Genomic DNA, 115343 nt, shown 5'->3' with positions numbered 1-115343 from the left:
TCAGCTTCGGCATCCAGAGCTTCGACGATGCCGCGCTGAAGCGCCTGGGCCGCATCCACGACAGCGGCGAAGCCGAGCGCGCGGTGAAGATGGCGCAGGACGCCGGCTACGACAATTTCAACATCGACCTGATGTACGCACTGCCGGAACAGACCCTGGCCGGTGCCGAGGCCGACCTGGAGCGCGCGTTCGCGCTGCAGCCGGCTCACATCTCGCACTACCAGCTGACCCTGGAACCGAACACCGTGTTCTTCGCGCGGCCGCCGCAGGGCATCCCCGACGAGGACCATGCCTGGGACATGCAGGAACACTGCCAGGCGCTGCTGGCGCAGGCCGGTTTTGGCCAGTACGAAGTGAGCGCCTATGCCCGCCCCGGCCGGCAGAGCGCGCACAACCTGAACTACTGGCGCTTCGGCGATTACCTGGGCATTGGCGCCGGCGCGCACGGCAAGATCAGCTCCGGTGCCGAGGAGCACGTGCTGCGGCGCTGGAAGCTCAAGCACCCGCAGGCCTACATGGACAGCGCTGGCAGCCCGGCCTCGTTCGGCGGCGACGACGTGATCGCGGCCGACCGCCTGCCCTTCGAGTACATGCTGAACCTGCTGCGCCTGCATGAGGGCTTCGGCCTGCGCGATTTCGAGTCGCGCACCGGCCTGCCGCGCAGCGTGCTGGATGCGCCGCTGGCCGAGGCCGTGCAGCGCGGCTGGCTGACCGTGGCCGATGGCCATGTGCAGCCCACCGAGCTGGGCCGCCGCTTCACCAATGATGTGGTGAGCCTGTTCCTGGAGGAATGATCTTCCAGTGATACGTCCGCCGGGCATGGCCCGGCGCTACCTGACGGGCAAGCATTCGGTAGCGCCGGGCCATGCCCGGCGGATGCGGCCGCTGGCCGGCCTTGGCTGCGTTTGAACGGGCGCCCACCGCAGAAAGTCCTCAAGTAGCGCCCGCGGCTGCCGACACGGTAGATTCCCATGTCGATTCGCGGGAATCCCGGAACTGCTCCCGATGTCTGCCGCTTTCCCTTTTGCCACCCCTGACAGCGCGCGCCTGGCCGCCGCAGACCTTCCCCCACGCGTGCGCGAGCTGCTGGGTGAACTGCTGGTGCTGTGCCGGCATGTGCTGACCGCCCCGCTGATCCTCACCGTGGAAGCGGCCGAACAGGCGTTGCTGCACGATGCCGACCACGCCCGCAACCCGCAGATGCAGGCCGAACTGCTGGCCCAGCGTGGCCAGCTGCATGCGTTCGCCGGCACCTTCAGCGAGCGCATGCTCGATGCGCTGGCCGACAGCCTGGTGCAGCTGCGCGCGCCGCAGGACATCGCGCCGCCGGCAGCACCCGCCCGCCCGCCGGGCCTGCTGGGGCTGTCGCTGGTGGATGACCACGAAGTGGACCGCAACCTGGTGCTGACCGAAATGGTGCGCCGGGAGAACCAGCGTTCGGGCAATGCGCTGAACCTGCTGGGCCAGCGCCTTGCGGTGCTGGCCGCCGCCCCCGCGTTCGACAACGACACCCTGCCACTGGCACCGCAGGCGCTGTGCGCCCTGGTGCGGCGCCTGGCCGAACAGGATGGCCTGAGCGCGGAACTGCAGCTGGCGCTCTACCGCAGCTTCGAACGCCAGCTGCTGGAACGCCTCGGCGACGTCCTGGAGCGCTCCAACACCCTGTTGGCGCAGCACGGCGTGCTGCCCGGCCTGGTCTACACCCCGTACCTGGCACGGTCGTCCAGCACCCGCCGGATCATCACCCAGTCCGTCGGCGGCGGTCGCGCGACGCAGCCCGCGCCGCGCTCGGCCGAACCGCTGACCGGCTGGAACGGCTCCGGCCGCGCCGGTTCGTGGTCGGCGCTGATGCAGAACGCCTTCGCCGATGCCACGCCGCCGGGCGCAGCCAACCCGGAACTGACCACGCCACCGGCCAACCTGCTGCACGACCTGCTGCAACAGGCGCGGCATGCCGCACCCATGGCCATCGAACCGCCCTCGGTGCCCAGCGGGCTGGTGGATGCGGTGCTGGCGCGCCTGCAGGCACAGGCCGGTGCCGCCACCAGCATCACCGACCTGCAGACCGCGGTGACCGCGCAGCTGCGCAGCGAGCACGGTGCGCAGGCCCAGCTGGCCAGCCATGACCGCGACCACCTGGACCTGCTGCGCCTGCTGCTGCAGCAGGTGCAGCAGCAACAGCGCCCCGACCCCGTGCCGGCCGCCCTGCTGGCCCGCCTGCAGGTGCCGCTGGCACGCGCGGCAATGGCCGACCCGGCCTTCTTCGTGCGCGACGAACACCCTGCACGCGAACTGCTCAACACCATCGCCGAAGCCGGCGCCAACTGGCTGGGCGATGACGATGTGGACCCGCAGCTGATGCAGCGGCTGGCGCAGAGCGTGCAGGGCCTGCTGGGCCAGGACGCACGCACGCCGGAGGCATTTGCGGCGGCCAACGAGGAAATCCAGCAGCACCAGCGCGCCGCCGCCCACCGTGCCGAGCTGGCCGAACGCCGCCATGTCGAGGCAGCGCGCGGCAAGGAACGGCTGGCCCTGGCCCGCCGCGAAGCCAGCGCGCAGATCGACCAGCAGTGCCAGGCACAGGAACCGCCACGCTTCGTGCAGACCCTGCTGCGCGAGGCCTGGGCCGACGCGCTGACCCTGACCCGGCTGCGCCATGGCGATGACTCGGCGCAGTGGCAGGAACGCCTGCAGCAGACCGAACGCATTGCAGCCGTCACCGCCGCACCGGCCGAGGCCGACAGCGTGCCCGACGCGCCGCTGGCCGCGGAAGTGGAAGCGGCCCTGCTGCAGGTCGGCTACCACCCCGAGGAAGCTTCGGCGGTCGCCCGTCGCCTGGCCACGCCCGGCGGCGAAGACGAGCACACCTCACGCACCGAGCTGAGCGCGCGCCTGAAGGCACGTGCACGCCTGGGCGAGCATGCGGCGAGCAGTACCGGCAGCCACGCCGCCGCACCGCGCACGGCGGCCGAACAGGCCAGCCATGACCAGCTGACCAGCCTGCCCTTCGGCAGCTGGTTCGACCTGGCCGACGAGGACGGCAGCGTGCGCCGCCAGCGACTGTCCTGGTACAGCCTGCTGACCGGCCACGTGTTGTTCGTCAATCCGCGCGGGCAGAAGAGCAGCGAAACCGACCTGGATACGCTGGCCCGGCAGATGGCCGCTGGCCAGGCGCAGCTGGTCACCGAAGAAAAAGGCCGCCTGGTCGACCGCGCGTGGCAGGCCAGCCTGTCGGCCCTGCGCGCGTTGGCCGGTCGCCGCCGCCAGGAGCCTGACGCATGAGCCAGCTACCGCCGCAGGACACCCGCCGCGCACCGCGCCGCCAGGTGTCCGACCTGGTCCCGGTCACCGACCAGATGCGCGACAGCGTGGTGGGCCGGCTGGGCAATGTGTCCGAAACCGGCATGCTGATGCTGGCCAGCCAGCCCCTGCGCGACGACGCGCTGTACCAGCTGCGCTTCCCGCTGCCGCTGGGCGATGGCCGCAGCGCAGCCATCGATGTGGGCGTGCACCTGCTGTGGAGCGAGCCGGCGCATGCCCCGGGCCAAAGCTGGGCCGGGTTCCGCTTCCTGACCCTGTCGCGCGAACATCGGCATCTGCTGCGCGCCTGGATCGGCGAGGACAGCGACGAGGCGCCGGTTTCGACAAGCTGAGTGCCGGTTCCTGCACAGCGGTTTTCTGCGGTATGCGGCAGAATCTAGGGCCGTTTTCCGTGTCGAGCCACCGCAATGATCCAGCAAGACCCTGGCGCCCTGTATTCCGACCACCTGGCCGTGCTGTGCCGACGCGCCGAACAGGCGCTGGCACGCGGCGGCTTCGACCACCTGGTGGTGCCCAGCGGCACCCTGCACTACCAGGTGTTCGACGATCGTGACTACCCGTACGCGGTGAACCCGCAGTTCAAGGCGTGGCTGCCGCTCACCCGCGTGCCCAACAGCTGGGTGGTGTTCACCCCGGGCAAGCGCCCGGCGGTGATCTTCCACCAGCCGTTCGACTACTGGCACGTGGTGCCGGACGCGCCCAGCGGCTGGTGGGTGGAGCACTTCGACATCCACATCATCCGCAAGCCGGAAGACGCGCTGGCCCTGCTGCCGGCCGATCCGGCGCGCTGCGCGATCCTGGGCGAGCCGCAGAGCGCGCTGGGGACTTACGTGCCGAACAACCCGGCGCCGGTGGTGAACTACCTGGAATGGCACCGCGCCTGCAAGACGCCGTATGAAATCGCGCTGATGCGCCAGGCGCAGGTGCTGGGCGTACGCGGCCATCGTGCTGCCGAAGCCGCGTTCCGCAATGGTGCCGACGAATTCAACATCCACATGGCCTACTGCCAGGCCGTGGGCCAGGATGCCAATGAACTGCCGTACGGCAACATCGTTGCGCTGAACGAACACGCCGCCGTGCTGCACTACACCGAGCTGGGCCGCACGGCGCCGCAGCCGCTGCGCAGCTTCCTGATCGATGCCGGCGCCAGTGCGCATGGCTACGCCAGCGACATCACCCGCACCTATGCGGCCAAGGGCCACGACGAGTTTGCCGCGATGATCGACGCGGTGGACGCGGCCCAGCAGCAGATGTGCGCGGCGGTGCGTGCCGGCTTCGACTACAAGCAGCTGCACGTGGACGCGCATCTTTCGCTGATGGGCGTGCTGAAGGATTTCGGCGTCATCAAGGTATCGCCGCAGACCGCGCTGGAGACCGGCGTCAGCGCCGCGTTCTTCCCGCACGGCATCGGCCACCTGATCGGCCTGCAGGTGCACGACGTGGCCGGTTTCGCGGCCAGTGAAGAAGGCGGCCGCATCGAGCGCCCGGCCGGCCACCCCTACCTGCGCCTGACCCGCGTGCTGGAACCGGGCATGGTGGTGACGATCGAACCGGGCCTGTACTTCATCGACATGCTGCTGGACGAAGTGAAGGCCGCCGGCCATGGCGATGCGATCAACTGGGACCGCGTGGATTTCTTCCGCCCGTACGGCGGCATCCGCATCGAGGACGAGGTGCTGTGCACCGAGGGCGAAGCGGACAACCTGACGCGCCCGGAGTTTGCTGCAGCCAACGGCTGAGCCCCTCGTGGATGGGCGATGAATTCAAAATGCCGCGCTTGGCGGGGCGGGATGGGTTCGCGGGGGACGCCGTGAACCCATCCCTGGGGGCTTGGCCGCGGCATCCATGCCGCGGACACCCCCGCGAACCCACCCCGCCCCGCCTCTGACAGTTTCCGTGCGCGTCCAACCACGGAAAAGGAAAAAGAAGATCAAGAGCGGGTCGCTCGCTGCGCTCGCTCTGTGTCGACCAAGGTCGACACCTACCAGTAGATCCACGCCATGCGTGGATGTTTCACTCGATATCTGACAGATGTGCCGACCCACGGTCGGCACCCACCAACAGCCGCGCGTGCCAGTAGATCCACGCCATGCGTGGATGATTCATTCGATACCTGACAGATGTGCCGACCAACGGTCGGCACCCACCAACAGCCGCGCGTGCCAGTAGATCCACGCCATGCGTGGATGATTCATTCGATATCTGACAGATGTGCCGACCAACGGTCGGCACCCACCAACAGCCACCGGCCAACTGTCGGGGGTGGGGCGGTGTGGGTGGGCAGGACCGCAGGCGCCATGGATGGCGTCTACGAGCCCCCATGGATGGGTTTACGGCGTGTCCTGACCACCCACACCGCCCCGCCATCCCACGGAATGCCCGCTTTTGGCGTTGAAGTTGAAGTTGAAGTTGATTGCAGCAGGTGCAGGGCTGCAAGCCCTGCAAACAAACCCTCAACCCGCCATCACCGCTTCAATCTCGTCGGCACTACGCGCCAGACCTTCGGTCAGCACGCGATGGCCGTCATCGGTAATCAGCACGTCGTCCTCGGTGCGGATGCCGATACCGCGCCAGCGCGGCTCCACCGTCGTGTCGTCGGCGCCGACGTACAGCCCCGGCTCGATGGTGAACACCATGCCCGGTTCCAGCAGGCGCGAATCACCGGCCAGGCGGTAGTCGCCCACGTCATGCACGTCCAGCCCGATCCAATGCCCGGTCTTGTGCCGGTAGAAGCGCTGGTACAGGCCCTCGGACAGGTTCTTCTCCAGCGTACCCTTCAGCAGTCCCAGCCGCAGCAGGCCCTCGGTCAGGGTCTGCACCGCCGCCAGGTGGCCGGTCTCGTAGGCCACGCCCGGCTTGGCCTGGGCCAGCGCCGCCGCCTGTGCTTCACCCACCAGATCGTGCAGCGCGCGCTGCTCGGCACTGAAACGACCGTTCACCGGGAACGTCCGGGTGATGTCGCTGGCGTAGCCGCGGTACTCGGCACCGGCATCGATCAGCACCAGCTCGCCATCGCGCGACCGTGCGTTGTTGTCGCGGTAATGCAGGATGCAGCCGTTGCGGCCGGCGCCCACGATGCTGCAGTAGGCCGGCACGGCGTCGTTGGCGCGGAACACGCGCTCCAGTTCGGCCTGCAGTTCGTACTCGTGGATGCCCGCCTTCGCCGCGCGCATTGCTGCCAGGTGCGCACGCACGCTGATCTGCGCCGCGTGGTGCATCAGCGCCACTTCCGCACCGGATTTGAACAGGCGCTGTTCGTGCAGCAGGTGGCCCAGTTCCAGGAACTCATGCGGCGGTTGCGCGCCGTGGCGCACCTGCGAACGCACGCGGTTGACCCAGCCGATCAGCTTCAGGTCGAAATCCGCATCGCGGCCGAAGTGGTAATAGACACGCGACCGCCCTTCCAGCAGGCCCGGCAGGATGTCGTCCAGATCGTCGATCGGGTAGGCATCGTCCATGCCGTACTGCGCCACCGCGCCTTCCTGGCCGGCGCGACCGCCGTCCCAGGCCTCGCGTTCGGCATCGCGCTCGCGGCAGAACAGGATCACCTCACCGTGGCGACGGCCGGGAATCAGCACCAGCACCGCTTCCGGCTCAGGAAAGCCGCTGAGGTACTGGAAATCCGAATCCTGGCGGTACGGGTAATGCGTATCCAGGCTGCGCACCTTCTCCGATGCGGCCGGCAGCACCAGGATCGCGTCATCGCCGGCCATCTCCATCAACTGGCGGCGGCGACGCTTGTACTCGCCGGCCGCGATGCCGGTGCGCTGCTTGATGTCCATCAGTTCAGGCGCTGGCGGTGGCGCGCGGCCAGCACCACGTCACCGTGCAGCAGCAGCACCGCCACGCGGATGAACTCCTCGATCTCGGACAGGGCTTCGTCGTCGTCCTCGCCACCGGCCTCGAAATCCTCGCTGGAGGCACGGGCCAGGCTGGCCATGTCGGTCAGCGCTTCCTCGCCCTCTTCGGACAGGGTCGGGCGGCGGCCGCCGCTGCCCAGGCCGAAGCCACCGAGGAAGCTGCGGGTCCAGGCAAACATCGCGTCGGCCTGCGCGGCCACGTCGTCGTTGTCGGTCAGCAGCAGTTCGAAGGCGAAGTCGCGGTCTTCCAGCTGCTTGATGGTGGCTTCCAGCAGCTGCGCCAGCGCACTGCCGTCAGCCACCGGGGCCAGGTTGTCGTCGGCCAGCACGCGTGCCGGCCAGTCATTGCCGGGGGCGCCGCCGGCCGCCAGCCAGCCGCACAGGCCGCCATGCAGCTCGGCAGCGGTGGCGCCCAGGCCCAGTTCCTGGCTGGCGCGGGAAACGTCGTCGACGGAGGGAAGTTCGGTCATCGTGCGGCTCGTTCGTAAGGGAAACCCGGGGCGCGCACGCGCGCGCCCGTGAGCCCGCTAGTGTAGCAACCCAACCGGCTCCTCCTCGTGGCGGTCCGGCCCTGCTGCGGCAACGCTTGACCGCCCTTGCCCGGCTTGCCTATCGTGCGGCATGGAACCCGCCGATCCCCTTGCCCAGTTGCAGGCCTTCGCCGCCCGCGTGGAAGCGTTGCTCGAACGCAACCAGCGCCTGGCCGAGGAGAACCGCAGCCTGCGCCACCAGCAGGAACAGCTGGTGGCCGAGCGCTCGACGCTGCTGGCCAAGAACGAGCAGGCACGCTCGCGGGTGGAAGCGATGATCAGCCGGCTCAAATCCCTGGAGCAGCACACATGAGCGCCGAACCGGTCAGTGTCCGCATCCTCGATCGTGAATACACGGTGGGCGTGGGTGGCGATGAACGCGACAGCCTGATGGCCGCCGCGCGCCTGCTCGATGCGCGCATGCGCGAGATCCGCGGCAGCAACCGCATGGCCGCGGTCGACCGGGTGGCGGTGCTGGCCGCACTCAACCTGGCCCACGAGCTGCAGCAGCTGCGGGATGAGAATGCCCGCCAGGCCGTGGCCCTGCAGCAGACCCTGGCCGATCTGAACCGGCGCCTGGACCGGGCGATCGACAGCAGCACGTGAGAAGAGCGTGCATCGCGCCTTTTCATAACTGAATTGGCACGTACTGTTGCCGACGAACGGCATATCCAGATCGCGCATGCTGGCTATAATGGCCACGCGTTCTCTGCGGTACTCGACGGCATGTGCAAACATTCGCCTTGTCCCTTAAGAACGACACCGGGAGCGCGACAGCGCCGGGAGTGCAGGTCCGCCTTGTAGCGGGAAGCCCGATGGTTCTCCAGCGTTCCCACTTGAGCCCCCGGGTTCAAGGTCGTTTCGCATGCATCGACATTGCGGAGAATGCAATATTCCAGCAAGGGCGGCGTCTTCGGGCGTCGCCCTTGTTCTTTACGGCACAATGGCGGCTGTTTCCCGCCGCACGCTGCCATGACCGACCCGCGCCAGGCCCTGCGCCACGACCTGCGGCAACGCCGCCGCGATCTTTCCGCGCCCGCGCGCATCGCCGCCGCCGAATCGCTGGCCGATGCCCTGCTTGCCCTGCCCTTCGCCCCTCGCACCGGCCCGGTGGCCGGCTACTGGGCGCTGGATGGCGAGATCGCCCTGCACCGCTGGCAACTGCAGTTGCCCGAAGGCCTCACCTACTGCCTGCCGGTGCTGGCCGGCGAGGTGCTGCGCTTCGCACCGTGGCGCCCCGGCCAACCGCTGACCAGCAACCGTTACGGTATCCCCGAACCCGACGTGGCGCTGGCAGACACCCTGGAACCGGCGCAGATGGCGCTGGTGGTGACCCCGCTGGTGGGCTTCGACCACCAGTGCCGGCGGCTGGGCATGGGGGGCGGCTGGTATGATCGCAGCTTCGCCTTCCGCCACGACCGGCCGGCGCCGCCCTGGCTGGTCGGTGCTGCATTCGCGGTGCAGCAGGTCGAGTCCTTGCCGGTGGCGTCGTGGGACGTGCCGGTGGATGCGATCTGCACCGAAGACGGCACCCTGTTCCCCTCCGCTGCCCCCGTGAACGCATGACCGCCCGCAAGCGCTATTGGCTGATGAAGTCCGAACCGGACGCTTTTTCCATCGATGACCTGGCCAAGGTGAAGGTCGAGCCCTGGAACGGGGTGCGCAACTACCAGGCGCGCAACTTCATGCGCGATGGCATGCAGGTCGGCGACGGCATCCTGTTCTACCACTCCAATACCAAGGTGCCGGGCATCGTCGGCCTGGCCACGGTGGCCAGCGCGGCCTACCCGGACGACACCCAGTTCGACCCGGCATCCGATTACCACGATCCCAAGAGCACGCGCGAGAATCCGCGCTGGATGCTGGTGGACGTGGGCTTCGAGCGCAAGCTGAAGCAGGTGATCGCGCTGGACGAGATCAAGCTGCACGCCGACGAACTCGGCGAGGGCTTCCCGCTGGTTGCCAAGGGCAACCGCCTGTCGGTGTTCCCGGTAACGGCCGCGCAGTGGAAGCTGCTGCTGTCGCTCGAAAAAAAATCCTGATTCCCTGCCTGAGAGTCCTCCCATGTCCGAAGCCAAGCGCCTGGCCGCCGAGAAAGCCATCGAATACGTCCAGGACGGCATGATCGTCGGTGTCGGCACCGGTTCCACCGTTGCCTATTTCATCGATGCCCTGGCCCGCATCCAGCACCGCATCAAGGGCGCGGTGTCCAGTTCCGAGCAGAGCACCGCGCGCCTGAAGCAGCACGGCATCGAGGTGATCGAGCTGAACCATGCCGGCACCCTGTCGCTGTACGTGGACGGCGCCGATGAGTGCGATGCCAACAAGTGCCTGATCAAGGGCGGCGGTGCCGCGCTGACCCGCGAGAAGATCATCGCCGAGGCCAGCGAGCGCTTCGTCTGCATCGTCGACCCGAGCAAGCAGGTGCCGGTGCTGGGCAGGTTCCCGCTGCCGGTGGAAGTGATCCCGATGGCACGCAGCCTGGTGGCCCGCCAGATCCGCGACATGACCGGCGGCCAGCCGACCTGGCGCGAGGGCGTGGTGACCGACAACGGCAACCAGATCCTGGACATCCACAACCTGGAGATCACCGATCCGGAAAAGCTGGAGCGCGAGCTCAACCAGCTGCCGGGCGTGGTCTGCGTCGGCCTGTTCGCCCGCCGTCGCGCCGATGTGGTGATCGTCGGCGGCGAACCGCCGGTCGTGCTCTGATTTACGGAAGGATGCTGACATGTCGCTACGCTCGCTGCTGATCCTCCCCCTGCTGGCCCTGACCGGCTGTGCCACCGATGCCGCCCGCCACTGGGTGGAACTGGATGGCGCCCGCTACCAGGTCGAGCTGGCCACCAATGACGAAACCCGCGCCCGCGGGCTGATGTTCCGCGACCAGATGCAGGCCGACCACGGCATGCTGTTCATCCACGACCGCGAGGAAATGCAGGCGTACTGGATGAAGAACACCAAGATCGCGCTGGACATCCTGTACTTCGACAGCGAGCGCAAGCTGGTCAGCCAGCAGCGCGACGTGCCGCCGTGCTCGGCCGGCGACATGTGCCCGCCCTACCCCAGCGGCGGCCCGGCGCGGTACGTGCTGGAGCTCAACGCCGGGCAGGCCGAGAAGTTGAAGCTGCAGGACGGCACCCCGCTGACCTTCGGCCCGGGCATCGACAAATAAGGCCACCGGAATCCGGGGTCGGATCCCTTTCGCGCGCGAAAGGGCTCTGACCCCGTTTTTCATGGCAGGTTCTTTTCACGCCACACCGCTTGAAACCGCCTGCAATTGCCTCCAGTCTGTGGCCATGCAGGACCGGATCACACTCCCCGACTGGGACGCACTGGCCGACGTCGATGACGAGGCGCTGCCACTGTTGCCGACCGCGTTGCTGATCGCGCGCGATGAATACCCCGACCTGCAACCCGGCGTGTACGACGCGCTGGTGCAGAGCCATGTCGACCACCTGCGTGCGGAAGTGGACACCATCGAGCGCTGGCCGCTGAAGATGGCCGCGGTCAATCGCCACCTGTTCGACGAACTGGGCTACAGCGGCGACCACCAGGAGTACTACGACCCGCGCAACAGCTACCTCAACCAGGTGTTCGAGCGGCGCCTGGGCAACCCCATTTCGCTGGCCCTGGTGCAGATGGAAGTCGCCCGGCGCCTGGGCATTCCGCTGGATGGCGTGTCCTTCCCCGGCCATTTCCTGGTGCGCCTGCCGGTGGACGACGGCGTGCTGGTGATGGACCCGTTCAACGGCGGCCGCCCGCTGGACGTGGACGAGCTGCGCGAGCGGGCCAAGTCACACCTCGGCGGGCAGGCCCCGGACGACCAGGTGCTGGCGCAGATCCTTGACCCTGCACCGACGCGCGCGATCCTCATCCGCATGCTGCGCAACCTGCACGGCGTGTATGCCGAAGCCAGCGAGTGGGACCGCGCCGCGCGCAGTGCCGACCGCCTGCTGAAGCTGGCCCCGGAACAGGACGACGCCCTGCGCGACCGTGGCCTGGCGTACCTGCAGCTGGATTATGTGGCCGGTGCCCGCCACGACCTTGGCCAGTACCTGCGCCGCAACCCCGAGGCCAGCGATGCGCAGTGGCTGCGCGAGAAGCTGATCGACCTGGGTGGGCCGATGCCGCGCTTGCATTGACCGGTAGCGCCGGGCCATGCCCGGCGGCCCTCGATCAATCGATCTCGACCATCTCGAAGTCGTCCTTGGTCACCCCGCAGTCCGGGCAGGTCCACGTCTCGGGAATGTCCTCCCAGCGCGTGCCCGGGGCGATGCCTTCTTCCGGCAGACCGTCCGCTTCGCGGTAGATGAAGCCGCAGACCACGCACATCCAGGTACGCAAGGTGGTGGGGGTGGCGTCGGTCATCGGATAATCAGGGCTGGATTCACGGGCTGCCATTGTCCCATCGCGGCCCACTCACCGGTAGCCATCAATGACTTCTGCTTCCCCGGCGCCCCGCGGCGTCTACCTGATCACCCCGGATGAACCCGATACCGCACGCCTGCTGGCGCGCACGGCGCCGCTGCTGGCCGCCGGTGCTACCTGGCTGCAGTACCGCAACAAGACCGCCAGCGATGCGCTGCGGCGGGAGCAAGCCACCGCCCTGCAGGCGCTGTGCGCCGCCCAGGGCGTGCCGCTCATCATCAACGACGACCCGGCGCTGGCCCGGGCCGTGGGCGCGGCCGGCGTGCACCTGGGCGGCACCGACAGCGATATCCCCAGCGCGCGTGCCCTGCTCGGCCCGGCCGCCATCATCGGCGCGTCCTGCTACGACCAGCTGGCCAATGCCGAAAAGGCCGTGGCCGCCGGTGCCAGCTACGTGGCCTTCGGCGCCTTCTTCCCCACCACCACCAAGGTCACCAGCAGCCGCGCCCACACCGACCTGCTGCGGCAAAGCGCCGCACTGGGTGTGCCGCGGGTGGCGATCGGTGGCCTGACGCCGGACAATGTCGGTCCCATCATCGATGCCGGCGCCGACCTGGTGGCCGTGGTCAGCGGCATCTACGCCGCACAGGACCCGGTCGCGACCCAGCGCGCCTTCCTCGCCCAGTTCGCGTAACGCCCAGGAAAGCCCCATGAACCACGACCAGTCCCACGCCCTGTTCTCCCGCGCCCAGCAGCTGCTGCCCGGTGGCGTCAATTCACCGGTGCGCGCGTTCAAGTCCGTCGGCGGCGAACCGTTCTTCGTCGAGCGCGCCGATGGCGCCTACCTGCATGACGTCGACGGCAACCGCTACATCGACTACGTCGGTTCCTGGGGCCCGATGATCGTCGGCCACAACCACCCGGCCGTGCGCCAGGCGGTGAAGAAGGCCATCGACAGCGGCCTGTCCTTCGGCGCGCCCTGTGCGGCCGAAGTGACCATGGCCGAGACCATCACCCGCCTGGTGCCGTCCTGCGAGATGGTGCGCATGGTCAACTCCGGTACCGAGGCCACGCTGTCGGCCATCCGCCTGGCCCGTGGCGCCACCGGCCGCAACCGCATCGTCAAGTTCGAAGGCTGCTACCACGGCCACGGCGACTCGTTCCTGGTCAAGGCCGGCAGCGGCATGCTGACCCTGGGCGTGCCGACCTCGCCGGGCGTACCGGCCGGCCTGAGCGAACTGACCCTGACCCTGCCCTACAACGACTTCGACGCCGCTACCGCGCTGTTCGAACAGCAGGGCAGCGACATCGCCGGCCTCATCATCGAACCGGTGGTGGGCAACGCCAACTGCATCCCGCCGCGCGAGGGCTACCTGCAGCACCTGCGCGACCTGTGCACCCAGCATGGTGCGCTGCTGATCTTCGACGAAGTGATGACCGGTTTCCGCGTGGCCCTCGGCGGTGCGCAGGCGCACTACGGCGTCACCCCGGACCTGAGCACCTTTGGCAAGATCATCGGCGGCGGCATGCCGGTGGGCGCCTACGGTGGCCGCCGCGACCTGATGCAGCAGATCGCCCCGGCCGGCCCGATCTACCAGGCCGGCACGCTGAGCGGCAATCCGGTGGCGATGGCTGCGGGCCTGGCGATGCTGGAACTGGTGTCGCAGCCGGGCTTCCACGCTGACCTGGCCGAGCGCACCGCGCGCCTGTGCGCAGGCCTGGAAGCGGCCGCCGCCGAAGCGGGCGTGGCCGTGACCACCACCTGCGTAGGCGCGATGTTCGGGCTGTTCTTCACCAGTGAAAAGGTGGAGACCTATGCGCAGGCCACCGCCTGCGACATTCCGGCGTTCAACCGCTTCTTCCACGCGATGCTGGAACAGGGCGTGTTCCTGGCACCGTCGGCCTACGAGGCCGGCTTCATGTCCAGCGCGCACGACGACGCGGTGATCGATACCACCCTGGCCGCTGCCCGCGTGGCGTTCAAGGCTGCCAAGGGCTGAGCCCACGCCCGGCCATGCCAACCTTGGTGGGCATGGCCGTGGCCAGGCATTGCATTGGTAGATGCCAACCTTGGTTGGCACGCGTGCAGTCGAGCATGGCTCGACTCTACCAACGGCATCAACCGAAGACGAAGCTGCCCTTCATCATCGCGAAGTGGCCGGGGAACGAGCAGAAGAAGGTGTAATCGCCGCCCTTCTGCAGGCCCTTGGTGGAGAAACGCACGCGCGTGGTTTCGCCGCCGCCGATCACCTTGGTGTGCGCCAGCACGCGCTTGTCGGCCTTGGGCAGGTAGCTGTCGGCCAGGGTCATGCGCATGCCGGCCATCGCCACCGGCTGGTAGTCGGCGGTGCGGGTCAGCACCCAGTTGTGGCCCATCGCCGTGGCGGCCAGCTTGCCGGTGTGGCGCAGGGTCAGGTCCACTTCGCTGCAGTCGGCGGCCACCTTGATCTGGCGCGTGCTGAAGCTCATCTGGTCGGTGCTGTCGATGCTCACCGCGCACACGCGCGCCGTCGCCGACGGCGCCAGCATCACCGCGCCCAGTCCCACTGCCACCATCCAAGCCTTCATCGTTGCGTCTCCTTCTGGTTCACCGGCCATTCTAGGCAGGGCCACCCGCCATCGTCTGCGACCGTCTGTCGCACGCACGCGGCAGGGTGTTCGCGCATCTGCGGCAATGGCATGCTCAGGCCATGCGGATCGACCTGTTGCTGCTGGATGTGGACGGCGTGCTGGTGCAGTACCAGCGCGCGCAGCGCGTGCTGCACCTGGCGCAGGCGCTGGATGTGCCGGCCGCGTCGGTACAGGCAGCACTGTATGAAAGCGGGCTGGAAACGGCGCATGACAGTGGCGCGCTCGATGCCACCGCCTATCTTGCACGCCTGGGCCAACAACTGGGGCGCACGGTGGATGCACGCACGTGGATTGCCGCGCGCCAGGCCGCCAGTCACCCGCAGGATGCGGTGCTGCAACGTCTGGAACACCTGCAGGTGCCGCTGGCGGTGCTGACCAACAACGGTGCGCTGATGGTGCAGGCACTGCCCAGCCTGTTGCCGGCGCTGTTCCCCGCACTGCACGGCCGGGTGTTCTGCAGTGCCGACTTCGGCCTGCGCAAACCGCAGCCGGCGGTGTTCCAGCGCGTGCTGGACGTGCTGCAGGTGGCGCCTGCACGCACCCTGTTCGTCGATGATCTGTTCGCCAACGTGCGCGGCGCACGCGCTGCCGGCCTTCACGCGGAAACGGTGCGCGACGGGCGCGGGCTGGGCAAGGTACTGAAGCGCTACGCGATCCTGTAGAGCCGAGCCCATGCTCGGCTGCTGTTGCCTGGCATCGCGATGAGCCGAGCATGGGCTCGGCTCTACAGGGGTTCGGCAGCATCGGGGTCAGAGCCCTCTCCGCAGGAGAGGGATCCGACCCCAGCGTCAGGATCAACGTGCGGCGACGAACGCGGCGATTGCGGCGTGCAGGCGCTTGAGGCCTTCGGCCACTTCTTCGTCGGTGATGTTCAGCGACGGCACGAAGCGCAGCACGTCCGGGCCGGCCTGCAGGGTCAGCAGGCCCTGGTCGGCGGCATGGTCGAGGATGGCACCGGCCTGGCCGGCGAAGGCCGGGCTCAGCACCGCGCCCAGCATCAGGCCACGGCCTCGCACGCCACTGAACACGCCGAACTCTTCACTGATGCGGGCAAAGCCATCGCGCAGCGCCTTCGACTGGCGGCTGACGTTGGCGGCGATCTCCGGCGAGGCCAGCTTGCGCAGGGCCACGCGGGCCACGGCAGCGGCCAGCGGGTTGCCACCGAAGGTGGTGCCGTGGGCGCCGAACTGCATGGTTTCGGCCACCTTCGGGCCGGCCAGCATCGCGCCGATCGGGAAGCCACCGCCCAGTGCCTTGGCCAGGGTGACCATGTCCGGCACCACGTCGTCCTGCCAGTGCGCGAACAGGGTGCCGGTGCGTCCCATGCCGGCCTGGATCTCGTCCAGCACCAGCAGGGCATCGTGCTGGTCGCACAGCTCGCGCACGCGCTTGAGGAAGCCGGACTTGGCCGGCATCACGCCGCCCTCGCCCTGCACCGGCTCGAGCATGACCGCGGCCACGTCGCCGGCGGCCATCGCGGTTTCCAGCTGCACTTCATCGTTGAAGTCGATGTAGCGGAAACCACCGGGCAGCGGCTCGTAGCCTTCCTGGTACTTCGGCTGGGCGGTGGCGGTCACCGCGCCCATGGTGCGGCCGTGGAAGCTGCCGCGGAAGGTGATGATGACGCGCTTGTCGGCCGGGCGACCCTTGCTGGAGGCCCACTTGCGGACCATCTTGATCGCCACTTCGTTGGCTTCGGCGCCGGAATTGCACAGGAACACACGCTCGGCGAAGCGGCTGGCCTGCACCAGTTCCTCGGCCAGGTGCAGCGGCGGCGCGCTGTAGAACACGTTGCTGGTGTGCCACAGCTTGCCGGCCTGCTCGACCAGCGCGGCCACCAGGTCCGGGTCGTTATGGCCCAGGCCACACACGGCAATGCCGGCGGCCAGGTCGATGAACTCGCGGCCCTGGCTGTCCCACACGCGGGCGCCCTGGCCTCGCTCCAGCACCACCTGGCGGGGCTTGTACACCGGCAGGTAGTAGTGCGACAGGGAGATCAACGGATCGGTAGCGGCGGTCATGGCAGTGGAGTGGGTTCAGGAACCCCCATTCTCGCCCCCCAGCCCCTGCGGCACAATGTGCGGATGCGCCCGTTTTCCGCCCCCCAGCTGAACCCCGCCACCGCTTCCGGCTGGCGCCGGACCTGGTTCGACATCATCTACCGCCACGACACCCGGCCGTCCCGCAATTTCGACCTGATCCTGGTGGTGGCCATCATCGCCAGCATCCTGGTGGTGATGATCGACAGCGTGCAGCACCTGCACGTGGCGTGGTCGGACTGGCTGTACGTCATCGAATGGGGCTTCACCGCCCTGTTCACGATCGAGTACCTGCTGCGGCTGGCGGTGGTGAAGCGGCCGCTGCGCTACGCGGTCAGCATCTGGGGCATCATCGACCTGCTGTCGATCCTGCCCGCCTATCTGTCGCTGTTCATCCCCGGCGCGCAGAGCCTGCTGGTGGTGCGCGCACTGCGCATGCTGCGGGTGTTCCGCATCCTCAAGCTGACCCGCTACATCGAGGAAAGCGGCGTCCTGCTGCAGTCGCTGTGGCGCAGCCGGCGCAAGATCCTGCTGTTCCTGTTCACGGTCATCACCATCACGATCATCGCCGGCACCCTGATGTACATCATCGAGGGCCCGGCGCATGGGTTCAGCAACATCCCGGCCAGCATGTACTGGGCGGTGGTGACCATGGCCACGGTCGGCTTCGGCGACATCGTGCCGCAGACCGTGCTGGGCCGCTTCGTCACCTCGGTGCTGATCCTGATCGGCTACAGCATCATCGCCGTGCCCACCGGCATCTACACCGCCGAGCTGGCCAGCACCATGCGCGAGGCCGACATGGCGGCGCGCCGGGATGCGCGAGGCTGCCCACACTGCGGGCTGGAAGGCCACGAACCCGACGCGCGCCATTGCCGCAGGTGCGGCAGTGCCCTGCCGGACACCTTCAACACGTAGATCCACGCCATCCTGAGCCAGTAGATCCACGCCATGCGTGGATGAGAACCTGCACAGTGCGGACCAACGGTCCGCACCCACCAGAGTCAGTAGATCCACGCCATGCGTGGATGCACCCGTCAGCGCATGCGGTTGCTGGTGGTCACCAGGTCGTTGTACGCATCCAGGATGTCCGACTGCGCGCCTTCCGGGGCGGAGGTGAGCCAGCTGCCGGAGGCCTTGCGCTCGGCGGCCAGGCCTTCGGCGCTGATCGGCTTGCCCTGCTCGATGCGTTCGATGCCACGGCCGGCCTTGCGGATCAGCATCTCGGCCGAGCGCTGCACATGGCCCCACATCGGGTCGTCCTTGCCGATGCCGGCGGCCTGCATTTCCTTCACCAGCGCCTCGTAATCCGCCAGGCGCGTGCGCAGCGCGGCGACGTCCGGCTTCTCATCCTGGAAGGCCACCGCAAGCTGCTTGCCTTCGCCCACCATGCGCAGGTGGTAATAGGCCATCGAGCGGCCTTCGCTCTTTTCGATCTGCTTCAACTGCGCGGCACGGCGGTCTTCCTCGTTCTTTTCCAGCGCCACGTCCAGTGCGTCGCTGGCCTTGAAGAACGCCGCATAGGCCTGCATCAGCGGTGCATGCTGGCTGCGCATGCCTTCGCCACCATCGCGACGGAACTCCTCGCGGGTGAAGTAGCCATCGGCCTGCTCGATCTTCGCGTACAAGGCCTGGAATGCCTGCTGATAGTCGCGCACCGACGCATCCATCGGCGTCGCCGGTGCCATCGCCAGGGCGTCGGTCAGCGGCTGGCCGCAGTACTCCACCCGGTGCGAAAGCACCTTGCCCGGCGAGCGCGGCTGCGCTTCCTTGCCGGTCGGGCCGGCCTCGACATCCTTGATCCAGCCGGTGTAGGTCTCGAAGCCCTCGTGAATGGGCTGCTCCACACCGTTGTAGCACTCGATGTAGGCATTGACCTTGGCCAGGCTGGGATCAGCCAGCGACAGGCCGGTGGAGTTGTTGCAGCCGGCCAGGCCGGCCACGGCGCCGAGCAGCAGCACCGGCAGTACACGTACAGAAGCGTTCACATCAGTTCCTTGCAGAAAAAAAAGAGCACCGCCTTATTGGCGGTTGCTCTGGAATACCAGTGAGTTGTATTCCTGCATCAGCTTACCCGGCGAGCCATGCGGTGCCATGGTGGTGTCCAGCATGCGCCGCTCGATATCGCTGTACGGGGTCTTCTCCGCGACGCGCTTGAGGCGCTCCTTGCTCTCGCGGCGGAAATTCTCGGCGGTGCGCTCGAAGCTGTTCCAGTCCAGCTTGCCCGGCTCCTGCTCAGCCACCTTGGCGTGGGCCTCGTCGGAGATCGCATTGAATGCATCCAGGCGCCGGCGCGCCTCGATCACGTCGAAGCTGTCTTCGGCCATCAGGTCCATCAGCGCCTTGGCATCGCGCATGATGGCCAGGCGATAGAAGTTGCGGGTACGGCCTTCCTGCGCTTCCACCTTGGCCAGCTGGGAGTCCTGCAGGCGGTCGTTCGCGACATCCAGCGCATCGCTGAACACACCGCTGGCCTCTACGAAGGTGCCGAATGCAGACATCAACGGCGCGTGCAGCGCCTTTCCGCGCGCGAAGCCATCGTCTTCGTAGTCGTCGCGCTGGTAGTAGTCGGCCGCTTCGTGGGTGATCGGCTGCAGTGCATGCAGTGCATCCAGGTAGCCCTGCGCAGCCTTGTCCAGCTCGGGCAGCGACGGCTGCGCGGCGATGGCTTCGGGCAGCGCCTTGTCGCAGAGCTTGAGGTCACCGGCGGTCAGGTCCGGCGGACCGATCGGGCGCTCCTCGCGACCGGTCGGGCCGGCCTCGGGGTCCTTCATCCAGACCGTGTACGGGCCGATGCCCGCGTGGATCTTGCGGTCCACATCGTTGTAGCACTCGATGTAGCCGTTGAGCTTGCCCATCAGGGCCTGGTCGCTGTCGGCCCCGGTGTCGGCGGCCGCCGTGTCGCCCTTGCCGGCGTTGGCGGCGGCATCGGCCGGGGCTGCAGGCTTGCCACCACAGGCAGCCAGGGCGAGGGAGAGCGAAGCAGCCAGGGTGGCCGCGCGGAGCATCGGTCGCATAGGGGTACGTCCTTGTTGAAAACGGTTCCAGTCGCACATTCTACCCAACCTTGGCCGTGGCCATCCTTGACCACTGCCTCAGAAGCACTCGCCGCCGATCAATCCAGGAACAGGTCCGGCAGCAGCGGCCGCGACGCGTCCACGGCGTAAGCGGACAGATCGGTCACGCCAGCTTCGGCCAGCACTTCGTCATCAATGAGGAAGCGGCCGTGGAAACCGGCGGCCTCGCGCACCAGCACCGCGTGTGCGGCGTCGGCCATGATCTGCGGCGTGCGGCAGCCGGCCGCATCCACGCCGGGGATCATGTTGATCGCATCGGTGGCGATGACGGTGCGCGGCCACAGCGCATTGACCGCCACGCCCTGCGGGCCGAATTCAGCGGCCAGGCCGAGGGTAACGAAGCTCATGCCCATCTTGGCCAGCGTGTAGCCGGTATGCGGGCCCCACCACTTTGGTTCCAGGCTGGGCGGCGGGGCCAGGGTGAGGATGTGCGGGTTGGGCGCCTGCAGCAGGTACGGCAGGCAGGCCTGCGCGCACAGGAAACTGCCGCGCGAATTGACCTGCTGCATCAGGTCGAACCGCTTCATCGGCGTATCCAGCGCGCCGCGCAGCCAGATCGCGCTGGCGTTGTTGATGAGGATGTCGATGCCACCGAAGGTATCCACCGTGGCAGCCACGGCAGCCTTCACCTGGTCCTCTTCGCGGATGTCGCACTTCAGCGCGAGGCCCTGGCCACCGGCCGCGGTCACCGCTTCGGCGGCGCTGTGGATGGTGCCCGGCAGCTTCGGGTTGGGCACCGACGACTTCGCGGCGATGGCCACGTTGGCGCCGTCGCGCGCCGCGCGCAGTGCGATGGCCAGGCCGATGCCACGCGAGGCACCGGTGATGAAAAGGGTTTTGCCCTGCAGACTGCCCACGTTCCACACTCCAGCGTATGCCATGAACCGCTAGTATGCCGCGCCGACGCGGAGTTCACCGCGCGTTGACGATACTGGCGCCCCGGTCACACGCACGAGGTATACGCCATGCGCCGTTCCCGCCTGCTGCTGCCTGCCCTGGGCCTGGGCCTGGCCCTGCTCACCGCCTGCCAGGGCCGTTCGCCTGAACCCGGCACCGAACCCGCCACGGGCGATGCGCCTGCCGCCAACAAGGCGGCCGATGGTTCACTGCGCTGGAGCGAGTCGGTGGTCTGGGATGGCGACCTCAATGCGTGCCGCCAGGGCGAGAACAACGCCACGCGCGCGTGCCTGGCTGAAACGATGAAGTCCGCCGGTGCGAGCGCCGATGCCGTCGCCGCTGCCGAGCAGCTGTCCACCGGCGGCGAGCTGGCCTACGTGACGGCCTGGCATGAACACGATGGCCTGGGCGTGGCTACGGTGGAATACCCGTTCCGCGCCAACACCAACGAAGGCACGCGACTGGTGGATGCCGCTGGCAAGCGCATCGATGTCGACGCGGTGCAGCTGGACGACACCCTGCGCGCCGATCCGGGCGTGCAGGCGGTGCTGGCCGCGCATCCGCAGGCCACGCCGTTCGCACCCGCACAGGCGGCCGGTACTGCACCGCTTGATGGCGGCGGCATCCGCCTGCTGTACCGCACGCCGCTGCGCGACTGCCATGCCTGCCCGGATGTCGGCCAGCTGCAGATCGGCTATGACTTCGATGGCAAGCGCAATTTCATCGGCCAGCAGGTGGTGCCGGCGGCGCCGTGATACCGGAACGTTGCGTGCCCGCCGGGCATGGCCCGGCGCTACCGAACCGGAGCGTGCCCTTGAGGTAGCGCCGGGCCATGCCCGGCGGCCTTGGTCTATTCCTGGTACAGAACGTCGAGGGCATCACCGCCGGCAAGACGCTGCACTTGGTCCAGCGTGTCCACGGCCATGACCGAGTACGTTACTTCCACACCGGAGTGCAGGCGTCCCTCAGCAGTGTGCTCGTCAGTCTCTACTGATATCAGCTTGCGGATTCCGGCGAATCGATAGAGGGACGGTCTACCGTCTTCACCCATCAGGCGGCCGCTCAGATCCTCATACTCGGAGGCCAGAGCCGTTGCATCCGCCAGCGCCTGCTCGTCGCTGTCCGCGCGGATCAGGTAGACGTTCTCATGCACCAGGAACGATTCCTGCCCCTCGCATTCGTAGTAGAAGATGGCGTGCGCGCAGTACCACATACATCACCTCGATCAATTGCATGCTGCTGAAATCAACGCGTGCGGGCCGCAAATGCTTCGATGCGAAGGCGGCTTTCGATGACGGACCTCACATACGATGCCCGCATGGTGCTGGAGGCCGCACAACCGGCGAGCACGGTCATCGCCTCTGCCCGCATCTCCTGCCCGCCGGTGAACGCGAACACGGAGAACGCGGGCTCGATATAGCCGGGATCATGCTGCGCGAATTCCCTTTGATCTTCGATGCTGAACAGGGTCGCGTAGTCAGCCCACTCGATGTAGCGCTTCCAGAAGGCAGGCGCACTCCACGGCCCGCAGGTTTCTTCAACCGACTGCAGAAGTTCGCGGAGCTGCCCAGCGCAGGCGTCGAAAAGATCGCCGCGCAGATCCGTGGCTGCGACATTCCCTGGATCAAGGGTCTGCCAACAGAAAACCATGAAGTCCGCAACAAAGCCCTCTTCACAGCCTTCGAAGAAACTGCTCCTGTACCAGGCAAGCGTTTTCGCAACATCAGCCGACTCATCAGAATCAATCATCGCCCCCACCTTTCCGGCGGCATCAATGCCTGCGCTGACCGGCAAACGCGACTCACCCGAACATCAACCATCGGGCAAGCTACCGAGCATGGAGGCTTGCCCACTCCCTGGATGCGCAACACCACTCAATCCGCCTCTTCAACTTTCGATACTCTCGAAATGATCGGTCGTTCAATGGACCCTACGCAAGCGCCATTCACCGCCCCATCAACGTAAACCCCCTGCACCATTGCAAAGTATATTCCCGGCTCGAGCACGTCCGAAGAATCCTCATATCTCACACCATCAAGGTCCACCGCCGCACATGCGATGAAATCAATGCGACGGAGAGCATCGGCTGACGGCCCAAGGACATCCCCACCTTCCTCTCCATGAAGAAGATAACCAAACACTGCAACGTTCCTGTTTCTGTAATCGACCGAGTTGGCGAGGAGCGCATGGATCGGAATCTGGCAGTACTGAACTCCCTCGTACGCACCTGTCAGATCCTGACACCGCCCTCCACCTTCAGCGGCAACCTGCGCAGTCGACTCAACGGCCCCCAACAGAAGGACCATTGGGAGCAGCCTATGGATCTTTTTCAAACCAACCAGCATGGATCACCTCATCCGGCGTTGAATTTTTTACAGCGCGTCTCCGCCTTGCCCGACTCTATTCCTGGTACAGAACCTCGATGGCATCGCCGCGGGGAAGACGCTGCACTTGGTCCAGCGTGTCCACGGCCACGACCGAGTAGGTGAGCTCAACGCCCGAGGGCAGCCCGCCGTCTCCGGCGTCATGATCTGCTGCGACGGATATCAGCTTGCGGATTCCGGCGATGGGCGCAGCGGTCAGGATACGGGACAGCGACGTTGCCGTGCATGCTGCCCTTGCAGGCAATCAACACTCCGCACAGCAGAACAGCCATGAACCAGACGCCCCCCTCACGCGATCTTCCTTGATGAGTCATCCAGCCATCGATGCACAGGCACCCCCTTCATCTATACAGCGTGCCTTCCCGAGTACACAAGATGATCAGTCGGTTTCTTGCTAGCCGAAATCAAAAAGGCATCAAGATAGTCCGGCACATACCAATCATCCCAAGGCGCAAGACCGTAGAAGGCATTTACAAACGCTTCCACGATACCCGAGCCTCGAACTTTGGCGCCGATGAATCCGCTCCTGCGCAGCGTCTCATAGGGGGCCGCTTCGACCACGCCACCAGCGTCACGAACATCGATCACCTTCCAACGACCTGAATCCAGCAGGTCGCGGGTTACAAAAAGTGCCGAAAACAAGCCATCCAATCCCAGCGAAGGAATATTTCCATCGGCCCAGGCACCTTTGAAATCAAACAGCGCAATCACCGCACTATTCAGAACGTGCGCCTCACGCCCGATCATTTGGCCAACACACGAATCGCCATCCTCAAGCGGAAGCAGAAAGACGCTTCCGATGTCCCACTTCTGCTTTGCACGGACTGACACCCCCTACCCCTCCTGGGCCGCGCGGCCCTGCCAGAATATGATTTGATTCACGCCGTCCCCTTGCGTCCGCATGCGCACCCGCACCATGCGGGGCGGCTCGACGCTTCGCAACACATCCCGTTTTCAGTCGTAAGCCTGCACCTGCCTGCGCAGCAGATGCGGCACGATCCATCGATGCACCGGCGCCACCGGCAGCATGTAGACCCGGCCAAACGCGTTGTGGGTATGCACCACGGTGGCCACTTCCAGCACGTCGCCCTGCCACTGCAGCGCAAGCTGCACGCGCAGGTGGCGGTCGTTGTCTTCCAGCACGATGGCATCCTCATCCAGCGACTGCAGGGTGAAGATGCCCAGACGCTGCCCCGCTCTCGGCGCGACGGTGTCCTGCACCGCGCGCAACGAGCCCAGGTCCTTCATGCCGAGCAGGCGCATGCCGCGGTTGCGCAGCGCCATCAGGCCATCGAACCAGCCGGGGATGGTCGCGGCCATATCGCGGTAGGCCTGCAGCGCGCTGCGGCCATCGCGCCGGGTGCGAGCCTGGCAGGCGTGCACGAAGCCGGCACCAGGCAGCTGCGCGCGCAGCACGCTGCCCACGCTCGGCGGCGCGGTCACCACCTGCGATGGACTCACGGCTTCGGCCCCTGCCCTTCGTTGTCTTCCCAATGCAGGATGCGGCGGGTGACGAAGCGATAGACCGGCTTGCCAGTGGCGAACCACAGCTCGCGCACCCACGAGGTGCGCTTGAGCACGCGCTTCTCCACCGGGGTGAGCGACTCGCGGCAGTACATGCGCTTGTGCTTGAGCAGGTGGCGCAGGTCTTCGCGGGCGAGCAGGCGCATCCAGCGCGAGCGCGGGTGGCCGATCACCGCCAGCTGGAAGTCGATCAGCGCCGGGCGGCCGTCCTCGGTCACCAGCCAGTTGGCCTCCTTGGCCAGGTCGTTGTGGGCCACACCCCGCCGGTGCAGTTGCTGGAGCAGCCGGCGCGCAGCACGGAACCAGGCGAGATCACCCCGCGGCGGGCGCTGGTACATGGCATCGCCGGCCATGAAGCTGCGGTCGAGGTGGCGGCCATCCCAGTCCAGCAGCTGCGGCACGTCGGCCATGCCGTGGATATGCCGCAGCGCGCGTGCTTCGCGGCGGGCCAGCCACCACGCCGGCACGCGCAGCCACAGCGGCGTTGCGCCCAGGTCGCGGCGCACGAAGGGGCCCTGCGGCCCCTGCACGAGCAGGATGCGGCCGAAGCTGTCGGCCTTCAGGGCATGCGTTGGAGCGTCGGTCGAGTGCGGCATGCGCCCATTCTAGGCGATGGCGCTGGTTGCAAACGGTCACCAAGCCGCTGGGAACCAGTCACCTTCACGCCTCTATAATCGGGCAATGGACTCTTCATGGATCGACGCCACCCTCGCGTGGATTGCCGCCCATCCCGTACTCGCGGGCGCGGTTATTTTTCTGATCGCCTTCTGCGATGCGGTCATCATTCTCGGTGCCATCGTGCCGGCGCTGCCCCTGCTGTTCGCAGTGGGCGTGTTCATCGGCCTGGGGCAGATCTCCGGGCCGTATGCGGTGGCGGCGGCAGCGCTGGGTGCGTTTGCCGGTGATGGCATCAGCTATTGGATCGGCCGCCGCTGGGGCGACCGCCTGCGTGGGGTCTGGCCGTTCAGCCGCTACCCGCAGCTGCTGGACCGCGGCGAGAACCTGTTCCGCCGCAACGCCTTCAAGAGCATCCTGATCGCGCGCTATGTCGGCGCCATCCGGCCGTTCGTGCCGGCCATCGCCGGCATGCTGAAGATGCCGGCCAGCCGCTACGTGCAGGCCAGCGGCATCGCCAGCCTGTCCTGGGCGGTGCTGTTCCTGGCCCCGGGCTGGATCCTGGGCGAGGCGTATGACGCGGTTGCCGCTGTTGCTGGACGCCTGGTGGTGGTGGTCGGCCTGCTGATGGTCATCCTCGGCCTGGTCTGGGCCATCGTGCTGTACGGCTACCGCTGGTCGGCCGCGCGCATGGACCACTGGCTGGCGCGCCTGCTGGACTGGTCCAACCGCCACCCCACGCTGGGCCGCTACACGGTGGGCGTGCTCGACCCCAAGCGCCGTGAATCGGTACCGCTGGCGATGCTGGCGCTGATGCTGCTGTTGCTGGGCTGGGGCTGGTTCGCGCTGCTGACCGTGGTGGTCGCCCACGGCGAACCGCTGGCCATCGACCTGCTGGTGCACCAGGCCATGCTGGCCCTGCGCAACCCGCTGGCCGACTACCCGATGGCGGCCCTGGCCTCGCTCGGCGCTTGGCAGGTGCTGATGCCGGCCACCGCCGCGGCCATGGGCTACCTGGTGTGGCGCCGGCGCTGGATGGCCGCCGCGCACTGGCTGGCCGCACTGGCCTTCGGCCTGGCACTGACCAAGCTGCTGGGCACCACCGTGGACGTGGTGCGCCCGGTCGATGCCAGCAGCGGCTTCGGCTTCCCCTCGGTGTCGGTGACCATGGCCACCATCACCTTCGGCTTCTTCGCCGTGCTGATCGCCCGCGAGATGCCCGGCCGTACCCGCGTCTGGCCGTACCTCGTCTCGGGCATCGTGGTCAGCCTGATCGGCTTCTCGCGCCTTTACCTGGGCGCGCACTGGCTGAGCGACGTCATCGGCGGGATGCTGTTCGGCACGTTCTGGCTGCTGGTGCTGGGCATCGCCTACCGCCGCCGCTTCAACCGCTCGTTCTGGGTGAAGCCGGTGGCGTGGCTGTTCTACGGCGTCTTCGCGGTCGCGGCGATGTGGTACGCGCCGCGCAACATCCCGGTGAAGCTGGAACGCTTCGAACCGACCCTGCCGGCACCCACTGCGATCGACATGCAGGCCTGGTGGCAGCATGACTGGGCCAAGCTGCCGGCGCGCCGCAACGAGTTCGACGATGACCAGCGCTGGCCGTTGGATGTGCAGGTGGCCGGCCCGCTGGCGCCGCTGCAGGCACAGCTGCAGGCGCGCGGCTGGACCGTGCAGGCGCAGGCCGGCTGGGAAGAAGCGCTGCTGATGCTGGACAAGAACACCGGCGCCGACGAACTGCCGGTGCTGCCGGCCACGCTGGAAACGCGCGTGGAAGCCCTGCTGATGGTGCGCCAGGGGGCAAGGCCGGATGAGCGTTACGTGCTGCGCCTGTGGCAGGCACCGGGCCAGCTGCAGCCGGGCGACGTGCCGCTGTGGCTGGGCAGTGCGCAGACCCTGCGCTACGAGCGCCACTTCGAGTGGATCGGGATGTGGCATCCGGTGCGTGGCATCGACCCCGCGTTCAATGCGGTGAAGGACGCCGTGCAGGGCATGCCGCAGCACGAGGACGTGCATGCCGAGACCGGGTTGCCGGTGCTGCGGTTGAAGACGCAGCCGTGATGGATCCGCCGGGCATGGCCCGGCGCTACCGGAACGCGGAGGGGTAGCGCCGGGCCATGCCCGGCGGCGTAGATCCACGCCATGCGTGGATGGCTGTTACGGCATCCAGCCCAGCAACTGCTGCAGGCGCTGGTGCGGGTCGTCCATCTGCAGCAGCTGCAGGCGCTGCTGCTCGCCCAGCGGCAGCAGTTCGGCCAGCCGCCAGCCGACCCAGCTGGCCTGGTCCAGCAGCGCCGGGTTCGCCGGCGCATACGCCTCGCCGGCCTGCTCGATGATGTGCCCCAGCACCGTGGCCAGCAGCGCGTGCTGCGGCTTGAGTTCGTCATCGGGGTCTTCTTCGCACCAGCGCACATCGGCCACGACCAGGCCGTTGTCGCGCACGCGGGTACGCTCGACATGGAAGCGCCGGGTGCCGCGCAGCCGCAGCTGCAGCACGCCATCGGCGCCGACATCGAAATCCTCGATGCGCACCTGCACGCCGTAGGCGGCCGGGGTGGCCGGCTCCCCCACTTCCTGCCCTTCCAGGATCAGGCAGACACCGAAGCCCTCGCCGCTGCGGCCGGTGTCGCGCACCAGGTCGAGGTAGCGGCGCTCGAACACGCGCAGGCCAACCGCCGCGCCGGGCACCAGCGTGGTGTGCAGCGGGAACAGCGGCAGCGAAACGTCGGTACTCATTGGGCCTGCAGGGCGGCGAGGAAGCGGCGCGGAGCGCCATCGAAGCCACCGTTGGACATGAACACCACATGGTCACCGCTGCGCGCGCTGGACTGCAGCTGCGCCAGCAGCGCGTCGGTGTCCGGCACGGCATGGGCCTGGCCACGCACGGCGGCGATCACCGCTGCGGCATCCCAGGCCAGTTCCGGCCGGTGCAGGAACACCACTTCGTCGGCCAGCGCCAGCGACGGCGCCAGCGCCTGCGCGTGCGCACCCAGCCGCATCGAATTGCTGCGCGGCTCCATGGCCACCACGATGCGCGCGTCGCCGACCTTGGCACGCAGGCCTTCGAGCGTGGTCGCGATCGCCGTGGGGTGGTGGGCGAAATCATCGTAGACGGTGATGCCGTCGTGGCTGCCGATCACTTCCATGCGGCGCTTGACGCTGCGGAAGCGCGCCAGCGCGGGGATCACCTCAGCGGGGGCCACGCCCACCGCATGTGCGGCGGCCAGTGCGGCCAGGCCGTTGAGCACGTTGTGGCGGCCCAGCAGTGACCAGTGCACATCGCCCAGCGCTTGCCCACGGTGATGCACGCGGAACGCGCTGCCATCGGCGGCCAGCAGCTCGGCATGCCATTCCAGCGCCGGGTCGAAACCGAAGCGCTCGACCGGGGTCCAGCAGCCCATCTGCAGCACCTTGGCCAGGTGCGCGTCCTCGCCATTGACGATCAGGCGGCCGCGCGCGGGCACCGTGCGCACCAGGTGGTGGAACTGGCGCTCGATGGCCTCCACGTCCGGGAAGATGTCGGCGTGGTCGTATTCGAGGTTGTTGAGGATGGCCACCAGCGGCCGGTAGTGCACGAACTTGCTGCGCTTGTCGAAGAAGGCGGTGTCGTACTCATCGGCCTCGACCACGAACTCGCGCCCCTGGCCCAGGCGTGCGGAGACGCCGAAATCCTCGGCCACGCCACCGATCAGGAAGCCCGGCGAGCGCCCGGCGCTTTCCAGCAGCCAGGTGAGGATGGTGGTGGTGGTGGTCTTGCCGTGGGTGCCGGCCACGGCCAGCGTGTCGCGGCCCGGCAGAACCTGCTCGGACAGCCACTGCGCGCCGGAAATGTAGCGCTGGCCGGCATCGAGCACGGCTTCCACGGCCGGGTTGCCGCGCGACAGGGCGTTGCCGATCACCACCTCGGCGGTGCCCGGCGGCACGCTGTCGGCGCGGTAGCCCTGGTCCAGGGCGATGCCCAGCTGCTCCAGCTGGGTGGACATCGGCGGATAGATGGCCTGGTCGCTGCCGCTGACCGTGTGGCCCAGTTCCCGTGCCAGGGCGGCCACGCCACCCATGAAGGTGCCGGCGATTGCAAGGATATGTACGCTGCTCATGACCGGGGATTGTGACCGATCACGGCTGTATAGGGCCATTGTCTGCAATGGGGTCAGACAAGTCCTACACCGGTTGTGAGAAAACTCCAATCGTCTGTCAGGGAATTCCCGATAGCGCAGGTATGTGAACCCGTACACAATTCAGGAAGCCAGCCGTAGTACCCGAACCGGTCCTACTCCCCAAGAGGCCATCCCCAAGGGAGCTCATGCTGCGGAGCCCTGAGCAAGCTCATCGCTGGCACCTATGAAACGAAACAGGCCTGGTCCGCAAGGACCAGGCCTGTTTCGTCGTGGCTGCACGGTGGCCGGCACCGGGCCGGCCGACCGCCATCAGCCCTTGATCGCTGCCAGGATGCGGGCTTCGATCTCGTCCAGGTCACCGACGCCATCGACGCGGGCCAGGGTGCCACGGCCGGCGTAGAAGTCGACCACCGGGGCGGTCTGGTCGTTGTAGACCTGCAGGCGCTGGCGCACCGCTTCCGGGTTGTCGTCGGCGCGGCCCTGTTCCTGGGCGCGGCCGGCGATGCGCTCGACCAGCAGCTCGGTGGCCACGTCCAGCTGCACCACGGCGTCCAGCGGCTGGCCGATCTTGGCCAGCAGGCCGTCCATCGCATTGGCCTGGGCCACATTGCGCGGGTAGCCGTCCAGGATGAAGCCCTTGGCGACATCGGCCTGGGTCAGGCGCGACTCCAGCATGCCCAGCAGGATGTCGTCGGACACCAGGTTGCCGGCATCCATCACCGCCTTGGCCTGCTTGCCCAGCTCCGAGCCCGCGGCGATTTCCGCGCGCAGCATGTCACCGGTCGAAATATGGGCGATGCCCAGCTTTTCCTTCAGGCGCGTCGCCTGCGTCCCCTTGCCCGAACCGGGCGGTCCCAACAGAACCAATCGCATTGACCTGACTCCAACGTGTTGAAAACAAAGAAAGTTCGCGCCCCGGACGGACCGGTATCGCTGCACCGCAATAGCGCCACTTTAGCGCATACGGGTAATGTCACTGCAATGTCCCCCTCACCGAGCAGGTAGAAGCATGCGCAACGGTACCCTCCTCTACGCCCAGTCCGGCGGCGTCACGGCGGTCATCAACGCCACCGCAGCGGCGGTCATCGAGCAGGCCCGGGCCAAGGGCATCAAGGTCCTGGCCGCCCGCAACGGCATCCTCGGCGCCCTGCGCGAGGAGCTGATCGACACCAGCAAGGAGAGTGCCGCCGCCATCCGCGCCCTGGCCCATACCCCGGGCGGCGCCTTCGGGTCGTGCCGGGTCAAGCTGAAATCGCTGGAGGCCGACCGGGCCCGTTACGACCGCCTGCTGGAGGTGCTGCGCGCCCACGACGTGCGCTGGTTCCTCTACAACGGCGGCAACGACTCGGCCGACACCGCGCTGAAGGTCTCGCTGCTGGCCAAGGCCTCCGGCTACGACCTGACCTGCATCGGCGTGCCCAAGACCATCGACAACGACCTGGCCGTGACCGACACCTGCCCGGGCTTCGGCTCGGCGGCCAAGTACACCGCGGTTTCCGTGCGCGAGGCCGCGCTGGACGTGGCGGCGATGGCCGAGACCTCCACCCGCGTCTTCATCTACGAAGCGATGGGCCGCCATGCCGGCTGGCTGGCCGCCGCCGCGGGCCTGGCCGGCAACGGCGAGGACGAGGCCCCACACATCATCCTGCTGCCCGAGCGTGCCTATGACGAGGCCACCTTCCTGGCCAAGGTCAAGGCCGTGGTCGAGCGCGTCGGCTACTGCGTGGTGGTGGCCTCCGAAGGCATCGCCACCGCCGACGGCCGCTTCGTCGCCGATGCCGGTGGTGGCAAGGACTCTTTCGGCCACTCGCAGCTGGGCGGCGTCGCCGCGCACCTGGCGGGCCGGGTCAAGGACCAGCTGGGCCTGAAGGTGCACTGGGCCCTGCCCGATTACCTGCAGCGCTCGGCCCGGCACCTGGCCAGCAAGACCGACTGGGAACAGGCGCAGGCGGTGGGCAAGGCGGCCGTGCAGCTGGCACTGAAGGGCCAGAACGGGGTGATGCCAGTGATCGTGCGCAGCAGCGATGCGCCCTACCGCTGGAAGATCGAGGCCGCGCCGCTGGCGAAGATCGCCAACCACGAGAAGAAGATGCCCGCCAGCTTCATCCGCCGCGATGGTTTCGGCATCACCGCCAAGGCGCGCGCCTATCTGTCGCCGCTGATCAAGGGCGAAGCCCCCCTGCCCTATGGCAGCGACGGCCTGCCGAAGTACGTCACCCTCAAGAACGTGGCGGTGAAGCAGAAGCTGGCCGCCTTCGAAGGTTGATCCACGTCACAACTTGCAGCCAAGGGCTCTTTCCAGCGGAAAGGGCCCTTGATGGTTGGATTGCGGCGATCTGAGAAGCAGCCCACAATCGGGGCCCGGCCCGGGGCAAGGGGCCGATGCGTGCCAACCCGTCTGTCGCCCGCTCCTGCGGGCGCGTAGTGCCACACCACAAGGACTGTATCCATGAAGCGCCAGACCTTCCTCGCCGTGCTGCTGTGCACGGCTGCCGCGCCCGCGTTCGCCGCGACCTGCGAAGCCAACTTCCAGAAGAAGGGCAACCCCTTCACCGGCACCACCTTCACTTCGTCGGTCAGCCACCCGGACCTGAGCGTGGCCAGCGCCATCGGCCAGATGCGGGTCATCGCCAAGAACGCCAACATGGACGTGCTGAGCGAGGACATCGAAGGCGGTTCGATGCTGATCGAAGAACCGGAGAGCATGGCGCACAAGCCGATCCCGATGATCATCAGCGCCACCTCCGAAGGCGGCCAGGGCACCGTTGCCATGGTGGTGAAGGTCAACAAGGGGGCCATCGCCTCGGCTGACGGCGTCCGTACCGAGATGTGCAAGCTGCTCAACCAGGTCAAGCCGGGCAAGGCCGGTGACCAGGCTGCCAAGGCCACGCCGCAGGCATCGGCAGTGACCATTGCCGCCGACCGCTTCGGCTTCCAGCTGCGCAACCAGAACAAGGACAACCCCGCTGCGATCGAGCCGCGCTACAAGGGCAAGACCTACGTCATCACCGGCCGCATCGCCTCGGTGCTGAAGAGCGGTGGCACCTACAACACCACCTTCGACCTGCCCAGCGATGGCAGCATCGATTTCGAGCGCGTGGCCATCTCCTGCTCGTTCGCTGCCAACCAGACCGCTTATGCGCTGTCCCTGCGCCCTCGCGAGAAGGTGACGCTGACCGGCGTGGTCGACAACTACGACCAGATCGGCCGCGTGCTGTGGCTGAAGGACTGCCGCGGCAACTGACCACCGCCGGCATGGCATGGCCGAAGGCCCGGGTGCGCAAGTGCCCGGGCCTTCTGTTTGCGGCCCGGTTCACGCCTGCGGCACGTCACGGGCGCGAAGATGCGGTCCTGCGCAAGGAGAAACAGCATGACCCTGCATGTGGTCCGTCTTGGCAGCCCGCGCACGCCCGGTGAGGGCCTGCGCATCGGCACGGTGCGGCGGCCGCCACGTGGCGTGGCACGCCGCGAATTCGCCCGGCAGGACTGGTATGACGTCTGGTTTCCGACCCTGGCCCCCAGCCCCGAGCTGGTGAAACAGGCCCACGGGGCGACCACTGCGGCGGACTGGAATGCCTTCTTCCGCCACTACAAGGCCGAAATGAAGGCGCCCGATGCGGCGCACGCACTGGATCTGCTGGCGGCGCTGTCGCAGCACAGCGACATCGCCGTGGGGTGCTACTGCGAAGACGAGGCGCACTGCCACCGCACGGCATTGCGCGAGCTGCTGGTTGCGCGCGGGGCGAAGCTGGCCGGGGAGTAGATCCACGCCATGCGTGGATGAAGCATGGGTGCCGACACCGGTGCCGACCAACGGTCGGCACCCACCGACACTTCACCAACGGTCGGCACCCATCTGTATCAATTACAGGCCTTGCCTTCCACCTGCAGCTGCGCGGCGAACATCGTCACCTGCGGGATCTTGCCGGCGGCGGCCTGCTTCTTTGCCTCTTCCAGGTAGATGCGCGACTGCCCCTGGCCATCCAGCGCCTGGGTGTTGTTGACCGGCAGGCGCCACACCCGCACCACGGCCTGCTGTGCCGGGCAGGCGGCATTCGGCACGCGGATCACGTCGTTGAGCTTCCAGCCCTTGTCGGCACTGGGCTGTGCCTTGGCGTAATCAACGAAGCGGGCACGCGGCTGGCACTGTTCGCTGGTACGCACAGCGGAGAAGCGATACGGCTCGGCGGCCTGGCCGGTGAACACGCCTTCCAGCCGCGCGCAGGCCTCGGGAATCTGCCGCAGGGTGTGCACGGCGCCCACCGCCTGCGGGGCGCCCACCGCCCGCTGCAGTTCAGGCGTTTCCGCAGCCAGCGCGGGCATGGCCGGCACCAGGGCGGCAAGCATCAGCACGGACAGGCGCATGGGGAATCTCCGTCAGGACTGTGCGCAGGCTTGCAGAGCGTGGCTTAACGGGGTGCAAAGGACGGGGGCAGGTGGATCGCTACTCATGCCGCTGCGCTCGCCGGGCGCGGCCCGGCGCTACCATCCGGGCGCGGAGCGACGCATACTGCGGACACCAGGGAATGCTGAACACCGCCATACGTCGGACGACCGTTCCGGTCGGCACGGGTTGGTTCCAGGCTGCAACCCGTCGTCCCCCTCGTGGTGCCGTTCATCGCCACTGGATGCTCACCATCCATTCTGCGGAGGGGTCTGATGCTGGAACGTCATGGGCTGTCACTGGCGCTGGGCTGCGCCATTCTCGCGATCCTCTACGGGATCATCTCGGCGCGCTGGATCCTGCGCCAACCCACCGGCAATGAACGCATGATCGCGATCGCCACCGCGATCCAGGAAGGCGCGCGTGCCTACCTCAACCGCCAGTACCTGACCATCGGCGTGGCCGGCGTGGTGCTGTTCGTGCTGGTCGGCGTGTTCCTCAGCTGGTACACCGCCATTGGTTTCGCCGTCGGTGCGGTCCTGTCCGGCGCGGCCGGCTACATCGGCATGAATGTCTCGGTCCGCGCCAACGTGCGCACCGCCGAGGCCGCACGCAACGGCATCAGCGCGGCGATGGACGTGGCCTTCCGCGGCGGCGCCATCACCGGCATGCTGGTGGTCGGCCTGGGCCTGCTGGGCGTGGCCGGTTACTACGCACTGCTGCTGCGCATGGGCCTGCCGATGGAACAGGCGCTGCACGCGCTGGTCGGCCTGGCCTTCGGTTCTTCGCTCATCTCGATCTTCGCGCGCCTGGGTGGCGGCATCTTCACCAAGGGCGCTGACGTCGGCGCTGACCTGGTGGGCAAGGTGGAAGCCGGTATTCCCGAGGACGACCCGCGCAACCCGGCAGTGATCGCCGACAACGTTGGTGACAATGTCGGCGACTGCGCCGGCATGGCTGCCGACCTGTTCGAGACCTACGCGGTCACCGTCATCGCCACGATGCTGCTGGGCAGCCTGATGCTGAGCGAAGCCGGTGCCAATGCGGTGCTTTACCCGCTGGTGCTGGGCGGGGTGTCGATCATCGCTTCGATCATCGGCGCACTGTTCGTCAAGGTGAAGCCGGGCGGCTCGATCATGGGCGCGCTGTACAAGGGCGTGATCGTCTCCGGCGTGCTGGCCGCCATCGCGTTCTACCCGATCACCACCGGGCTGATGAACGACAACGTGCATGGCCCGATGGCGCTGTATGGCTGCGCACTGATCGGCCTGGTGCTGACCGGCCTGATCGTGTGGATCACCGAGTACTACACCGGCACGCAGTACAAGCCGGTGCAGCACGTGGCGCAGGCCTCGACCACCGGCCACGGCACCAACATCATCGCCGGCCTCGGCATTTCGATGAAGTCCACCGCCCTGCCCGTGGTAGCCGTGTGTGCGGCGATCTGGGGCGCCTATGCGCTGGCCGGCCTGTACGGCATCGCCATCGCCGCCACCGCGATGCTGTCGATGGCCGGCATGATCGTGGCCCTGGATGCCTACGGACCGATCACCGACAACGCCGGCGGCATCGCCGAGATGGCTGAGCTGCCCTCGGACATCCGCGACATCACCGACCCGCTCGATGCGGTGGGCAACACCACCAAGGCGGTGACCAAGGGCTATGCGATCGGTTCGGCGGCGCTGGCCGCGCTGGTGCTGTTTGCCGATTACACCCACAACCTGCAGGCGGCCAACCCCGGCCAGGAATTCCGCTTCGACCTCAGCGACCACACGGTGATCATCGGCCTGCTGATCGGCGGCCTGATTCCCTACCTGTTCGGTGCGATGGCGATGGAAGCCGTCGGCCGCGCGGCCGGTGCGGTGGTGGAGGAAGTGCGCCGCCAGTTCCGCGAGATCCCCGGCATCATGCAGGGCGCCGCCAAGCCGCAGTACGACAGGGCCGTGGACATGCTGACCCGCTCGGCCATCCGCGAAATGATCGTTCCTTCGCTGCTGCCGGTGGCCGTGCCGGTGGTGGTGGGCCTGCTGCTGGGACCGCGCGCACTGGGCGGCCTGCTGATCGGCACGATCGTCACCGGCCTGTTCGTGGCCATTTCGATGACCACCGGCGGCGGTGCCTGGGACAACGCCAAGAAGTACATCGAGGATGGCCACTTCGGCGGCAAGGGCAGCGAGGCGCACAAGGCCGCGGTGACCGGCGACACCGTCGGTGACCCGTACAAGGACACCGCCGGCCCGGCCATCAATCCGCTGATCAAGATCATCAACATCGTGGCGCTGCTGCTGGTGCCGCTGCTGTAACGCCCGAGCGGCTGACGGCCATGTCAATGGCCGTCAGCCATCGCCCCGACGCAATCGCGCATTACCTCGTAAGGAATTCTTCCTCCGCGAGGCAGTGGCTCATTGAACGGATCCTCGTCGTCAGCGGTGGCCAGAAGCACCTGCAATGGGACATTGGAAGGCATGGGAATCGCGCAGATCAATGTGCGGACTTCATACTCCCCCCGTCCATTTTTCGGATCGATTCCCTCCGCGCTCCCAGCGACCGCCCAATGACAGCTTTGAACGCTCCCATCGACAGCGCGCACTACACAGCGCAAGTAGACGGGACGGTAGTTGCCATAGCCACTACCGCAAAGTGCATCGCTGCAGGCATCGTCGAATCCGGATTCCCAGCGCCTCTCAAATTCTGCAAACGCAGCAACTCCAGCACCTTTGACCGGGTAATCACGCGCGTCAACGTATACGGGCGCCGAGCGAGCACCCACCGGCAAGCAGAGACATATGCTCAACACGGCATAGATTAGCCGGCTCATAGGAACCTCCCCGGAATACACTCCTTGCTGAGACTCCACAAGGACCGATTGATTCCGGGCAAAGGAATATGAAGTGGATCTTCAACGAACATCGCATTTGCGAACTCAACTGCCCCGACCTGCTCTGGCAGGGGAATTCTGCATTCCGTAACAATCGTCGACGAATGCGTGTCGCCAGAATCCTCATCCAACTCGATGTGCATGGCAACAAGCACCCAATAGCATTCACCAATGAGGCCTGTACGGCGGTTTGCCGAGCACTGGAAATGGACAGGTCGGTAATGTCCCGCCCAATTTACACATACTTCCCGCGTGCACGTTCTTTCGAAGCCCAGCCGTACTTCCCAAGCGGACTCGTCGAAACGCTCGGTCTGTCTCGAGTAGCCCGCAAGCTCGACATAATCGCCTTTTGGCGGGGAGCCTCGCGCAGCGGAAGAAGTTGCAATAACGCCCATGACCAACAACACGGTGACTGCCCGCATAGGAACTCTCCAGCGCCGAGTGGAGTTCCAGTTTGATCGCCGAAGTAAACACGCAGTACCGAGAAACCCCGCACGCTGGTATCAGAGTTCACCGCAACTGCCTTCTTGGTCGCCGCAAACGCCACGCAGGCAGCGAAGACCACGCTGCACCAGGCAGGTACCCGCAGCGTCCGTGTTGTCATTGCAGACTCCGGTCATCCGTTGACGGTCGGGGCGATGATAGAGCTCCGCTGATGCAGCCGAGCATGGGCTCGGCTCTACAGGACTGGTCAGCGCCCGCGCAGATGGAACGCCACGGGCACCATCACTTCCACCGGGTCGCCGGCCACTTCGGCCGGCGGCACTGGAACCGGGCTGGCGCGCTGCACGGTTTCCAGGGTTTCCTGGTCCAGCAACGCGAAGCCACTGCCGCGCTCGATGCGCGCGGCGGACACGCGCCCATCGCGGTACACGGCAAACCGCACATACACCACGCCCTGCTGGCGCAGGCGCTCGGACTGGCGCGGGTAGCGCCGGTGCTGCTGCAGGTGGCCCAGTAACAGGCCCTGCCAGGTGGCGTTGGCGCGGCTGCGCTCGCCGGCGGTGGTCTGCTGCGCGGCGTATCGCGTGGCAACGTCGGCGGGAACCTCTGGCGGTGCGGTGCTGCGCTCGACATTGGCGTCCGCGCTGTCCTGCGCCGTGCTGGCCGGCACCTGCGGTTTCGGCGGCAGATCCCCCTGCGGCTGCGGCGGCACCTTGGGCACGGGCGGCGGTTGCGGCGTGGTTTCGCGGCGCTGCTGTTCCTGCTGCAGCGGCCCGGTCGGCAGCGCGCGTGGCGGAGCCGGTGGCGCCTGCACGGTCGGTGCCAGCTCCAGCATCAGCGCGGCCGGTGGCGCTGCCGTGGGCGCCGGTGCAGCGCGCGCATGCCACCACCACACGGCGCCGGCCAGCACCGCGTGTGCCAGCAGCACGATCGCCAGGCTGGTCGCCCAGCGCCGCAGCGTGCTCATCGTGCGCCCTGCTCCAGGCCAACCAGGGCCACCTTCAGGTAACCCGCCGCACGCAGTGCATCCAGGGTGGCCATCAACTCGCCATAGGGCACGCGCTGGTCGGCGCGCAGGTAGATGCGCTGCTCCGCATCACCGTGCGTGGCCGCCTGCAGCGCAGCGGACAGCCCGTCGCGCGCGACCGGCATTTCGCCCACGCGCAGCGACAGGTCGGCCTGCACGGTCACGTACACCGGGGCCTGTTCGCTGGGCGTGGCCTGCGCGCTGCTGGCCGGCAGCTGCACCGGTACCGACACGGTGGCCAGTGGCGCGGCCACCATGAAGATGATCAGCAGCACCAGCATCACGTCGATGAAGGGCGTGACATTGATCTCGTGCGCTTCTTCGGGCGTGTCGTCGCGGTCGGATGCGGTCCTGATCGCCATTCAGTGCACCGCACGCAGTGCACTGGCCGGGGCACGCGCAGCGGCACGGTCCAGATCGCGCGAGACCAACTGCTGCACCGCCGCCGACAGATCACCCAGCAGGCCACGCAGGCCAGCCAGCACGCGGCTGAAGTGGTTGTAGACCAGCACGGCGGGAATTGCCGCGACCAGGCCCAGCGCGGTGGCCAGCAACGCCTCGGCGATGCCCGGTGCAACCACGGCCAGGTTGGTGGTGTTGCTGTGGGCGATGCCGATGAAGCTGTTCATGATGCCCCACACGGTGCCGAACAGGCCCACGAACGGCGCCACCGCACCGATGCTGGCGAGTACGCCGATGCCGCGCCGCTGCACGCGTGCGGTGTCCAGTTCCAGCCGGTCCAGGCGCGAGGCGACGCGTTCCTTGATGCCGTCGCGGCACGCCAGGTCCTGCGACAGGCGCAGTTCGCTGCGTGCCGCCTCCAGCATCGCCGCCGCAGTGCCTTCGGCCAGCGCAGCATCCACATCGCCGGCGGGCAGGTTTGGCGCCTCCAGCAGCCGCGCGCGGGCCGCACGCAGCGCGCGCGCCTGCCGCGACAGCTCCCAGCCCTTGGCCAGCAGCACGGTCCAGGTGGCCAGCGAGGCGACGGCAAGCAAGATCATCACGGCTTTGACCACCACGTCGGCGGCCAGGTACATGCCCCACGGGGTCAGGGCGGAAGTGGCCAGGGGCGCCAGGTCAGCAGGCAGCATCGTCGCGGGTTCCATCAGAATCATGAGTAGACGCGCGGCGGCGGGCCGCGCGGGGTTCGGCATCGTCCACTTCCACCAGTGGGGTGGGGTCGAGCCGCGGCGCTGGCCGGCTCAGGACGTAGCCGGCGCTGGCCGCAAAGAACAGGCCCACGCCCAGCAGCAACCGCCAGGAGGGATGCGCGCCCCAGCAGAACAGCGCGAAGCCCACCACCATGCCGGCGCTGGCGAACGCCTTGCCCTTGCGCGACACCGCCCCCTGCTCGCGCCACAGGCGCAGCGAGGGGCCATAGCGCGGATGGGCCAGCAGGCGCTGCTCGAACTTCGGCGAACTGCGGGCGAAGCAGCCCACCGCCAGGATCAGGAAGATGGTGGTGGGCATCACCGGCAACAACGCACCGATCACGCCCAGGCCGACCATCAGCCAGCCCAGCGCGAACCAGAGCCAGCGCATCAACGTTGGCCGCTCATGCGCCGAATTCCACTTCGACATGGCCATGCACGCTGCGGAAGGCCGCATCGGCGGCGTCGATCACCTGCTGTTCCTGCTCGGCCGACAGCGGCACCGCGTCCAGCGCCGCCGTGAACTCGCGCCAGTGGCGGGCGGCGCCATCGGGGTGTGCCGCCAGGTGGCGCGCGCCGAAATCACGGTCCAGGCCCAGCGCGGCGGCCATCTTGTACAGCACCGTGCCGCCCAGGTTGGAGCCTTCGGCCACGTACAGCCAGCCCAGCGCGGCCGGCAGCGGCAGGTCTGCAGCCAACGGCATGATGTCCTGGCCCGGCAGGGTCTGCTCGAGATCCTGCAGGTCGTTGCGCACCTGCTGCAGGCGGCGGCGTTCGTGCAGGGCCGGCAGCAGTGCGTCCAGTGCGGGGCTGGCGTAGAGCGCGTCGATGCTGCGGTGGAAACGGTACTGCACGCGCAGGAAGCGGGCGAAGTTGCCACGGTCGGCGAAGATGTCGCCGGCCATGATGCGCTTGTCGAGCGCGCCATGGCTGTCACGGGTGGCGGCCTTCAGGCGCACGCTGCGGCTGTCGTCGGGGGAGGTTGTCGCGGTCATCGGGGGGTGCCAGGGGGAAGCGTCGATCATGAGACGTGCCACGAGGGGGTTCCCCCAAGGCGGCATGCGTCGATAATGCAGCTTACCTTTCCCCTCCAGGCAGCTTCCGATGATCACCACCGAACCGAGCATGACCAACCTGTTCCTGCAGCTGGGCCTGGACGCCAGCGCCGAGGCCATTGCCGGGTTCATCGCCGGCCACCAGCTGGCCAACGGCGTGGAAGTGGCCGATGCCGCGTACTGGAGCGATGCGCAGCGCCAGTTCCTGGCCGAATCGCTGCAGGCTGATGCAGCCTGGAGCACCGTGGTGGACGAGCTGAATGAAGCGCTGCACGAAGACGCAGTGAAGGCCGCGACCGGGCGGTAAGCGCGCCAAGGGGAGCGCCGGGCATGGCCCGGCGCTACCGTTTCATCTGCGTGATCCGCCGGGCATGGCCCGGCGCTACCGTTTCATCTGCGTGATCCGCCGGGCATGGCCCGGCGCTACCGTCTTTCTGCCTGATCCGCGCTACCGGTTTTTCAGTAGATCCACGCCATGCGTGGATGGCCGGTCAGTACTTCCAGGTCAACGCCAGGCGCGCGGTGCGGCCCGGGGCCGGCATCACGCCCAGGGCCAGCGGGTCCAGGTAGTAGCGGTCGGTCAGGTTGTCGACGTTGGCTTCCACCGACAGCTGGTCGTTGAAGCTCCAGCTGGCGAACACGTCCACCAGGGTGGTCGGCCGGTACAGCTGCTGGATCGCCGACAGGCCGACGTTCCATTCCTTGTCCAGCTTGCTGATCGGGCCGGCGTTGTGGACCACGCGGGTACCGAAGGTCAGCCGCTCGTCGAACAGGCGCGAACCGACGGTCAGGTTGACCATGTAGCGCGGCGGGTTCTGCGTGTTCGAGTACGAACCCTCGAAACCACCATCGACGCAGTCGGGCGTGTTGGCCAGTTCCTCGATCCTGCGCTGCACGCCATAGGCGCGACGCTCGGCGGCGATGTCCGGTGCGCAGGTCTTGGCCTTGAAGTAGTAGTGCGCTGACAGGTCGGCGAACAGCTTGCCGCTGTCATAGCTGGACTGGAACTCCAGGCCCGACACCTTGAACTGATCGACGTTGCGGATCAGGCCGGCCGACAGCGTGCGGTAGTCGCGGGTGATCAGGTCGTCGATGCGGGTGTCGAAGTAGGCCAGCTTCAGCGCCAGGCGGTCGCCGGCGGTGAAGAGGTCATGGCGGATGGTGCTGGCGCCCAGTTCCCAGCTGCGCGCACGTTCGGGCTTGAGTTCGGCCACCGGCTTGGCGGCGGTGAACAGCCCCAGGGTGGTCTCGAACAGGCTCGGCAGCTTGGTGCCTTCGGCGTACTTCAGGTAGACCATGCTGTCTTCGCTGAAGCGGAAGGCGACGCTGGCGGTCGGCGAGAAGGCGCTGTCGCGGCGGCGGATCGGCTTGGACCAGGTCCAGCTGACCGGCACTTCCAGGTCTTCGGCATCATCGGCGTCGTAGAAGTTCCAGCCGCCGATGTCAGCCACGGTACCGCGCTCATAGGGCGAGGCCAGCAGCGAGTCCTGGGTGAAGTTGCCGTTGGCATCGGGGTACCAGTTCAGCAGGGCGATGCGCTTGGCCCGCCACGACGGCAGGCTCGGGTCGCCGTTGAGCAGTTCGGTGTAGCGGTACTGGCCCTGCACCTCGTACTGGTCGGGGGTGGCCAGGCGGTTGCGGTCGTGCACGTCCACGCGGTTCCAGCGGCCACCGGCCTGCACTTCCCAATGCTCGTCCGGCGCCCACTTCAGCGAGGCCACGGCACTGTATTCCTTGCGCTCGGCATTGCGCAGGAAGCGGTTGTTGACCAGGTCGTCGTGCATGATCGGGCCGGAGCTGCCCGGCGCGATGTCCTCGTCGCTGTAGGCCAGGCCATAGTCGAGGGTAAAGCGACCTGCGCCGGTCTCGAAGATCGAGGTGTTGCTGGCGTCCAGGCCGAAGTGCTTCTGCCGCAGCGGATTGCGGTAGGCGTCCTTGTAACCGGGGTTGCCGCTGAAGCTCGGTGCGTCGTACCACTCGGTGCGGCGGTCGTAGTACCACGGGGTGATGCCGGTCAGGTTGTTGTACATCACGCTGTCGGTATCGGTGTACCAGGCGTTGATGCGCAGGTCGACCTTGTCGCTGTCCGGGTTGAAGCGGTAGCGCGCACTGTAGCTGTCCATGTCGACGTGGCCCGGGTCCCACTGCGGCACGCGGTCGCGGTCCACGCGGATGATCTGCGAGGCCATGATCTCGCCCGCCGTGCCTTCATAGCGGCGGTAGCCCAGCTCCAGGGTCTGCACCTCATCGATGCGCCAGGTGCCCTTGAGCAGCGCCGACTTCGACCGCGAGGACGTGTTGAACACTTCCGTGCGCGGCGGGTTCAGCGGCGCCAGCGTGCGCCGCGTCTGCGGAAAATCGTCGTAGCCGTGCTTGCCCGCGAAGTAGTTGCCGTTGTCGCGGTACGCATAGGCGGCGACCAGGTCGAAGCGATCCCAGTGGCCGGCGGCGGCGACGTTGAAGAACTGGCTGCCACTGGCGCCACGGTCGGTGCGGGGTGCGGCGTCGTAGTCCGGCAGGTTGTTGGCGCTGTTGTTGGCCAGGCCACCACGCACGCGTACGCCGACATCGCGGCCTTCGCGCAGGACGTCATCGACGTTCAGTGTTTCCATTTCCACCACGCCACCGATGCCCCCGGAGGCGTTGGCCTGCAGGCTCGGGCCCTTGGTGATGGTCAGCCGCGAGATCAGGTCAGGGTCCAGGTAGGTGCGCTGCGACTGGCCGGCGTAGCCACGGTAGGTGTCCATGCTGGACTGGCCGCCGTCGATGATGACCGGCACGCGGCTCTGCCCCTGGATGCCGCGGATGTTGACGTCGAAGCCGTTGCCCACGCGCGGATCGCCCGCAGTGACGCCGGCCACGCCCTTGACGATGTCGCCGTTGGACGTGCCGCGGAAGCGTTCCAGCTGGGTACGGTTGATCGTGGTGGTGGAACCGACGCTGCGGTAGCTGTCGAGCAGGCGCGCTTCGTCGCTGACCGCACCGCCGTCGATGTGCTCGCCGGACACGCTCAGCGTGTCGGTAACGATGACGCCGCTGCCGGCCTGTGCCGGCGCCGCTTCCAGCGTCACCGCGTCGCTGCCGACCCGGCGCGCGACCAGGCCACTGCCCTGCAGCAGGCGCGACAGCGCATCACTGGCCGACAGCGTCCCGCTGACCGCCTGCGAGGTGACACCGTTGCCGAGCGTGGCCGGATAGGCCACCTGCACGCCGGACTGGCGCATGTAGGCGCGCAGCGCGCCATCCAGCGGCTGGGCAGGAATGTCGAAGCGCAGCAGCGCGGCGGGCGCGGTGGTGCTGGACTGGGCCAGCACGGTCGGCGCGGCGCCGGCCAGGCCAGCGGCGAGCAGGGCGATGCACAGACGGGACGGGCGCGGTGCGCGGCCCGGACGACGGAAGTCGGACATGGGAAACCTGTGAGGGGAACGGAGCCGCGGGCGCGGCGTCATCCGCGCGGGGCGCGGACACAACGACGTACGTGGCGGCGGCGGGTACGTTCGCTGGGTAGGACGAATGGGGCGCGGGGAACCCCAAGGCCGATTCATCCACGCATGGCGTGGATCTACCGGTGCGTGATCCAGTAGAGCCAAGCCATGCGTGGCTGCAGGGTTGCCGATCGATTCATCCACGCATGGCGTGGATCTACCGGTGGACGATGGCGACGCCCAGCGGCAGGCGTGTGACCTGCAGGCCTGCGGTCGCGGCCAGCGTGTCCAGCGCCTGTTCCGGCTGGTCGATGCGCAGGGCCGCGCTGACTGCCGGCAGGCGCGACAGGTCACCGCGCACGAAGGTCGGGCCACGGCGATAGCGGCCCACCTCCTGCACGGCATCGGCCACCGTGGCGTCATCCAGCAGCAGCTCGCCCTGGCGCCAGGCGCCGACGCGGTCGGCAGCCACGTCCGCCAGGCGGGTCACGCCGCTGTGTGCGCCGTACATCGCGCGCTGCCCCACCTGCAGGTAGGTCCAGCCGCCATCGATCGGGTTGGCCACGCGCACCCGTCCCTGCCCCACTTCGGTTTCCACGGTGCTGTCATGGCGGGCGACGGTGAACGCGGTGGAGATGTCTTCGACCACGCCATTGCCGGCGGCCACGCTGAAGCGGCGCTGCGCATCCGGGGTCACCTCGAACCAGGCGCGCCCCTGCAGCAGCTCGATACGGCGGGCGTGTGCATCAAAGTGCACGGCAATCGCGCTGTCGGCATCGAGCACCGCACGGCTGCCGTCGGGCAGCTGCACCGCCTGCACCTGGTGGTTGCTGCGATGGTCGGCCTGCAGGCGCAGCCAGGCGTCGGGGGCGGTTACCAGCAGCGCCAGAGCGGCTGCGGCGGCGGCGGCCCAGTGCAGGCGGCGGCGGGAACGCACACGCCCACGCGCCGCTGGAAGCGTTGCGGCTGTGGCCACTGCCACCGGCGACGCGCCGAGGCTGCGCCACAGGCGCCGTTCGTGCTCGAAGGCACGACGATGCCCTGGCTGCGCCAGCCACTGCTCGAACGCCTGCATGCGCGCATCGCTGTGCTCGCCGGACGCCAGGAACACGATCCAGTCCCGGGCCTGTTCGGCCACGGGGTCGTCTGCGCGGGCGCTGGAAGGGGAGTGCGGGCTCATCGGCTGGCAGGCGGACGCGGTCAGGCGCAGTGGAAAGGACGGAACCGCACTGCGGCCCGTGGATCAAGACGTTCGTCGTGCAGCGGCCCCCAAGGGCGATTGATCATCGACCCTCGCGGGCCCAGGCCAACCGGGCCAGGGCGCTGCGCACGTGGTTTTCCACCGTGGTGACCGACACGCCCAGGCGGCGGGCGATCTCGGCCTGGGTCAGCCCCTGCAGCCGGTTGAGGTGGAAGATGGTGCGGGTCGGCTCGGGCAGGTGCCCGGCGGCATCCAGCACCCGCTGCAGCTCATCCTGGGCCATCACCTGATCCTCGGTGGACACCTCGTCCTCCTCCTGCCACAGGTAGTGCTCGGCCAGCAGGCGGTTGCGGCGCGTCGACTCGCGGCCATGGTCGGTGGCCAGGTTCATCGCCAGGCGGTACAGGTAGGCCCGTGGGTTGTCGATGCACTGCTGGTTGTCGACACCACGCGCCTTGAACCAGACCGCCTGGATCACATCCTCGGCACCACTGTCGCCGCCGAGGATGCGCTGCACCCGGCGCAGCAGCGCCGGCCGTTCGCGGATCAGCAGTTCGGTGAGGGTGGCGGCATTGGAAGGCATGCGCGGAGGACGGGACAGACGGGGGCGGCGCGCATGCTACTCCGTAAATGCGAATCAGTCACGTTTGCATCGATTGCCGGGCCTACAGGCAATCGACCAGCGCGTCGTAGACACTGGTCGAGGTACCGGGCAGTGGCACGTCGATGGAATCCCGAGGCGGCACCGTTTCCAGCGCGTGCAGCAGGCTCTCCAGGGGCGTGCCCTCCGCCAGCGGCAGCACGCAGGCATAACTGCGCAGATCCACCTCGATGCTGCCGTCATCCAGCACCGAGGTGTTGCTGCCCGCGAACGTCCAGGTGCAGCCCGCCACCTGGCCACTGGCCCGCTCCACCGAACAGCGCAGGCGCATGGCCTGCAGGTTGTAGTACTCGCCTTCGCAGAAGGTGTCGCCGCAGACGTCGTCGAAGCCGGCCACCAGTGCACGTTCAACGCCGCGGAAGCGCTCCCAGCCACTGCCCTGGTCCGGATACAGCCGCGCATCGACGTAACGGTCCCCGGCGAGGGCGGGCACGCCTGCCAGGAGCAGTGGCAGGCCGATCATCCATCGCAGGACGCGCATCATTGCACCCTCCCGTGGTTGCCGGGCCCCTGCAGGCACCCCAGCAGACCGTCAAACAGGCCCCGGCCCAGGCCGGGGAATGGCGCCTCCACCCCGTCCGGCCCCGACAGCACCGCGTGGAACTGTTCCACCGGTACGCCCGGCTGCAGGTCCACAGGACAGACCCAGCGGCCATTGTCTGCTTCCACTTCGCCGGTATCCGGCTGCACGCGCAGCTCGCTGGCGGCCACCACCCAGGCGCAACGGTCGACCACGCCGGCCCGCCGCTGCACCGCGCAGCGCACCTGCATCACCCGGTAGTTGGTGTAGTCACCGGCGCAGATCGTATCCGCGCAGATCCGGTCAAACCCCTGCATCAGGGCAGCTTCCAGGTCGTAGAAGCGGTCCCAGTTGGCCTCGCTGGTGGGGAAATCGATCAGATCGACATGGCTGCCGGCAAGCGCCGGCGGGGTAACGGTCAACAGGACGGCAAGGCCACAGCAGCGTATCCAGGTCATGGCGGCGTTCCTCGGGAATGAAGCCACAGCCTGCCCCGCCCCAGGCACCGGCCCTATCGGGGAACCCCGCCCCGGCCCCTCCGGCGGGGACCACTACGAAGGTCGGCGCTGCCCTACCCTGCACAGCGCCCGGCAAAGGCATAAAATGGTCAGCTATCCGTCCACATCCCCCACCTGGAGCACACCATGGGTCTGGAACTCGTCTCGCCCGGCAAGAACCCGCCGGAAGAAATCAACGTCATCATCGAGATCCCGAAGGACTCGGAGCCGGTGAAGTACGAAGTGGACAAGGAAACCGGCGCGATCTTCGTCGACCGCATCCTGTCGACCCCGATGCGCTACCCGTGCAACTACGGCTACGTGCCGAGCACCCTGTGCGGCGATGGCGACCCGGCCGACGTGCTGGTGGTGCTGCCGCTGCCGCTGGTCCCGGGCTCGGTCGTGCGTTGCCGTCCGGTCGGCGTGCTGAAGATGAGCGATGAAGCGGGCAGCGACGAGAAGATCCTGGCCGTGCCGGTCTCGAAGATCTTCAGCGGCTACGCCCATGTCGAAGACATCGCCCAGGTGTCCAGCCACTGGCTGGAGCGCATCGGCCACTTCTTCGAGCACTACAAGGACCTGGAAAAGGGCAAGTGGGTCAAGCTGGACGGTTGGGGTGGCGCGGCCGAGGCCAAGCAGATCCTGATCGAGGCGCACCAGCGCCACCTCGACAGCAAGGCCTGAGCCTGAACAGGATCGCTCCGGTGCTGCGCGCCGGAGCGATGCTGGTCACGTTTCAACACTGCGGGCCATCACTGTTGGCGCCGTATTAGGTAAATTGCGTCACTTCACACGTCATCGACGCACACCGTCGAGACAGCCAGGGGAATGTGTCGTGCGTATTCTGCTAGTTGGGGATTCAGCCAGCCTGCCGGCTGAGCTGAGCGAATTCATTGCCGATCTTGGGGAAGAATGGCAACCGCTGACCGCCGTCGATGGCCACACTGCGATGACCGCGGTGGCTGCGCAGGGCGTGGATGCGGTGATCGTCTGCCCGCAGCTGCCCGACCTCAACGCAACCACGTTGCTCGGCCAGATCCGCACGCTGCGGCCTGAAACCATCCGTATCGCGCTGGTCGATGCCCAGCATGGCAACCGGCCGCCGCCGGCGCGCCTGATCGGCGTGGCCCACCGCTTCCTGCCGCTGCCGCTGGCGCCGGAAGTGCTGCTGGAAGCGCTGACCAGCCTGGAAGAGCTGCGCGACGTGCTGGACAGCCCGCGCCTGCGCGATGCCATCGGCCGCATCGAGAAGCTGCCCTCGCCGCCGCACCTGTACCTGAGCCTGACCCAGGCGCTGGAACATGACGACGACACCGACAGTGCCGACGTGGCCAAGCTGGTTGCCGCCGATCCGGCGATCGCAGCCAAGGTGCTGCAGCTGTCCAATTCGGCATTCTTCAGCCAGGGCCGCACCATTGCCGACCTGCGCACCGCAGTGACCCGCCTGGGCCTGGCCACGCTGCGTGACCTGGTGCTGGCCAGCGAAGTGTTTTCCGCACCGACGCTGTCCACTGCCGAGCGCAATTCGCTGCAGCAGCGCGCGCTGATGGCCTCGCGCCTTGCCGCGCGCCTGCTGCCTGAATCCAGTGCCGAGCTGGGCGCGACGGCCGCCCTGCTGGCCGATATCGGCCTGCTGCTGCCGGGCGTGCGCAACGAGCGCAGCGAACCGGCGCTTGCCGACGATCCGCGCCCCGGCCATGCCGAGGCCGGTGCCTACCTGCTGGGCCTGTGGGGCCTGCCGATGCCGATCATTGAAGCAGTGGCCTTCCACCTGCAGCCGCAGCGTGCCAACACGCGCAGCTTCTGGGTGACCGGTGCGGTGCACGTGGCCCTGGCGCTGGTCAACGGCGACCCGGTGGACGAGGACTACCTGCAGCGTGCCGGCGTGCTGAACAAGCTGCCGCAGTGGCGCGAGCATGCCAACAGCCTGATGGGGCTGGTACCGACCGAAGCCTGAGCCGGCCCGAAGCCGTATTTCCCCAGGATGGCGCGCCGTGAGGCGCGCCATCGTCGTTTCAGCGCTGGGGACAGGCGTCCAGCACGCAATCGCGCCACAGCGCCTCGCAGTACGCGGGCAGGTACTGGCCCGAAGCGAGGCACTCCTGGCGCAGCTCGGCGCAATAGCGGCCGCCCTGGCACACGATGATGCCGGCCGAGGCACTGCCGGCCACGGCGAGGCTGGCGAGGAAGACAGCGGCAAGTTTCTGAGCGAACGTCATTTTCATATCGATCTCTCAATCGTCCTTCATTGGACCGACTGACCGTATCAACGGAAAGGCCGCCCAGACCGTGATTGGGATCACCGAAACATCAAACTCAGATTTCCCTGACCCCACACGCAGAGAGGGCGGACCTTGCGGCCCGCCCTCCTTGTGTTGCTACACCGCTTCGATGGATCAGAAGCGCTGGGTGTACTTCATGTACAGGAAGCGACCCACGTCGAAGCCACCGTAGTAGGCGAACGCCGAGTTCGGGGCCGAGTACATCAGCGGACCCTTGTGATCGAACACGTTGTTGGCGCCCAGGGCGATGGTGGCATCCCACGGTGCCTTCCAGCTGACCTGCAGGTCGTGGAAGGTGTTGGAGCCGGTCTTGCGCAGCGGGTCAGCCTCGCCGTTGGCGTAGTGGTTCGGCGCATTGCACCAGAACTCGCCGGTGTCGATGCAGCCTTCCTTCATGCCCGAGTAGTAGCGAGCGGTGTAGTTCACGCCGAAATCGCCGTACTGCCAGTTGACGCCGAGGTTCGAACGCACGCGGAACAGGCCGGCTTCGCCGACGCGACCGATCGTGATGGTGTCGCCGTCGCTGTTCTGGCCTTCCTCGTCGTACTTGGACATGTAGCTGGTCGTCCAGTCGATGTTGAACTGGCCGATGGCCAGCTCCGGCAGGCGGTACTTGACACCCAGGTCGAAACCTTCGGTTTCCATCTTGCCGAGGTTGGCGGTGCCGTAGGTGATGCCGCTGACGTGGCCGTCATTGCCACGGACGACGTCAGCGCAACGGGCCGAGTTGCCCAGCACGTAGCAGTCACGCAGGATGCGGTCGACGCTGTCAGCGATGATCATGTCGCTGATTTCGTACTTGTACCAATCCAGCGACAGGTCCAGGCCCTGCACGAACTGCGGGCTCCACACCAGGCCGAAGGTGGTGCTCTTCGAGGTTTCCGGCTTCAGGTTCGGGTTGGCACCGGAGATGAACTGGTCACCCGACTGGCACGGCAGGGTCGAGCAGACCTTGCCGGCCTGGCCCACCTGGGTGTAACCCACCGGCACGCCGGCCGAGTTGCACGCGGCGTTGCCGTTGACCGAACCCGGAGCGGTGATGCCGCAGGGATCGATGTACGACTCGAAGCTCGAGCTCAGGCCACCGTACAGGTCGCTGATGGTCGGAGCACGGAAGCCTTCGGCGTAGGTGCCGCGGACCAGCAGGCCGTCCATCGGACGCCAGGTCAGGCCGAACTTGCTGTTGGTGGTGCCACCGAAGTTGCTGTAGTCCGAATAACGGCTGGCAACGTTCAGGGTCAGTTCCTTGGCGAAGGCCACGTCGGCCAGCAGCGGCACGTTCAGTTCGAGGTAGACCTCGTTCAGATCGTACTCACCACGGGTCGGCTTCTGGCCCAGGCCGGTGGACTGGCCCGACTGTGCGAAGGCGTCCGGCACGTAGCTGCCTTCTTCCTTGCGGTGCTCGACACCCAGGGCGAAGCCCAGGTCACCGGCCGGCAGGGTCACGATGGAACCGGCCAGGTTGGCAGTGAAGCTGGTGGTCTTGGTGATGCCGCGGGTGGTGAAGGTCGGGAACAGGAAGTCCTGCAGTTCCTGGTCAGCCAGCGAACCCTGGCCTGCAACGCCGTACGGCAGCAGCGGGTTCCACGGGCGGCAGCCCGACAGCGACGGGTTCAGCACGCCCTTGACGCCGCACTGGGCAATGCCGTTGTCGTCGATGTACGAAGCGCCCAGGGCCTGGCGGGCACCGATCAGGCTCATGTCACCGCGGTTGGTCTTGATCGACTCGTTGCGGTTCCACAGTGCGCCGACGTCCCAATCGAAGGTCTTGCCGGCGAAGTCGAAGTAGCCGCTGACGGTCGGCGCGAAGCGCAGGGTCTTCAGCTGGCTGTCGGTGGTACGCGGCACTTCCCACAGGCGACGGCGGAAGCTGACGTCCTGGCCGGGCACCGGGTTGAAGGCGCTGCTGCCGCTCAGCGGGGTGTTGATGTCAGTCGAAGCGGACTGGTACGGATAGCCGGCGATCTGCTGGAACGTCTGGCGCTCGTTGTAGAGCAGGTCAGTGTTCAGGCTGATCGAATCGGTGAAATCGTAGGTGCCGTTGATGTAGACCGACTTGCGCTTCACGCCGGTCAGCAGGGTCATCTGCTGGTTGGCATTGGCGTATTCGTCTTCGGTCAGCTCGTGGTAGTCGCCAGCGTTGTTCGGGTTGCCGCCCTGGTTCAGGGTCTGCCACACCGCGGTCTTGCCGTCTGCACAGTTGTACAGGGTCGGGTTGCACCAGGTGCTGTTCTGGCTGACCGGGCTCCAGTCTGCCGAGGTCGAGTTCGGACCCAGCGCGCCGTCACGGCTGTACCAGCGGTCCTTGGCCCACACCGGATCCTGCTTGTTGTATTCGGCCGACAGGGTCAGGCTGCCGCGCTCACCGCGGGCACCCAGGGTCATCGAATAGGTTTCGGTGTCGCCGTCGCCATTGCCGTACTGGCCAACGTAGACCTGCGCTTCGCCACCGTCGAAGTTCTTGCGGGTGATCACGTTCACGACGCCGGCGATGGCATCCGAACCGTAGATCGAGGACGCGCCGTCCTTCAGGATCTCGATGCGCTCAACGGCCGACATCGGGATCTGGCTCAGGTCCTGCAGGCCGGCGGTGGAAGCGCCCAGGCGCTTGCCGTTCATCAGCACCAGGGTGCGCTCGGCGCCCAGGTTGCGGATGTCGACGTAGTAGCCGCCGACGTTCTCGCCCGAAGCCAGCGACTCCGAACGCGAGATGGCCGGGGAGCCGGCCGAGGTGAGGTTGTTCAGCACGTCAGCGACGCTCGAGAAGCCCTGCTTTTCCAGGCTTTCACGGGTCATCGTCAGGATCGGCTGCTGCGTCTCCATGGCGGCGCCGCGGATGCGCGAACCGGTGACCGAAATACGATCGAGGTCGGTGGTGCCAGAAGCCGCTTCCTGGGCGGAAGCAAACGCAGGCGTCAGCGCCAGCGCAATGCCGGCCGGCAGCAGGCCGAGACGCACTGCGGGATTACGGAAGTTCATCAATCTCTCCAAGGTACGTGTTAGCAGCGTGTTAAAACACCCCAGCACGTTACGATTGCGTTGCAGCGCTGTATTTGCGCGACACACCCGGAGACTTTGCCGATTGTGGCGGAAGCTTCGCGCCGTTTTCACGAAAACGCGAAGCAGAGGTGCCGTAGCGCGCGCGGAAGGCGCGGGCGAAGCTGCAGCAGTTGTCGAAGCCGCTGGCGGCGGCCACCTCGCCCACCATCATGTCGGTGTCGCGCAGCAGGTCCGCGGCACGCTCCAGACGCAGGCGTGCGGACAGCGACTGCGGGCTTTCCTCGTACAGGCTCTGGAAGGTCTTGGAGAGGTACCAGCTGGAGAAGTTGGTCAGCTCGGCCAGTTCGCCGATGCGCACCACGCGATGGCTGTTGCCTTCCAGGTACAGGCGGGCGCGCTGCATGCGGCCGAATACCTGGCGCTTGCGGCTGCGCGAGCGGCCCGGGCAACGCTGCACGTTGTCCGCCAGGCTGCGCTGCAGGCCTGCCAGGTGCAGCAGCAGCGGGCGCAGTGCCGGCGCCGGCAGGCCATTGGCCAGCGCGTCACGCCACAGGCGCAGGCCGACACGGGCGTCGCTGCGGCTCATCCGGCCACGCCCTGCGTACAGGCCGCAGTCGGCCATCTCGGCCAGCACGCGCAGCGCTTCGGCGTTCAGGCTCAGGCCCACGCACAGGCCATTGCGGCCGGCCTGCACCAGCGGACGCGATTCCTTCTCGAACGCGATCCATTCGCCCTGGCGCAGCCGGAAGCGGCCTTCCTTCGCCTCGACCCAGGAGGTGCCACGCACCTGCATCCACACCGTGAAGCTGGTGCCGGAGGTCTGCAGGCTGCCGAGACGGGCCACGCCCAGGCAGGTCGGCGAAACATCGTCGATGGCCTTGTCGAGGGACACGGTTTGGCCGCGATCGGCCAGGGAGAGTTGACGCATGGAGGCACCACGGATTTGCCAAGTACAGGCCACCGTTTTGCCTAATCAGGTGCCTCCGCGTCAGGAAAGTCTGACGAGATCGCCACGAATTCGCGACGAGATCCCCACGAAGAAGTTACGAAGGCCCATTCTCTTTGAAAATCATGAACTTGCTGAAGGCCGGAAACAGCGGCGGTGGCTGCCGGGGCAGGCGCATGACGCCGATGTCGGCGCCGTCACTGACCGCCAGGGCGAGATACAGGTCGTTTCCATCGGCGCTGGCGCTCAGGCCATTGCCAGCACTCAGCCGCTGCGCATCCAGACAGCGCTCCGGCTGCTCCTGGCCATCGCGCATGCGCACCAGCGTGGTGGCGCAGGCATTGCTCGTGCCCAGGTAATCAACACCGCCCTGCCCCGCCACGGTCCACGTCCGGTAGCGCCAACGGCTGGGCCGGTCCTGGCTGATCTGCTGGACGCTGTCCAGCGCCAGGGCCGGATCGATCGACCACAGCCCGCTTGCGGCCAAGCGGGTGAACACCACGCGCCCGCCGCTGCGGTCGAAGCGGGCCTGGGACACGCCTTCCAGGCTGGCCAGGCGCCGCCAGGGCTGGCTGCTGCGGTCGAACAGGCTCAAGCGGGTGTGCTGGTCCGCATCACGCTCCAGCACCAGCAGCTGGTCCGGCGCCGCCCCGTACAGGACCTGCAGGGGCTGCTCGACCGGCACTGGCAGCAGTTGCAGCCGCTCGTCGCGGGGAGCGATCTCATAGACCACCGCCTTGCCATGCTCATCGCGGCCTACCACCAGCACCTGGCGGCTGTCCTCGGACCAGTCCGGGGCCTGCCGGCCTTCCGGGCGCAGCCCTTCGATCGGCCGCAGCGAATCAGGCCGCTGCAGGTCCGCCCACCACAGCGCGAAGCTGCCGGAACGGTCGGAACTGAAGACCATCTGGTGGCCATCGGGGGCAAGCATCGGCTGCCCGTCACGCCCACTGGAGGCAAACAGGCGCTCGCTGGCGCCGGTCGACGGCATCCTGAACACGCCGAACTGAGCGCGGCGATGGACGAAGGCGAGCATGTCGCCGCGTCGCGACACCGCCGGCCACTGCGCATCATCCAGGCCGGCATCACGCAGGGTGCGCCGTGCCACGTCCAGGTAGTACAGGCGCGCTTCGCTGTCCACGCGGCGGCCGAACACGATGCTGCGGCCATCGCCGAGCCAGGCCCAGCCGCGCAGTTCCGCTGCCTCGTTGGTCAACTGCTCGGGCGTGCCGCCCGCAGCCGGCACACGCCATAGATCGCCCAGCTGCGGGTTGCGCACGAACACCAGCCAGCGGCCGTCCGGCGAGTAACGCGGGGCGTAGTCGAAATCGTCCTCGTCCACGGCGTAATCGAGCGCACGCCACTGCCCGGTAGGCAGGTCCAGCACGCGGATGCCGCGATGGGCGTAACGGCCCACCATGCTGCCGAACACCAGGCCACGGCCATCAGGCGTCCAGTCGAAGCTCAGCAGTTCGGTGCCATCACAGCGGGTGGCCTGGCGCAGCGCGCCGCCGGTGGCACTGGCCACCAGCACCTGGCAGCTGCCGCCAGCGCCGAAACGCGCAAAGGCGATCTCGCGGCCATCCGGTGACCAGGTGGGGAAACGATCGTTGGCACCTTCCGGCGGCGACAGCAGCTGGCGCGCCGGCGCATTGCCTGAGGTCTGCACCTTGATCGCGTTGCCGCCCTTGCCGTCCTCGTTGGCGCCTTCATAGGCAACCTGCGAACCGTCCGGCGACAGCGTGGGATAGGTCTCGAATCCAGCGGTTGCGGTAATCAGCCGGTACGGGCGCTCGGGGCTGCCGATCACGCGCATGCCATCTTCCACGGCGGCATCCACCGGCGAACTCACCGGCGACGGACGCCGCACCAGCAGCACGGTCATCACCAGCAACGCCAGCAACATGGCAATGCCCAGCGCCAGCAGCAGGCGCCGGCGCCAGTAACGCCAGCGACGGCGTGCCAGCGACTGCGCAGCAGGCGGCGGCGTTGCCAGCGCAGCATCGATGGCTTCAGCCAGCGGCGGCGTTGCGTCGTCCACGCCTTCCGGCGCTGCATCGGCCAGCACCTGCACCGGTACAAGCAATCGATAGCCGGTCTTGGCGATGGTTTCGATGTACGCCTGGCCGTTGTCCTGGTCGGTGCTGAACGCCTTGCGCAACTGCGTCACGGCCTGGGTCAGCACATCGTTGGTCGGCAGCGTATCCGGCCACACTTCGGCGAACAGTTCTTCGCGCGTGACCACGCGCCCGGGTTGACGCAGCAGCACGCGAAGCACGCCCAACGCCTTCGGCGTCAGCCGACGCGGACGACGCGCACCCACGACATCGACCTCTCGCGAGGACAATGTCACGGTGCAATCGCCGATGCGTATGCGATCGGCTTCAGGCGGCTGGGTTTCGCTGCTGGTCATCTGCTGCTACAGGTTTGAAACGGGCCACGGAAACAACAATGGGTCGATACCACTCAGTCCGGGGCACAGCGAGAAGCCAGATTCCGCAAAAAGCATCAGCGCATACCGCAAAAAAAACCAAGCCGACGAATATTAGCCTATGCAGGTTACCTCGCCTACGCGTGGACGACATCAGGCTCTCTCTCGCCGACGCATTCACATAAGCAGCAACATCATTCGCGCCCTTCTGGGCGCGAAATTTTTATCTAACGTTCATTTTCAAAGCCGCCGGATCATGGTCAGGCCGACCAGTCGCGAAACCACCAGAGCGACGTACATAACCCCGGAAAACTGCTCCAGCATGACCAATGCGCGTGCCTGCGGATGCAGTGGAACCACGTCACTGAGCCCTACCCCGGACAGCAAGCTGAAGCTCAGATAAAGCAGTTCCATCCACGTGCGTTGAGGGCCCTCTCCGCTGCCCTGGAAACTGCCCGGATACCACTGCTGGCACACTGCAAATGCGAACGCGAATCCCCACGCGAGCAACGTGAACGTGGCACCGGCAGCGAACAGTTCATCGCGGGTGACCTTGTGGTCCTGCAGCATGTAGGCGATCAGCGCGCCTGCCGTATAGAAATACAGCAGGCTTTCCAGCAGCTGCGCCGTGGTGCCCAGCGCCGGGCGGTCCAGCAGCGCACCGGCGATGGAGAACACCACTGACGGGATGGCCAGCACCAGCGCCAGCCAGGTTCCCAGCGGGCTGCGCTGCACCACCCACAGCGCAAGGCCGAGCACGGCCATGCCGAACACGCCGAGTGCGGCACGCCCGCCTGCAGTGTCATCCAGCGCCGGGTACAACAGCACGGCAATCAGCTGCGCACCCAGCAACCAGGCAGAAGGATGACGGCGGGCGATGGCCAGCCAGCGGGTGGTGATGGCAACGGGCATGGCGTCCTTCCCCTGGTCGATGGCGCGAGGATAGCCGGTGCGGCGTGGATGCGTGGTGGTAGCGCCGGGCCATGCCCGGCGGTTTCCACGGACCGCTGCGCTCGCCGGGCCTGGCCTGGCGCTACCGCTGCCAACCTGCCTCGGCGTAGTCGCGCACATCCTGGGTGATCTTCATCGAGCAGAAGTTCGGGCCACACATCGAACAGAAATGCGCCTGCTTGTGTGCATCCTTCGGCAACGTTTCGTCGTGGAAAGCCTTGGCCTTTTCAGGATCCAGGCCGAGGTGGAACTGGTCTTCCCAACGGAACTCGAAGCGTGCCTTGCTCAGTGCGTTGTCGCGCACCTGCGCACCGGGATGGCCCTTGGCAAGGTCTGCCGCATGCGCCGCGATGCGATAGGCCATGATGCCGTCGCGCACGTCCTGGCGGTTGGGCAGTCCCAGGTGTTCCTTCGGCGTCACGTAGCAGAGCATCGCCGTGCCGAACCAGCCGATCATCGCTGCACCGATGGCGCTGGTGATGTGGTCGTAGCCCGGCGCGATGTCGGTGGTCAGCGGCCCCAGCGTGTAGAACGGCGCTTCACCGCATTCGCGCAGCTGCTTGTCCATGTTTTCCTTGATCAGCTGCATCGGCACGTGGCCAGGGCCTTCGATCATGGTCTGCACATCGTGCTTCCAGGCGATCTTCGTCAGTTCGCCCAGCGTTTCCAGCTCGCCGAACTGTGCCGCGTCGTTGGCATCGGCAATGCAGCCCGGGCGCAGTCCATCGCCCAGCGAGAAGGTCACGTCATAGGCCTTCATGATTTCGCAGATCTCTTCGAAATGCGTGTAGAGGAAATTTTCCCTGCGGTGCGCCAGGCACCACTTCGCCATGATCGAACCGCCGCGGCTGACGATGCCGGTCACCCGGCTGGCAGTGAGCGGCACATAGCGCAGCAGCACGCCGGCGTGGATGGTGAAGTAATCCACGCCCTGCTCGGCCTGTTCGATCAGCGTGTCGCGGAAGATCTCCCACGTCAGCGCTTCGGCGCGGCCGTCGACCTTCTCCAGCGCCTGGTAGATCGGCACGGTGCCGATCGCCACCGGCGAGTTGCGGATGATCCACTCGCGCGTTTCGTGGATGTGCTTGCCGGTGGACAGGTCCATCACGGTGTCGCCGCCCCAGCGGATGGCCCACACCAGCTTCTCCACCTCTTCGGCGATGCCCGAGGACACCGCGCTGTTGCCGATGTTGGCGTTGATCTTGGTGAGGAAGTTGCGGCCGATGATCATCGGCTCGCTTTCCGGGTGGTTGATGTTGTTGGGCAGCACCGCGCGCCCGCGGGCGATTTCCTCGCGTACGAATTCGGGGGTGATGATGTTCTGGATGGCAGCGCCGAACGATTGCCCCGGATGCTGTTGCAGCAGCACTGCATCACGGATCGCTTCCAGACGCTGGTTTTCGCGGATGGCGACGAATTCCATTTCCGGCGTGATGATGCCGCGCCGCGCGTAATGCATCTGGGTGACGTTGGCACCGGCACGCGCACGCCGTGGCAGGCTCCGCGCCGGGAAACGCACGGGGTCGAGCTTTGCATCCTGCTCGCGGCCACGGCCGAACGCAGAGCTCAGGCCATCAAGCTGTTCGGTATCGCCACGCTCCTCCACCCAGCCACGGCGCAACGCCGGCAGCCCTGCGGAGAGATCGATCTGCACCTCTGGATCGGTGTACGGGCCGGACGTGTCGTAGACGGTGACCGGCGCGTTCTCGCCGCCGCCGAACAACGCGGGCGTGCGCGCCAGCACGATCTCGCGCATGGGCACGCGCAGGTCCGGGCGTGAGCCGGGCACGTGGATCTTGCGCGGGCCGGCAATCGGCTCGGTCACCGAGGCGGAGAGTTGCTGGGCCTGTTGCTGCAGGGCGGAAAGCTGTGCGTTCATCGGGCATCGTCCAGAAAGGTCAGGGACGAAGCGGCGGCGCACTGCGCACCGCGCCCGGACGGTCCTTGGGCGGACTCCGGGCACGGCAGCACTGCAAAGCTTCCCTACGCCGGTATGAGCCGGATCAGGTTCCAAGGGACTATCTCAACCGCGACCACCAGGCCGCGGTACCCCCGCTTCTTGCCGCGCATTAGAACACAGAGCTGCTGGCTGGGGTCAGAGCCCATTGCGGAGCAACGGGATCCGACCCCTCGTTGACGGAACGATGACATTGCGTTCAATAACGTGATGCAGTGCCGCATGCGCGGCCCTCGCTGCAAGCTCTGGCTCGCTCCCCTCACTCGCTTGATCGGAGAAGCTCCTTCATGGTGTTTCGCATTTCCATCGCACTGGTGCTCGTCCTGGCGCTTCTTGCCGGCTTCGCGCCAGGCCCCTTCAACACCGTGGTGCAGTCGGTACTGGCCGATGTCATCCGCAGCGTCGGCTGGCTGTATCTGCTGGTGGTATTCCTCGCGCTGACCTTCTTGATGTACCTGGCATTCGGCCGCTTCGGCAACCTGCGCATCGGCGGCGAAGACGCCGAACCCGAGTTCTCGCGCGCGAGCTGGATGTCGATGCTGTTCGCCGCCGGCATGGGCATCGGCTTGGTGTTCTGGGGCGCGGCCGAGCCGATTTCCCACTTCACCAAGCCGCCGGAAGGGCTGGCACCGCAGAGCATGGAGGCCGCGCGCGCCTCGATGCGCTATGCGTTTTTCCACTGGGGCCTGCACCCGTGGGCGATCTACGCGCTGATCGGCCTGGCGATGGCCTGGTTCCAGTTCAACCGCAATGGGCGCGGCCTGGTCAGTGACATGCTGCAGCCGATCATCGGCCGCCACCACCGCGGCTGGATCGGCAAGGTGGTGAACATCGCCGCCGTCGTCGCCACCGCGATCGGCGTGGCCACCACGCTGGGCTTCGGCACGATCCAGATCGCGGCCGGCGTCGAGCGCGTGTTCGGGATCCAGGCGACCGTCGCCGTGCAGATGACCATCATCGCGGTGGCGTTCGTGCTGTACATGGCCTCCACGGCCAGTGGTGTCGAGCGCGGTGTGAAGTGGCTGTCCAACTTCAATCTTGCACTGGCGGCTCTACTGGCGGCCATCGTGCTGGTGCTCGGGCCGACCGGCTTCATCTTCGACACGTTCACCACCACGCTGGGTTCCTACCTCAACCAGCTGGTGACCATGAGCCTGCGCATGTCGCCGTTCTCCGGCAGCACCTGGGTCGCCGACTGGACGATCTTCTACTGGGCCTGGTGGATCTCGTGGGCGCCGTTCGTAGGCTCGTTCATCGCGCGCATCTCCCGTGGGCGCAGCGTGCGTGAGTTCGTCATCGGTGTCGTACTGGCGCCCACGGTACTGGGCTTCTTCTGGTTCTCCGTGTTCGGCGGTACGGCGCTGTGGGCAGAAATCTTCGGCGATGCCAATCTGGTGCAGGCGCTCGGCAATGGCTATGAAACCGTGCTGTTCACGATGTTTGACAGCATGCCGATGCCGTTGCTGCTGTCCTGTGTCGCGCTGGTGCTGCTGATGATCTTCTTCGTCACCTCGGCCGATTCAGCAGTGCTGGTGCTGGCGAGCATGTCGACCGACGAGGCGGGCGATCCGCCGCTGAAGCGCAAGATGGCGTGGGGCGTGGCAGTGGCATTGATCGCTGCGGCGCTGCTGCTGGCCGGCGGCCTGGATGCGCTGCAGGGGATGATCACGATCGCGGCGTTGCCGTTCGCGCTGCTGATGATGCTGGTGATGGTGTCGCTGTACCGGGTGCTGGACCAGGAATACACACTTGAGCGACGCAGGGTGCAGCGCCAGCGGCACATGATCGATGCGTGGATTGCGCGCGAGATGGCGGCGCAGGAAGAGACGCAGGCGGAGGCGGCGCGCGCGCAGGATTCGGATTGAGGGTGTTTTGCAGGGCTGGCAGCCCTGCACCTGCAGAAGCCGAAGCAAGATCAAAAGCGGCTCTGGGTTGCTGCTGGTTGGGCGGGGCGGTGTGGGTGGGCAGGACACGCCGTAAACCCGTCCCTGGGGGCTCGATGGCGCCATCCATGGCGCCAACGGTCCTGCCCACCCACACCGCCCCACCCCCGACAGTTTCCCGGTGACGGTTGGTTCTCCACGCCATGCGTGGATGAGGTGTATCGGAAAACGAGAAGGGGTCGGATGCGTTTTCCTGCGGAAAACGGATCCGACCCCACCCAAAGCACGCGGCTGTGGCCGTTGCTTTTGCCTTTGCTCTTCTTTTTTCTTTTCCTGCGGTGGCGGCCACGGAAACTGTCAGGGGCCGGGCGGGTGGGCTGGGCGGGGGTGTCAGCCGCATGGATGCGGCTGCCAAGCCTCCAGGGACGGATTCACGGCGTCCCCCGACCAGCCCACCCGCCCGGCCCAATCACGCACACCGGCTTCCGAACCACCACCGCAGAGGGGGCTCAGCCCGTTGGCCGGAAACCTCAGTACCCCGCCGCCTGCCCATCCTTGCGGCTCTCCGAAGCGCCGTAATACACGCCGCTCTCCGGATCACGCATGATCGCCTGGTAGCCGCCATACGGGCCGTCGGCAAACACGATGCGATGCCCCTTGCGCATCAGCGCGCGCACCGTCTCGTACGGGAAGCCGGTTTCCAGGTTCACTTCGCCACCGTCACTCATCGCCGTCGCCTGCCCGGTCGGTTCGGTCGATCCCTCGTGCTGGATGCGCGGCGCATCGCCGGCTTCCTGCAGGTTCATGCCGAAGTCCACCAGGTTCATCACGATCTGCGCGTGGCCCTGCGGCTGCATCGCGCCCCCCATCACGCCGAAGCTGGCGTAGGGCTTGCCGTCCTTGGTGATGAAGCCCGGGATGATGGTCTGGAACGGGCGCTTGCCCGGTGCGTAGCCATTGGGGTGGTTCTTCTGCAGCACGAACATCTCGCCGCGGTCCTGCAGGATGAAACCCAGCCCCGGCGGTGCCATGCCGCTGCCCATGCCGCGGTAGTTGGACTGGATCAGCGACACCATCATGCCGTCGGCGTCGGCCACGGTCATGTAGATCGTGTCACCCTCTTCCAGCTGCTTGGGCGTGCCCGGCTGCACTTCCTTCAGCGCCTTGTCCATCGAGATCAGCGCGCGGCGCTGCGCGGCGTAGTCCTTGGAAATCAGCTTCTGCACCGGTGCCGGCTGGAAGGCCATGTCGGCGTAGAAGCGCGCGCGGTCGGCGAAGGCCAGCTTCTTGGCTTCGACGAACAGGTGCACGTGCTCGGGCGAGCCGAACGGAATCTTCGAGAAGTCGTAGCCTTCCAGTACGTTGAGGATCTGCAGCGCGGCGATGCCCTGGCTGTTCGGCGGCAGCTCCCACACGTCATAGCCTCGGTAGTTGCTGCTGACCGGTTCGACCCACTCGCCATGGTGGTCGGCCATGTCCTGGTAGCTCAGGTAGCCGCCGTTGGCCTTGAAGTAGTCGCCGATGGTGTGGGCGATGGCGCCCTTGTAGAAGGCATCGCGGCCGCCGTCGGCAATCTGCTGCAGGGTGTTGGCCAGGTTCGGGTTCTTCCACATCTCGCCCTTGCGCGGGGCGTGGCCGTTGATCGTGAACTGCTCCTTGAAGCCGGGGTACTGCGAGAGCTTGGGTACCGAGCGGTCCCAGTAGTAGGCGATGACCTCGGCCACCGGGTGCCCCTCGCGGGCATAGCGGATGGCCGGGGCCAGGTTGTCGGCCATCGGCTTGCGGCCGAAGCGCTCGTGCAGGGCAAACCAGCCATCGACCGCGCCGGGTACCGACACCGGCAGCGGGCCGGTGGCGGGGATGTCCTTCAGGCCGCGACGCTGGAACTCGGCCAGGGTCAGCGACTTCGGCGAGCGGCCCGAGCCGTTGTAGCCGTACAGCTTCTGGGTCTTCGGATCCCAGACGATCGCGAACAGGTCACCGCCGACGCCGTTGCCGGTCGGCTCCATCAGGCCCAGGGTGGCGTTGGCCGCGATGGCGGCATCGACGGCCGAGCCACCGGCCTTCATCACGTCCAGCGCGACCTGGGTGGCCAGCGGCTGCGAGGTCGCGGCCATGGCATGCGGGGCGATCACCTCCGAGCGGGTGGCGAAGGTGTGGCCGGTGATGCGATCGGCGGCGGAAGCCAGGGTCGGCAGGGTCGCCAGGAGGGCGGCGACAAGCAGGGAACGGGCAAGGCGTCGGGACACGGTCGGGTTCCGATGGAAGGGTGGTCCCCCGATCTTCGCCGTTGCGGCCTTCACGCGGTATCGGGCAGAGGTCATGGAAGGCAGCGGCAATCCGCCGGGCATGGCCCGGCGCTACCTGCACGGGATCCGGTAGCGCCGGGCCATGCCCGGCGAGCGCAGCGGCGAAAGACCCTCATTCCCGCGCAAAAAGACCCCCTGAAAAGAGTGAATTCCGGTTCACCGAAACACTTTCGCTGGAAACCATCCTTGTGCCGCAAGCGATTGCGCCGGATGCAGCGGAAACCAAAAAAATATCCGTTGCCAGGGTTGACACTGCCGAATCGCCCATGTTTCTCTCGATCACATGTTGCACCACACCACGCCACCGCGAACCCACGTTGAAGCCGCCGACACCGGCGCCGCCTCGCTGCGTTCGATTCTCGTGCTCGTACTTATTACCCAACCAACAGGTGCGGGACGAGCCAGCGTGTAAGCAACAGACACACCGGAACTCGACAAAAACCCGCACCCGCCCCGGTGCGGGTTTTTTCATTTCAAGACCTGGTTTCAGACGCAACCACCATGAACACCGCCAACTGCAAAACCCGGACCTGCCACCCCACGACGCCTCGTGGTGGCTGTGCCCGTGCGATGCACGGCGCCTCCCCCACCGTTTTCCCCTGACCGGCCGGTACGTCGCTTCGACTGCCGGCCGTCTTTTTTCTTCCCACGCAAGGAACCTCCCCCATGAGCACCAACGAACTGCCCCAGACCAAGATCGCCGTCATCGGCTACGGCAGCCAGGGCCGCGCCCACGCACTGAACCTGCGCGAATCCGGCTTCGACGTGGTGGTAGGCCTGCGTCCGGGCGGCCCGACCGAAGCCAAGGCCCAGGCCGATGGCTTCAACGTGGTGGCACCGGCTGAAGCGGTGAAAGACGCTGACCTGGTTGCCGTGCTGACCCCGGACATGGTGCAGAAGAAGCTGTACAACGAGGTGCTGGCGCCGAACATGAAGCAGGGTGCCTGCCTGCTGTTCGCCCACGGCCTGAACGTGCATTACGGCATGATCGAACCGCGCGCCGACCTGGACGTGGTGCTGGTGGCGCCGAAGGGCCCGGGCGCGCTGGTCCGCCGCGAGTACGAAATCGGCCGCGGCGTGCCGTGCATCTGGGCGATCCACCAGGACGTCAGCGGCAATGCCGAACAGCATGCAAAGGCCTATGCGGCCGGCCTGGGCGGCGCCCGCGCCAACCTGATCCAGACCACCTTCAAGGAAGAAACCGAAACCGATCTGTTCGGCGAACAGGCGGTGCTGTGCGGCGGTGCCTCGGCACTGGTGCAGGCCGGCTTCGAGACCCTGGTGGAAGCCGGCTACCAGCCGGAAATCGCCTACTACGAAGTGCTGCACGAACTGAAGCTGATCGTCGACCTGTTCTACGAAGGCGGCATCTCGCGCATGCTGGAATTCGTCTCCGAGACCGCCCAGTACGGCGACTACGTCAGCGGCCCGCGCGTGATCGACGCCGGCACCAAGGAGCGCATGAAGGAAGTCCTGAAGGACATCCAGGACGGCACCTTCACCAAGAACTGGGTGGCCGAGTACGAAGCGGGCCTGCCGAACTACAACAAGTACAAGCAGGCCGACCTGGAGCACCCGATCGAGAAGGTAGGCAAGGAACTGCGCGCCAAGATGGTCTGGTTGCAAGGACAGGCCGCGTAACCACGCGGCCTCCCCCACCCGCTTTGCAAGGTTCCCCCATGAACTCTCCCACACACCGCAGCGCGCCGCCCAACGGCGCGCGCTGGCTGACCCAGGCGCTGGAGGCCGAGGGCGTCCGTACGCTGTTCGGCTACCCCGGCGGCACCATCATGCCGTTCTACGACGCGCTGGTGGATTCGTCGCTGAAGCACATCCTGGTGCGCCACGAACAGGGTGCAGCGCTGGCGGCCAATGGCTTCGCCCGCGCCAGCGGCCAGGTTGGCGTCTGCGTGGCCACTTCCGGCCCCGGCGCGTCGAACCTGGTCACCGGCATCGCTGATGCGATGCTGGACTCGGTGCCGATGGTCTGCATCACCGGCCAGGTCGGCACCCCGCTGCTGGGTACCGATGCCTTCCAGGAACTGGATGTGTTCGGCCTGACCCTGCCGATCGTCAAGCACAGCTGGCTGGTGCGCAGCGTCGACGACCTGCCGCGCGTGGTCGCGGACGCCTTCCGCATCGCCCGCGAGGGCCGCCCCGGCCCGGTCCTGATCGACCTGCCCAAGGACGTGCAGCTGGCCGATGCCAGCCACCTGCCGGCGCACCTGCCGGCCAGTGTCGAACCGCCCGCGGCGGCGGCCGATGCAGCGATCGCTGAAGCCATCGCAGCACTGGCGGCGGCCGAAAAGCCGGTCGTCTACGCCGGCGGTGGCATTGCCCTGGGCGAAGCCGTGCAGGACCTGCGCGACTTCGTCGAGGCCAGCGCCATCCCCACCGTGATGACCCTGCGTGGCCTGGGCGCGCTGCCCCCGCAGCACCCGCAGTCGCTGGGCATGCTGGGCATGCACGGCACCCGCGCGGCCAACATGGCCGTGCAGGAAAGCGACCTGCTGCTGGTGCTGGGTGCGCGCTTCGATGACCGTGCCACCGGCAAGCTGGCCGAGTTCGCCCCGTTCGCCCGCGTGGTCCACATCGATGCCGACGCTTACGAGATCTCCAAGCTGCGCAGCGCCGATGTCGCGGTGCCGGGCAATGTCAGCCATGCCATCCGTGCCCTGCGTGCGGCCTTCCCCTCCCCCAAGGCCCACCAGGACGCATGGCGCAAGCGCTGTGCCCAGCACCGCGACCGCTTCGCCGCCCGCTACGACGCACCGGGCCAGCACATCTATGCCCCGGCGCTGCTGAAGCGGCTGAGCGAAGTGGCGCCGGCCGATGCGGTCATCGCCTGCGATGTCGGCCAGCACCAGATGTGGGTGGCCCAGCATTGCCGCTTCAACCACCCGCGCAACCACCTGACCAGTGGCGCGCTGGGCACCATGGGCTTCGGCCTGCCGGCGGCGATGGGCGCGCAGTTCGCCTGCCCCGACCGCACCGTGGTGCTGGTGTCCGGCGATGGCAGCTTCATGATGAACGTGCAGGAGCTGGCCACCATCGCCCGCTGCCGCCTGCCGGTGAAGATCGTGCTGCTGGACAACAGTTCGCTGGGCATGGTGCGGCAGTGGCAGGAACTGTTCTTCGCCGAGCGTTACAGCGAGATCGACCTGTCCGACAACCCGGACTTCGTGGCCCTGGCCAAGGTGTTCGGCATTGCGGCCACCCGCATCGACAACCGCGACGACGTGGAAGGCGGCCTGGCTGCACTGCTGGCCGAGCCGGGCCCGGCCCTGCTGCACGTGGCCATCGATGCGCGTGCCAACGTGTGGCCGCTGGTGCCGCCCAACACCGCCAACAGCACCATGCTGGAAAGCAACCCCGCCCACGTCCGCCAGGAGACCCCCAATGCAATACCGGCTTGACCTGGTGCTGCACCCGGCCGAAGGCGCGCTGCTGCGCGTGATCGGCATGGCCGAACGCCGCGGTTTCGCCCCGCGCGCGATCAGCGGCGCGCCGGTGGCCGCCGATGACGGACGCTGGCACCTGCAGCTGGTGGTCGATGGCCAGCGGCCGCCGGAAACGCTGTGCCGGCAGATGGAAAAGATCTACGACTGCGTGTCGGTACAGCTGACGCCCGTGGAAGGAGCTGCATGATGAACACCCGTACCGTATCGACCACGGTGCCGGCACGGAGGCGTCTTCTTCGTCGCCCGTGCCCGCACGCGGCGGTCTGCTGCACCCCGCTGGTGGCCCATGCCGGCCGCTGATGCCAGCAAGGAAAGCGATGTCGGCGACGTAAGCGTCGCCGACGTCCTGGCTGCGCAGGCCCGCCTGCGCCGCTTCCTGCCGCCCACCCCGCTGCACCATGCCGAGCGCTTCGGCACCTGGCTGAAGCTGGAGAACCTGCAGCGCACCGGTTCCTACAAGGTGCGCGGCGCATTGAACGCCCTGCTGGCAGGCCGTGAACGCGGCGACACCCGGCCGGTGATCTGCGCCTCGGCCGGCAACCACGCCCAGGGCGTGGCCTGGGCCGCCTACCGCCTGGACGTGCCGGCCATCACCGTGATGCCGCACGGCGCACCGGCGACCAAGATCGCCGGCGTTGCCCACTGGGGCGCCACCGTACGCCAGCATGGCAACAGCTACGACGAAGCCTTCGCCTTCGCCGTCGAGCTGGCGCAGCGCCATGGCTACCGCTTCCTGTCCGCCTTCGACGATGCCGACGTGATCGCCGGCCAGGGCACGGTCGGCATCGAGCTGGCGCCGCACGCGCCGGACGTGGTGATCGTGCCGATCGGCGGCGGCGGCCTGGCCTCCGGCGTGGCGCTGGCGCTGAAATCGCAGGGCGTGCGCATCATCGGCGCGCAGGTCGAGGGCGTTGATTCGATGGCCCGCGCGATCCACGGTGATGTCAACGAAATCGCACCGGTGCCGTCGCTGGCGGACGGCGTGCGGGTGAAGGTGCCCGGCTACCTGACCCGCCGCCTGTGCGCTTCGCTGCTGGACGACGTGGTGATCGTGCGCGAAGCCGAGCTGCGCGAGACCCTGGTCCGCCTGGCGCTGGAAGAACACATCATCGCCGAGGGCGCTGGCGCGCTGGCCCTGGCTGCGGGCCGTCGCGTGGCCGGCCGCCGCAAGTGCGCGGTGGTGTCCGGCGGCAACATCGATGCCGGCGTACTGGCCGGCCTGCTGACCGACATCCGCCCCCGGCCGCCGCGCAAACCGCGCCGGCGCCGCAGTGAAACCCCTCGCTCGCCCACCAAGGCCAGCGCCCCCGCCTCCCCCACCTCTTCCCCTTCCAACCTGCAAGCCGTCGCGCCCGCTGTCGAGGAGATTTCCCTGTGACCACCATCGAACGAATTACCACCCCGCGCATCCGCATCTTCGACACCACCCTGCGTGACGGCGAGCAGTCCCCCGGCTGCAGCATGAGCCCGCCGCAGAAGCTGGTGATGGCGCGTGCGCTGGACGAACTGGGCGTGGACATCATCGAGACCGGCTTCCCGGCCAGCTCGCAGTCCGACCGCGAAGCGATGGCCCTGATCGGCCGTGAGCTGCGCCGCCCCGGCCTGACCCTGGCCGTGCTGTCGCGCTGCCTGCAGGCCGACATCGAAACCTCCGCACGCGCACTGGAAGCCGCAGCCAACCCGCGCCTGCACCTGTTCCTGTCGACCAGCCCGCTGCACCGCGAGCACAAGCTGCGCATGACCCGCGAACAGGTGCTGGAATCGGTACGCAAGCACGTCACCCTGGCCCGCACCTATGTGGACGACGTCGAGTTCTCGGCCGAGGATGCCACCCGTACCGAGCTGGACTACCTGATCGAGGTTTCGCGCGCGGCGATCGCGGCCGGTGCCACCACCATCAACCTGCCCGACACCGTCGGCTTCACCACGCCGGAAGAAATCCGCGCGATGTTCCAGCAGGTCATCGCCGGCGTGGCCGACGTGCCGCACGCGGCCAACGTGATCTTCAGCGCGCACTGCCACAACGACCTGGGCCTGGCCGTGGCCAACTCGCTGGCGGCCGTCGAGGGTGGCGCGCGCCAGGTCGAGTGCACCATCAACGGTATCGGCGAACGCGCCGGCAACTGCTCGCTGGAAGAAATCGCCATGGTGTTGAAGGTGCGCCAGGCCTTCTACGAGCAGGACACCGCGATCAACACCCCGCGCATCGTCGGCACCTCGCAGCTGCTGCAGCGTCTGGTCGGCATGCCGGTCCAGCGCAACAAGGCGATTGTGGGTGCCAATGCCTTCGCCCATGAGTCGGGCATCCACCAGCACGGCATGCTGCGCCACCGCGGCACCTACGAAATCATGCGCCCGGAAGACGTGGGCTGGGAGGATTCGCAGATGGTGCTGGGCCGCCACAGTGGCCGCGCCGCCGTCGAATCGCGCCTGCGTGCGCTGGGCTTCTGGCTGGAAGAAGACGAACTGAAGCTGGTCTTCGAGCAGTTCAAGGCGATGTGCGAGCAGCAGCGCGTGGTCACCGATGCCGACCTGCAGGCATTGATGCAGGGCGGTGCCAACAACCAGGGCTACCGCCTGGCCTCGATGACCATCAGCGACGTCGGCAGCCGCGCCAACGCCCTGGTCGAACTGTCCGACCCGGAAGGTAACCGCGTGGCCGAAACCGCACAGGGCGATGGCCCGGTCGACGCCCTGTTCGGCGCGCTGTCCTCGGCCACCGGCGTACAGCTGCAGCTGGACAGCTACCAGGTGCACAGCGTCGGCATCGGTGCCGATGCACGCGGCGAGGCCAACCTGAGCGTGCGCCACGAAGGCGTGGAGTACGACGGCACCGGCACCAGCAAGGACATCATCGAAGCCTCTGCCCTGGCCTGGCTGGACGTGGCCAACCGCCTGCTGCGCCAGCGCCAGGCGGCCACGAGCAACACCGAAACCCCGACCGCCGCCACTGCCTGAGGAACCTGACATGAGCGCCTTCGACACCCCCACCACGGCCGCTGGCCAGCAGTGGAACGCCCAGGACTATGCGATCGATGCCGGTTTCGTGCCTCTGCTCGGCGGTGCGGTGTCGCGCCTGCTCGACCCGCGCACCGGTGAACGCATCCTCGACCTGGGTTGTGGCGATGGCGTGCTCAGCACCGAACTGGCCCTGAGCGGTGCGCGCATCCACGGCGTGGATGCCTCGCCGGAACTGGTCAATGCCGCCCGCGCGCGTGGTGTCGATGCGCAGGTGATGGATGGCCACGCGCTGACCTTCAACGCGGAGTTCGATGCGGTGTTCAGCAATGCCGCGCTGCATTGGATGGGCAACCCGGACCGCGTGCTGGAGGGCGTGCGCCGTGCCCTGCGTCCCGGTGGCCGCTTCGTCGCCGAGTTCGGCGGCCATGGCAACGTGGCTACGATCATCGCTGCGGTGCAGGCCGCACGCGTGGCCCATGGCCACGGCGCCAGTGCGTTCCAGTGGTATTTCCCCACCGCCGATGCCTACGCCGACCGCCTGCGCCAGCATGGCTTCCAGGTGCAGCTGATCGAAACCACGCCGCGCCCGACCGCGCTGCCTACCGGCGTCGCCGGCTGGCTGCGGGTGTTCGCCGCGCCGCTGCTGGACGACCTGCCGGCCGCCGCCCGCAGCACGGTGCGCGAAGCGGCTGCGGCCCTGCTGGACGACCTGCCGCGCAACGCAGCCGGGCAGCCGCTGGCCGACTATGTGCGCCTGCGCGTGCTCGCCCGCCGCCGCTGACTTGACCGTTCCGCTTTCTTTATTGATGTTCGTTCTTTCGTACTTCTGCCAGGCATAAGCATGACTTCCGCACCCCGCACCCTGTACGACAAACTGTGGGACGCCCACGTGGTGGTTCCCGAATCCGACAGCGCACCCGCCGTGCTGTACATCGACCTGCACCTGATCCACGAGGTCACCTCGCCGCAGGCCTTCACCGAGCTGCGTTCGCGCGGCCTGGCGCCGCGCCGCCCGGATCGCACCAAGGCAACGATGGACCATTCCACCCCGACCCTGCCGGCCGGTGCCGACGGCAAGCTGCCCTACGCCAGCGCCGCCTCCGAAGCGCAGGTCGCCACCCTGGCGCGCAACTGCGCCGAGTACGGCATCGAACTGTTCGACATGGCTTCGGACAACCGCGGCATCGTCCACGTCATCGCCCCGGAGCAGGGTTTCACCCAGCCCGGCATGACCATCGTCTGCGGTGACAGCCACACCTCCACCCACGGTGCATTCGGTTCGCTGGCCTTCGGCATCGGCACCAGCGAAGTCGGCCACGTGCTGGCCACCCAGTGCCTGCTGCAGCGCAAGGCAAAGACCTTCGCGATCACCGTTGATGGCCCGCTGGCACCCGGCGTCGGCGCCAAGGACGTGGTCCTGCACATCATCGGCGTGATCGGCGTCAACGGTGGTACCGGCCACGTCATCGAGTTCCGCGGCAGCACCATCGAAGCGATGGACATGGAACAGCGCATGACCCTGTGCAACATGTCGATCGAAGCCGGTGCGCGTGCCGGCATGGTCGCCCCGGACCAGGTCACCTTCGACTTCGTGGCCGCTACCCCGCGCGGCCCCAAGGGCGCCGACTTCGACGCCGCGGTGGCCCGCTGGCAGCAGCTGCGCAGTGATGAAGGCGCACGCTTCGACAGCGAAGTGCGCATCGATGCCGCCGACATCCGCCCGACCCTGACCTGGGGCACCCACCCGGGCACCGCCATCGCCGTGGACACGCCCATTCCGGCGGCCAACGATGCTGCCGCGCAGAAGGGCCTGGACTACATGCACTTCCAGGCCGGCAAGGCCCTGGCTGGTACGCCGGTGGATGTGGTGTTCGTCGGCTCGTGCACCAATGGCCGCCTGAGCGACATGCGCGAAGTGGCGCAGGTGCTGCGTGGCCGCCACGTCGCCGAGGGCGTGCGCATGCTGGTGGTGCCGGGCTCGGAAATCGTCAAGCGCCAGGCCGAGGCCGAAGGCATCCATGAGATCGTGCGCGCGGCCGGTGCCGAATGGCGCGAGCCGGGCTGCTCGATGTGCATTGCGATGAACGGTGACCTGGTCGCCCCCGGCCAGCTGGCCGTGAGCACCAGCAACCGCAACTTCGAGGGCCGCCAGGGCCCGGGGTCGCGCACCCTGCTGGCCTCGCCGATGAGTGCGGCGTGGGCCGCGGTGAAGGGCCAGGTGGCCGACACCCGCGAACTGTTCGCACAGGAGGTGGCGTGATGGCCGGTTTCCGTACCCTGACCTCGTCCAGCGTGGTGCTGGCGCAGACCAACATCGACACCGACCAGATCATTCCGGCGCGGTTCCTGTCCACCACGGAACGTGCCGGCCTGGGCCGCAACGCGTTCAATGACTGGCGCTGGCAGGCCGACGGCTCGCCGGTGCCCGGCTTCGCCTTCAACCAGCCGCACAACGCTGGCCGCAGCATCCTGCTTGCCGGCCGCAACTTCGGCTGTGGCTCCTCGCGCGAACACGCGCCGTGGGCGCTGACCGACCTCGGCCTGCGTGCCATCGTCAGCAGCGAGATCGCCGACATCTTCCGCGGCAACTCGCTGAAGAACGGCCTGCTGCCGATCGTGCTGGACGAAGCCGACGTGCAGGCGCTGATGCAGCGCCCGGACGATGAACTGACCATCGACGTTGCCGCGCGCGAGCTGCGCACGCCCGACGGCCGCGTCTATTGCTTCCCGCTGGATGGCTTCTCGCAGACCTGCCTGCTGGAAGGTGTCGACCAGTTGGGGTATCTGTTGGGCCGTGTCCCTGAAATCGAACGTTACGAGAGTGAGCATGCACGCTGAAATTGTTGTCCTGCCCGGTGATGGCATCGGCCCGGAAGTGGCCGCCGCTGCGGTTGCCGTCCTGAAGGCCGTCGCCGAACGCTTCAACCACAGCTTCTCCTTCAGTGAGCACGACATCGGTGGCATTGCCATCGACCGCCATGGCGAACCGCTGCCGGCCGCCACCCTGGCCGCCTGCCAGGCCGCCAACGCGGTGCTGCTGGGCGCGGTGGGTGGCCCGAAGTGGTCCGACCCGAACGCAAAGGTGCGCCCGGAACAGGGCCTACTGGCGATCCGCAAGGCGCTGGGCCTGTACGCCAACCTGCGCCCGGTGCGTACCCACGAAGCCGCACTGCATGCCTCGCCGATCAAGGCCGAGCTGCTGCAGGGCGTGGACTTCGTGGTAGTGCGCGAGCTGACCGGCGGCATCTACTTCGGCGACAAGACGCGCGACGCCGACAGCGCCAGCGACCTGTGCCGCTACACCGTGGCCGAGATCGAGCGCGTGCTGCGCAGCGCCTTCCGCCTGGCCCAGCAGCGCCGTGGCAAAGTCACCTCGGTAGACAAGGCCAACGTGCTGGAAACCTCGCGCCTGTGGCGTGACGTAGCCGCGCGCATCGGCCGCGAGGAATTCCCGGACGTGGCGCTGGAACACCAGCTGGTCGATTCGATGGCCATGCACCTGCTGGCCAAGCCGCGCGAGTACGACGTGATCGTCACCGAGAACATGTTCGGCGACATCCTCACCGATGAAGCCTCGATGCTGGCCGGTTCACTGGGCCTGCTGCCGTCGGCTTCGCTGGGCGAACCGGGCGCGGTGGGCATCTACGAACCCATCCACGGATCGGCACCGGACATCGCCGGCAAGGGCATCGCCAACCCCTACGCGACGATCTTCAGCGCCGCCATGCTGCTGCGCCATTCGCTGGGCCTGGATGCCGAAGCCGCTGCGGTGGAAGCCGCCGTGCATGCGGTGCTGGATGACGGCGTGTTCACCGCCGACCTTGCGGCCAAGGGGCAGGCGGTCAGCACCGCTGCTGCCACCGACGCGGTGCTCGCCAAGCTGAAGTGATGTCTGGAGTAGCCACCCATGGGGTGGCACTACTGTAGAGCCGAGCCATGCTCGGCTGATGCAACCGTCGTCGAGCATGGCTCGACGCTACAGGCCCCCACCTTCATGCCGACCGCGCAGCCGCCGCCCCGCACAGGCCTCAATCCAAGGAATGTCTTTGAAGCATCGTTCCCCCGACGAGTTCCTCGCCGACGTTGCCCGCCGTGACCCGCACCAGCCCGAGTTCCTGCAGGCAGTGAAGGAAGTGGTCCACAGCCTGTGGCCGTTCCTGCAGGACAATCCGCGCTACCTGCAGCAGGGCCTGCTGGAACGCCTGGTGGAGCCGGAGCGGCTGATCCAGTTCCGCGTGGCCTGGAGCGATGACGCCGGCCAGGCCCATGTGAACCGCGCCTGGCGCGTGCAGCACAGCTCGGCCATCGGCCCGTTCAAGGGCGGCATGCGCTTCCATCCGTCAGTGAACCTGTCGATCCTGAAGTTCCTGGCCTTCGAACAGACCTTCAAGAACGCACTGACCACGCTGCCGATGGGCGGCGGCAAGGGCGGTTCGGACTTCGACCCCAAGGGCCGCAGCGATGCCGAAGTGATGCGCTTCTGCCAGGCGCTGATGCTGGAACTGCACCGCCACCTGGGTCCGGACACCGACGTGCCCGCCGGCGACATCGGCGTGGGTGCGCGTGAGGTCGGCTACATGGCCGGCATGATGAAGAAGCTGAGCAACGATGCCGCCTGCGTGTTCACCGGCAAGGGCCTGTCCTATGGCGGCAGCCTGATGCGCCCGGAGGCGACCGGCTACGGCACGGTCTACTTCGTCGAACAGATGCTGCACCACGCCCGCCGCGAAACCCACGGCGCACGCGTGCTGGTATCCGGCTCCGGCAACGTGGCCCAGTACGCCGCCCTGAAGGCGACCGAGCTGGGCGCGAAGGTGCTGACCTTCTCCGATTCGGGCGGCACGCTGTACGCGCGCGACGGCTTCGACGAGCAGGCCCTGCAGGAGCTGATGGCACTGAAGAACGAGCGCCGCGGCCGCCTGCAGGAACTGGCCGCTGATACCCGCTTCGAGTTCCTCGCCGGCAAGCGCCCCTGGCATGTGCCGGCCGACATCGCCCTGCCCTGCGCCACCCAGAACGAGCTGGACGAGGACGACGCCCGCACGCTGGTGCACAACGGCGTGCAGTGCGTGGCCGAGGGCGCCAACATGCCCTCCACGCTGGAAGCGGTGGATGTATTCCTGCAGGCCGGCACGCTGTACGCACCAGGCAAGGCCAGCAACGCCGGCGGCGTGGCGACGTCCGGGCTGGAGATGAGCCAGAACGCGCAGCGTCTGTCCTGGCACCACGCCGACGTGGACGAGCGCCTGCACGCGATCATGAAGGACATCCACGCCAGCTGCGTGCGCCACGGCAAGCGCGCGGACGGCAGCGTCAACTATGTGGACGGCGCCAACATCGCCGGCTTCGTGAAGGTCGCCGACGCGATGCTCGCGCAGGGGTTGTATTGACCCCTGCCGGTGCAGCCACCCATGGGGTGGCTCTACTGTAGATCCACGCCATGCGTGGATGGGGTCAGAGCCCTTTCCCTGTGGGAAAGGGATCCGACCCCGGCATCGCCGTGCCCCAGTAGATCCACGCCGTGCGTGGATGGGGGCAGATCCTTTCCGCAGGAAGGGCTCTCACTCAGGCAATTGCCATACTGCCGAAGCTGCCGAGACTTCGATGATGCCGTTGGATAGATAGATCCAGTACAGGCCCCGCTCCCGGTCAAAGAGGAAGTTTCTTACGTTGCCGAACCGGTCATGATCACCGAGGGCTGACCCATCGAACCGCACCGTCAGTGACGTCACGCCCTTGAAGCAGACAGATGCCGGAGCGCGATCAACGACCAGGGGAACCTGCTGACGTGGCGCATCCTTCGGTACGAGCAACTGCAGAGAGAACCGCCTGCGCTCAACCCAGTGCGCAAACCCCGTCAGGACGGATAAGTGCAGCGCTTCACCTGCCAGCACATCGCTGTATTCGGCATCCGTCGCATCGTCGATCATTGCCAGCAGGGGCGGCTCGCGCCCATGGACATCCGAGGCAAGCACCGCCCCCCGTGCCTCCAGCATGCCCCCGGTCAGGTAGAGCCTGGACACACCGGCTTCGCCACCCGATTCGAAGTGGCCATCCTGGATGTTGCCGGGCCGCGCATTTTCCGAAAGCTCGTTACTGTCCAGCAGGAGAAAGAATGAATCCAGGCCATGGCACGTGATATCAGCGATCGCTCCTTCTGGAAGATCTCCACACACGCCGACAACCCGAACAACGCTCGAACGCTCCTGAAGCGAAACCTGCACCGCGGCGAGTGACGCGTCGTGGAGCCCCACCGTGTCCAGGGGGCTTCGCTTGTTTAGTTTGATCCTGCTGTCCATCACGGCCGGCTCCCTGCCATTTCCCATCAACGGAATGATGCAGCCATATCGCAGGGGCAGCAATCCGCAGCCGATGGGGTCAGAGCCCTTTCCCTGCGGGAAAGGGATCCGACCCCGATAACGGCAGTCGAGCAAGCTCGACTCTACTCACCCGGCTTGACCCGGAACCACGCGGCATACAGCGCCGGCAGGAACACCAGCGTCAGCACGGTGCCGACAATCAGGCCGCCCATGATCGAGATCGCCATCGAGCCGTAGAACGCGCTGCGTGACAGCGGGATCATCGCCAGCACTGCTGCCAGCGCGGTCAGCACGATCGGGCGGAAACGCCGCACCGTGGCGTCGATGATCGAATGCCAGCGATCGTGCCCGGCATCGATGTCCTGCTGGATCTGGTCGATCAGGATCACCGAGTTGCGCATGATCATGCCAGCCAGGGCGATCGTGCCCAGCAGCGCCACGAAGCCGAACGGCGCGCGGAACAGCAGCAGGAACAGGGTCGCACCGATGATGCCCAGCGGCGCAGTCACCAACACCATCGCCGCCCGCGAGAAGCTGCGCAGCTGCAGCATCAGCAGGGTCGCCACCACGATCAGGAACAGCGGCATGCCGGCCTTGATCGAATCCTGGCCACGTGCCGAATCCTCCACCGTGCCGCCGGTTTCCAGCAGGTAGCCGCTGGGCAGCTGCGCACGGATGCCATCCAGCGTCGGCAGGATCTGCTGCACCACGTCCAGCGGCTGCATGCCATCGCCGATGTCGGCACGCACGGTCACCGTCGGCAGGCGGTTGCGGTGCCAGATGATGCCGTCCTCGAAACCGTACTCCATCGTGGCCACCTGGGACAGCGTGATGCTGCCACCGTTGGCGGTGGGCATGGCCAGGCTGGACAGCAGCTCCAGCTGGTCACGCTCGTCGGCCGGGCCGCGCAGCAGCATCTCGATCTGGCGGTTGCCTTCGCGGTACACGCTCACCGACTGCCCGGCCAGCGAACTGGCCAGGAACTGGCTGACCTGCGCACTGCTCACGCCCAGCGCGCGTGCACGCTCCTGGTCGATCACCAGGCGCACCACCTTGCTCGGCTCGCTCCAGTCCAGGTTGACGTTGATGACGTGCGGGTTCTCGCGCACCTTGGCCTCGACCTGGCGCGCGATGGCCTGCACCTGCTCGATGTGCTCGCCGGACACGCGCATCTGCACCGGGTAGCCCACCGGCGGGCCGTTTTCCAGGCGGGTCACGCGCATCTGCACGTCCGGGAACTGCGGGATGACCTCCTTCATCAGCCAGTCGCGCGCGGTTTCGCGGGCGTGGGTGTCCTTGGCCAGCACCACGAACTGGGCGAAGTTGGTTGCCGGCAGCTGCTGGTCCAGCGGCAGGTAGAAGCGCGGCGAGCCGGTGCCCACGTAGGACACGTAGTTGGCAATGTCCTCGCGGCCGTGCAGCAGCTTTTCCAGCTTCTCGGCCTGGGCCTGGGTCGAGCGCAGCGAGGCACCTTCGGCCAGTTCGATGTCGACCATCAGTTCCGGCCGGGTCGAATCGGGGAAGAACTGCTGCGGCACGAAGCGGAACATCATCAGCGAGAACACGAACAGGCCGATGGTCGCGGCAATCACCCACCAGCGATGGCGCAGGCACGCATCGAGGAAGCGGCGGAAGCGCTGGTAGAACGGCCGCTGGTACGGATCATGGTCATGGCCGTGCTCGGCCGGGCGCAGCAGGTTGGCGAGCGCCGGGTAGCGGTCGGCCCACTGCCGGCGCCGGGCCAGCCAGCGCGCGGACAGGCTGCCCGGCTTCGGCGGCTGCGGGTTGAACAGGTCCGGCAGCATCTTGTCGCCCAGGTACGGGATGAACAGCACCGCGGCGATCCACGACACCACCAGCGCGATGGTCACCACCTGGAACAGCGAACGGGTGTACTCGCCCGTGCTCGACGCCGCCGTGGCGATCGGCAGGAAGCCGGCCGCGGTGATCAGGGTACCGGTCAGCATCGGGAACGCGGTCGATTCCCAGGCGAAGCTGGCCGCGCGCAGGCGGTCAAAGCCCTGCTCCATCTTGGTGGCCATCATCTCCACCGCGATGATCGCATCGTCCACCAGCAGGCCCAGGGCCAGCACCAGCGCGCCCAGCGAAATCTTGTGCAGGCCGATGCCGAAGTAGTGCATGACGAAGAAGGTCATCGCCAGCACCAGCGGAATGGTCACGCCCACCACCAGGCCGGTACGCAGGCCCAGCGAGAAGAAGCTGACCAGCAGCACGATCACCACCGCTTCGGTCAGCACCTGCACGAACTCGCCGACGGATTCTTCCACCGCCTGCGGCTGGTCGGACACCTTGCGCAGCTGCATGCCGGTGGGCAGGGTCTTCTGCAGGCGCTCGAACTCCGCATCCAGGTTCGCACCCAGCTTGAGGATGTCGCCACCGTCCTTCATCGCCACGGCCAGGCCGATGGCTTCTTCACCCATGAAGCGCATCTTCGGCGAGGCGGGATCGGCGAAGCCACGCTTGACCTCGGCAATGTCGCCCAGGTGCACGGTCCGTTCGCCGGCACGCACCGGGAACTGGCGGATCGCCTCGATGCTGTCGAACTGGCCGGTCACGCGCAGCTGCACGCGGTCGGTCGGCGTTTCAAAGAAGCTGGTGCCGGCAATCGCGTTCTGGTCGGCCAGCGCCTGCTGCACCTGCTGCATCGACAGGCCCAGCGTGGCCAGGCGGGTATTGGACAGCTCGATCCACACCTTCTCGTCCTGCAGTCCGACCAGGTCGATCTTGCCGACGTCGGGCACGCGCTGCAGCTCCAGCTGGATGCGGTCGGCGTAATCACGCATCACCGCATAGTCGAAGCCCTTGCCGGTGAGCGCGTAGATGTTGCCGTAGGTATCGCCGAACTCATCGTTGTAGAACGGGCCGACGATCTCGCGGGGCAGCGTCGCGCGGATGTCGCCCACGCGCTTGCGCACCTGGTACCACAGGTCCGGGATCTGCTTGGAGCGCAGGCTGTCGCGCGCCATGAAGATCACCTGCGATTCGCCTGGACGCGAGTACGAGCGGATGAACTCGTATTCGCCGGTGTTCATCAGCGCCTTCTCGATCGGCTCGGTCACCTGCCGCGACACCTGCTCGGCGGTGGCACCGGGCCACTGCGTGCGGATCACCATCGCCTTGAAGGTGAACGGCGGATCTTCGGACTGGCCCAGGTGCTTGTACGACCATGCGCCGATCACTGCGAAGGCGAGCATGGCAAACAGCACCAGCGGGCGATTGGCCAGCGCCCACTCGGAAAGATTGAAGCGGCGCACCGGCTTACTCCTTCGCCTTCGGCGCAGCGGCCGGCGTGGCCGGCTTCAGCACCGGGCGGTTCTGCCGGTCCACGGCGGTCACCGGCTGGCCGGCGCGCAGCAGGTGGCCACCGGCGGCCACCACCCAGTCACCGGCACCGACGCCGGACAGCACCGGCACGCTGTCGCTGCCATAGGCACCGGTGGTGACGGCCACCTGCTTCAGGGTGCTGTTGGACGGGTCCACCACCCAGACGCTGGAAGCGCCGTTGGCACCGCGCTGCAGGGCGGCCAGTGGCAGCTGCAGCGTGCCCGAGCGGCCGGCGCTGCTGAACACCCGCGCGCTCTGCCCCAGTTCGACATCGGCCAGCGCGTCAGCGGCCAGGCTGACCCGCGTGGCATAGGTACGGGCCTGCGGATCGGCTGCCGCGGCAATCTCGCGGATCGTGCCCGGCAGGCGCTGGCCCGGGCGGTTCCACAGTTCCACCTGCACCGGCTGGCCCACGGCGTAATCGCGGAAGGTCGCTTCGGGCAGGTCGATCAGCACTTCGCGGGCACCATCGGCGGCCAGGTTGAAGATGGTCTGGCCGGCCGATACGACCTGTCCGGCCTCGCCCTCGCGGCTGGCGATCACCCCGTCGGCCGGCGCGCGCAGCTGGGCGTAGCCGGCCTGGTTGCGCAGCACATCGAGGTTGGCACGGGCCGCGTTGGCCTGGCCCTGCGCCGCCTTGAACGCAGCACTCTGCTGGTCCAGCTGCGAGCGGCTCACCAGTTGCTGGTCGGCCAGCACCTGGTAGCGCTTGAGGTCATCGCGGGTACGCGCAAGGTCGGCTTCGGCCGCGGCCAGCTGCGCCTGCGAGGCGCGCGCCTGCAGCGCGAAGTCGGCCACGTCCAGCTCGGCCAGCACATCACCCTGCTTCACCCGCCGGCCGGCATCGACGTGGCGCTTGACCAGGTTGCCGCCCACGCGGAAGGACAGCGGGCTTTCCTGGCGTGCACGGATCGTGCCCGGGAATGACGCCGTGCCCTGCCCGGCCTGCTCGCCCGGATGCACGACCAGCACCGGCACCGCCGCCTGCGGCGCCTGCTCCGGCCCCGAACAGGCGGCCAGCGCCACCACCCACACCATACCGCCCAGCCAGCGCACGCTCTTCATCGGTCAACGTCCTGAAAACGCAGGGTTCAAACGCGGGGGAGCCGGCACGAGCGCAGGCCCCAATTTAGTAAACTGGCCGGTATAGTATAAATATCGAACCGGTTGGTCTAGTATTACGCCAATGAGTTCTCCCACTTCCCGCAAAGCGTCGGCCAAGCCTGCTGCCAAGGCCGCCGGACCCGGGCGTCCGAAGGACCTCGGCAAGCGCGCGGCGATCCTTGAAGCAGCCAAGACCCTGTTCGTCGAGCAGGGCTATACCGGCGTGAGCATGGACAGCATCGCCGCCCAGGCGGGTGTGTCGAAGCTGACCGTTTACAGCCACTTTGGCGATAAAGAGACGCTTTTCACCGAAGCTGTGCAGTCCAAGTGCATGGAGATGCTGCCGGACGCACTGTTCGTGGCCGATGCCGAAGGGCCGCTGCGCGACCAGTTGCTGGGCATCGGCCAGGCCTTCTTCGAGATGATCACCTCCGACGCGGCGATCTCGGTGCAGCGGGTGATGATGGCCCCGGAAACCGACGAACGGCTGCGCGAACTGTTCTGGCAGGCCGGCCCGGAGCGCACCTGCGAGGCGCTGGCCGATTTCCTGCGTTCGCGCACCGCGTGCGGCGAGCTGGAAATCCCCGATTGCCGGCTGGCGGGCCAGCAGTTCCTGACCCTCATCAAGGGCGAAGTGCATATGAACCGGATGTGCGGCATGCCGCTGTCACCGGGGCAGTGCGATGCTTCCAGCCACGTGCCCGACAGCGTCGATTTCTTCCTGCGCGCCTATGCGCCGCGAGGGCCTGGAAGCGCCTGAAGCACCAAACTGAACGAACCGGAGGTCGCGATGACTTCCGGCACTGCGACCCCGGCCGCCCGAAAGCTGATGCTCTGGGCGCGCCGCCGGCCTCCGGCACCGGTAAAATGGCCGGCCCACTGCGCTGGATTTGAACCTCATGACGATTGATTACGCCCACGCCCGCGAACTGATGGTGGAACAGCAGATCCGTCCCTGGGACGTGCTGGACATCAAGGTGCTCGACGTCCTCGCCCGCCTGCCGCGCGAGGCCTTTGTCGCCGACGCGCACCGGGCGCTGGCCTATGCCGACGTTGAACTGCCGATCGGCAATGGCCAGAAGATGATGAAGCCGGTCATCGAGGGCCGTACCCTGCAGGCACTGGATCTGCAGCCGGGTGACGAAGTGCTGGAAATCGGCACCGGCAGCGGCTTCCTGGCTGCCTGCATCGGCGCGCTGGCGCGCGACGTGCTGAGCCTGGAAATCGACCCGGAACTGGCCGCCGCCGCGCGCGCCCGCCTGGACGCTTCCGGCCTGGGCACCAACGTCCGCGTCGAAGTGGCCGATGCGCTGGCCTGGCAGACCGAGCGCCGTTTTGACGTGATCTGTGTCACTGGCGCGGTTGACGCCGTGCCGTCACAGTTCGCCTCGTGGCTGCGTCCGGGCGGTCGCCTGTTCGTGATCCATGGCCGCTCGCCGGCGATGGAAGCCCTGCTGGTCAAGGCCGATGGCAGCACCGAATCGCTGTTTGAAACCGATATCGATTACCTGCGTGGTGCCGCCCCGGCCCCCCAGTTCCACCTCTGAGTCCAAGGAAGCCGCAATGATCCGCCGATCCCTCGCTGTTGCGCTGGCCACTGCCCTGCTGCCGTTGTCCGCCCATGCCGCCGACCTGCTGCAGGTCTACGAAATGGCACGCAATGGCGATCCGCAACTGTCGGCCGCCGAATCGACCCGGCTGTACGACAAGGAAGGCGCCGTGCAGGCGCGTGCCGCGCTGCTGCCGCAGATCAACGGCACGGCCTCGCTGAACCGCTCGCGTAGCGAAGCCAATGCCGATGCCAACTCCGGTTCGGTCACCAGCAAGCGCCGCAACTACACGATCGATGGCAGCCAGACGCTGTTCAACTGGACGCAGATCAGCAACCTGCGCTCGCAGCGCGAGCTGAGCAAGGCGGCGGATTTCACCCTCGATTCGGCCAACGACAGCCTGATCGTGCGCAGTTCGGCGGCCTACTTCAACGTGCTGGTGGCGATCGAATCGCTGAACGCCGCACAGACCAATGAAGCGGCCGCGAAGAAGCAGTTCGACTTCGCCGACAAGCGCCTGGAAGTGGGCCTGGCGCCGATCACCGACGTGCACGAAGCGCGTGCCCAGTACGACCAGGCACGCGCCAACACCATCGTTGCGCAGAACACCCTGGCCGACAACTACCAGGCCCTGACCGAACTGACCGGCCAGCCGGTGATGAACCTGAAGGGCCTGCCGGCCGATTTCCGTCCGGAAGTGCCGGCCAACCGCGGCAACATCAGTGAACTGGTGCAGCAGGCGACCAGCCAGAACCCGGCGCTGAAGGCGCAGGAACTGAAGGTCAGCGCGGCTGAAGCCGGCGTGCAGGCGGCCCGTGGCGGCCACTATCCGACCCTGTCGCTGGGCGGCAGCTGGGGCAAGAGCGCAACCTGGGGCGACAGCACCGGTGCCGGCTCGCTGTCCCCGGATGCACGCACCAACAGCATCGGCCTGACCCTGAGCGTGCCGATCTTCTCCGGTGGTGCCACCCAGTCCGGCGTGCGCCAGGCGCTGGCCCAGCGTGACATCGCCCAGGACGGTTACGAGCAGCAGAAGCGTGCGCTGGACCGCAACACCCGCAATGCCTACCAGACCCTGGTGCAGGGCATCAGCGAAGTGGAAGCCCGCCGCCTGGCGGTGGTCTCGGCACAGAGCGCGTACGACGCATCGCAGGTCGGCCTGGAAGTGGGTACCCGCACCGTGCTGGACGTGATCCAGAACCAGCGCATCCTGTTCTCGGCGCAGCTGGACTACGCCAACGCGCGCTACACCTTCCTGCAGAACCGCCTGCTGCTGAGCCAGTCGCTGGGTGCGCTGGATGTGGCGGAACTGCAGGACATCAACCGCCTGCTGACCCAGGATGCCGGCAACCCGGCGACGACCACGAACTGAGCCGTCGCCTTCCGGTAGAACGAAGAAGCCACCCGCGAGGGTGGCTTTTTTGTGGGTGAGGGTCGCGAGATGTGCATCCACGCATGGCGTGGATCTACCGACTGCGCGTGTATCCACGCATGGCGTGGATCTACCGGGTACGCGTGCATCCACGCATGGCGTGGATCTACCGGGTACGCGTGCATCCACGCATGGCGTGGATCTACCGGGTGCGCGTGCATCCACTGGAGGGAGGCGTTGATTGCAGTAGAGCCACGCCATGCGTGGCTGCCGTGCGCGATCCCGTGCCTACCCCAGCCAAGGCAGGATCTGCCGGGCCAGCGGCGCCAGGCACAACAACGCCGCCAACGGCGCCAGCAGGCGGATCATCGCCACGCGACGCGGTGGCACCTGTGGGTACGGGCGCAGCAGGCCCAGGCACAGCACCGCCAGCACCGGCAGCGCGCCGAAGCCCGGTGGCAGCACCTCGCGCTCAGGCAGCCACGGCACCAGCAGCATGGCCAGCGCCGCCACGCCGAAGGCCAGCGTCATCCGGCCCGGGTCGCGATCATCAGCGCCGCCGCCCGATCGCCGCCACAGCGCCGGCAGCAGGTCCATCATCAGCAGCAGCACCACCACCTGCAGCGCCAACAGCCCGGCCCAGCCCGCCAATGGCAGCAGCGGCAACATCCACTGCAGGTGCGGCACGCCCTGCACGGCCACCGACAGCGGCCGCGTGCTGTCCAGCGCGGCGAACTGCACCAGGCCCGACTGCAGTGCCGCCAGGCCCATCAGCATCAGCATCGCGACCAGGGCCGCGCCACCGCCCACCCGGGTCAGCTGCCGATGGGGCTGTTGCACCCGCGGGGCCATGCCCAGCAGCAGCCCGGCGCTGGCAAACACCCCCAGCAGGGGCACGGCTGCGGCCACCACGCCGCCCAGCCCGAACCGGTGCGGCCCGGTCGATGACGGCATCCACGGCACCCAGTTGCCGTAGTGCACATGGCGTGCGGCCAGCAGGACCAGCAGCAGGCCCAGGCCCAACTTCACGCTCAGCAGCACGCAGGCCAGCCGTACCGCCCGGCGCGGGCGCAGCATGGCCGCCACGCCCACCGGCAACAGCCCCAGCGCCGCTGCCAGCGGCATCGGCAGCCAGCGCTGCGGCGGCTGGCCCAGCGCACTGACGGTCGCATACAGGTGGTGGGCACCCGACTGCGCGGCGCCGGCCAGGGTGGCCAGCAGATCCAGCAGCAGCAGGCCCAGCAGGACGGCTGCAGGCCGCGGCCCGCACACGTCCAGCAGCGCTGCCGGCAGCCCGGCCCCACCGGGCATGCGGCGCATCACTTCGCGCAGGCAGAACAGCAGCGGCGCCGTACCTGCGGCGGCCAGCAGCAGGCTGAGGACGATGGCCGGCCCTGCCCGTGCCGCGGTGTTCTGCCCGACCAGCGCGATCACGCTGCCCCCGATCAGCAGGGTCAGCGCCAGCACCAGCAGGTGGTCGCTGCCCAACCGGTCGAATGCCGCGCGTCCGCTGCCTGGATCGGCACCGCTGTCGTCCTTCATCACAAGCTCCCTTGATGCCGCCCAAGCGTGGTCGACATCAGGCTGGCAGCCCGGACAACGAGACGGAATCAGAATCGGCCGAACGTGTGCAGCGTTGTGATGGCACGCACGCGAGGCAGCGCCTGACGGCCCGGCTACGACAGTGCGGACGTCATCAAGCAGGCTTGAAATTGTTGAACGCGACAGCGCCTGTGCGGCACCCCGCCCTCGCCTCAGTCGCGCGGTGGCGGCAGGTGCGGGGCGACCAGCGCGAGCGTGCGCTGCAGGGCGCCACGCCCGTTGCTCACCAGGGTGCAGCCGGCCCGCGCCATGTCCTCGCGGGCCTGCGCATCATCAAGCAGGTGCTGCAGCAGGTCGCCCACCGCCTGCACGTCCTCGCCGATCAGCAGCGCCCCGGCCTCGCGCATGCGCCGGGAAATCTCGGCGAAGTTGTGCAGGTGCGGGCCGGTTACCGCGGCAGTGCCCATCGCCGCCGGTTCCAGCAGGTTGTGCCCGCCGATGGCCTGCAGGCTGCCGCCGACGAAGGCGACCTGCGCGCAGCCGTAGAACGGCATCAGTTCGCCCAGCGTGTCGATGACGAACACCTCGGTGCTGGCCCCTGGCCACTGCTGTGCACGGCGCGTGGCCACGCTCCAGCCCTGCTCGCGGGCCAGCGCTTCGACCTTGGGGAAGCGCTCGGGATGGCGCGGCGCCCACAGCAGCAGCAGGTCCGGATGGCGCTCGCGCAGGCGCCGGTGCAGGTCGATCACCGCCTGCTCTTCGCCATCGTGGGTGCTGGCCGCGATCCACACCGGCCGCGTGGCCGGCACCTTCGCGTGGAACTGGGCCACGAACGGCCGCACGTCCGGCGTGGTGATGTCGAACTTCAGGTTGCCCAGCGCCTGCACCTGCTCCGGCGCCGCGCCCAGCTGCACGAAGCGCGCGGCATCGTCATCCGACTGCGCGGCCACGCAGGTGACCGTGCGCAGCGCGCGGCGGATGAGTGCGGCCAGCACCCGGTAGCCACGCAGCGAGCGGGCCGACAGGCGGGCGTTGAGGATGTAGACCGGGATGCGGCGGTCACGGCAGCCGAACAGCATGTTCGGCCACAGTTCGGTTTCCAGGATCAGGGCCAGGCTGGGCTGGAAGTGGCCAAGGAAGCGGTTGACGCTGCCCGGCACGTCGTACGGCAGGTAGACGTGGTCCAGCGCGTCGCCCCACAGCGCGCGCACCCGTTCCGAACCGGTCGGGGTGATGGTGGTGATGACCCAGCGGATGTCCGGGCGCTGCTCGCGCAGGGCGTTGACCAGCGGCGCGGCGGCGTTGACCTCGCCCACCGAGACCGCGTGCAGCCAGACCCGCGGCTGGCCGGTCGGCTGCGGGTAGGACGCATAGCGTTCATCCCAGCGCCGGAAGTATTCACGGACCCGGAAGCCGCGCCACACCAGGTGGTACACGGTGATCGGCAGCAGGATGTAGAGCACGGCCGAATACAGGCCGCGCAGGATCCATTCGACAGGGTCTTTACGCATGCAGCAAGGATACGGGAGCCCCCCGGGAAAGACACGCGGCGGGGTTGGTAGAATGGCGGCATGTCCGATGCCTCTACCGCCGTCCGCCCGTCCCTGGCCGATCCCCGCAACTGGCCGATGTTCGCGGCCATGTTTGCCGCGTTCGGCATCGCCCGGCTGCCCTGGATGCTGCAGCGCGCGCTCGGCCGCGGCGTCGGCTGGATCACCTGGCGCACGCTTGGCAGCCGCCGCCGTGCCGCCGAGGTCAACCTCAAGCTGTGCTTCCCCGAGAAGGACGAGGCCTGGCGCAACCGGCTGGTGCGCGACAGCTTCGACGCCCTTGGCGTGGGCATCTTCGAATGCGCGCGTTCGTGGTGGGGCAGCATCGACAGCATCCGCCCGCAGGTGCAGATCGAAGGGCTGGAACACCTCAAGCAGATGCAGGCCGAAGGCCGCGGCGTGCTGCTGGTGTCGGGCCACTTCATGACCCTGGAGATGTGCGGCCGCCTGCTGTGCGACCACGTCGACCTGTCGGGCATGTACCGCAAGCACAAGAACCCGGTGTACGAGTGGGCGGTGAAGTTCGGCCGGCTGCGCTATGCCAAGGCGATGTACGCCAACGAGGATATCCGTGCCACCGTGCGCCACCTGAAAAAGGGCGGTTTCCTGTGGTACGCGCCGGACCAGGACATGCGCGGCAAGGACACCGTGTTCGTGCCGTTCTTCGGCCATACCGCTGCCACCATCACCGCCACCCACCAGCTGGCGCGGATGACCGGCTGCGCGGTGATCCCCTACTTCCACCGCCGCGAGGGCGGGAAGTACTTCCTGAAGATCGGCGCGCCGCTGGAGAACTTCCCCAGCGAGGACGTGGAAGCCGATACCACGCGGGTCAACCAGGCCATCGAGCAGATGGTGCGCGAGGCCCCGGACCAGTACCTGTGGATCCACCGGCGCTTCAAGCGCCAGCCGGGCGGCCGCAGCGATTTCTACAAGTAGATCCACGCCATGCGTGGATGATGTCCAGCCGACGCCACCGTTTCACAACGGCCACCGGCACCACGCATAGGGGTACTCCCCCAACTCGCACGCCAACCCGGCCCGCACCGGATTGGCCATGATGTACATCGCCTTCTCGTGCAATGACTCGTCGCTGCGCACCGCGTGGTGGTGGTACCCGTGCTGCCAGAGTGCACCGCGCCGGCCCAGCTGCTGGTTCAGCAGACGGCTGCTGCGGGATTTGAGCAGCGACATGCATTCGGCCAGGGTGCCCGTCTGCAGCTCCATCAACCAGTGCAGGTGGCCGGGCATCACCACCCAGGCAAGGCTGTGGCTCACACCGGCGCGTTCGACGAAGCGCAGGGCGTCGACCAGCACCGCGACGTTGGCGGCATCGGCGAAGAACGGTTCACGACCTTGGGTGGTCGTGGTCAATGAGTACACGATGCCGGTGCTGGAGTGGCGACCGTAGCGGAGTTTTGGGCTGGCCATGGCGCCAGCGTGCGGTATGCACGCGAGCGTCGGTATTGGGGGGTTGCCCGTATTGGTGTCGGGAAAGCTCCATCCACGCATGGCGTGGATCTACTGCAACGCCCGCGGAAGATCCACGCCACGCGCGGATAAATCCAGTAGATCCACGCCATGCGTGGATGCCCATCCGGCAACCGCAGTAGATCCACGCCATGCGTGGATGCCCATCCGGCAATCGCGGTAGATCCACGCCATGCGTGGATACGCGATCACACCGCTTTCGGTACGTCGTCCGGTTCGCGGGCCAGCAACGTGCCGACAAACAAGGCGGCCAGCAGCACGGTCACCCCGCCCCAGAACGCGGAATAGAACGCCAGGTGCGTGTTGAGCGGGAATACAGTGGCGGCCAGCGCCAGCATCGCCGGGCGTGCGCGCTCGCGTGCCGCCGGCGGTGCGAAGCGCCAGGCACGCCAGGCCTGGGCAACGGCAGCCAGCCACAGCAGCAGGCCGAGCACGCCGGTTTCGGCGAGGATTTCCAGCACGATCTGGTGCGCGTGCAGCGCCGGTTCGGCACCCCACACCGCCGGCCCCTGCTCGTCCACGCACTGCGGGTAGGCATCGCGGAAGCCGCGGGCGCCGACGCCGTTGATGGGGTGCCCGGCAATCATGCAGCCGGCCGCGCTCCAGATGCGGGCGCGCCCGGACAACGCCTGGTCGACGCCATCGGTGCCGCCATCCCAGGCCATCGCGGTACGCGTCACGCGCTCGCGCAGCTGCGGCACGCTGGCAGTCAACGCCGCCGACGCCAGCAGGCCGGCCAGCGCCAGCAGGCCCAATCGCTTCCAGCCGAGCTGGCGCACGCCGCTGTAGGCGACGATAACGGCGAAGGTGATCCAGGACGCGCGCGAACCCGCCAGCAGCAGCACGATGGCCAGCGCCGCGCCGGCCAGCAGCCAGCCCGGCGTACCGAAGCGGCGCGCGGCCGGCAGCAGCAGGAACGGCGAGAGGCTGGCCAGAACCTGGCCGAACTTGAGGTTGCACGGCCCCAGCGGACCGCTGAGGCGGTCGGCCAGCGCCATCTCCTCGGCCGGGCACAGCGCATGGCCGCTGACAGCCAGCTTGAGCTGCTGCAGCGACCAGAACCATGGGCTGGTGCCCGCCACCGCCTGTACCAGCGCATCCAGCGTCCACAGCGCGGTGATCAGCGCCAGGCCACCGAAGATCAGGCGCCGCCGCTGCGGCGTGGCCACGGCGATCGCCACCAGCCACATGAAAGGCAGGTAGCGCAGGCCGGCGGCGGCCTTGGTCCACGAGGCGGCGGGGTCGATCGCATCGAACGCCGAGAATGCCTGCGGCAGCCAGTAACCGAGGAACAGGATCGAGGTCAGTGCCCACGCGGCGGGCGTCAGCAGGTGCGGCCGGCGCTGCAGGCGGCGCATGACCATGCGCACCGCGGCGTACACCGCGCCGAGGCCGAGCACGGTTTCGGCGATGCCCGGCAACGGCCACAGGGCCACATAGGCCAGCACCCACCACGGCGCCCAGCGCCCGGCGCGCGCGTCACCCGCGATGGGGGCGGCGTCAGCCTGCAAGGTCGGCATAGAGACGGAGGGTGTCGCGCTGCATGGCCTGCAGGGTAAACGGGATACGGCTCGGCAAGGACGGCGGCTGTGCCAGCAGGGCCAGCGCACGTTCACCCAGCGCCTGGGCATCGCCCAGCGGCACCGCGCCGGCCGGCTGCAGCTGCTGCAGCAGTTCGCCCACGCCGCCATGGTCCCAGCCCAGCACCGGGCGTCCGACCGACAGCGCCTCGACCACGGTACGGCCGAAGGCTTCGGGCTTGTCCGACAGCTGCAGCACCAGATCGCTGGCCGCGTAGGCCTGGGCGATCCGTGCGGTCGGGGGCGTGATCTGCACCGCCCCGGCCACGCCCAGCGCGGCCGCCTGGCGGCGCAGCTCGGCTACGTAGGCTTCACGCCCGGGTTCATCGGTGCCCAGCATCCACAGCTGCGCCGGTACGCCGGCAGCGCGCACGCCGGCCAGCAGCTGCAGGGCATGCGCATGACCTTTCAGGCGGGTACCGCGGCCCGGCAGCAGCAGCAGCGGGCCGTCGACCTGGGCCAGCCAGGGGTACTCGGCAGCCAGCGCCAGCCGCGGCCGGCGGTCGGCACGGGCCACGCGCGGGAACTGGCTGGCATCGACGCCGCGCGGAATGACCTGCAGGGCCTGTTCCGGCACCGTCGGATAATGCTGGCGCACGTAGTCGCGCACCGTGCTGGACACGCAGATGACGCGCTCGCCGCTGGTCATGACCGCGCTGTAGCGGCTGGGCGAATTCAACCCATGCACGGTGGTCACCCAGTGCGGGCGCTGCGCGGCGGGCATCGCCCGGATCGCGTACAGGCCCAGCCACGCCGGCAGGCGCGATCGCGCGTGCACGATGTCCGCGCCGACCTCGGCGAACAACCGCCGCAGGGTGGGCAGGTGGCGCAGGGTCAGCAGCGATTTGCGGCCGATATCAAGGGTGAGGTGCTCGGCCCCGCTGTCCAGCAGCGGCTGCACCAGACGGCCACCGGCGGACACCACCAGCGCGCGATGGCCGGCGGCGGCCAGGGCCGCAGCGATTTCCAGGGTCGAGCGCTCGACGCCACCGGAGTGCAGCGCCGGCAGCAACTGCACCACGGTCAGTCGGCGCATCAACGGGCCTGCTTAGTCGGCCAGCACGAAGGTGGAACCGCAGTACGGGCACTGCGCTTCGCCATTGGGCTCGTCTTCGATCGGCAGGTACACGCGCGGATGCGAGTTCCACAGCGCCATTTCCGGGGTCGGGCAGCTCAGCGGCAGGTCGCTGCGGTGCACGGTGTAGCGCTTTTCGGCGTTGGCGGGCGCGGTGGCGGTATGGCTCATGGCGGGTGTCGATGAACGGATTGCGAGGCCTGCGATTCTAGCACCTTGGGGCGGCACCCCGGCCGCCCCCTGCCCTTTGCCCCCGCCGCAGGCGCCTGCCGGGGCCAGCCGCTGGCCGGCCCCGGGGTCCAGGCGCACCGGCTTACTGGAAGTCCAGCGACAGTTCCAGGAAGGCCGAACGGCCGAAGGCGTTGTAGATGCCCTGGTCGTAGTACGGCCAGTTGCCGTTGCTGCGGTCGATCGGCGGCATCTCGTCGGTCAGGTTGTTGACCGTCAGCAGCAGGCTGGCCAGATCGTTGATGCGGTAACCGACGGTGGCGTTCCAGGTGGTCCACGGGCCGATGTTGCGCTGCTCGCCGCGGCTGTCCCAGGAGGGTGCATTGCGTATGCCGAAGGCGCTGGCGGTGAACGGCCCGCGCTTCCAGTTCACCCCCAGCGTGGCGCGGTACTGCAGTTCGTTGGAATTGGCGCAGCACAACTGGTCGTAGACCGGGTCGCCTTCCTTGTCCTGGGTGGTGTGCTTGAGCGGCCGGTAGTAGCCGGCATTGACCGCAAAGTCACCCACCGACTGCGTGTTCCAGCGATAGTCCAGCGCCGCCTGCACGCCGTTCTGGCGCTGGCTGGCGATGTTGATCGGATAGGAGAACACCTTGTCCACGCCGTTCGGGTTGAGCGGATCGGTGGCCGGCTTGCGCTGCACCTGGCCCAGCACCTGCTGGCAGGTGGGCGACGTGATGTCGAACTGGGTCTGCCCGTTTTCCGAGACCCCCAGCCGGCAGTTGGCCTCGGTGTCGAGGATGCTGTCGGTACCGAGGATGCGCACTTCGTTCTCGATGACCACCGAGTTGTAGTCCACCGACATCGTCAGGGCGTTGTCCAGCGTCGACCACACCACGCCATAGGTGAAGGTGCGCGCGGTGATGTCCTTCAGGTCGCGGTTGCCGGTGCTGGAGGAGAGCACCGACAGGCCAGACTGGTCGCACTCGTCGAAATTGTCGGAGGTGTAGCCGGCCTGCCGGCATTGGTAGAGATCAGTGTTGGTGGTGTAGCCACTGCTTTCGCGCGAGAACAGGTAGAACATGTCCGGCGAGCGGAACGCGGTGGCATAGCTGCCGCGCAGCAGCAGCGATTCGATCGGCCGGTACTCCAGGCCCAGCTTCCAGGTGGCCTTGCCGTTGCCACCGCCGCCCTGCAGGGCGTACTTGTCGTAGCGGCCGGACAGGTTGGCGCTGAACGTATCGAAGATCGGCACCTGCAGTTCTGCACCCAGCGCGTACAGGTCACGCTGGCCCTGCGCCGACGTGCCGGCGGTCTGCCCGCGGAACAGCACGCCCGCATTCGGATCGGCCGACTGGTTGAAGAACTTCTCGCGCTGGCCCTGCGCGATCAGCGCGAAGCCGACGTCGCCGGCCGGCAGGGTGAACAGCGAGCGATCGGTCAGCAGCGCCGTCACTGCCGTGCGCGAGGCGCTGGAAGCAGCACGGTTGAGGCCGCTGAAGCTGTCGTACTGGTCACGGGTGATCGGCTGGTACAGGCGCGACAGGTCCGGCGCGTAGACCTCGTAGCCATCCTGCATGCCCAGCATCGGCCCCAGGTAGTAATCGTCCACGCCGTTCCGGGCGAGGAAGTCCGTGGATTTGCGGGTGACATCGGTGCTGGAGCGGTTGACGTAGACGTCGTAGTCGAAGCCACCGAGCACGCCGCGCACGCCGGCGGTGACATTCAGCGAGCGCGTGTAGACACGCTGGTCCTTGGCATCCAGGCCGACTTCCTCCGGCGCATAGATGCGCTGCCACTGTTCGTACTGGCCACTGGTCTGGTTGTAGAAGGTCTTGTTCCAGAACGGGCTGCCACCGCTGTAGGTCGGCCGGCCGAAGCCGAACAGGACGTCCGCGTACAGCTCGGTATCCGGGCTGACGTGGTAGCGCAGGAAGGTGGTGGCGTTGACGTCCTGGCTGGAGTTGTACAGCGAGGCGGTGCCGACGTTGTCGGGGGTGCCGCAGTAATAGCCACCGCCGGAAATATCACGGTGCGCGTACACGGTGCTGCCACCGAACAGGTCCGACAGGGGCGCGCAGGTGGCTGCGCCCGGATCGATGTAGGCATTGGGCCCCATGCGCATGCGCAGGAAGCTGCGCGACGAATCCTGCGGCCCGGTCGGGTTGTCGTTGACGCTGTCGATGCGGCTGCGGTCGAAGGCGTAGATCGCCTTCTGGTTGGTGTATTCCAGCCCGTAGCTGATATCGAGGTTGCCGAAGGTCTGGCCGCTGCTGGCGCTGAAGCGCTGGCTGGAACCACCGCCCTGGCTGTAGCCACCAACGCGGTAGCGCAGGTGGGTGCCTTCCACGCGGTCCTTCAGCACGATGTTGACCACGCCGGCAATGGCCGAGGAGCCGTACACCGACGACTGGCCACCGGTGAGCACGTCGATGCGCTCGACCATGCCCAGCGGGATGTTGGCGATGTCGGCGATGCTGGTGTTGCCGTTGTACGCCAGCGGGTAGCTGTTGATCGGCCGCCCGTTGATGAGGGTGAGGGTGTAGCTGGGATCCAGGCCGAACAGGCTGATGGTCTTGGCGCCCGGGGTGTAGAACCCGGTGCCCTGCGAATCCTGCACGGAACCATTCGACACCGGCAGCGAGCGCAGCGCGTCGAACACGGTGGTGAACCCCTGCGCCTGGATCTGCTCGGCGGTGATGGTGGTGACCGGCGAGGGGCCCTCCACCTGCGCGCGGGGGATGAGCGAGCCGGTGACCTTGACCGCATCCAGGTCGCGGGTGCGCGGCGGATCGGCGCCCTCCCCCTGCGGAGCGGACTGGGCCTGTACGGCAAGCGGCGACAACAGCAACGACGACATCAACAACGACAACAACCGGGGTTTCATCAAGCTCTCTCCAGAGGCGGATGACGGTCCAGCCGGTGGGGGGCGGACGGGAAGGTCGTGGATGGACGGCAGTGGCGGGTAACAGCGGGGCGGCAACAGCGCCGGCCCGGATCAGGACATGCGGGGCATTCCGGTACAGGGGGTGAGCTGCGCACTTTTAAATCGATCCAAGGTCACCTGTCAATAATTTGAAATGAAACGGTTTTGCCGGATTTGGATCGAACTAATTGCACTTGTCAGGGGGCAACGGGCTGAGGCAGGATCGGGACGATTCCGACCCTGACCCGATCGCATGGCCCGACCCCCACCGGACCGGCATCGCCCCTTTCCACTGCCCCCTGGGCGGCGGGCGCGATGCTGTCCGTGGTGCGTGCCGATGCGGGTTCTGCCTGCCGCCTGCCCTACCGGGAGACCCTGCATGACCCTGTCCGATCCGCGCCGCGCCCTGCTTCCGCTTGCCCTCGCCCTGGCCTGCGCCACTCCCGCCCTGCCCGCACTGGCGCAGGGCCTGCAGACCTCGTTCGAAGCGGGTGAGCCGGCACCGGCCAAGGCCGGCGGCACCCTGCAGGTGCAGATCGGCAACGGCCCGGCCGAGCCCTATGCCGCCAAGCCCAACGTCGGCTACAGCGGCCTGCGCGCCCTGCACTACCAGGCCGCCGGTGGCAGCGCGCGGCGCGAGCTGTTCAGCACCGACCTGGCCATCGATGCCGATACCACTCTGTCCTGGCTGGTGCTGCCGGAGATCGTCGGCAAGGACACCGTGGCCTCCACCCATGTCTCGCTGGACCTGCGCCTGGACGATGGCAGCCGCGTTTCCGCCAGCAGCGCGCGCGACCAGCACGGCATCGCGCTGGGCGCACACGCGCAGGGCGAATCGAAGACGCTGTACCCGCAGCAGTGGGCACGCAAGGCGGTGCGCCTGGGCGATGTGCCGGCGCTGCGCGGCCGCCGCGTGGTCGCCATCGAACTGGAGGTGGCCAGCGCCGACGGCGCGCCGGTGTCCGGCTGGATCGACGACGTGCGCCTGGATGCGCAGCCGCGCACCGTGCCGCAGCGGGTTTCGGACTGGGTGCTGACCACCCGCGGCACCCAGGCCAACGGCACCTTCTCGCGTGGCAACAACTTCCCGGCCACCGCGGTGCCGCACGGCTTCAACTTCTGGACCCCGGTGACCGATGCCGGTGCACTGAACTGGCTGTACCGCTGGAACGAGCAGAACGATGCGAAGAACCGCCCGCAGCTGCAGGCACTGGCACTGAGCCACCAGCCCAGCCCGTGGATGGGTGACCGCCAGACCTTCCAGGTGATGCCTTCGGCCAGCCGCGGCGTACCCGAGACCGACCGTGGCAAGCGCGCGCTGTCCTTCGACCGCAGCCATGAAAGCGCGCGGCCGTACCGCTATGACGTGCGCTTCGACAACGGCATCGCCGCCGCCATCGCGCCGACCGACCATGCCGCACTGTTCCACTTCGCCTTCCCCGAGGGCGGTGATGCCAACCTGCTGTTCGACAACGTCGATGCACGTGGCGGCCTGACCCTGGATGCAGCCACGCAGACCCTCAGCGGCTACACCGACACCCGCAGCGGGCTGTCCAATGGTGCGACCCGGATGTACGTGGTCGCCCGCTTCGACAAGCCATGGCGCAGCAGCGGCCGCATCGACACCGGCCGCCCCACCGGCTACATCAAGTTCGACGCCGGCAGCGACCGCCAGGTGACCATGCGCATCGCCACCTCGCTGATCTCGGTCGAGCAGGCGCGGCACAACCTGGACCTGGAAATCGCCGCCGCCGACACGCTCGACAGCGTGGCCGGCCGCGCGCAGGACGCCTGGGACGCACGCCTGGCCCGCTTCGACATCGGCAATGCCAGCGACGATGCCAAGACCACGCTGTATTCCAGCCTCTACCGCCTGTACCTGTACCCCAATTCCGGCCACGAGAATGCGGGCACCGCCGCCGCGCCCGACTGGCGCTATGCCAGCCAGGCCAGCGCCGAGGACAACAACACCGACGGCAGCGCCACCCGCAGCTTCGCGCCGGTGCGCGATGGCCAGGTGTACGTCAACAACGGCTTCTGGGACACCTTCCGCACCACGTGGCCGGCCTATGCGCTGTTCACCCCGGACGATGCCGGCAAGCTGGTGCAGGGCTTCATCGAGCAGTACCGCGCGGGCGGCTGGATCGCGCGCTGGTCCTCGCCGGGCTATGCGGACCTGATGGTCGGCACCAGCTCGGACGTGGCCTTCGCCGATGCCTGGCTGAAGGGCATCGGTGGCTTCGACCCGGCCGAGGCCTATGCCGCCGCGCTGAAGAACGCCACCGTGGTGCCGCCGGACCGCCATGTCGGCCGCAAGGGCATGGACCGTTCGACGTTCCGCGGCTACGCCAGCGCCGACGTGCATGAAGGCATGTCGTGGACGATGGAAGGCGCGTTGAACGACTTCGGCATCGCCAACATGGCCGAGGCCCTGGCCAAGCGTGCGACCAGCAAGGCCGCCCGCGAGCGCTACACCACCGAGGCCGAGTACTTCCGCTACCGCGCGGCCGGCTATTCGACCCTGTTCGACCCGGCCGCCGGTTTCTTCCAGGGCCGCAAGGCCGATGGCAGCTGGCGCCTGGATGCCAAGGCCTACGACCCGCGCGTGTGGGGCTACGACTACACCGAATCCAATGGCTGGACGTTCGCGTTCACCGCCGCGCACGACGGCGAAGGCCTGGCCGCGCTGTACGGCGGCCGCGACAAGCTGGCGGCCAAGCTGGACACCTTCTTCTCGACCCCGGAAACCGCCGACCCGGCGCTGGCCGGCTCCTACGGCGGCACCATCCACGAAATGACCGAGGCGCGTGATGTGCGCATGGGCATGTACGCGCACAGCAACCAGCCGGCGCACCACATCCCGTGGATGTACCTGTACGCCGGGCAGCCGTGGAAGACCCAGCAGCACGTGCGCGAGATCCTGTCGCGGCTGTATGTCGGCAGCGAGATCGGCCAGGGCTACCCGGGCGATGAAGACAACGGCGAGACCTCGGCCTGGTACGTGCTGGCCTCGCTGGGCCTGTACCCGCTGCGGATGGGCGCGCCGGAGTACGTGATCGGCTCGCCGGCGTTCGAGCACGCCCGGGTGGAACTGCAGGGCGGCGCGGTGCTGACCGTCAACGCGGCCAACAACTCGGCGCAGAACGTCTACGTGCAGTCGCTGAAGATCAACGGCAAGCCGTGGACGAAGACCTGGGTGCCGCACGAGGTGATCGCCAAGGGCGCGACGCTGGACTTCGTGATGGGCCCGCAGCCGTCGCGCTGGGGCAGCGGTGCCGACGATGTGCCGCGTTCGCTGACCGCGCCCGGCAAGCGCCCGCAGATGCTGCATGACCTGCTCGGCAACGGTGCCCGTGCGGCGCTGGCCGATGGCCGTGCCGTGCCGGCGCTGCTGGACGACGATGCGACCACGGCCGTGCCGCTGGGCGCCGGTGCCACCATTGCACTGAGCGCAGTGGGCGATGGCGCACCGACGATGTACACGCTGACCAGCGGCGACGGTGCGATCCGTGGCGGCAGCTGGACCCTGGAAGCGCGCAGCAATGGCGGCGCGTGGGTCGTGCTGGACGAACGCAGTGGCGAGACCTTCGACTCGCCCCGCCAGACCCGTCCGTTCCGCATCGCCACGCCTGCCCGGCATGCCGAGTACCGCCTGCGCCTCGGCGCGCCGGGACGCCTGGCCCTGGCCGAGATCGAACTGCTCGCCCCCGCTTCCACCCTGGCCCGTTGAGGAAACCGATGACTGCGTTCCGACTGCTGCTGTCCGCCACCGCCCTGTCTGCCGCCCTCGCCAGCATGCCTGCGCATGCCATGGAGACCACCGAGATGCGCCAGGGCGTGACCCTGCACTACACCGACGCCACCGACGCGCTGGATGCACCGATGCGCGCGCGCATCATCGAGACGTTCTTCTCGGCCTACCTGCGCGAGCGGGCGGATTTCCATCCGGCCGCGCCCAGCCGGGTCGGCATCGTCATCGACCCCGGCTACGACGGCGTGGCCTATGTGGGGGACAAGGAGAAAGCGGCCACCATCACCATCAACCCCGGCTGGCTGGCCAAACATCCGGCTGACCTGGATCTGGTGACGCACGAAGCAATGCACATCGTGCAGGGCTATCCCAGCTACGGCGACCAGCAGGTGCCGGGCTGGCTGGTGGAGGGCATCGCCGATTACGCGCGCGACCGCTACGGCATGGGCAATGCCGCCGCCGGCTGGGCGTTGCCGCAGAAGGTCGCCGCGGGCCAGACCGTGGAAAGCGGCTACCGGGTGACCGGCGCGTTCCTGAAGTGGGCCGAAGGCGGACATCCCGGCCTGGTGCTGGCGCTGGACAAGGCGCTGCGTGCCGGCCAGTACACCCCGGCGCTGTGGCAGACGCACACCGGCAAGGCACTGCCTGCGCTGTGGAGCGCGTACGCCGGTCCGCGCACGGATGCGCCGACGACGGCACCGGCTGGGCAAGGCAAGCGCTGACCGCAGGTAGCGCCGGGCCACGCCCGGCGGAATGCCTGATTGGCCGCGCTGCGCGCTCGCCGGGCATGGCCCGGCGCTACCCGATCCCTTTCCGCCAGGTGGAAACAGAAACGCGCCCCGTAGGGCGCGTTTCTGCTGCGGTCGCGGGAACGAGGGCTTACGCCTTCTTTTCCGCTTCCAGCTGCTTGCGGATCTGTGCATCGACGGCGGCGATCGCGGTCATGTTCAGCACGCGGCGCGAGGTCGCGCTGGTGGTGAGGATATGCACCGGCTTGTTCACGCCCATCAGGATCGGGCCAATCGCCACGCCGTCGGTGAACACGCGCACCAGGTTGTAGGCGATGTTGGCCGCTTCCAGGTTCGGCAGCACGAACAGGTTGGCACGGCCCTGCAGGGTCGAGCCCGGCAGCAGCTTCTGGCGCAGGGCTTCATCCCATGCGGTGTCGCCCTGCATTTCGCCGTCCACGTTCAGGCGCGGGTTGCGCTTGAGCAACATCTCGCGCACCTGGCGCATCTTCAGCGCGTCCTTCGAATCGTGGCTGCCGAAGTTGGAGTGCGACAGCAGCGCCACCTTCGGCTCGATGCCGAACAGCTTCATGCGGTAGGCCGCCTGCAGGGTCGCCTCGCACAGCTGCTCGGCGGTCGGGTCTTCCTGCACGTGGGTGTCCACGAAGAAGAACACGCCCTGCTGGTTGATCACGCCGGTCATGGCCGAGGTCGAGGTGACCTTCGATTCCAGCGGCAGCACGCTGCGCACGTAGCCCAGCTTCTTGTGGAAGCGGCCGACGATGCCGGTCAGCATCGCATCGGCTTCGCCACGGGCCACCATCACGGCGGCGATCAGGGTCGGGCGCGAACGCATCAGGTTCTTCGCCGCGGCCACGGTCACGCCGCGGCGGCCGGTCAGGCCGTGGTAGTACTGCCAGTATTCGTTGAAGCGCGGGTCGTCATTGATGTTGGTGACTTCAATGTTCTCGCCGACCTTCAGGCGCAGGCCGAGACGCTCGATGCGCGATTCGATGACGTCCGGGCGGCCGATCAGGATCGGGTGCGCCAGGCCTTCGTCGACCACGTTCTGCACTGCCTGCAGCACCACTTCTTCTTCGCCCTCGGCGTAGACCACGCGCTGCTTGTCGTTGCGCGCGCGGTCGTAGACCGGCTTCATCATCAGGCTGGTGCGGTAGACGAACTGGGCCAGCTTGTCGCGGTAGGCGCCCATGTCGGCGATCGGACGGGCGGCCACGCCCGAATCCATCGCGGCCTGGGCCACGGCGGCCGACAGCTCCACCAGCAGGCGGCGGTCGAACGGACGCGGGATCAGGTATTCACGGCCGAAGCTCGGGGTATCACCGCCATAGGCCGAGCCCATGTCGGTGGCCGCACGGCGGGCCAGCGCGGCGATGGCGCGCACGCAGGCGATCTTCATTTCCTCGTTGATCGCGGTGGCGCCGACGTCCAGCGCGCCGCGGAACAGGTACGGGAAGCACAGCACGTTGTTGACCTGGTTCGGGTAATCCGAACGGCCGGTGCCAATGATCGCGTCCGGACGGGCGACGCGCGCCAGTTCCGGCATGATTTCCGGGGTCGGGTTGGCCAGGGCGAAGATCACCGGATCCGGTGCCATCGTCTTGACCATCTCGGCGGTCAGGATGCCCGGGGCCGACAGGCCCAGGAAGATGTCAGCGCCGTCGACGATCTCGGCCAGGGTGCGCTTGTCGGTGTCGCGCGCATAGCGCTGCTTTTCCGGGTCAAGGTCGGTACGGCCGGTGTGGATGACACCCTCGCGGTCGAAGGCCAGGATGTTCTCCGGCTTCAGGCCCAGCTGCACCAGCATGTTCACGCAGGAAATGCCGGCGGCGCCCATGCCCGTGGTCGCCAGCTTCACTTCCTCGATCTTCTTGCCGGTGATGGCCATGGCGTTGAGCACCGCTGCGCCGACGATGATCGCCGTGCCGTGCTGGTCGTCATGGAACACCGGGATCTTCATGCGCTCGCGCAGCTTGCGCTCGACCACGAAGCATTCCGGGGCCTTGATGTCTTCAAGGTTGATGCCGCCGAAGGTCGGCTCCAGCGAGGCGATGATGTCGACCAGCTTGTCCGGGTCGGTCTCGTCCACTTCGATGTCGAACACATCGATGCCGGCGAACTTCTGGAACAGCACGCCCTTGCCTTCCATGACCGGCTTGCCGGCGAGCGCGCCGATGTTGCCCAGGCCCAGCACTGCGGTGCCGTTGGAAATGACCGCCACCAGGTTGCCGCGCGCGGTCAGCTCGCTGGCCTGCTGCGGGTCCGCCTTGATCGCTTCACAGGCGTACGCAACGCCCGGCGAATACGCCAGCGACAGGTCGCGCTGGGTCAGCATGGGCTTGGTTGCAGAGACCTTGATCTTGCCCGGCGGGGACATCCGGTGGTAATCGAGGGCGGCCTGTTTGAAATCTTCGTTGGACATCGACTTGGATTAATGAATGGGCAAGGGGGACAGGGGATGATACCCCCGTTGGAGGGCCTGGACCTGTCGCTATCCTGTCGCAACCATGCTGCGACCGCACAATTCCGTGCCGTATGCGACGGGTCCGGGGACCAGCTTCGGCGTTGCCCATGACAGCCATGGGTCGCCTTGAAACGTTGCGGGGCCGCGTCACTCACGTGACCGGCCCCGCGGTACCACACACCTGTGTCAGCCCTTGGCGGGCAGTGCGTCCGGCACGGCATCGACCGGCGGCGGCAGCTCGCTCTCGCGGCCGTCCAGCGCCAGCTTCAGGCGGTCACGGTCCAGCGCGCCTTCCCAGCGCGAGACCACCACCGTGGCCACCGCATTGCCGATGAAGTTGGTCAGCGAGCGGCATTCGCTCATGAAGCGGTCCACGCCGAGGATCAGCGCCATGCCGGCCACCGGCACTTCCGGCACCACGGCCAGGGTGGCGGCCAGGGTGATGAAGCCGGCACCGGTGACACCGGCCGCGCCCTTTGAGCTGAGCATGGCGACCAGCAGCAGGGCGATCTGGTGGCCCAGGGTCAGTTCGGTGTTGGTGGCCTGGGCGATGAACAGCGCCGCCAGGGTCATGTAGATGTTGGTGCCGTCCAGGTTGAACGAGTAGCCGGTGGGGACCACCAGGCCGACCACCGACTTGCTGCAGCCGGCGCGCTCCATCTTCTCCATCAGCGACGGCAGCGCCGATTCGGAGGACGAGGTGCCCAGCACCAGCAGCAGTTCGGCCTTCAGGTAGCGGGCCAGCTTGAACACCGAGAACCCGCACAGGCGGCAGACCACGCCCAGGATGACGGCCACGAACAGGAAGGCGGTGAGGTAGAACGAACCCACCAGCCAGGCCAGGTTGATCAGCGAGCCCACGCCATACTTGCCGATGGTGAAGGCGATGGCACCGAAGGCACCGATCGGGGCGGCCTTCATCAGGATGTGCACCAGCTTGAACACCGGGGCGACCAGCGCCTCCAGGAAGTTCACGATCGGCTTGCCCTTCTCACCCACCGAGGCCAGCGCGATGCCGAACAGCACGGCCACGAACAGCACCTGCAGGATGTTGCCATCGACGAAGGCGCTGATCAGCGTCTTCGGGATGACGTCCATCAGGAAGCCGACCAGGGTCAGGTCATGCGACTTCTCGACGTAGCTGTGGACCGCGGTCTGGTCCAGCTCGGCCGGGTTGATGTTCATGCCCGCGCCGGGCTGCACGACGTGCGCCACGATCATGCCCACGATCAGGGCCAGGGTGGAGAAGAACAGGAAGTACGCCATCGCCTTGGCGAAGACGCGGCCCACCGTGCGCAGGTGGGTCATGCCGGAGATGCCGGTGACGATGGTCAGGAAGATCACCGGCGCGATGATCATCTTCACCAGGTTGATGAAGGCATCGCCCAGCGGCTTCATCTTCTCGCCGATCAACGGCTCGTAGTGGCCGAGGACGGCGCCCAGGATGATCGCCACGATCACCTGGAAGTACAGCTGGCGGTAAAGCGGCAGCGGCTTGCTGGGCAGCGCCGGGGTGGTCGGGATGTGCATGGCGGACTCCGGAAGGGGAGAGTTCTGTCGCAACGGCCCCTGATGGCACAGGGACCGCCTCCGTGGATCTGGCCGCAGGCCCGGCACGGCGTGTGCGGAGGTGCGACCAATGGACGCCTTTGTACGCGCCGGGCACGCCAGCGCAGATAACCTATTGGTACTAGCCCCCCGGTTCAGGTGGCGCGGGTGCCTACACTGGCGCCGTACCGCCTGTCCCGGGCACGGCCGCCGGCCCGACCTGAACGATCGGGCGCCCCCCTGCGAAAGTTCCGGCCATTGCGGCCGTTGTTGTCCTGTCCACACGCATCCGAGAGAGAGAGCCGCACCACCATGCGCCCGATTCCGACCCTGCTGGCCCTGTCGCTGGCCACCCTGCCCGCCTTCGCTTCCGCCGCCGATTTCGACAACTGGCCGACCAAGTACGCTTTCAGCGACGGTACCGAGCTGGCTGCCACCGCCAACATCGCCTACGACTACAACGACTTTTCCTCGGCCAGCGGCATCGAAGACGATGACGCGGTGCGTCGCAAGGAATTCGGCGCGACCCTGAAGAAGAAGGGCGTGTACGACGCGATGGTCTATTACGATTTCCAGGCCGACACCTGGCTGGACGTGTTCGTGCGTTTCGAGAGCAAGGCCTTCTTCGGCCGTGACGTCGGCCGTTTCCGCTTCGGCTACATGAAGACCCCGGTCGGCCTGGATGCAAACACCTCCTCGCGCGCCGGCAGCTTCATGGAAACCGCGCTGCCCGTGCAGGCCTTCTACGCAGGCCGCCGCACCGGCGTGGAATGGGTGCTGGAACGCCCGCAGTACCTGCTGCAGGCCGGCGCTTACGGCGGCAAGGACCTGCAGGGTGACAACCCGGGCACCACCCAGGCCGTGCGCGCGGTCTGGACCCCGGTGAAGGCACCGGGCGATGTGGTCCACCTGGGCCTGGCCTATTCGCAGGAAAACCCGCGCGGCTACAGCGACGGCCGCGACGTGCACCATGAAGCCAGCGCCCGCCTGCGCGCGCGCCCGGAAGCCGGCCTGACCGACATCCGCCTGGTCGACTCCGGCGCCCTGGTCACCGCCGACCAGATCCGCCGCACCGGCCTGGAAGGCATCTGGATCCGCGGCCCGTTCTCGCTGCAGGCCGAAGCCCTGCAGGCGACGGTGACCCGCAAGGGCCTGCCCGACTACACCGGCAATGGCGAGTACGCCATGGCCAGCTGGGTGCTGACCGGCGAATCGCGCCCGTACAACGCCGGCGCGGTGGCCAACATCAAGCCGGCCCACAGCTACGGCGCGGTCGAACTGCTGGCCCGCTACAGCCGCCTGGACCTGGACGATGGCAGCATTCTCGGCGGCCGCCAGCACGACCTCACCGTGGGCGCCAACTGGTACCTGACCAGCCACTTCAAGTTCCAGGCGAACTACGTGAAGGTCGATGCCAGCCGCCGTGGCGTGCACAGCACCCCGGAAATCTTCGAACTGCGCGCGCAGATGCACTTCTGATCCCTTCCACGGACCAGAAACCGGCGGGCGTGCATGCCACGCCCGCCGGCCCTGCGTAGACTGCCGCCATGTACTGGCTCAGCCGCCACCGGATGCTGTTGCTGACCATCGCGGTGATGGTCGGTGGCACCGTGCTGTGCGCGATCGCCGCTGGCCACTTCGCCTGGCGGCGGGCACTGGCCGCTGAAAGCAACCAGGTGCAGCGCCAGCTGCAGCTGTACGGCCAGGGCCTGCAGCAGCGCATCGACCGCTTCGGCACCCTGCCGCAGGTGATGGCGCTGGACCCGGACCTGCTGCAGGCGCTGCGCGCGCCGTTGACACCGGCCGCAACGCAGCGCCTGAACCTCAAGCTGCAGCGCGCCAACCAGGTCACCCGCACCTCGACCCTCACCCTGGTCGGCCGCAATGGCGTGGCCGTGGCGGCCAGCAACTTCGACCAGCCCTCGACCAACGTCGGTGAGGACTACGCCTACCGCCCCTACTACCAGCAGGCACTTGCGCACGGCCGGGGCCGCTTCTACGGCATCGGCATGACCACCGGCGTGCCGGGCTACTTCATGTCCGAGGCGATCGTCGATGGCGATGGCCAGCGCATCGGCGTGATCGTCATCAAGATCGAGCTGTCCGCGCTGGAACAGGAATGGCTGGGCAGCCCCGACGTGGTACTGGCCAGCGACAACCATGACGTGGTGTTCCTGGCCAACCGCGATGAGTGGCGCTACCGCCTGCTGCGCCCGCTGGGCGCGGACGAGCGCCGCGAGATGCTCGACGCCCGCCAGTACGCCGACCGTTCGCTGCAGCCGCTGCGCGTGCGCACCGAGGACGTGCTGGCCGATGGCGGGCGCATGGTCCGCCTGCTCGACCCGGCCCTGCCGCAGGCGATGCTGTGGCAGACACTGCCGCTGCCCGACGAGGACTGGAGCCTGCACCTGCTGCACGATGCCGGCGGTGCGGCCAGCGCGGGCCGCGCCGCGGCGATGGCCGGTGCCGCCGTCTGGCTGGCACTGGGCTTCCTGGTGCTGTTCGTGCAGCAGCGCCGGCGCCTGTCGCGGCACCGCCAGCGCAGCCGCAGCGAGCTGGAAACCCTGCTCAAGCAGCACGCGCAGGAACTGCGCACCGCCCAGGATGGCCTGCTGCAGGCCGCCACCGATGCCGACAGTGGCCTCAGCCGCAGCCTGGAACACCTGCCGCAGGGCGTGGTCATCATCGACCGCGAACTGCGCCTGGTGGCATGGAACTCGCGCTACATCGAGCTGTTCCGCTTCCCGCAGGGGCTGGTCCGCGTGGGCCGGCCCATCGAGGAGCTGTTCCGCTTCAATGCCCGCCGCGGCCTGCTCGGTCCCGGCCCCATCGACGATGCCATCGAGCGCCGCCTGAACCACCTGCGCAGCGGCCGCCCGCACATGCGCGAAAGCGAGAAGGATGACGGCACGGTGCTGGAAATCCGCGGCAACCCCCTGCCCGACGGCGGCTTCGTCACCAGCTACGCGGACATCACCAGCTACAAGAACGCTGCGCGCGAACTGCGCTCGCTGGCCGATGCGCTGGAACACCGCGTGGCCGAGCGCACCCATGACCTGGACGAAGCACGCCGCGAAGCCGTGCAGGCCAACCGCTACAAGACCCGCTTCGTCGCCTCGGCGGTACACGACCTGCTGCAGCCGCTCAACGCCGCCCGCATGTTCGTCTCCGTGCTGCGCGCCCGCCTGAGCGGTGAAGCACGCGAACTGAGCGAGCACGTCGATGCCGCACTGGCCGCGCAGGACGCCATCCTCAACAGCCTGCTGGACATCTCGCGGCTGGAATCAGGCTCGCTGCAGACCCGCGTGCGCACGTTCGCGCTGTCGCCGCTGCTGGAAACCCTGGCCCGCGAGTTCGGCATCGCCGCACAGAGCCGCGGCCTGCAGCTGCACTGGGTCGACACGCGCGCCGTGGTGGTCAGCGATGAAGCACTGCTGCGCCGCATCCTGCAGAACTTCCTGTCCAACGCCCTGCGCTACACCCCGCGCGGGCGCGTGCTGATCGGCTGCCGCCGCGTGGGCGACCAGCTGCGCATCGAAGTGCACGATCAGGGCCCGGGCATTCCGGAAAGCCTGCAGGGCGAGATCTTCGAGGAATTCCGCCGCCTGAACGATGGCGTCGAACAGGAACGTGGCGCCGGCCTGGGCCTGGCCATCGTCGAACGCATCGGCCGCCTGCTCGGCCATCGCATCAGCCTGCGCTCCACCCTGGGCAAGGGCAGCGTGTTTGCGGTGAGCGTGGCGCTGGGCCATGCCGACGATGTGGCCGCGCCGGCACCGCCCCCCATGCTGGCGGCCGAACCGTCCGACGACAGCCCGCTGCGCCAGTGCCGGGTGTGGAGCATCGACGATGACCCGCGCGTGTGTGCGGCCACGCGTGCCCTGCTGGAGCGCTGGGGCTGCAACGTGGAGCTGGCCGATGGCCCGCAGGGCGCGCTGGAGATTGCCAGCGCACTGAACGTGCCGCAGTTGCTGCTGCTGGACGTGCGCATGGGCCAGTGGCACGGCCCGGATCTGTACGAGGCGTTGTGCACGCTGTGGCAGGCACGGCCGCCGGTGATCCTGGTGACTGCCGAGCGCGATGATGCGCTGAAGGCCCATGCTGCCGAGCAGGGCTGGGGCTTCCTGCCCAAGCCGGTGCGACCGCCGGCGCTGCGCGCGCTGATGACGCAGATGCTGTTGCGGCATCGCGGATAACGGAAATTGACGTTGCTCGTTGTAGAGCCGAGCCCACGCTCGGCTGCGTTGGCTACAATCGGCAGCCCTCCCTGAGCCAGGACGACCGACAATGCCGAAATCCCCGAAGGCGGACGTTCCCGTTGATCTGTTTGCCGCCGCGGGCGCTGCCAACGCACCGGCAACGGCTGCGTTTCTTGCTGCAGGCGCGGATGTACACGCAGTGGATGCCTTTGGCTTCACCGCGCTGGAAAGGGCTGCATCCAGCCAGGACTGTGCGCCGATGGAAGACACCCTCGCGACCCTGCGCCTGCTGATCGATGCCGGCAGCCCGCTGGAGCACGTCGGCGCTGGCGGTCGCACCGCGTTGTATCTGGCGGCAGAGTTCTCGCCTGACGGTCCCGAGGCAGTGCAGCTGCTGATTGATGCCGGCGCACGGCCGGATGTCTGCGATGGACACGGCAACCACATCGTGGAGAACGCCTGGTCTGCGCGGGTGAAGGCCTTGCTGTCCGCGCTGACCGGCCACGCCATTCCCGAGGTCATCGTGCGCAAGCCGGACCGGAAGATGTCTGCCGCTGCATGGAAACTGGCCCGGGCAAAGATCGATGCGGCGTTCGCCGTTCTGGAATCGGCTGGGATCGTCACCACCGGCGGCTGCGGCGATACCCGCGACGACGCTGCCGACGACACCAACGAGCTGTTCTGGCAACGCGGCGGCACGGACGCGGGCCTGAAAGGGTTCTGCTTCTATTCCGGCGATGACATGAAGCGCGCCAAGCGCACCAGCGATCTTTCCATTGGCTTCTGGGGCCCGCCCGACAGCGCTGCCATGGAGCGGATCGGCCAGGCCATCGTCGATGCCTTCGCCAGCGTGGGCCTGCCTGCCGAGTGGGACGGCACCGACCGCATGCGCCCCAGCATCGATCTGCGTTCCCTCAGTGCGTGACAGGAATCAGCCGAGCATGGGCTCGGCGCTACACGGGTCAGTTGACCCGGGGATCCTGCAGCGGCAGGTCAAGCTCGGGATGGGCCAGGGTCCAGTCGCGGTCGTATTCCATCTGGAACTCCCATTGCCGCAGCTGCACGGGTGCAGCGAGCAGCTGCTGCAGGCGGTCATTCGCCTGTTCGGGATCATCTACCCGATACAGCAGCACGCGTTCGCCACGGGCGGTGATGCGCGCGAGGAAAACGGCATTGCCGTCCGCGCCAACGCTTGATTCGAGGTGGCGTTCCAGGCGCGTGACCACCTCCAGTTCCTCCGCGGTGGGCATGCCGTTGTCACCCAACCCGCTGCAGGCGATGCCGATCCGCAGGTGCCAGGGGAACGCGTCGCGATCTGCAAAGTTCCGCAGCGCCGTGTTGACCACCACCACCGCTGGATCGTCGCCGAAGGCCGTGTCGACAAGGGCGTAGAACGGTGCCGGGATCACCCGCATCGGTCAGATTCCGCCTGCGTCGCCTTCCGGCTCCAGTGCCTTCACCAGCACTGCGGCCTGGGTACGGCTGTGGCACTCGAGCTTCTTCAGGATGGCGGTCACGTGCACCTTCACCGTGTTCTCGGCCAGGCCCAGTTCGTAGGCGATCTGCTTGTTGAGCAGGCCATCGGCCAGGCACAGCAGCACGCGGAACTGCTGCGGGGTGAGCTGGGCCAACCGCGCGGCCAGCAGCGCATCGGACTCGCTGCGCTCCGGTGCCATCGCCGGGAACCACAGGCTGCCGTCGAGCACGGCCTGTACCGCCTGGCCGATGGTTTCGGCCGGGGCGGACTTGGGGATGAAGCCGGCCGCGCCGAACTGCTGGGCACGGCGGATCACCCGCGGGTGGTCGTTGGAGGAAAGGATCACCACCGGGATGTCCGGATGCGAGCCACGCACGTGCAGCAGCGCGGAGAAACCGTGCGCGCCGGGCATGGTCAGGTCCAGCAGCACCAGGTCCACCTCGGGCTGGGCGTCGAGGGCTTCGGCCAGGGCATCGGCGCTGGCCACCTCGCGCACCTGCGCCAGCGGCAGGCTCTGCCGCAGCGACTGCACCACCGCCGAACGCAGCAGCGGGTGGTCATCGGCGATCAGGATGGTGTATTCGCTCATGGCGCCATTGTACGTGCAGGTCGGCGGGTCAGCGCCCGGCCGGCTCCACGCTGCTGCGCCAGGCATCGAGGAACTGCCGCCGCTTCAGCGCGTCCAGGTACACCAGCAGCCCCGGGCCGAGCTGGATCGGGCGGCGGCTGCGGCCCGGTGCGTCGTCGCTGCGCGCATTGCCGGTGACGATCGGCATCAACCGCGCCTCGCGTGAAAGCACCTGCTGGCCACGCGGCGACAGCAGGTAATCGAGGAAACGCCGCGCCTCCTCCGGGTGCGGCCCGGTACGCGGAATCACCGCCGTGCGCAGCACCACCAGGGTGTAGTCCTCCGGCTCGATGATGGCCAGCGGCGCACCGCCATCGATGCGTGCCTGTGCGTACGAACCCAGCACGTTGTACACCAGCGACAGTTCGCCACTGGCGACCTTGTCCAGCAGCACGCCGGTACGCTCCTCGCGCAGTACCGCATTGTCGCCCAGCGCGCCCAGCAGCGCACCGGCGATGCTGCCGCGCTGCGCGTCCTGGGTAGCCAGCAGGTAACCCACGCTGCTGCGCTCGATATCGTAGGTGCCGACCCTGCCGCGCAGCGGCGTACCCTCGGCGCGCAGCAGGTCCAGCAGCTGGCGGCGCGTATGCGGGGCCCGCGCGGCGGGCAGCCGGCGGGTGTTGTAGACCATCACCACCGGCTCGTAGCTGATGCCGAACGCCTCGCTGCGCCACTGCGCCCAGGCTGGCAGCGCGGCGGTCTGCGCCGAGCGGTGCGGCAGCGCGTGGCCGTCGTTCACCAGCTTGGTCTGCAGGTCCATGCCGCTGGAAATCAGCAGGTCCGGCGAGTCCGGCCCGGCCCGGTCGTGCAGGTAACGCGCGTACAGGTCCTGGGTGATGATGTCCTCGTACACCACTTCGGTGCCGGGGTGCAGGCGCTGGTAATCGGCGATGACCACGGCGAACACCTCGATGTCGGTGCTGCCGTGGATGCGCAGCTGCGCGGTGGCCGGGCCCTGCGCAGCGAAGCGGCGTACATCGCCCGGTGCGGCCACGGCGGGCACGGCCAGCAGCAGGGCGAAGGCGGCGACGATCAGGCGGATCATGGGCTGCTCCGGGGCAGGCGGATGGTGGCGACCAGGCCGCCCTGCGGGCGGTTGCTCAGGTCGATGTGGCCGCCATGGCTGTCGACCACGCGCTTGACGATGGCCAGGCCCAGGCCGGCGCCACCGGCGGGCGCGCCCTCGCCGCGGGCGAAGCGCTCGAACACGCGCCCGGCATCGGCCGCGGCAATGCCGGCGCCATGGTCGGCAATGGTCAGCACGGCCTGCCCGCCTTCCACGGTCAGCGCAATCTGCAGCGCACCGTCGCCGCCGTACTTCAGCGCGTTATCGACCAGGTTCTTGATCGCCTCGCGCAGCAGCAGCGCATCACCATGCACCTGCACCGGCTCGGCGGTCATCGCCAGCTGCACGCGCGGCGCAGGCCCCGCCTGTGGCAATGCTTCATGCAGGGCCTGGTGCACGGTCTCGGCAAGGTCCACCGCAGCAAACCGCTGCAGGTTCGAACGGTGGATCACGCTGGCATCGCTGAGCAGCTGGTTGAGCAGGCGGCTCATGTGGGTGGCATTGCGCTCGATGGCCTGCAGGCTGCGCCGCATGTCATCCGGGTCGTCGTCGTCCAGTGCCAGCTGCGCCTGCGCACGCAGCGCGGCCAGCGGCGTGCGCATCTGGTGGGCGGCCTCGGCCATGAACGCACGCAGCGTCTCGTTGCTGCTGGACAGGCGTTCCATGAAGCGGTTCAGTGCGGCCACCATCTGGTCCATCTCGCGCGGCACGCGCGCATCCAGCGGCTTCAGGTCGGACGGTTCGCGGCGCGACAGCTCGCGTTCCACCCGCACCAGCGGCCGGAACGCGCGGTGCACGCCGAAGGCGACCAGGGCCAGCAGAAACAGCGACAGCACGCCGATGGCCAGCAGCGCGCGGTTGACCATGTCCTGCGCCAGCGCCTCGCGCGCACGGCGGGTCTGCCCGACCTGCACCTGCACCTCACCCTGTGCGGACGCTGCGGCGAAGCTGCGGCTGACCACCACGAAGCGCACGGTCTCGCCGCTGTAGCCTGCGTCGAACAGCTGCGGCTGCGTGCCGGGCCGGCGCGGCGGCGCGGGCAGATCGCCGTAGCCGGTGATGAGGTTGCCGCGGCTGTCGGCCACCCGGTAGAACACGCGGTCTTCCGGTGCCATCGCCAGCAGGTCCAGCGCGGCGTACGGCAGGTCCACCTGCCACTGGCCATCGACCAGCGCCACCGAATCGGCGATGGACAGGGCCGAGGACACCAGCAGGTGGTCGTAGGAACGGTTGGCGGCGCGCTGGCCGTAGTCGCGCGCGGCAAACAGCAGGGCCACCGCGAATACCGCCAGCAATGTGCCGAGGTACAGCAGCAGGGTGCGCCGCAGCGATCCTGGCGCGGCCGCTGCGCTGCGTGCCTCAGCCATCGCCGTCACTGCTGCCGTCGCCGGCTTCTTCCAGCAGGTAGCCGACGCCACGCACGGTGGTGATGCGCAGCGGTGCACCGGCCAGCTTCTTTCTCAGCCGCCCCACATACAGCTCGATGGCGTTCGGCCCCGCCTCGTCGTCGAAGCCGAACAGGCCATTGCCGATCTCGTCCTTGCCGACCACTTGGCCCAGGCGGCCGACCAGGATTTCCAGCAGGCGGTATTCGCGGTTGGGCAGCTCGATCGGCTCGCCATCGACGCTGACGCGGTGCGCAGCGTTGTCGAACTGGAAGCCGCCCACCTGCACCACTTCGCTGGCCTGGCCGCGCGCACGGCGCAGCAGCACGCGGCAGCGCGCTTCGAATTCGCGGAAGTCGAAGGGCTTCCCGAGGTAATCGTCTGCACCGACATCCAATGCCTGCACGCGATCCTCGATGCCATCGCGCGCGGTCAGCATCAGCACAGGCGTGCTGTCGCCGCGCTCGCGCATGCCGGCCAGCACGCGCAGGCCATCCAGCTTGGGCAGGCCGATATCCAGCACCACCAGGTCGAAGCTCTGGTAGCGCAGCACGCTGGCGGCGGCCAGGCCGTCGGCCTGCCAATCCACTGCGTGCCCGCTGCGGCGCATGCGGCGGATGATGGCATCGGCCAGATCCGGATTGTCTTCGACCAGCAGCAGGCGCATCGGCAGGCAACGGAGGAGATCGGGGGAAGCGAATGCTACCGCGTGCGGCGCGGTGGCGTGTGGCGGGCAAACCGCCGGGCATGGCCCGGCGCTACCAGGGCACCGTCGCGGCGGTAGCGCCGGGCCGTGCCCGGCGAGCGCGGCGGCCCGTTTTACGCTGCACCGCACAAACCGCTGACAGGACGATGACAGCTACGGCAACCCAGACTGCGGCCGCGCACCATCCGGTGCCCACGATTGCCGCGCGCCCGGCGCGCACCTGGGAGGGTTTGTGGAACTGAAGTTTGCCTGGCAGCGCCCCGCCGCCATGATGGCCTTGGCTGCGCTGGCCGCGCCGGCCTTTGCGGAAGACGACCGGCCGGTCACCGCCACCGTCGGCGGCCGCCTGCACCTGGATTTCGCCACGTTCGACAACGACGACCGCGGCACCCCGAACAAGGACGACACCGAGATCCGCCGCGCCTGGCTGGACGTGTCGGGCAAGTTCTTCGTGGTCGACTACAAGGCCGAGGCGGACTTTTCCGGTGACCGCGTCGAGGCCAAGGATGTCTACCTCAGCCGCAGCTTCGGCAAGGCCGGCAAGCTGACGGTGGGCCAGTTCAAGCAGTATTTCTCGCTGGATGACCGCACCAGTTCCAACTACGGCAGCTTCCTGGAGCGCGGCAACGCCGGCACCACGCTGGCGCCGCTGTACCGCCTGGGTGCGTCCTGGCAGGCCAATCCGGGTGATTTCACCTGGGCCGCCAGCCTCTACAGCCTGGAGAGCATCGATGCCTGGCAGGTGAAGGGTCGCGCAGCCGGTGGCCGCGTCACCTGGGCGCCCTCGCCCAGCGACGGTGACGTGCTGCACCTGGGCCTGTCGCTGGCCCATGAGGCCTACGACAACCCCGGCAGCAACGGCACCCCGGGCCTGAAGATCCGCCCGCGCCCGGCCGGCCACCTGTCCGACGAAAGCCGCCTGACCCTGGTCGACTTCTCTGCCGGCCGCGATACCGACGTCAACAAGTGGTCGCTGGAATACGCGCAGGTGCGCGGCCCGCTGTCCTGGCAGGGTGAATTCAGCGGCGCCACCTTCGACGACGGCGCCCAGCGCGGCGATGTGATGGCCGCCTACGGCATGCTCAGCTGGTTCGTCACCGGCGAAAGCAAGGCCTACGACCGCAAGACCGGTCGCTTCGCCCGGGTGAAGGACATCCGCCACAAGGCCGGTGCCTTCGAAGTGGCGCTGCGCTACGACCAGATGTGGGGCGCCCAGCACCTCGACGGCGCGCCCGACCTGCGCCGCGGCAGCACCGCCGCCTGGACGCTGGGCGGCAACTGGTACCTGCGCGACAACCTGCGCTTCATGCTCGACCTGATCGAAAGCCGCAACCGTGACCGCCTGGCCGGGGTGACGCTGGACCGCACCCGCGCGGTCACCGGCCGCCTGCAGTTCGACTTCTGAGCCACGCACTCCCTCCCCCCCTCTTCAACCGCAGTACGCAAGGAGTCCGCAGATGATGCTGAGCATCCTCGGCTTTGGCATGGTCATTACGTTCATGTACTTGATCATGAGCAAACGACTGTCGCCGCTGGTCGCCCTGATCACCATCCCGATCATCTTCGCCCTGCTGGGCGGCTTTGGCGCCAACATCGATGAAATGATGCTGGAAGGCATCAAGAAGATCGCGCCGACCGGCGTGATGCTGATGTTCGCCATCCTCTACTTCGGCGTGATGATCGATGCGGGCCTGTTCGACCCGCTGGTGCGCATCATCCTGCGCTTCGTCAAGGGCGATCCGATGAAGATCGTGCTCGGCACCGCCGTGCTGGCGATGCTGATCTCGCTCGACGGCGATGGCTCGACCACCTACATGATCACCGTCTCGGCGATGCTGCCGCTGTACCAGCGCCTGGGCATGAACGCGCTGAACATGACCTGCGTGACCATCCTCGCCGGCGGCGTGATGAACCTGACCCCCTGGGGTGGCCCGACCGCACGCGCGGCCACCGCGCTGCACGTGGACCCGGCCGATGTGTTCGTGCCGTTGATCCCGTCGATGGTGATCGCCTGTGCCGGCGTGCTGCTGCTGGCCTGGTACCTGGGCATGAAGGAACGCCGCCGCCTGGGCGTGGTCACCCTGCCGCAGGGTGGCAGCTGGATGGACAACAGCGTGTCCGATGACAACAACGCGCTGCCGTCGGTGGAAGACGCCGAGGACATCAAGCGCCCGAAGCTGCTGTGGGTGAACCTGGCACTGACCCTGGCCCTGATGGGCGCGCTGATCGCCGGCGTGCTGCCGATGCCGGTGCTGTTCATGGTCGGCTTCGCCATCGCCCTGGTCATCAACTACCCGAACCTGGCCGAACAGCGTCGCCGCGTGGTCAACCACGCCGGCAACGTGCTGTCGGTGGTGGCGCTGATCTTCGCCGCGGGCATCTTCACCGGCATCCTCAACAACACCGGCATGGTCGAGGCAATGTCGCACAGCTTCCTGGCGATCATTCCCGAATCGTGGGGCCCGTACCTGGCCGTCATCACCGCCATCGCGTCGATGCCGTTCACCTTCTTCATGTCCAACGACGCCTTCTACTTCGGCGTGCTGCCGATCCTGTCCGAGGCCGCCGGCAACTACGGCATCACCCCGGTGGAAATGGCCCGCGCGTCGCTGGCCGGGCAGCCGGTGCACCTGCTCAGCCCGCTGGTGCCGTCCACCTACCTGCTGGTGGGTTTGGCCAAGGTCGAGTTCGCCGACCACCAGAAGTTCACCCTGAAGTGGGCGATCGCCATCTCGCTGCTGTTGATGGTCGGCGGCCTGCTGTTCGGCCTGTATCCCTTCGCATCCTGATCCGGACACCAAGGAGCCTTCTGCAATGACGCTTCGAATTGCTTACGTCACCAGCGGCATGGGCAGTGTCGGCACTGCCATCTGCCAGAGCCTCGCCCGTTCGGGCCATACCGTGGTCGCCGGCTGCGCCCCCAACTCGCCACGCAAGGCCAACTGGCTGCGCGAGCAGCGCGAACAGGGCTTCGACTTCATCGCCTCCGAAGGCAACGCCACCGACTGGGCATCCACCTCGGCGGCCTTCGCCAAGGTGCGCGCCGAAGTGGGCGAAGTGGACGTGCTGGTCAACAACTCCGGCGGCAGCCGCGACCTGCTGTTCCGGCAGATGACGGTGGAGGACTGGAATGCGGTGATCGCCTCCAACCTCAACGCGCTGTTCAACCTGACCAAGCAGGTGGTCGATGGCATGGCCACGCGCGGCTGGGGCCGCATCGTCAACATCGGTTCGGTCAGCGCCCACAAGGGCCAGATCGGCCAGGTGAACTACGCGACGGCCAAGGCGGCAATGCACGGTTTCAGCCGCGCCCTGGCTGCTGAAGTCGCTTCGCGCGGGGTCACCGTGAACACCTTGTCGCCCGGCTACATCGCCAGCCAGGCCATCAGCAGCTTCCCGCCGGACGTGCTGGACCGGCTGGCCGCCTCGGTGCCGGTGCGCCGCCTGGGCCGGCCGGAGGAAGTGGCCGGCCTGGTGGCCTGGTTGGCCTCGGATGAAGCCTCGTATGTGACCGGTGCGGATTACCCGGTCAATGGTGGGTTGTACATGGGGTGAGGCCCGTGGGGTCAGATCCCTTTCGCGTGCGAAAGGGCTCTGACCCCTGCCTGATGCGTGGATGCTTGATCCTCTACCCGCGGGCGTTTGCCAGCGCATCGGCAATGTCTTCGGGCAGGCCGGTGATGAAATCCACGTCGTCCGATTCCTCCACGATCTGACCCGGGCGCGGCTGCCACATCAGGGCGGGGATCGCGCGCAACTCCTCCCGGCCCGGCCAGCGTGTGGGGAAACGTGGCCGGTTCAACTCCAGGTCGAAACCCAGCCCGTCATCCGCGTAGGCGCCTTCAGCCAGGCGCTGCTCGATCTGTCGCAACACTGCAGCGGTGTAGCGGTGCGACTCCGGCACATCCTCGATCGTGACGAACGGGACGTACCACGACGCGCCCAGGTTCCAGTAGAGCGCCAGTGCGCTGGATGCCGCCAATGTCGGCTGGTCCAGCAGCCACTGCAGCGCATCTGACAGTGAGTTGGCCTCGGCGAACAGCATCACCTGATGGCGTTGCTGCGGCGATGCCTGGCGCAGGAAGGACTCGAGTACCGGCCAGCCCGGATCCGATGCCATCGCCACCGGCGACAACAATGGTGGGACCGCTTCAGCATAGATGTCGACGTCGCCGGCCACGTCGTCGCCCAGGGCCGGGCCACGATCAGGCTGCATCGCAGCGGCCAGGTCCTGCAGTTGTGCAGCCACGTCCAATGGCAGGCCGTCATCGAAGGTTTCGTCAATCACCTCCGCGAAAGGATCGACCGCCCGCGCGCCCACGACGGCGGCCAGCAGGGCGTCCGGCACGGCACGGCGCATCGTCAGCCCGGGATGATCGCCCACCGATGGGCCAGGCCAGTTGCACGGATCGAAGGCGAGCCCATGATCGGCATAGAAACCTTCGAGATAGCGCTGCTCGATGTCGCGGACGATCGCGTAGGCATCGCGCTCATGCTCGGGCACGTCGCCATCGCTGGCGTACTGGGCGAACCAGGCTGCGCCCAGTGACCAGTAC

The 115343-nt window shown here is 67.6% G+C and carries 100 protein-coding genes, 1 other RNA gene and 1 riboswitch (2 of these 102 only partly in view); of the genes, 48 read left to right on the top strand and 53 right to left on the bottom strand.

Annotated elements, in window-relative coordinates; genetic code table 11:
- The 4 genes from hemW to pepQ all read left to right on the top strand — a co-directional run.
- A protein-coding gene (gene hemW / locus C1926_RS20170; RefSeq protein WP_108760771.1) for a radical SAM family heme chaperone HemW crosses the window boundary here: on the top strand, positions 1–794 show its 3' portion. The gene continues 439 nt to the left of window position 1, outside the view; 794 of the gene's 1233 nt are visible here — the last part of the coding sequence; the start codon falls outside the window, past its left edge; the stop codon is at positions 792–794.
- A 211-nt stretch (positions 795–1005) separates the two neighbouring features.
- A complete protein-coding gene (locus C1926_RS20165) occupies positions 1006–3282 on the top strand; it encodes a DUF1631 family protein (protein WP_108760437.1) in 2277 nt (758 codons plus the stop codon).
- On the top strand, positions 3279–3653 hold the full coding sequence (locus C1926_RS20160) for a PilZ domain-containing protein (protein WP_108760436.1): 375 nt from the start codon (positions 3279–3281) through the stop codon (positions 3651–3653). Before C1926_RS20165 ends, C1926_RS20160 begins: the two co-directional genes overlap by 4 nt.
- Positions 3654–3728: 75 nt before the next feature.
- Complete coding sequence (gene pepQ, locus C1926_RS20155; RefSeq protein WP_108760435.1) at positions 3729–5060, top strand: Xaa-Pro dipeptidase; 1332 nt, start codon at positions 3729–3731, stop codon at positions 5058–5060.
- A 714-nt stretch (positions 5061–5774) separates the two neighbouring features.
- On the opposite strand, the gene C1926_RS20150 is transcribed toward pepQ, so the two are convergent.
- Positions 5775–7097: an aminopeptidase P N-terminal domain-containing protein gene (locus C1926_RS20150; RefSeq protein ID WP_108760770.1), complete on the bottom strand. Its 1323-nt coding sequence runs from the start codon at positions 7095–7097 to the stop codon at positions 5775–5777.
- 5 nt (positions 7098–7102) lie between these two features.
- The gene (locus tag C1926_RS20145; RefSeq protein WP_079223078.1) at positions 7103–7651 is read right to left on the bottom strand and encodes a UPF0149 family protein; all 549 of its coding nucleotides are present in this window, start codon (positions 7649–7651) and stop codon (positions 7103–7105) included.
- 151 nt (positions 7652–7802) lie between these two features.
- Between C1926_RS20145 and C1926_RS20140 the strand changes: the two genes are divergently transcribed.
- The 8 genes from C1926_RS20140 (at position 7803) to C1926_RS20105 (ending at position 11856) form a co-directional block, all read left to right on the top strand.
- Complete coding sequence (locus tag C1926_RS20140) at positions 7803–8024, top strand: TIGR02449 family protein (RefSeq protein WP_079223080.1); 222 nt, start codon at positions 7803–7805, stop codon at positions 8022–8024.
- Positions 8021–8317, top strand: coding sequence for a cell division protein ZapA (locus tag C1926_RS20135; RefSeq protein ID WP_108747297.1), 297 nt, complete (start codon positions 8021–8023; stop codon positions 8315–8317). The genes C1926_RS20140 and C1926_RS20135 overlap by 4 nt, the downstream gene beginning before the upstream one ends.
- Positions 8318–8414: 97 nt before the next feature.
- Positions 8415–8600: non-coding RNA, 6S RNA (ssrS, locus tag C1926_RS20130), on the top strand.
- 83 nt (positions 8601–8683) lie between these two features.
- Entirely contained in the window at positions 8684–9277 is a 594-nt protein-coding gene (locus tag C1926_RS20125) for a 5-formyltetrahydrofolate cyclo-ligase (RefSeq protein ID WP_108760434.1), read from the top strand.
- Positions 9274–9753 (top strand): EVE domain-containing protein, encoded by a 480-nt coding sequence (locus C1926_RS20120; RefSeq protein WP_079223085.1) that lies wholly within the window; start codon positions 9274–9276, stop codon positions 9751–9753. The genes C1926_RS20125 and C1926_RS20120 overlap by 4 nt, the downstream gene beginning before the upstream one ends.
- 22 nt (positions 9754–9775) lie before the next feature.
- The gene (gene rpiA / locus C1926_RS20115) at positions 9776–10423 is read left to right on the top strand and encodes a ribose-5-phosphate isomerase RpiA (RefSeq protein ID WP_079223087.1); all 648 of its coding nucleotides are present in this window, start codon (positions 9776–9778) and stop codon (positions 10421–10423) included.
- A 19-nt stretch (positions 10424–10442) separates the two neighbouring features.
- Positions 10443–10886 (top strand): DUF192 domain-containing protein, encoded by a 444-nt coding sequence (locus C1926_RS20110; RefSeq protein WP_108760433.1) that lies wholly within the window; start codon positions 10443–10445, stop codon positions 10884–10886.
- A 124-nt stretch (positions 10887–11010) separates the two neighbouring features.
- Positions 11011–11856 (top strand): SirB1 family protein, encoded by an 846-nt coding sequence (locus C1926_RS20105; protein WP_108760432.1) that lies wholly within the window; start codon positions 11011–11013, stop codon positions 11854–11856.
- A 34-nt stretch (positions 11857–11890) separates the two neighbouring features.
- Here the strand turns inward: C1926_RS20105 and C1926_RS20100 are convergent, their stop codons facing one another.
- Positions 11891–12115, bottom strand: coding sequence for a rubredoxin (locus C1926_RS20100; RefSeq protein WP_079223092.1), 225 nt, complete (start codon positions 12113–12115; stop codon positions 11891–11893).
- Positions 12116–12149: 34 nt separating this feature from the next.
- Here C1926_RS20100 and thiE point away from each other — a divergent pair, with 34 nt between their 5' ends.
- Positions 12150–12776, top strand: a complete 627-nt coding sequence (gene thiE / locus C1926_RS20095) for a thiamine phosphate synthase (protein WP_108760431.1) — start codon at positions 12150–12152, stop codon at positions 12774–12776.
- A 16-nt stretch (positions 12777–12792) separates the two neighbouring features.
- A complete protein-coding gene (gene hemL / locus C1926_RS20090; RefSeq protein ID WP_108760430.1) occupies positions 12793–14082 on the top strand; it encodes a glutamate-1-semialdehyde 2,1-aminomutase in 1290 nt (429 codons plus the stop codon).
- 118 nt (positions 14083–14200) lie between these two features.
- Here hemL and azu read toward each other — a convergent pair whose 3' ends face one another.
- Positions 14201–14650: an azurin gene (gene azu / locus C1926_RS20085; RefSeq protein WP_108760429.1), complete on the bottom strand. Its 450-nt coding sequence runs from the start codon at positions 14648–14650 to the stop codon at positions 14201–14203.
- A gap of 122 nt (positions 14651–14772) precedes the next feature.
- On the opposite strand from azu, the gene C1926_RS20080 reads away from it, so the two are divergent.
- The gene (locus tag C1926_RS20080; RefSeq protein ID WP_108760428.1) at positions 14773–15375 is read left to right on the top strand and encodes an HAD-IA family hydrolase; all 603 of its coding nucleotides are present in this window, start codon (positions 14773–14775) and stop codon (positions 15373–15375) included.
- 132 nt (positions 15376–15507) lie between these two features.
- On the opposite strand, the gene C1926_RS20075 is transcribed toward C1926_RS20080, so the two are convergent.
- Positions 15508–16734, bottom strand: a complete 1227-nt coding sequence (locus C1926_RS20075) for an acetylornithine transaminase (protein WP_079223099.1) — start codon at positions 16732–16734, stop codon at positions 15508–15510.
- Positions 16735–16797: 63 nt separating this feature from the next.
- Between C1926_RS20075 and C1926_RS20070 the strand changes: the two genes are divergently transcribed.
- On the top strand, positions 16798–17670 hold the full coding sequence (locus tag C1926_RS20070; RefSeq protein WP_108760427.1) for an ion transporter: 873 nt from the start codon (positions 16798–16800) through the stop codon (positions 17668–17670).
- 119 nt (positions 17671–17789) lie between these two features.
- Here C1926_RS20070 and C1926_RS20065 read toward each other — a convergent pair whose 3' ends face one another.
- The 3 genes from C1926_RS20065 to C1926_RS20055 form a co-directional block, all read right to left on the bottom strand.
- The gene (locus tag C1926_RS20065; protein WP_108760426.1) at positions 17790–18740 is read right to left on the bottom strand and encodes a YiiG family protein; all 951 of its coding nucleotides are present in this window, start codon (positions 18738–18740) and stop codon (positions 17790–17792) included.
- Between the two features lie 33 nt (positions 18741–18773).
- The gene (locus C1926_RS20060; protein ID WP_254057342.1) at positions 18774–19769 is read right to left on the bottom strand and encodes a YiiG family protein; all 996 of its coding nucleotides are present in this window, start codon (positions 19767–19769) and stop codon (positions 18774–18776) included.
- A 98-nt stretch (positions 19770–19867) separates the two neighbouring features.
- The gene (locus tag C1926_RS20055) at positions 19868–20710 is read right to left on the bottom strand and encodes an NAD(P)-dependent oxidoreductase (protein WP_079223103.1); all 843 of its coding nucleotides are present in this window, start codon (positions 20708–20710) and stop codon (positions 19868–19870) included.
- An 84-nt stretch (positions 20711–20794) separates the two neighbouring features.
- On the opposite strand from C1926_RS20055, the gene C1926_RS20050 reads away from it, so the two are divergent.
- A complete protein-coding gene (locus C1926_RS20050; protein ID WP_108760424.1) occupies positions 20795–21481 on the top strand; it encodes a hypothetical protein in 687 nt (228 codons plus the stop codon).
- A 95-nt stretch (positions 21482–21576) separates the two neighbouring features.
- On the opposite strand, the gene C1926_RS20045 is transcribed toward C1926_RS20050, so the two are convergent.
- From C1926_RS20045 to C1926_RS20025, 6 genes are all read right to left on the bottom strand, one after another.
- The gene (locus tag C1926_RS20045) at positions 21577–21939 is read right to left on the bottom strand and encodes a DUF4288 domain-containing protein (protein WP_108760423.1); all 363 of its coding nucleotides are present in this window, start codon (positions 21937–21939) and stop codon (positions 21577–21579) included.
- A 32-nt stretch (positions 21940–21971) separates the two neighbouring features.
- On the bottom strand, positions 21972–22475 hold the full coding sequence (locus tag C1926_RS20040; protein WP_108760422.1) for a hypothetical protein: 504 nt from the start codon (positions 22473–22475) through the stop codon (positions 21972–21974).
- A gap of 125 nt (positions 22476–22600) precedes the next feature.
- Positions 22601–23071, bottom strand: coding sequence for a hypothetical protein (locus C1926_RS21640; RefSeq protein ID WP_159095167.1), 471 nt, complete (start codon positions 23069–23071; stop codon positions 22601–22603).
- 384 nt (positions 23072–23455) lie between these two features.
- Entirely contained in the window at positions 23456–23941 is a 486-nt protein-coding gene (locus C1926_RS21635; protein ID WP_159095166.1) for a hypothetical protein, read from the bottom strand.
- Between the two features lie 123 nt (positions 23942–24064).
- Complete coding sequence (locus tag C1926_RS20030; protein WP_108760421.1) at positions 24065–24571, bottom strand: DUF2867 domain-containing protein; 507 nt, start codon at positions 24569–24571, stop codon at positions 24065–24067.
- The gene (locus C1926_RS20025) at positions 24568–25230 is read right to left on the bottom strand and encodes a serine/threonine-protein kinase (RefSeq protein ID WP_079223107.1); all 663 of its coding nucleotides are present in this window, start codon (positions 25228–25230) and stop codon (positions 24568–24570) included. Before C1926_RS20025 ends, C1926_RS20030 begins: the two co-directional genes overlap by 4 nt.
- Before the next feature lie 85 nt (positions 25231–25315).
- On the opposite strand from C1926_RS20025, the gene C1926_RS20020 reads away from it, so the two are divergent.
- Positions 25316–27310, top strand: a complete 1995-nt coding sequence (locus tag C1926_RS20020) for a bifunctional DedA family/phosphatase PAP2 family protein (protein ID WP_108760420.1) — start codon at positions 25316–25318, stop codon at positions 27308–27310.
- A 96-nt stretch (positions 27311–27406) separates the two neighbouring features.
- Here the strand turns inward: C1926_RS20020 and C1926_RS20015 are convergent, their stop codons facing one another.
- From C1926_RS20015 to C1926_RS20005, 3 genes are all read right to left on the bottom strand, one after another.
- Positions 27407–27985, bottom strand: a complete 579-nt coding sequence (locus C1926_RS20015) for an LON peptidase substrate-binding domain-containing protein (RefSeq protein WP_079223110.1) — start codon at positions 27983–27985, stop codon at positions 27407–27409.
- Positions 27982–29346, bottom strand: a complete 1365-nt coding sequence (gene mpl, locus C1926_RS20010; protein ID WP_108760419.1) for a UDP-N-acetylmuramate:L-alanyl-gamma-D-glutamyl-meso-diaminopimelate ligase — start codon at positions 29344–29346, stop codon at positions 27982–27984. Before mpl ends, C1926_RS20015 begins: the two co-directional genes overlap by 4 nt.
- A gap of 330 nt (positions 29347–29676) precedes the next feature.
- Complete coding sequence (locus C1926_RS20005; protein ID WP_079223114.1) at positions 29677–30240, bottom strand: adenylate kinase; 564 nt, start codon at positions 30238–30240, stop codon at positions 29677–29679.
- A 136-nt stretch (positions 30241–30376) separates the two neighbouring features.
- Here C1926_RS20005 and C1926_RS20000 point away from each other — a divergent pair, with 136 nt between their 5' ends.
- The 3 genes from C1926_RS20000 to C1926_RS19990 all read left to right on the top strand — a co-directional run bounded on the left by C1926_RS20000 (position 30377) and on the right by C1926_RS19990 (position 33130).
- Positions 30377–31633 (top strand): 6-phosphofructokinase, encoded by a 1257-nt coding sequence (locus C1926_RS20000; RefSeq protein ID WP_108760418.1) that lies wholly within the window; start codon positions 30377–30379, stop codon positions 31631–31633.
- A gap of 183 nt (positions 31634–31816) precedes the next feature.
- Positions 31817–32611 carry a hypothetical protein gene (locus tag C1926_RS19995; protein ID WP_079223118.1) on the top strand — a complete coding sequence of 265 codons (795 nt, stop codon included), beginning with the start codon at positions 31817–31819 and terminating at the stop codon, positions 32609–32611.
- A 126-nt stretch (positions 32612–32737) separates the two neighbouring features.
- Positions 32738–33130: a DUF488 family protein gene (locus tag C1926_RS19990; RefSeq protein ID WP_108760417.1), complete on the top strand. Its 393-nt coding sequence runs from the start codon at positions 32738–32740 to the stop codon at positions 33128–33130.
- Between the two features lie 98 nt (positions 33131–33228).
- Here the strand turns inward: C1926_RS19990 and C1926_RS19985 are convergent, their stop codons facing one another.
- The gene (locus C1926_RS19985; protein ID WP_108760416.1) at positions 33229–33732 is read right to left on the bottom strand and encodes a hypothetical protein; all 504 of its coding nucleotides are present in this window, start codon (positions 33730–33732) and stop codon (positions 33229–33231) included.
- Positions 33733–34026: 294 nt separating this feature from the next.
- Here C1926_RS19985 and C1926_RS19980 point away from each other — a divergent pair, with 294 nt between their 5' ends.
- Positions 34027–36054 carry a sodium-translocating pyrophosphatase gene (locus C1926_RS19980; protein ID WP_108760415.1) on the top strand — a complete coding sequence of 676 codons (2028 nt, stop codon included), beginning with the start codon at positions 34027–34029 and terminating at the stop codon, positions 36052–36054.
- Positions 36055–37320: 1266 nt separating this feature from the next.
- Here the strand turns inward: C1926_RS19980 and C1926_RS19975 are convergent.
- The 5 genes from C1926_RS19975 to C1926_RS19955 are packed head-to-tail and all read right to left on the bottom strand — an operon-like array spanning position 37321 to position 40246.
- Positions 37321–38040: an energy transducer TonB gene (locus C1926_RS19975; RefSeq protein ID WP_108760414.1), complete on the bottom strand. Its 720-nt coding sequence runs from the start codon at positions 38038–38040 to the stop codon at positions 37321–37323.
- The gene (gene exbD / locus C1926_RS19970) at positions 38037–38462 is read right to left on the bottom strand and encodes a TonB system transport protein ExbD (RefSeq protein WP_108760413.1); all 426 of its coding nucleotides are present in this window, start codon (positions 38460–38462) and stop codon (positions 38037–38039) included. Before exbD ends, C1926_RS19975 begins: the two co-directional genes overlap by 4 nt.
- The gene (exbB, locus tag C1926_RS19965; protein WP_108760412.1) at positions 38463–39191 is read right to left on the bottom strand and encodes a tonB-system energizer ExbB; all 729 of its coding nucleotides are present in this window, start codon (positions 39189–39191) and stop codon (positions 38463–38465) included.
- Entirely contained in the window at positions 39178–39642 is a 465-nt protein-coding gene (locus C1926_RS19960) for a YbaN family protein (RefSeq protein WP_108760411.1), read from the bottom strand. The genes exbB and C1926_RS19960 overlap by 14 nt, the downstream gene beginning before the upstream one ends.
- 13 nt (positions 39643–39655) lie before the next feature.
- Complete coding sequence (locus tag C1926_RS19955; RefSeq protein WP_108760410.1) at positions 39656–40246, bottom strand: biliverdin-producing heme oxygenase; 591 nt, start codon at positions 40244–40246, stop codon at positions 39656–39658.
- A 109-nt stretch (positions 40247–40355) separates the two neighbouring features.
- Between C1926_RS19955 and C1926_RS19950 the strand changes: the two genes are divergently transcribed.
- Positions 40356–40613 (top strand): DUF2789 domain-containing protein, encoded by a 258-nt coding sequence (locus C1926_RS19950; RefSeq protein WP_079223132.1) that lies wholly within the window; start codon positions 40356–40358, stop codon positions 40611–40613.
- Positions 40614–40797: 184 nt separating this feature from the next.
- On the opposite strand, the gene C1926_RS19945 is transcribed toward C1926_RS19950, so the two are convergent.
- The 5 genes from C1926_RS19945 to C1926_RS19925 all read right to left on the bottom strand — a co-directional run bounded on the left by C1926_RS19945 (position 40798) and on the right by C1926_RS19925 (position 46571).
- A complete protein-coding gene (locus C1926_RS19945; protein WP_108760409.1) occupies positions 40798–43713 on the bottom strand; it encodes a TonB-dependent receptor in 2916 nt (971 codons plus the stop codon).
- A 235-nt stretch (positions 43714–43948) separates the two neighbouring features.
- A complete protein-coding gene (locus C1926_RS19940; protein ID WP_108760408.1) occupies positions 43949–44911 on the bottom strand; it encodes a FecR domain-containing protein in 963 nt (320 codons plus the stop codon).
- Positions 44912–45014: 103 nt separating this feature from the next.
- Positions 45015–45515: an RNA polymerase sigma factor gene (locus tag C1926_RS19935; RefSeq protein WP_108760407.1), complete on the bottom strand. Its 501-nt coding sequence runs from the start codon at positions 45513–45515 to the stop codon at positions 45015–45017.
- 82 nt (positions 45516–45597) lie between these two features.
- Positions 45598–46074, bottom strand: a complete 477-nt coding sequence (locus tag C1926_RS19930) for a hypothetical protein (protein WP_108760406.1) — start codon at positions 46072–46074, stop codon at positions 45598–45600.
- A complete protein-coding gene (locus C1926_RS19925; RefSeq protein ID WP_108760405.1) occupies positions 46074–46571 on the bottom strand; it encodes a hypothetical protein in 498 nt (165 codons plus the stop codon). The genes C1926_RS19930 and C1926_RS19925 overlap by 1 nt, the downstream gene beginning before the upstream one ends.
- 186 nt (positions 46572–46757) lie before the next feature.
- Between C1926_RS19925 and ppa the strand changes: the two genes are divergently transcribed.
- Both ppa and C1926_RS19915 read left to right on the top strand, forming a co-directional pair.
- Positions 46758–47294 carry an inorganic diphosphatase gene (gene ppa / locus C1926_RS19920; RefSeq protein WP_005410935.1) on the top strand — a complete coding sequence of 179 codons (537 nt, stop codon included), beginning with the start codon at positions 46758–46760 and terminating at the stop codon, positions 47292–47294.
- A 151-nt stretch (positions 47295–47445) separates the two neighbouring features.
- On the top strand, positions 47446–48567 hold the full coding sequence (locus C1926_RS19915) for an HDOD domain-containing protein (protein WP_079223137.1): 1122 nt from the start codon (positions 47446–47448) through the stop codon (positions 48565–48567).
- 58 nt (positions 48568–48625) lie between these two features.
- Here C1926_RS19915 and C1926_RS19910 read toward each other — a convergent pair whose 3' ends face one another.
- The 6 genes from C1926_RS19910 to thiC form a co-directional block, all read right to left on the bottom strand.
- The gene (locus tag C1926_RS19910; RefSeq protein ID WP_254057340.1) at positions 48626–48829 is read right to left on the bottom strand and encodes a hypothetical protein; all 204 of its coding nucleotides are present in this window, start codon (positions 48827–48829) and stop codon (positions 48626–48628) included.
- Between the two features lie 177 nt (positions 48830–49006).
- Positions 49007–51871, bottom strand: coding sequence for a TonB-dependent receptor (locus C1926_RS19905; protein ID WP_108760403.1), 2865 nt, complete (start codon positions 51869–51871; stop codon positions 49007–49009).
- 49 nt (positions 51872–51920) lie between these two features.
- Positions 51921–52820: a helix-turn-helix transcriptional regulator gene (locus C1926_RS19900; protein ID WP_108760402.1), complete on the bottom strand. Its 900-nt coding sequence runs from the start codon at positions 52818–52820 to the stop codon at positions 51921–51923.
- Between the two features lie 115 nt (positions 52821–52935).
- The gene (locus C1926_RS19895) at positions 52936–55251 is read right to left on the bottom strand and encodes a winged helix-turn-helix domain-containing protein (protein WP_108760401.1); all 2316 of its coding nucleotides are present in this window, start codon (positions 55249–55251) and stop codon (positions 52936–52938) included.
- A gap of 258 nt (positions 55252–55509) precedes the next feature.
- Positions 55510–56181: an ion channel gene (locus C1926_RS19890; RefSeq protein ID WP_079223143.1), complete on the bottom strand. Its 672-nt coding sequence runs from the start codon at positions 56179–56181 to the stop codon at positions 55510–55512.
- Between the two features lie 121 nt (positions 56182–56302).
- Positions 56303–58099 (bottom strand): phosphomethylpyrimidine synthase ThiC, encoded by a 1797-nt coding sequence (gene thiC, locus C1926_RS19885; RefSeq protein WP_108760400.1) that lies wholly within the window; start codon positions 58097–58099, stop codon positions 56303–56305.
- Between the two features lie 83 nt (positions 58100–58182).
- A riboswitch (TPP riboswitch) is annotated at positions 58183–58284 on the bottom strand.
- A 180-nt stretch (positions 58285–58464) separates the two neighbouring features.
- On the opposite strand from thiC, the gene C1926_RS19880 reads away from it, so the two are divergent.
- Positions 58465–60042, top strand: a complete 1578-nt coding sequence (locus C1926_RS19880) for a BCCT family transporter (RefSeq protein WP_108760399.1) — start codon at positions 58465–58467, stop codon at positions 60040–60042.
- Positions 60043–60590: 548 nt separating this feature from the next.
- On the opposite strand, the gene ggt is transcribed toward C1926_RS19880, so the two are convergent.
- Positions 60591–62309, bottom strand: a complete 1719-nt coding sequence (gene ggt / locus C1926_RS19875; RefSeq protein WP_108760398.1) for a gamma-glutamyltransferase — start codon at positions 62307–62309, stop codon at positions 60591–60593.
- A 726-nt stretch (positions 62310–63035) separates the two neighbouring features.
- Between ggt and ilvC the strand changes: the two genes are divergently transcribed.
- The 10 genes from ilvC to gdhA all read left to right on the top strand — a co-directional run bounded on the left by ilvC (position 63036) and on the right by gdhA (position 74181).
- Positions 63036–64010: a ketol-acid reductoisomerase gene (ilvC, locus tag C1926_RS19870; protein ID WP_079223148.1), complete on the top strand. Its 975-nt coding sequence runs from the start codon at positions 63036–63038 to the stop codon at positions 64008–64010.
- A gap of 38 nt (positions 64011–64048) precedes the next feature.
- Entirely contained in the window at positions 64049–65785 is a 1737-nt protein-coding gene (gene ilvG / locus C1926_RS19865; RefSeq protein WP_108760397.1) for an acetolactate synthase 2 catalytic subunit, read from the top strand.
- Complete coding sequence (locus C1926_RS19860) at positions 65769–66017, top strand: ACT domain-containing protein (protein ID WP_079223152.1); 249 nt, start codon at positions 65769–65771, stop codon at positions 66015–66017. Before ilvG ends, C1926_RS19860 begins: the two co-directional genes overlap by 17 nt.
- 99 nt (positions 66018–66116) lie before the next feature.
- Positions 66117–67208, top strand: a complete 1092-nt coding sequence (locus tag C1926_RS19855) for a threonine dehydratase (protein WP_108760396.1) — start codon at positions 66117–66119, stop codon at positions 67206–67208.
- Positions 67205–68788: a 2-isopropylmalate synthase gene (locus C1926_RS19850; RefSeq protein WP_108760395.1), complete on the top strand. Its 1584-nt coding sequence runs from the start codon at positions 67205–67207 to the stop codon at positions 68786–68788. Before C1926_RS19855 ends, C1926_RS19850 begins: the two co-directional genes overlap by 4 nt.
- A gap of 10 nt (positions 68789–68798) precedes the next feature.
- On the top strand, positions 68799–69572 hold the full coding sequence (locus tag C1926_RS19845; protein WP_108760394.1) for a class I SAM-dependent methyltransferase: 774 nt from the start codon (positions 68799–68801) through the stop codon (positions 69570–69572).
- Positions 69573–69632: 60 nt separating this feature from the next.
- Positions 69633–71051, top strand: a complete 1419-nt coding sequence (leuC, locus tag C1926_RS19840; protein WP_079223158.1) for a 3-isopropylmalate dehydratase large subunit — start codon at positions 69633–69635, stop codon at positions 71049–71051.
- Positions 71051–71629 carry a 3-isopropylmalate dehydratase small subunit gene (gene leuD / locus C1926_RS19835; protein WP_108760393.1) on the top strand — a complete coding sequence of 193 codons (579 nt, stop codon included), beginning with the start codon at positions 71051–71053 and terminating at the stop codon, positions 71627–71629. The genes leuC and leuD overlap by 1 nt, the downstream gene beginning before the upstream one ends.
- On the top strand, positions 71619–72680 hold the full coding sequence (gene leuB, locus C1926_RS19830; RefSeq protein WP_108760392.1) for a 3-isopropylmalate dehydrogenase: 1062 nt from the start codon (positions 71619–71621) through the stop codon (positions 72678–72680). The genes leuD and leuB overlap by 11 nt, the downstream gene beginning before the upstream one ends.
- Before the next feature lie 157 nt (positions 72681–72837).
- Positions 72838–74181: an NADP-specific glutamate dehydrogenase gene (gene gdhA, locus C1926_RS19825; protein WP_254057339.1), complete on the top strand. Its 1344-nt coding sequence runs from the start codon at positions 72838–72840 to the stop codon at positions 74179–74181.
- A gap of 171 nt (positions 74182–74352) precedes the next feature.
- On the opposite strand, the gene C1926_RS19820 is transcribed toward gdhA, so the two are convergent.
- The 3 genes from C1926_RS19820 to C1926_RS19810 form a co-directional block, all read right to left on the bottom strand.
- Entirely contained in the window at positions 74353–75090 is a 738-nt protein-coding gene (locus tag C1926_RS19820; protein WP_254057338.1) for a hypothetical protein, read from the bottom strand.
- A 143-nt stretch (positions 75091–75233) separates the two neighbouring features.
- Complete coding sequence (locus C1926_RS19815) at positions 75234–78386, bottom strand: efflux RND transporter permease subunit (RefSeq protein WP_108760390.1); 3153 nt, start codon at positions 78384–78386, stop codon at positions 75234–75236.
- 4 nt (positions 78387–78390) lie between these two features.
- Entirely contained in the window at positions 78391–79521 is a 1131-nt protein-coding gene (locus C1926_RS19810) for an efflux RND transporter periplasmic adaptor subunit (RefSeq protein WP_108760389.1), read from the bottom strand.
- A gap of 121 nt (positions 79522–79642) precedes the next feature.
- Here C1926_RS19810 and C1926_RS19805 point away from each other — a divergent pair, with 121 nt between their 5' ends.
- The 3 genes from C1926_RS19805 (at position 79643) to C1926_RS19795 (ending at position 82482) form a co-directional block, all read left to right on the top strand.
- Complete coding sequence (locus tag C1926_RS19805) at positions 79643–80320, top strand: TetR/AcrR family transcriptional regulator (protein ID WP_108760388.1); 678 nt, start codon at positions 79643–79645, stop codon at positions 80318–80320.
- A 139-nt stretch (positions 80321–80459) separates the two neighbouring features.
- Positions 80460–81107, top strand: coding sequence for a protein-L-isoaspartate O-methyltransferase (locus C1926_RS19800; RefSeq protein ID WP_108760387.1), 648 nt, complete (start codon positions 80460–80462; stop codon positions 81105–81107).
- A gap of 16 nt (positions 81108–81123) precedes the next feature.
- A complete protein-coding gene (locus C1926_RS19795; RefSeq protein WP_079223192.1) occupies positions 81124–82482 on the top strand; it encodes a TolC family outer membrane protein in 1359 nt (452 codons plus the stop codon).
- 288 nt (positions 82483–82770) lie between these two features.
- On the opposite strand, the gene C1926_RS19790 is transcribed toward C1926_RS19795, so the two are convergent.
- Together C1926_RS19790 and waaA are read right to left on the bottom strand one after the other, a co-directional pair.
- Positions 82771–84024, bottom strand: coding sequence for an amino acid transporter (locus tag C1926_RS19790; protein ID WP_108760386.1), 1254 nt, complete (start codon positions 84022–84024; stop codon positions 82771–82773).
- Between the two features lie 212 nt (positions 84025–84236).
- Positions 84237–85535 (bottom strand): lipid IV(A) 3-deoxy-D-manno-octulosonic acid transferase, encoded by a 1299-nt coding sequence (gene waaA / locus C1926_RS19785; RefSeq protein ID WP_079223196.1) that lies wholly within the window; start codon positions 85533–85535, stop codon positions 84237–84239.
- Positions 85536–85595: 60 nt separating this feature from the next.
- Here waaA and C1926_RS19780 point away from each other — a divergent pair, with 60 nt between their 5' ends.
- A complete protein-coding gene (locus C1926_RS19780) occupies positions 85596–86513 on the top strand; it encodes an LpxL/LpxP family Kdo(2)-lipid IV(A) lauroyl/palmitoleoyl acyltransferase (RefSeq protein WP_079223198.1) in 918 nt (305 codons plus the stop codon).
- A gap of 42 nt (positions 86514–86555) precedes the next feature.
- Here C1926_RS19780 and C1926_RS19775 read toward each other — a convergent pair whose 3' ends face one another.
- From C1926_RS19775 to C1926_RS19755, 5 genes are all read right to left on the bottom strand, one after another.
- The gene (locus C1926_RS19775) at positions 86556–87005 is read right to left on the bottom strand and encodes a transposase (protein WP_108760385.1); all 450 of its coding nucleotides are present in this window, start codon (positions 87003–87005) and stop codon (positions 86556–86558) included.
- 248 nt (positions 87006–87253) lie between these two features.
- The gene (locus C1926_RS19770) at positions 87254–88585 is read right to left on the bottom strand and encodes an O-antigen ligase family protein (RefSeq protein WP_108760384.1); all 1332 of its coding nucleotides are present in this window, start codon (positions 88583–88585) and stop codon (positions 87254–87256) included.
- A complete protein-coding gene (locus C1926_RS19765; protein ID WP_108760383.1) occupies positions 88566–89681 on the bottom strand; it encodes a glycosyltransferase in 1116 nt (371 codons plus the stop codon). The genes C1926_RS19770 and C1926_RS19765 overlap by 20 nt, the downstream gene beginning before the upstream one ends.
- A gap of 12 nt (positions 89682–89693) precedes the next feature.
- Positions 89694–89891, bottom strand: coding sequence for a zinc-finger domain-containing protein (locus C1926_RS19760; RefSeq protein WP_079223205.1), 198 nt, complete (start codon positions 89889–89891; stop codon positions 89694–89696).
- Positions 89892–90033: 142 nt separating this feature from the next.
- Positions 90034–92775 (bottom strand): TonB-dependent receptor, encoded by a 2742-nt coding sequence (locus C1926_RS19755; RefSeq protein ID WP_108760382.1) that lies wholly within the window; start codon positions 92773–92775, stop codon positions 90034–90036.
- Between the two features lie 418 nt (positions 92776–93193).
- Between C1926_RS19755 and C1926_RS19750 the strand changes: the two genes are divergently transcribed.
- Together C1926_RS19750 and C1926_RS19745 are read left to right on the top strand one after the other, a co-directional pair.
- Entirely contained in the window at positions 93194–96544 is a 3351-nt protein-coding gene (locus C1926_RS19750) for a GH92 family glycosyl hydrolase (RefSeq protein WP_108760381.1), read from the top strand.
- A 65-nt stretch (positions 96545–96609) separates the two neighbouring features.
- Positions 96610–97287 carry a basic secretory family protein gene (locus C1926_RS19745; RefSeq protein ID WP_254057425.1) on the top strand — a complete coding sequence of 226 codons (678 nt, stop codon included), beginning with the start codon at positions 96610–96612 and terminating at the stop codon, positions 97285–97287.
- 157 nt (positions 97288–97444) lie between these two features.
- On the opposite strand, the gene C1926_RS19740 is transcribed toward C1926_RS19745, so the two are convergent.
- Positions 97445–99736, bottom strand: a complete 2292-nt coding sequence (locus C1926_RS19740; RefSeq protein ID WP_108760379.1) for an NADP-dependent malic enzyme — start codon at positions 99734–99736, stop codon at positions 97445–97447.
- A gap of 228 nt (positions 99737–99964) precedes the next feature.
- Positions 99965–101308, bottom strand: a complete 1344-nt coding sequence (locus C1926_RS19735; RefSeq protein WP_108760378.1) for a dicarboxylate/amino acid:cation symporter — start codon at positions 101306–101308, stop codon at positions 99965–99967.
- Between the two features lie 330 nt (positions 101309–101638).
- Between C1926_RS19735 and C1926_RS19730 the strand changes: the two genes are divergently transcribed.
- The 3 genes from C1926_RS19730 (at position 101639) to C1926_RS19720 (ending at position 106450) form a co-directional block, all read left to right on the top strand.
- Positions 101639–102805 (top strand): porin, encoded by a 1167-nt coding sequence (locus tag C1926_RS19730; RefSeq protein WP_108760377.1) that lies wholly within the window; start codon positions 101639–101641, stop codon positions 102803–102805.
- 68 nt (positions 102806–102873) lie between these two features.
- The gene (locus C1926_RS19725; protein ID WP_108760376.1) at positions 102874–105522 is read left to right on the top strand and encodes a PAS-domain containing protein; all 2649 of its coding nucleotides are present in this window, start codon (positions 102874–102876) and stop codon (positions 105520–105522) included.
- A gap of 91 nt (positions 105523–105613) precedes the next feature.
- Positions 105614–106450, top strand: a complete 837-nt coding sequence (locus tag C1926_RS19720; RefSeq protein WP_108760375.1) for an ankyrin repeat domain-containing protein — start codon at positions 105614–105616, stop codon at positions 106448–106450.
- Between the two features lie 37 nt (positions 106451–106487).
- On the opposite strand, the gene C1926_RS19715 is transcribed toward C1926_RS19720, so the two are convergent.
- Genes C1926_RS19715 through C1926_RS19695 form a run of 5 tightly spaced genes read right to left on the bottom strand, consistent with a single transcriptional unit; the run spans position 106488 to position 110748 of the window.
- Positions 106488–106940, bottom strand: a complete 453-nt coding sequence (locus C1926_RS19715; protein ID WP_108760374.1) for a DUF695 domain-containing protein — start codon at positions 106938–106940, stop codon at positions 106488–106490.
- A 3-nt stretch (positions 106941–106943) separates the two neighbouring features.
- Positions 106944–107591 (bottom strand): response regulator transcription factor, encoded by a 648-nt coding sequence (locus C1926_RS19710; protein ID WP_079223223.1) that lies wholly within the window; start codon positions 107589–107591, stop codon positions 106944–106946.
- Positions 107592–107619: 28 nt separating this feature from the next.
- Complete coding sequence (locus C1926_RS19705; RefSeq protein ID WP_108747330.1) at positions 107620–108675, bottom strand: ABC transporter substrate-binding protein; 1056 nt, start codon at positions 108673–108675, stop codon at positions 107620–107622.
- Entirely contained in the window at positions 108672–110063 is a 1392-nt protein-coding gene (locus C1926_RS19700) for a sensor histidine kinase (protein WP_108760373.1), read from the bottom strand. Before C1926_RS19700 ends, C1926_RS19705 begins: the two co-directional genes overlap by 4 nt.
- Positions 110056–110748: a response regulator transcription factor gene (locus C1926_RS19695; RefSeq protein WP_079223228.1), complete on the bottom strand. Its 693-nt coding sequence runs from the start codon at positions 110746–110748 to the stop codon at positions 110056–110058. Before C1926_RS19695 ends, C1926_RS19700 begins: the two co-directional genes overlap by 8 nt.
- Positions 110749–111055: 307 nt before the next feature.
- On the opposite strand from C1926_RS19695, the gene C1926_RS19690 reads away from it, so the two are divergent.
- Genes C1926_RS19690 through phbB form a run of 3 tightly spaced genes read left to right on the top strand, consistent with a single transcriptional unit; the run spans position 111056 to position 114342 of the window.
- Positions 111056–112192 carry a porin gene (locus C1926_RS19690; protein WP_079225366.1) on the top strand — a complete coding sequence of 379 codons (1137 nt, stop codon included), beginning with the start codon at positions 111056–111058 and terminating at the stop codon, positions 112190–112192.
- A 55-nt stretch (positions 112193–112247) separates the two neighbouring features.
- Complete coding sequence (locus C1926_RS19685; protein WP_079225368.1) at positions 112248–113576, top strand: CitMHS family transporter; 1329 nt, start codon at positions 112248–112250, stop codon at positions 113574–113576.
- Positions 113577–113601: 25 nt separating this feature from the next.
- Positions 113602–114342: an acetoacetyl-CoA reductase gene (gene phbB, locus C1926_RS19680; protein ID WP_079223230.1), complete on the top strand. Its 741-nt coding sequence runs from the start codon at positions 113602–113604 to the stop codon at positions 114340–114342.
- A 73-nt stretch (positions 114343–114415) separates the two neighbouring features.
- Here phbB and C1926_RS19675 read toward each other — a convergent pair whose 3' ends face one another.
- Positions 114416–115343 carry the 3' portion of a DUF4274 domain-containing protein gene (locus C1926_RS19675; protein ID WP_108760372.1) on the bottom strand. 176 nt of this gene lie beyond the right edge of the window, so 928 of the gene's 1104 nt are visible here — the last part of the coding sequence; its start codon lies off the right edge, out of view; it ends in the stop codon at positions 114416–114418.

Source organism: Stenotrophomonas sp. ZAC14A_NAIMI4_1 (assembly GCF_003086915.1).
Lineage (GTDB): Bacteria > Pseudomonadota > Gammaproteobacteria > Xanthomonadales > Xanthomonadaceae > Stenotrophomonas.
Note: the sequence above shows the minus strand (reverse complement) of the source record. Positions and strands in the feature narration are given on the sequence as shown.

Excerpts from the sequence above, each read along its gene's own strand:
- C1926_RS20165 (WP_108760437.1), top strand. The coding sequence starts at position 1,006 with ATGTCTGCCGCTTTCCCTTTTGCCACCCCTGACAGCGCGCGCCTGGCC.
- C1926_RS20160 (WP_108760436.1), top strand. The coding sequence starts at position 3,279 with ATGAGCCAGCTACCGCCGCAGGACACCCGCCGCGCACCGCGCCGCCAG.
- pepQ (WP_108760435.1), top strand. The coding sequence starts at position 3,729 with ATGATCCAGCAAGACCCTGGCGCCCTGTATTCCGACCACCTGGCCGTG.
- C1926_RS20145 (WP_079223078.1), bottom strand. The coding sequence starts at position 7,651 with ATGACCGAACTTCCCTCCGTCGACGACGTTTCCCGCGCCAGCCAGGAA.
- C1926_RS20140 (WP_079223080.1), top strand. The coding sequence starts at position 7,803 with ATGGAACCCGCCGATCCCCTTGCCCAGTTGCAGGCCTTCGCCGCCCGC.
- C1926_RS20135 (WP_108747297.1), top strand. The coding sequence starts at position 8,021 with ATGAGCGCCGAACCGGTCAGTGTCCGCATCCTCGATCGTGAATACACG.
- C1926_RS20125 (WP_108760434.1), top strand. The coding sequence starts at position 8,684 with ATGACCGACCCGCGCCAGGCCCTGCGCCACGACCTGCGGCAACGCCGC.
- C1926_RS20120 (WP_079223085.1), top strand. The coding sequence starts at position 9,274 with ATGACCGCCCGCAAGCGCTATTGGCTGATGAAGTCCGAACCGGACGCT.
- rpiA (WP_079223087.1), top strand. The coding sequence starts at position 9,776 with ATGTCCGAAGCCAAGCGCCTGGCCGCCGAGAAAGCCATCGAATACGTC.
- C1926_RS20110 (WP_108760433.1), top strand. The coding sequence starts at position 10,443 with ATGTCGCTACGCTCGCTGCTGATCCTCCCCCTGCTGGCCCTGACCGGC.
- C1926_RS20105 (WP_108760432.1), top strand. The coding sequence starts at position 11,011 with ATGCAGGACCGGATCACACTCCCCGACTGGGACGCACTGGCCGACGTC.
- C1926_RS20100 (WP_079223092.1), bottom strand. The coding sequence starts at position 12,115 with ATGGCAGCCCGTGAATCCAGCCCTGATTATCCGATGACCGACGCCACC.
- thiE (WP_108760431.1), top strand. The coding sequence starts at position 12,150 with ATGACTTCTGCTTCCCCGGCGCCCCGCGGCGTCTACCTGATCACCCCG.
- hemL (WP_108760430.1), top strand. The coding sequence starts at position 12,793 with ATGAACCACGACCAGTCCCACGCCCTGTTCTCCCGCGCCCAGCAGCTG.
- azu (WP_108760429.1), bottom strand. The coding sequence starts at position 14,650 with ATGAAGGCTTGGATGGTGGCAGTGGGACTGGGCGCGGTGATGCTGGCG.
- C1926_RS20080 (WP_108760428.1), top strand. The coding sequence starts at position 14,773 with ATGCGGATCGACCTGTTGCTGCTGGATGTGGACGGCGTGCTGGTGCAG.
- C1926_RS20075 (WP_079223099.1), bottom strand. The coding sequence starts at position 16,734 with ATGACCGCCGCTACCGATCCGTTGATCTCCCTGTCGCACTACTACCTG.
- C1926_RS20070 (WP_108760427.1), top strand. The coding sequence starts at position 16,798 with ATGCGCCCGTTTTCCGCCCCCCAGCTGAACCCCGCCACCGCTTCCGGC.
- C1926_RS20060 (WP_254057342.1), bottom strand. The coding sequence starts at position 19,769 with ATGCGACCGATGCTCCGCGCGGCCACCCTGGCTGCTTCGCTCTCCCTC.
- C1926_RS20055 (WP_079223103.1), bottom strand. The coding sequence starts at position 20,710 with ATGGCATACGCTGGAGTGTGGAACGTGGGCAGTCTGCAGGGCAAAACC.
- C1926_RS20050 (WP_108760424.1), top strand. The coding sequence starts at position 20,795 with ATGCGCCGTTCCCGCCTGCTGCTGCCTGCCCTGGGCCTGGGCCTGGCC.
- C1926_RS20045 (WP_108760423.1), bottom strand. The coding sequence starts at position 21,939 with ATGTGGTACTGCGCGCACGCCATCTTCTACTACGAATGCGAGGGGCAG.
- C1926_RS20040 (WP_108760422.1), bottom strand. The coding sequence starts at position 22,475 with ATGATTGATTCTGATGAGTCGGCTGATGTTGCGAAAACGCTTGCCTGG.
- C1926_RS21640 (WP_159095167.1), bottom strand. The coding sequence starts at position 23,071 with ATGCTGGTTGGTTTGAAAAAGATCCATAGGCTGCTCCCAATGGTCCTT.
- C1926_RS20025 (WP_079223107.1), bottom strand. The coding sequence starts at position 25,230 with ATGCCGCACTCGACCGACGCTCCAACGCATGCCCTGAAGGCCGACAGC.
- C1926_RS20020 (WP_108760420.1), top strand. The coding sequence starts at position 25,316 with ATGGACTCTTCATGGATCGACGCCACCCTCGCGTGGATTGCCGCCCAT.
- C1926_RS20015 (WP_079223110.1), bottom strand. The coding sequence starts at position 27,985 with ATGAGTACCGACGTTTCGCTGCCGCTGTTCCCGCTGCACACCACGCTG.
- mpl (WP_108760419.1), bottom strand. The coding sequence starts at position 29,346 with ATGAGCAGCGTACATATCCTTGCAATCGCCGGCACCTTCATGGGTGGC.
- C1926_RS20005 (WP_079223114.1), bottom strand. The coding sequence starts at position 30,240 with ATGCGATTGGTTCTGTTGGGACCGCCCGGTTCGGGCAAGGGGACGCAG.
- C1926_RS20000 (WP_108760418.1), top strand. The coding sequence starts at position 30,377 with ATGCGCAACGGTACCCTCCTCTACGCCCAGTCCGGCGGCGTCACGGCG.
- C1926_RS19995 (WP_079223118.1), top strand. The coding sequence starts at position 31,817 with ATGAAGCGCCAGACCTTCCTCGCCGTGCTGCTGTGCACGGCTGCCGCG.
- C1926_RS19990 (WP_108760417.1), top strand. The coding sequence starts at position 32,738 with ATGACCCTGCATGTGGTCCGTCTTGGCAGCCCGCGCACGCCCGGTGAG.
- C1926_RS19985 (WP_108760416.1), bottom strand. The coding sequence starts at position 33,732 with ATGCGCCTGTCCGTGCTGATGCTTGCCGCCCTGGTGCCGGCCATGCCC.
- C1926_RS19980 (WP_108760415.1), top strand. The coding sequence starts at position 34,027 with ATGCTGGAACGTCATGGGCTGTCACTGGCGCTGGGCTGCGCCATTCTC.
- C1926_RS19975 (WP_108760414.1), bottom strand. The coding sequence starts at position 38,040 with ATGAGCACGCTGCGGCGCTGGGCGACCAGCCTGGCGATCGTGCTGCTG.
- exbD (WP_108760413.1), bottom strand. The coding sequence starts at position 38,462 with ATGGCGATCAGGACCGCATCCGACCGCGACGACACGCCCGAAGAAGCG.
- exbB (WP_108760412.1), bottom strand. The coding sequence starts at position 39,191 with ATGCTGCCTGCTGACCTGGCGCCCCTGGCCACTTCCGCCCTGACCCCG.
- C1926_RS19960 (WP_108760411.1), bottom strand. The coding sequence starts at position 39,642 with ATGCGCTGGCTCTGGTTCGCGCTGGGCTGGCTGATGGTCGGCCTGGGC.
- C1926_RS19955 (WP_108760410.1), bottom strand. The coding sequence starts at position 40,246 with ATGACCGCGACAACCTCCCCCGACGACAGCCGCAGCGTGCGCCTGAAG.
- C1926_RS19950 (WP_079223132.1), top strand. The coding sequence starts at position 40,356 with ATGATCACCACCGAACCGAGCATGACCAACCTGTTCCTGCAGCTGGGC.
- C1926_RS19945 (WP_108760409.1), bottom strand. The coding sequence starts at position 43,713 with ATGTCCGACTTCCGTCGTCCGGGCCGCGCACCGCGCCCGTCCCGTCTG.
- C1926_RS19940 (WP_108760408.1), bottom strand. The coding sequence starts at position 44,911 with ATGAGCCCGCACTCCCCTTCCAGCGCCCGCGCAGACGACCCCGTGGCC.
- C1926_RS19935 (WP_108760407.1), bottom strand. The coding sequence starts at position 45,515 with ATGCCTTCCAATGCCGCCACCCTCACCGAACTGCTGATCCGCGAACGG.
- C1926_RS19930 (WP_108760406.1), bottom strand. The coding sequence starts at position 46,074 with ATGCGCGTCCTGCGATGGATGATCGGCCTGCCACTGCTCCTGGCAGGC.
- C1926_RS19925 (WP_108760405.1), bottom strand. The coding sequence starts at position 46,571 with ATGACCTGGATACGCTGCTGTGGCCTTGCCGTCCTGTTGACCGTTACC.
- ppa (WP_005410935.1), top strand. The coding sequence starts at position 46,758 with ATGGGTCTGGAACTCGTCTCGCCCGGCAAGAACCCGCCGGAAGAAATC.
- C1926_RS19910 (WP_254057340.1), bottom strand. The coding sequence starts at position 48,829 with ATGACGTTCGCTCAGAAACTTGCCGCTGTCTTCCTCGCCAGCCTCGCC.
- C1926_RS19905 (WP_108760403.1), bottom strand. The coding sequence starts at position 51,871 with ATGAACTTCCGTAATCCCGCAGTGCGTCTCGGCCTGCTGCCGGCCGGC.
- C1926_RS19900 (WP_108760402.1), bottom strand. The coding sequence starts at position 52,820 with ATGCGTCAACTCTCCCTGGCCGATCGCGGCCAAACCGTGTCCCTCGAC.
- C1926_RS19895 (WP_108760401.1), bottom strand. The coding sequence starts at position 55,251 with ATGACCAGCAGCGAAACCCAGCCGCCTGAAGCCGATCGCATACGCATC.
- C1926_RS19890 (WP_079223143.1), bottom strand. The coding sequence starts at position 56,181 with ATGCCCGTTGCCATCACCACCCGCTGGCTGGCCATCGCCCGCCGTCAT.
- thiC (WP_108760400.1), bottom strand. The coding sequence starts at position 58,099 with ATGAACGCACAGCTTTCCGCCCTGCAGCAACAGGCCCAGCAACTCTCC.
- C1926_RS19880 (WP_108760399.1), top strand. The coding sequence starts at position 58,465 with ATGGTGTTTCGCATTTCCATCGCACTGGTGCTCGTCCTGGCGCTTCTT.
- ilvC (WP_079223148.1), top strand. The coding sequence starts at position 63,036 with ATGAGCACCAACGAACTGCCCCAGACCAAGATCGCCGTCATCGGCTAC.
- ilvG (WP_108760397.1), top strand. The coding sequence starts at position 64,049 with ATGAACTCTCCCACACACCGCAGCGCGCCGCCCAACGGCGCGCGCTGG.
- C1926_RS19860 (WP_079223152.1), top strand. The coding sequence starts at position 65,769 with ATGCAATACCGGCTTGACCTGGTGCTGCACCCGGCCGAAGGCGCGCTG.
- C1926_RS19855 (WP_108760396.1), top strand. The coding sequence starts at position 66,117 with ATGCCGGCCGCTGATGCCAGCAAGGAAAGCGATGTCGGCGACGTAAGC.
- C1926_RS19845 (WP_108760394.1), top strand. The coding sequence starts at position 68,799 with ATGAGCGCCTTCGACACCCCCACCACGGCCGCTGGCCAGCAGTGGAAC.
- leuC (WP_079223158.1), top strand. The coding sequence starts at position 69,633 with ATGACTTCCGCACCCCGCACCCTGTACGACAAACTGTGGGACGCCCAC.
- leuD (WP_108760393.1), top strand. The coding sequence starts at position 71,051 with ATGGCCGGTTTCCGTACCCTGACCTCGTCCAGCGTGGTGCTGGCGCAG.
- leuB (WP_108760392.1), top strand. The coding sequence starts at position 71,619 with ATGCACGCTGAAATTGTTGTCCTGCCCGGTGATGGCATCGGCCCGGAA.
- C1926_RS19820 (WP_254057338.1), bottom strand. The coding sequence starts at position 75,090 with ATGGACAGCAGGATCAAACTAAACAAGCGAAGCCCCCTGGACACGGTG.
- C1926_RS19810 (WP_108760389.1), bottom strand. The coding sequence starts at position 79,521 with ATGAAGAGCGTGCGCTGGCTGGGCGGTATGGTGTGGGTGGTGGCGCTG.
- C1926_RS19805 (WP_108760388.1), top strand. The coding sequence starts at position 79,643 with ATGAGTTCTCCCACTTCCCGCAAAGCGTCGGCCAAGCCTGCTGCCAAG.
- C1926_RS19800 (WP_108760387.1), top strand. The coding sequence starts at position 80,460 with ATGACGATTGATTACGCCCACGCCCGCGAACTGATGGTGGAACAGCAG.
- C1926_RS19795 (WP_079223192.1), top strand. The coding sequence starts at position 81,124 with ATGATCCGCCGATCCCTCGCTGTTGCGCTGGCCACTGCCCTGCTGCCG.
- C1926_RS19790 (WP_108760386.1), bottom strand. The coding sequence starts at position 84,024 with ATGAAGGACGACAGCGGTGCCGATCCAGGCAGCGGACGCGCGGCATTC.
- waaA (WP_079223196.1), bottom strand. The coding sequence starts at position 85,535 with ATGCGTAAAGACCCTGTCGAATGGATCCTGCGCGGCCTGTATTCGGCC.
- C1926_RS19780 (WP_079223198.1), top strand. The coding sequence starts at position 85,596 with ATGTCCGATGCCTCTACCGCCGTCCGCCCGTCCCTGGCCGATCCCCGC.
- C1926_RS19775 (WP_108760385.1), bottom strand. The coding sequence starts at position 87,005 with ATGGCCAGCCCAAAACTCCGCTACGGTCGCCACTCCAGCACCGGCATC.
- C1926_RS19770 (WP_108760384.1), bottom strand. The coding sequence starts at position 88,585 with ATGCCGACCTTGCAGGCTGACGCCGCCCCCATCGCGGGTGACGCGCGC.
- C1926_RS19765 (WP_108760383.1), bottom strand. The coding sequence starts at position 89,681 with ATGCGCCGACTGACCGTGGTGCAGTTGCTGCCGGCGCTGCACTCCGGT.
- C1926_RS19760 (WP_079223205.1), bottom strand. The coding sequence starts at position 89,891 with ATGAGCCATACCGCCACCGCGCCCGCCAACGCCGAAAAGCGCTACACC.
- C1926_RS19755 (WP_108760382.1), bottom strand. The coding sequence starts at position 92,775 with ATGAAACCCCGGTTGTTGTCGTTGTTGATGTCGTCGTTGCTGTTGTCG.
- C1926_RS19750 (WP_108760381.1), top strand. The coding sequence starts at position 93,194 with ATGACCCTGTCCGATCCGCGCCGCGCCCTGCTTCCGCTTGCCCTCGCC.
- C1926_RS19745 (WP_254057425.1), top strand. The coding sequence starts at position 96,610 with ATGCCTGCGCATGCCATGGAGACCACCGAGATGCGCCAGGGCGTGACC.
- C1926_RS19740 (WP_108760379.1), bottom strand. The coding sequence starts at position 99,736 with ATGTCCAACGAAGATTTCAAACAGGCCGCCCTCGATTACCACCGGATG.
- C1926_RS19735 (WP_108760378.1), bottom strand. The coding sequence starts at position 101,308 with ATGCACATCCCGACCACCCCGGCGCTGCCCAGCAAGCCGCTGCCGCTT.
- C1926_RS19730 (WP_108760377.1), top strand. The coding sequence starts at position 101,639 with ATGCGCCCGATTCCGACCCTGCTGGCCCTGTCGCTGGCCACCCTGCCC.
- C1926_RS19725 (WP_108760376.1), top strand. The coding sequence starts at position 102,874 with ATGTACTGGCTCAGCCGCCACCGGATGCTGTTGCTGACCATCGCGGTG.
- C1926_RS19720 (WP_108760375.1), top strand. The coding sequence starts at position 105,614 with ATGCCGAAATCCCCGAAGGCGGACGTTCCCGTTGATCTGTTTGCCGCC.
- C1926_RS19715 (WP_108760374.1), bottom strand. The coding sequence starts at position 106,940 with ATGCGGGTGATCCCGGCACCGTTCTACGCCCTTGTCGACACGGCCTTC.
- C1926_RS19710 (WP_079223223.1), bottom strand. The coding sequence starts at position 107,591 with ATGAGCGAATACACCATCCTGATCGCCGATGACCACCCGCTGCTGCGT.
- C1926_RS19705 (WP_108747330.1), bottom strand. The coding sequence starts at position 108,675 with ATGATCCGCCTGATCGTCGCCGCCTTCGCCCTGCTGCTGGCCGTGCCC.
- C1926_RS19700 (WP_108760373.1), bottom strand. The coding sequence starts at position 110,063 with ATGGCTGAGGCACGCAGCGCAGCGGCCGCGCCAGGATCGCTGCGGCGC.
- C1926_RS19695 (WP_079223228.1), bottom strand. The coding sequence starts at position 110,748 with ATGCGCCTGCTGCTGGTCGAAGACAATCCGGATCTGGCCGATGCCATC.
- C1926_RS19690 (WP_079225366.1), top strand. The coding sequence starts at position 111,056 with ATGATGGCCTTGGCTGCGCTGGCCGCGCCGGCCTTTGCGGAAGACGAC.
- C1926_RS19685 (WP_079225368.1), top strand. The coding sequence starts at position 112,248 with ATGCTGAGCATCCTCGGCTTTGGCATGGTCATTACGTTCATGTACTTG.
- phbB (WP_079223230.1), top strand. The coding sequence starts at position 113,602 with ATGACGCTTCGAATTGCTTACGTCACCAGCGGCATGGGCAGTGTCGGC.